Source organism: Streptomyces capparidis (genome assembly GCF_054782095.1).
Map to the genome: position 1 here is coordinate 1 of NZ_BAAGTD010000013.1, position 114385 is coordinate 114385.

A 114385-nucleotide genomic window follows, 5' to 3' on the forward strand; every position below is an offset into this window, starting at 1 on the left:
GCCGACCGCGTCGAACTCACCCTCCCCGAAACCGGCGTCTGCGGCGGCACCGGACTCTTCGACCAACCCCAGGCCGAGCAGACCGGCGCAGGTGGTTGCTGCACCGCACCCGAACCCGAGCTGGTGCAGCTCGGCGCCCCGGCCACGACCCCGGCCCCTGCCGGGCAAGACACAGCGGGCGGCTGCTGCGGCTCGTGACCGGCTCGGCCACCCCCGCGGGCGGGAACGCGACCGGAACGGCCAACCGGTCGCGGCCCCGCGCCGCGCTGCCCGCCCTGTGCCTGACCCAGATCACCGGCTGGGGCATCGTGTACTACGCCTTCCCCGTCCTCAACCCCCGCATCACCGCCGACACCGGCTGGCCCACCAGCGCCACCACGGGCGCCTTCTCCGCCGCCCTGCTGCTGTCCGCCCTCGCCGGCATAGGCATAGGCCGCATCCTCGACCGCCGCGGCCCCCGCGCCGTCATGACCGCCGGATCGGCCACCGCGACGGCGAGCCTGGTCATCGTGGCCACAGCCCCGAACCTGACGGTGTTCGCGGTCGGGTGGCTGCTGGCCGGTCCGGCGATGGCGGCCACCTTCTACCAGCCCGCCTTCGCCGCCCTCACCCGCTGGTGGGCCCTGGACCACATCCGGGCCCTGACGATCGTCACCCTGGCCGGCGGCCTGGCCTCCACCGTCTTCGCACCCCTCACCGCCGTCCTGTCCAGCCACCTGACCTGGCGTGCCACCTACCTGGTGCTCGCCGCGATCCTCGCCGCCGTGACCATCCCCGCGCACGCCCTCGCGCTCAACGCACCCTGGCCGCAGGCACCACCCCCGCCCGCCCACATCGACGGCAACCCGGCAGCCGTGGCGCGCAGCCGACCCTTCCGGCTGCTCGCCGCCGCCCTGACCCTGTCGGCGTTCACCAGCTACGCCGTCATCATCGCCCTGGTCCCCCTGCTGCTCGAACGCGGATTCACCGCCGCCCAGGCCGCCTGGGCCCTCGGCCTCGGCGGAGCCGGGCAGACCCTCGGCCGGACCCTGTACGCCACCCTCGCCCGCCACATCGGCGTCACGGCACGCACCACGACCCTGATCGCGCTCGGCGGCCTCACCACCGCGGCGCTCGCCCTCACACCCGGCCCCTACGCCCTGCTGGTCGCCCTGGCCGTGGCCGTCGGGATGGTCCGCGGCAACCTCACCCTCCTGCACGCCACCGCCGTCACCGACCGATGGGGAACCACCCACTACGGACGCCTGTCCGGCCTGCTCACCGCCCCCGCCACCATCGCCGCCGCCCTGGCACCCTTCGCAAGCGCCACCCTCGCCGCACCGCTCGGCGGCTACCGGAACCTGTTCGGCCTCCTCGCGCTGGTCTCGGCGGCGGCCGCAGTCCTCGCCCTCAACACCCGACCCCCCGCCCAACACGGCTGACCGGCACACACCACCGCGGCGACCTGATCCGCTGGGCACCCCAACAGCCAGCGCTCCAGCGCGGCACGCGCAACGGCCACACCTACACGGAAGCGAGCAGGGGAAAGCGACGGCGAACGCCGCCAAGGCCGCTGGACGCACCCCGTACGCCGGGGGCAGGCAGCCACCGCTCCTCAGCGCAGTTCGAACATGGTGGTCATCGCCGCCACCAGGGACGGAGCGATCCGGTAGTACACCCACGTGCCGCGGCGCTCGGACGTCAGCAGCCCGGCCTCGCGCAGCTTCTTGACGTGGTGGGAGACAGTCGGCTGAGAAACCCCCACATCCTGCATCTCGCAGCCGCAGACCTCCCCGTCCACGTGCGAGACGATCTTGCAGAACAGCCGCAGCCGCACCGGATCCGCCAGCGCCTTGAACATCGCGGCCGCCTTCTCCGCGTCGCCCCGCGACAACTCACCCGCATCGCTTGGACGGAAGCACAACGCCACCGTGCCGGCGTCCAGGGGCAACCACTTCCCACGATCCTCTTTCGACATCCTTCTATATAGCTTCCTGTCGATGTTTCGCGCAAGCTCCAGGCGCCGACACAAACGCTGCGCCGACCGGCTTGCCCCGCTACCGCACCCGCCCGGTCTCCTTGCGTGAGCGCGTGCCGGCCGCGGGCCCGCGGCAACGGCCGGTCCCTGACCTGGCGCAAGGGCTCGAAAGCGGCGATGAGCTCGCACTTTGTTCAGCCCCACGACACCACCCGACAAAGCACTACCAGGTGGGTGCTGCCCGGGCGGCCCTGCGCGCGGGCGGTGCCGACGGGCTTCGTCCCGCTGGGGCTTGGTCTCGGCTGCGGCGGAGGGTGGTGTGCAGGCGGTGGTGGCGGTGCAGCAGGGTGGCTTTACCGGCCGGTTCGGCGATCCAAACGGCCATCGTCTTTCCGGTCGTGTGTCCGGAGCGGGGATCGCTGAGCAGGGCGGCTGCGGTCGGATCCGGAACCGTGCCGGCAGTCCCCCAGCCCGGTTCACAAAAAGCGATCCGCCCGCCACCGCGATGGGTGGCGGGCGGAGGATCGGGATGCGGGGCGGGGCCGCTTCAGGAGCGCCGGGAGGCGGGGGCCTCGTCCTCCTCCTCGAAGGTGAGGGGAGCGCAGCAGCCGGAGGGCTTGGCCGGGGAGGGGTCCTTCGCGGCGGGCTCCTCCTCGATGGTCAGGGGGGCGCAGCAGCCGGAGGACTGGGGCTTGGCGTCCTGGGCGGTGTCGGTGTCCTCCTCGAAGGTGAGGGCCGCGCAGCAGTCGGACTGGTCGTCGGCGGTGGTCCGCTTGTCGTCGTTCGAGGTCTTCAGGAGCTTGGCGAACAGGCCCATGGCGGGTCTCCTTCGTGGGTGCGGATCGTGATCCGGGGGGGATTGGCGGGGTTGTGTGGTGCGGAGTCAGGCGAACATCGGGACGGTGTAGCCGCCGACGACGGCGAGGCCGAGTACCGCGGAGGCGAAGCTGACCAGCAGTCGGGTCTTGAACAGCTTGGTGAGCAGGGAGATCTCGGGCGGGCTGATGGCGGCGCCGGCGATGACGAAGGCGAAGACGGCTCCGAGGTTCATGCCGCGCTCCATCAGGGCGAAGCCGATCGGCAGGGCGGTCTCGGCCCGCATGTACAGGGGCAGGGCGATCAGGGCGGCGAGGATGACGGCGTACCACTTGCCGTCGCCCGCGACGGCGGCCATTAGGTCGGTGGGGACGGCTCCGTAGATCAGGGCGCCGATCGACACACCGATGATCATGGGCTTGATCATGGGCTTCATCTCGAAGCGGGTGGTCCGCCAGGCGTCGGGGCTCTCCTTGCGGATGCCGCGCCAGGGACCCTCGTCAGCGGTGTGGCCTCCCGAAACCCTCACGCGCTTGAGCTGGGACTGGAATCCGGCGCGGTCCAGGGTGTAGGCGACGACGAAGGTGCCTACCGCGGCGACGGCGGTGAATCCCACGGCGATCTTCCAGCCGAACAGGGCCGCTGTGGCGACGAAGACGAACGGGTCCATCAAGGGGGAGGCGATCAGGAAGGCCGCGGCGGTGGCGAAGGGAACTCCGGCCCTGATGATGCCCGCGAGGACGGGGATCGTGGAGCAGGAGCAGAAGGGGGTGGCGGCTCCGAAGACGGCCCCCTTGATGATGCCCATGACGCGGCCGCCGCCCAGCCAGGAAGCGATCTTGTCAGAGCCGAGCCGGCGCATCGCCAGGACGACGAGGAAAGTGATCGCCGCGAACAGCACGGTCAGTTCACCAGCGATGATCAGGAATGTCGTCCCGACGTCGATGACGGTGTCCACGGAATCAGCCCTTCTGGTCGTTGCCTTCGGATTGGCCCATGCCGGCGCATGAGGCTTGGATCGAGGTCCACCTCTCGGATGCCGGTTCGGCTCGCTCCCGAGGGCGTACTCAGACGATACATCAACGCTCGCTGTTGATACAAGCCCCTGCTATTGATACCCACCCTGACTATTCGTTCAGCCGGGACAGCCCACCATGCCAATGCGCCTCACCTGCGGCGATGCAGACGCGCGGCGGCACCTGGACCACCCACCACCTTTCGCGCGAGCGGCCAGCGACCCACCCCGGACACTTCGCGGCCACCCGTCGACAGGCGGCACAGCGCAGGCGACGGCATCCCACGGGGCCCGGCCGCCCAGTCGCCGCCGGCCGAGACGTCGACTCCGCACCGAAACCGGCCAAGGGTCTCGACGCGAGGCAGAGGTCGGTCGCATCTCGCGAGCTCGCCACCTGCGACGATCGCGGAGGGCACACCTTCGCCCGGTCAGGGATCGGCCATCGGCCGGACGCACTTCAGAGACTGATACTTGTGCTTAGTAAGCAACAAGTGCAGACTCAAAGGCGTAGGAAGCAGGCGCATCCACGGACCACGAGGGGGTGAGGGCAGTGGAGTCCCCGTTCTTCCAATCGACATGCTTGACATCAACGATGACTGTTGATACTAGTCTTCGTATGACTGATGTACTGGGTGTTCAGCTCCTCCCGACGGCGGAGCTTTCGAAACGGGAGCGGGCGCAACTGCTCGCGCCGATCCTGCGAGTGCTCGCGGACGAGAACCGCCTGATGATCGCGATGCTGCTCGCCGAGCGTCCGCAGACCGTCAAGGAGGTGCAAGACGCCACAGGGCTCGGCCAGACGCTGGTCAGCCACCATCTGGCCACCCTGCGCAAGGAGAATCTGGTTCGCGTCACGCCCCGAGGGCGCGCCAACGTCTACACGCTGTGCTGCGAGCAGCTCGGCATACCGGTGAGGTGGCTGGCCACGCTGGCCTCCCTGACGCCGGAGGGCGCGGCCTCGTGCTGTGACGAGGCATCACCGGAAGCCTAGTCCTCCCGTATTTCCGCGCCCATCGCTCCGGATGGTCGGCTCCTCAGGGCGTCGTCCGTCGGAGCGGCGGGAGCGGCATCCGAGACTTTCGACGGCGGGCCCGCCGACCCCGGCGGGCTAGTCGAATCGCCGTGCCCGCGATGGACCGGTCCGGCCGACGCGCCGTGCCACACCGCCGGGAAGCACCGGGTCGCTCGGTCCGCCGCGCCCTGAGCGGGCGAGCCGACGGTGAGCGAACGAACCGTCAGCGACCGGTCGGCATCCGGCCGGTGCTCAACCCCAGTACGACGAGCGGCGATGCGTGCTGCGCTGCCGCACCCCGCCGCCGCACCGAGACGGTGCCGGCACCCACCCTGCACGAAGAACGGAACTCCAGAACGTACCTACACCCCCCAAGGGAGACGTCATGTCCTTCTCCACCGCCCCCCGCCTGGCGCTCGTCGGTGACCGCGGCAACCACGGCGAGCCGGCCCACCCCAGGATCGAAGCGCTCATGGCCGGACTGGGTGTGCGTGCCCGCTGGCTGCCGACGGACCGGATCACCAGCGAGTCCGACCTCGAGGGGTTCGACGGCATCTGGGTCGTGCCGGGGGCGCCCTACCGCAGCGAGTCCGGCGTGCAGTACGCCGTCCGTCACGCGAGGCGCGCCCGGGTGCCCTTCCTGGGAACCTGCGGCGGCTTCTTCAGCGCCCTGATCGGCAACGCGATCCGCCAGGGGCTGCCCGCCGTCGCCGGAGTCGTGGAGGACCCCGACAAGTACATGGCCCTGACCAACCCGCTGACCTGCTCGGTGGGCGGCCTGAGGGCGCCGCTGATCATCAGGGCCGAGTCCCGTCTGGCGCGGATATACGGCGGGATCGACGACGTCAAGGAGGTGTTCCACTGCTCGTGGGCCCTGAGTTCCGACTTCATGGAGGCCGCCGTCAAGGGGGACATGGAGTTCAGCGCCTGGGACGAGAGCGGCAACCCCCGTGCGCTGGAGCTCCACGGGCACCCCTTCTTCATGGCGAGCCTCTTCCAGCCCGAGCTCTCCTCCACGCCCGAAGCCGTCCACCCCATCATCGCCGGCTTCCTGACCGCGGTGAACGAGATGGCCGGCCTGTCGCTGGTGAGCGGCAACCGCTGACGCGGCTCTCCTTGCTCGAACGCACTGCAACCAGTCGGCTCACTGGGTATCGGTGGCCCTGACAAGCCCGATCCCGGCTCCGCCGACAACTGAGCGACCATTCCAGTCTTGCAGGAGCGCCACGAGGTGCGCCAGCGCCTCACGCGAAGTGGGCTCGAATTCGCCTCGATTCGAGCCTCGGGGCACACAGGGGGCGGACGCGGTTCGCTCCCGCTGTGCCAATGACAGTGGTGCCGCGCCAAGTCGACGCCGAGGTGCGGCACCACCAATCGCAAGACTGAACTCTATTATCACTCGTCAGATCAAGGAGTCAATGAGGAAGTGTCGGCCGACGAGTGTTACGTCCGACACAGTTTTCCGGGTGTTGTCAGACCCATAGACGCCTGCCAATCTCGATGTGCGTCTATGGGCCGGGGAACGCAGTCCCTCCCCCGCAGTCGGCTCGCCTTGTGAACGCCCGGTGAAGCGGCACGTCCGCGCCGGTCCCGTCCCGGTGGCCACCGGAAAGGATGGACTCATGCGAGGCGAGGGAACGGCACGGGTCCTCGCGGACTCTCCTGCCCCGGGCTCCGGAGCCGTTGCCGTGGTCGGCCTGGCGTGCAGGCTCCCCGGTGCCGCGACCCCCGCGTCCCTGTGGTCGCTGCTGGAGGACGGCGCGGACGCGCTCGGCGAGTTATCCGGCGGCTTACCGACCGGGGCCCGACGGGACACCGGCTCCGCGCGGGGCGGGCGCCTCGACGACCTGCACATGTTCGACGCCGAGTTCTTCGGCATCGCCCCGCGCACCGCCATCGCGATGGATCCGCAGCAGCGGCTGCTGCTGGAGTTGACCCAGGAGGCCCTGGACGACGCCGGTGTGCCGGCCGAGCGCATCGCGGGCACGGAGACGGGCGTCTTCGTCGGCCAGGCGGGCGGCGATTACTGGCACATCCAGCGAGACCACCCGGACATCCTCGACCTCCACGGCTTGACCGGCGCCGCCTCCCGCGCCGTCACCTCGGGCAGGCTGTCCCACGTCTTCGACCTGCGCGGCCCGAGCCTCACCATGGACACCGCGGCCTCGTCGTCCCTCGTCGCCGTACACACCGCCGTCCGGAGCCTGCTGGCCGGAGAGTGCACGACGGCCGTCGCGGGCGGTGTCAACCTGGTGCTGTCCCCCGAGGAGACACTCGCCTTCGCCGCGTCCGGCATGCTCTCCCCGGACGGCCGATGCAAGTTCGGTGACGCCCTGGCGGACGGGTTCGTGCGGAGCGACGGCGCGGGAGTGGTCGTGCTGAAGCCGCTGGCGCGGGCACAGCGGGACGGCGACCGGATCCGCGCGGTCATCCTGGGCAGCGCCATCGGCAACGACGGCCGCAGCAGCGGCCATCTGGCCACCCCGTCGGTCGAAGGCCAGCGTGCGGTGCTCGCCCGCGCCTACCGAGCGGCGGGTGTCGACCCCGCCGACGTCGACTACGTCGAGGCCCACGGCACCGGCACCAGGGCCGGCGACCCCGTGGAGCTGGCCGCGCTGGCCGCCGTGCTGGGGGCGGGGCGCCCGCCCGACCGGCCGTGCCTGGTCGGCTCCGTGAAGACCAACATCGGACACACCGAGGCCGCCGCCGGGATCACCGGATTGATCAAGACCATCCTGTGCCTGGAGCGCCGCCTGGTGCCCGCCAGCCTTCACCTGAACACCCCGAACCCCGCGGTGCGGTGGGCGGACCTGCCCCTGCGCATCCCCCGGGAGACCGTCCCCCTGGCCGCGGAAGGACGGCAAGTGATCGCCGGGGTCAGCAGTTTCGGTTTCTCCGGCACCAACGCCCACGTGGTCCTGACCACCGCCCCCGACGTCGAACAGGAGGCCGCGGCCCGCACGCAGGACGGGACGGAAACACATCTGCTGCCGTTGTCGGCGGCCACCCCCCAGGCGCTGGCCGCCGTCGTCGACGCCTTCACCCGGTTCCTCGGCCCGGACGGGGCCGGCAGGGACATCCCCCTGCGAGACATCTCCTTCAGCGCGGGCGCACGGCGCTCCCACCAGCGGTGCCGCCTGGTGGTGACGGCCGCAAGCCACGACGACGCGGTGCTGGAGCTGCGCGACCGCGCCGCCGCGCTCCGGCAGGCGGCGGAGACGGACCTCTCCACCACGACCCCCACGGGCCGGACCCGAGTGGTGTTCGTCTTCCCGGGGCAGGGCTCCCAGTGGGCCGGCATGGGACGGGAGCTGTACGCCACCGAGCCGGCGTTCGCCGCCTCGCTGCGCGTGTGCGACGAGGCAGTCAGGGCCGAGACCGGCTGGTCCGTCATCGACCTGCTCACCGACAGCGGCGACACCGACGGCGCCGGGCCCGATGTGGTCCAGCCCGCCCTGTGGGCCATGGAGGTGGCCCTGGCCTCGCTGTGGCGCTCGTGGGGCGTCGAGCCCGACGCGGTCATCGGCCACAGCATGGGAGAGGCCGCCGCCGCGTGCGTCGCGGGCGCCCTCGGTCTGGAGGACGCCGCCGCCGTGATCTGCCGCCGCAGCCGGATCGCGAAACTGCTCAGCGGCCACGGCACGATGCTGTGGGCCGGGACCGGCGCCGAGCCGTGCCGGGAACTCCTCGCCGCCCACGGCAACGCATGGGTGGCCGCGAAGAACGGCCCCGCCTCCACCGTGCTGTCCGGCGACCGGGCGGCGCTCACCGAGGTCGCCGCGGCACTGGAGGCGCGGGGGACGACCAGCCGCTGGATCGACGTGGACTTCGCCTCCCACTGCCCCGCGGTGGACGCCGTCCGCGACGACCTGCTCGACGCGCTGCGGGACCTGCGGCCGCGCGACGGCGCCGTACCGATGCACTCCACCGTGTCGGGGCAGGTCATCGACGGGGCCGCGCTGGACGCCCAGTACTGGGCACGCAACATCCGCGAGCCCGTGGACCTCGTCGCGGCGGTGACCGGACAGCTCGACCGCGGCGAGCGTGCGGCCTTCGTCGAGATCAGCCCGCACCCGCTGCTGGTGCAGGACATCACCCAGACGGCGCGAGCACACGGGCGGAGCGCAACGGTCGTCGGCTCCCTGCGCCGGGACGTCCCCGCTCGCGAGACCATGCTGGCCTCGGCCGGCGAACTTCACCTGGCCGAGGTGCCCCTCCGCTGGGAGGAGCTCGCCCCGCGGGGACGGTTCGCCGCGCTGCCTCCGTACCCGTGGCAGCGCACCGCGCACTGGCTCGGCGACCCGCCCGCGGGCGCCGCCGGCTCGGCGCGCGGCACCCGTGCGCGGCACCGGAACCCGGCGGCCCGGAACGGGCGCCCCGCCGCGCCGGCACCCTTGTGGCTGATCCTGGCCGACACCGGCGTCACCGGGCGGCGGCTGCCCGCGCTGCTGAGGGAACGGGGCCACCGGGTCGTCGTCGCCACCGTCGCGGTCACCCGGCAGGCGACGGGAAAGGACCGGTACCGGCTCGACCCCGGGAGCCCGAAGCACCTGCGCGCCCTGCTGGAGGAGGTGCTGGCCCAAGGACCGTGCCTGGGCGTCGTCCACCTGTGGGGACTGGACGCCCCGACCGGACCTGACGCCACCCCCAAGGAGGCGGAGCGGGCCCGGCTGCTGTCCGCGGGCAGCGTGGTGCACCTGCTCCAGGCACTGACGGACCTGGGAACCACCCCGCAGCCCAGGATCTGGGTCATCGACGCCGAACGGGCGCGGGCGGGGGTCGAAGCGCTCGCGGACACGCTCGTCCCCGGCGGTGCTCCCCCGCCCGGCGCCGGCGCGGAGAAGAGCAGGAAGGACACCAGGCTCGAAGACGCCGAGCCCGGGCGCGGGACGCGGCCCCCCTCCCGTCCCGCGCCCGCCTGGCCCGACGAGCGGCTCACCGAGGTGGTGATCGAGCAGGCCGCCCGTGTCACCGGCGCGCGGACCGACCGGATCCCGGTGGACCGCCCGCTCCACCGGGCCGGCATGGACTCCCTGATGGCGATCGAGTTCCGCCGCGCGCTGGAGGACGAACTCGGGGTGCGCATCGCGGAGCCGCAACTGCTCAGCGGCCGGACCGTCACGGACATCGTCCGCCTGCTCCACGGCGCCCACACCGCCGGCGCGGCGGGCGGCCCGAGCTGACCGGCAGCCCGCCCACCACGAGGAAGGACGACCCGCCGCTGTGAAGACCCCCGGTGTGTACATCGACGGTCTCGGCAGCCACCTGCCCGAGAGCATGGACGCGCGCGAGGCCGTCGCCGCGGGTCTGTACGACCCCGAGGACCACGAGTGGTACGGCTGGACCGGCGCGGCGGTGGCGGGGGACATGCCGGCGCCCGAGATGGCGGTGCGCGCCGCCCGGCAGGCCGTGGAACGCTCCCGGCACACACCGTCGGACCTCGCGGTGCACTTCCACACCAGCTTCTTCGACCAGGGCCCCGAGGGCTGGTCCGCCCAGCACTACGTCCTGCGGCACATCACCGACCGCGACATCCCTTCCTTTTACGTGTGGCAGGCGTGCAACGGTCTCGTCGGATCCCTCGAACTGGCGGCGAGTTTCCTGCTGGCGGCCCCCGGGAAGGACGCCGCACTGCTCACCGGCGCGGACAACGTCGGCACGCCGGGATACAACCGCTGGGACTTCGGTATCCAAAACGGCGTCCTGGGTGACGCCGCGAGCGCCCTGGTGCTGTCCAGACGGGGCGGTCTGGCGCGGCTGCTGGCCGTCACCTCGGCGTCCACCGCCGAGGTGGAGGAGCAGTACCGCGGCGCCGAACCGCTGTTCCCTCCCTCGCTGACGGTCGGCCGCCGCATGGACATGAAGCAGCGCTTCTCCGCCTTCCGCGGCATGGAGGAGACCGTGGCCCAGGTCGTCCAGCGGCAGGGGGAGCTGCGCACGCACCTCGCACTGAAGGCCGTCGCCGAAGCCGACCTGGACATCGGCGACATCACCCGGGTCACCCATGTCTTCACCGGCCAGGAGAGTTACCTCAAGGTCATCCTGGACCCGCTGGGCCTGGAGCCGGAGCACGGACTGCTGCAATTCGGCCGGAACCTCGGGCACTGCACGGTCAACGACCAGGTCATCGGGCTCGAACACCTGGTGGCGTCACGGGAGATCACTCCCGGCGACCACGTGCTGATGATCGCTCACGGCGGCGGCGTGTCCCTGAGCTGCGCCGTGCTCCGGTACGAGGAGGTCCCGTTCTGGGCGGGTCGGGGCGCGGTGAACGAGCGAACGTGAAGAACCTGAAACGAGGGGGAACCGAACCGTGATACCGGCCGAGGACTTCTGCGACGAACTGGAACGGCGGGGCTTCACCGTGGCCAGCGGGGTGCCGTGCTCCCACTTCGGCGGCCCCATAGAGCTGCTCAGCCGCACCCCGGGGAGGTACGTCCCGGCGGCCAACGAGGGCGGCGCGCTGGCGATCGCCGCCGGCTTCGCCCTGGCGGGGCGCAAGCCGTACGTGATGCTCCAGAACTCCGGTCTGGGCAACCTCGTCAACCCCCTGACGTCCCTGGTCATGACCTACGGCATCCCGGTGCTGTCCTTCGTGAGCCTGCGCGGCTACCCGGACCCGGGAAGCGACGAGCCCCAGCACGAGGTGATGGGGCAGGTGTCGCACCCCCTGCTCGACCTGCTCGGCCTGCCGAACCGGACCCTGCGCGCCGGCGACGGCGTGGCGGAGCTGCGCGCCCTGCTCGCCCGAGCCGATCAGGAGCTGGACGCGGGCAGGGCACCGTTCGTGCTGGTGGAACGGGGAGCCGTGGGGAAGGCCCGCCCCGCGGGCGGCGAACCGGCGCCGGAAGGGCTGGCGAGCGCGGAAGTCGCGCGCATCGTCGTCGACCTCTGCGCCGACCACCCCGTGATCGCCACCACGGGATACACCGCCCGGGAGCTGTTCGCGGTGGGTGACCGCCCGCAGAACTTCTACATGCAGGGCTCCATGGGACACGCCTCGTCGCTCGCGCTCGGCGTCGCCCTGGCCGACCCGAGCCGACCGGTGATCGTGCTGGACGGGGACGGCGCGGCCCTGATGCACCTGGGCGCGTTCTCCGTCATCGGCCACGAGGCGCCGGCCAACCTGGTCCACCTCATCCTCGACAACGGGCTGCACGAATCCACGGGCGGGCAGCGCACCACGTCGCGCACCACCTCGTTCGCCGCGGTCGCGAAGGGGGCCGGATACCGCAGCGCCGTGCGGTGCCGGACCCCCGAGGAGGTGACCGACGCGATGAGCAGGGCGCTGAGCTGCGCCGGGCCGCACCTGTGCGTCGTGCGGACCCGGCCGAGGACGGGAGCGGTCCCGCCCCGGGCGACCAGCGCGCTGTCGGCGCGGCAGATCAAGGAGCGCTTCGAACGGGAGATCAGGGCGCGCGGCCCGGTCCCCACATGATCCGGGACCCCGGCCCCGCCGCCCAGGTCGCCGCAGCCGCGGGCGGCAGCGCCCCCGCGGCGCACGGCCCCGGCGTGACTGCGGTCCCGGCGGCACACGACCGGTCCTGACGCCCGCCGTCCGCGCGCCCTCCACCGACCCGGAGAGGAGACCTCCGTGAACCTGACCTTCCACTGGTTCCTGCCCACCTACGGAGACAGCCGCCACCTGATCGGCGGCGGCCACGGCCTTCCGCTGAAGAAGTTCGGCGAGGAGCGCCCCGCCACCCTGGGGTACCTGGCGCAGATAGCCCGCGCCGCCGAGCAGCTCGGCTTCGAGGGGGCGCTGACCCCCACCGGCGCGTGGACGGAGGACGCCTGGCTGACCACGGCCATGCTCATCGGGATGACCGAGCGGCTGAAGTTCCTCGTCGCGTTCCGGCCGGGCTTCGTCTCGCCGACCCTCGCGGCGCAGATGGGCGCCACGTTCCAGCGGCACTCCGGGGGCCGGCTGCTGGTCAACGTCGTGGCCGGTGGGGAGAGCTGGGAGCAGCGCTCCTACGGGGACTTCCTGGACAAGGACAACCGCTACCGGCAGACCGGTGAGTTTCTCCAGGTGGTGCGGGCGCTGTGGCAGGGGAAGACCGTCGACCTGGACGGCGAGCACGTCCGGGTGGAGGGGGCGCGGCTGTCCCGAGTGCCCGACCCGGTGCCGCAGGTGTACTTCGGCGGCTCCTCCGAGGCGGCGGGCGAGGTGGCCGCGCGGCACGTGGACACCTACCTCACCTGGGGCGAACCGCCCGCTCTGGTCGCGGAGAAGATCGCCTGGATCCGTGAGCTCGCCGGTCGCCACGGTCGCTCCCCGCGGTTCGGCATCCGGCTGCACGTGCTGACCCGGGACACCGCGCAGGAGGCGTGGGCCCTGGCCCGGCGCATGCTGGAGGGCTTCTCGCCCGACACGATCGCGAAGATCCAGGCCGGGCTGGCCAAGAGCGAGTCCGAGGGGCAGCGGCGCATGCTGTCCCTGCACGGGGGTGATCCGTCCGGACTGGAGATCCATCCGAACCTCTGGGCGGGCATCGGTCTGGTCCGGGGCGGCGCGGGCACCGCCATGGTGGGCAGCCACGCCGAGGTCGCCGAACTGATCCTGGAGTACCACCGGGTCGGCATCGACGAGTTCGTCCTGTCCGCGCACCCCCACCTCGAGGAGGCCTACTGGTTCGGTGAGGGGGTGCTGCCCATCCTGCGCGAAGCGGGGGTGTGGTCGCACCCGTGGCGGACCGCGCCCGCCTGATCCGGCGGCCGGCGCCCGTCCACCCGCCCGCGGGTGACCCGCGCCGGAGTGCGCCGCCCCTGCGCGTCGGGCAGGCGTGTGTCCGCCACCGCGCGATGAGGCGTCCCCGCACAGCGCACCGGTGACGCGTGGGCGACCGAGCCGGTCCCCGCTGCCCGCTTCCCCGAGCCCGCGCGTCGCCGCGCGCCTCGGCGGCGCGGTCGCCACCAGGCGCGAAGGACCCGCGAACACCGGCGGGACACGCCCGTTGGTGTGCGGCCGTCCTCCGGCGCCGATCGCCGGAACGGCGGTACCGGCCGTGCTCGAGCCGGGCCAACGGCCCGACCGTTCGTCGAGCGGCGGGAAGCGGGCTCTCGGGCACCATGGAGGCTCGCCGGCCGCACCGGACACGTCCCCCTCGCACGGCCCGGCAAGGCCGGGACGGCCGGCAATTGGCGGCACCCGATGCGGGCACGACAATGGGGAGGCACGGTTCCGGGGCAGGGCGGGTGCGGCCTTCGCACGCTGATGCGCGGTTGGCGAAGGAGGCGGCACCGCACCACTCGGCTGATCACCTCAGTTCGCCGGGCGAGCTGCCGGAACGTTCCGGCGCCCCGGAGGGCGATCGTCGCTCTCCGGGGCGGTAAGACGCGTGTCAACGTACGTCCGTACGAGCCGAGGGTTGGAGTCCGTGGTGGAAGCGCAAGCAGAGCTCTGCTGCCCGTCCGTGTACGACGCACCGCTGACGGAGGAGGCCGCGGAGCGGGCTGCTGCGATCTTCAAGGCCCTCGGGGACCCCGTGCGGCTCCGTCTCTTCTCCCGCATCGCCTCCCACGAAGGGGGTGAGGCGTGCGTGTGCGAGATACAGGACGTGGGTGTCTCGCAGCCCACCGTCAGCCACCATTTGAAGAAGCTGCGGGAGGCCGGGCTACTGGAGTCCGAGCGGCGCGGTACGTGGGTCTACTACCGGGTCAGGCCCTCCGTCCTGGCGTCCTTGAGGGGCCTGCTGGCCGTGTGACTCCGTCCGCGGCCCTGCTTCTCGCGGTCCGCGGAGAGGATGCCTTGCGCGGCCTCCCGGGCGGGGCGGGCCACGCCCGCCAGCGTCGCGGACGCGAACCCCGTCCAGTCTCCGTAGCCGAGCAGGTGCAGCCTGGGCTCGCCGACGGCGCGAGTGCCCCGGACCGGGATCACTCCCCGCTGTCCGCGCAGGCGCAGCGGCGCGAGATGCCCCAGGGCGGGGCGGAAGCCGGTGCACCAGATCACCGCGTCAGCGGGGGTCCTGGTGCCGTCGGCCCACACGGGGCCCTCGGCGCTCAGGCGGGTGAACATGGGGGAGGTCGCGCGCAGTCCGCGGTCGCGCGCGGCGCGCACGGACGGGACGACGACGACGTCCCCCAGGCCGCTGCCCTCCTCTCCCGCCGCCTGCCCGCTGTCCAGGGCGCGGCGCTGGGCGGTGGCGGCGAGGAACAGGGCCCGGCCGTCCACGTCGTCGGGCAGGAAGCGCACGGGCTGGGCCGTCACCCAGGTCACCTCGGCGTGTCCGGCGAGGTCGGCGGCTATCTGGGCTCCGGAGTTCCCGCCGCCGACCACGACGACGCGCTGTCCGGCGTGGTCGGCGGGGCGGCGGTACGACACCGTGTGGAGCTGCCGGCCGCGGAAGGCGTCGCGCCCCGGGAGCGCGGGCACGAAGGGCTGCCACCATGTGCCGGTCGCGCTGATCACCTCGTCGGCGTGCCAGACGCCGTGGTCGGCCTCGACCCGCAGGGTGTCGCCATCCCGGTGGACGCCCCGGACCCGCACCGGGCGGTGGACCGGGAGCGCGTAGCGCCGTTCGTAGGCGGCGAGGTACCCGGCCACGTGCGCGGCGTCGGGATAGACGCGTCCCGGCTGCTCCGGCATGGGCCATCCCGGCAGTGACGAGTAGGCGGCCGGGGAGAACAGGTGCAGGGAGTCCCAGGTCCGCGGCCAGGCCCCACCGGGGCGGTCCAGCGCGTCGAGGACGACGAAGTCGAGTTCCAGGCGGCGCAGGTGGTAGGCGGCCGCGAGTCCCGCCTGGCCGCCGCCGATGACGACCACGTGTGTGCGGTGGGTCCTCGGGCTCATGGTCATTCCTTTCTCCTTCGCCCCCCGCATCGGCCGTTGTTCGGCAGGAGGGCGGGCGCGGGTCGGTGTGCCGCCGTGGCCGGGCCCCGTGCGGTGCCGCGTCCACCGCACGGGGCCTGTGGTTGAGCCCGCCTCAGCTCCCCGTGGCCTCCCGCCAGGCTTCGAGGTAGGTCTCGAGCTCGTCGTTCACCTTCGGCCAGTCCGGAGTGAAGACCTCGACTCCCTCCATCGCCCGCTCGATCTCCTCGGCGTTGGCGCCGGTGGCCGGGACGTCGGCGCGCGCGGGCACTCCGCCCCCGGACAGCGGGATCTTCTTCTGCGACTCCACCGACATCAGGGCGTCCAGGAACCGCTTGGCGTTCTCCTCGTGCGGTCCGTTCTTGACCAGTCCCGCGGCGTAGGGCAGGGAGAACGTCGTGGGGGCCTTGCCGTCCGTTCCGACGAAGAAGATGCTCTGGTTGGGCATCGACTTGGCGTTCGCGTAGCTCATCTGCACGTCGCCGTTGGACACCAGCAGTTCGCCCTTGGCGACCTTGGGGATCAGCGCGCCGGTCGAGGAGGACGGGCCGACGTTGTTCTTCTGGAGGTCCTTCAGGTAGTCCATGGCGGGGTCGAGGCCTCCGAAGTCGTGGATGGCCTTCAGGACGACGGCGGTCCCGTCCCCGGCCACGCCGGGCGTCGAGTACTGGAGCTTGCCCTCGAACCTCGGATCCAGCAGGTCCTGCCATGTCCTGGGCGGGGTGTCGAGTTCGTCGGTGTTGTAGATGAAGCAGAAGTAGTTCTTCACCACCGAGGTCCACATCCCGTTCGGGTCCTTGTCGTCGGCGGCCACCTTCTCCGCGCCCTTGGGCACGTACCGCTGTAACAGCCCGCGGCTGTCGGCCTGCTGGATGAACGGCGGGAGCACGATGATCACGTCGGCCTGGACGTTGTTCTTCTCCCGGCTCAGCCGCCCGACCATCTCCCCGGATCCGCCCTCGACGTACTTGATCTTGATGCCGGTCTCCTTCTCGAAGTCCGCGAAGACCTTGTCGTAGAAGCCGTCACCGGTCTGGAACTTCATGCCGTCGGCGCTGTACACGGTGATCTCCTTGGCGTCGGAGTCACCGGAGCTGCCGCCGCAGGCGGAGAGGCCCCCCGCCAGGGCAAGGGCGGTGAGGATGGCGGTGACGCGCTTGGTCCGCATGGAGCAGGTGGTCCTTTCATCGGAAGGAGGCACGGGTACGGAGTCTCGAGACGAGCAGCAGCACCAGCAGGGTCGCGGTCATCATGGCCACCGCCTGGGCGGCGCCGATGAAGACGAGGCCCCGGTTGGTGGCCGTGTAGACGGACACCGGCAGGGGCAGCCAGTCCGGGGGGTAGAGCATCATCGTGGCGCTCAACTCCCCCATGGACAGCGCGAAGCACAGCCCCAGGGCGGCTCCGAGAGCGGGCAGGAGGAGCGGCAGCTTGACGGTCCACAGCACGCGGGCCGGCCGCGCGCCCAGGCTCGCCGCGATCTGCTCGTAGGCCGGGTCGAGCCGCTCCAGCGCGGCGGCCACCGCCTGGTAGGCGAACGCGGTGACCAGGACGGTGTGGGCGAGGATCACGATCCACGGGGTGCCGTTGAGCAGGAACGGGGGTTGGCTGAACGCCACGAGCAGGGCGAGCCCGACCACCACCGACGGCACCGCCACCGGCAGCGTGAAGAGGGCGTCCGCCGCCTTGCGCGGCGCGCCGCCGAGCCGGTGGATGGCCAGTGCCGCCCAGGTGCCGGTCAGCAGGGCGGCCAGTGACGCGGCGAGCGCGGTGAGCAGTGAGGTGGTCAGCGCGTCGACGGCGCCGCCCTCGTGGATCGCGCGGTAGTGCTCCAGCGTCGGCCCGGACGGCAGCACCCCGCTCCAGTTCGTGGAGAAGGACGCGGTCAGCACCACGGCGAAGGGGAGCGCGAAGACGGGCAGGAACAGCAGGAGGAACGCGCCGTGCAGCAGACGACGGGTCCGCTTGTCATGGATGAGCACGACGACCTCCTGCCGTACGGGACACCACGACGCGGTACAGGCCGTACAGGGAGATGGACAGCGTCACGTTGACCACCGCCACGGCGCAGGCTCCCGGGTAGTCGAACTCGAGGATGGCCTGGGTGTAGACCAGCAGGGGAAGGGTGACCACGTCCTTGGCGCCGGTGAACAGCACGATGCCGAAGTCGTTCAGGCACAGCACCAGGACCAGCGAGCCGCCGGCCGCCAGGGAGGGCAGCGCCTCGGGCAGGATCACGGTCCGGATGACGCGCAGCGGCCGGGCGCCGAGCGAGGAGGCCGCCTCGAGCTGCGCGGTGTCCACTTGGGAGAAGGCCGCCAGCAAGGGACGCATCACGAACGGCGTGAAGAACGTGATCTCCGCCAGGACGACGCCCCAGGGGGTGGTGAGGAAGTCCACCGGGCCTTCCCGCGCGCCGGTGACGTCGGTCCACAGGCCGTTGGCCATACCCGCCGAGCCGTAGATGAAGACCAGGGACAGGGCGATGAGGAAGGACGGGAAGGCCAGGAAGATGTCGATGAACCGGGCGATCAGCCGGGAGCCGGGGAAGGGCAGGAAGGCGATGATCAGGGAGAAGAAGAAGCCGAGGATCAGGCAGCCGGCGGTGGCCGCGGACGCGATCCACACCGTCGCCCACAGCGCCTCCCGGAAGGCGTCGGAGTCGAAGGTCTCGCGGTAGACGTCCAGGGAGTACCCGCCCGACGCCGGGGACACCGACTCGCGCAGCACCAGGAACAGCGGGTACAGCAGGGCGAAGGTCATACCGGCCAGGGGCACGAGCAGCCATGTCCAGGCGGGGACCCGGCGTGCGGCGCGTGGCCGTGGTGCCTCGGTGCCGGGCGCGGGCGGCGTGGTGGCGGCGGTCGTCACGCCAGGCTCCCGATGTGCCCGGCGGCGGTGGCCGGGCGTGCCGGGAGCTGGGAGCCGATGGGGAGGAGGCCGGTGTCCTCGGGAGCGAAGTACACCGTCACCCGCCGGCCGACGGCCGGCGGGTCGCGCAGTTCGGCGATGTCGGCCTTGACGCGCTGCCCGTCGTCGAGGTCCAGGTGCAGCCGGTGGGTGCTGCCGCGCCACTGCACGTCGGCGACGACGGCACGCAGGGCGTTGGCGTCCGGGAAGGGGCTCAGGCGCAGCGCGTGCGGGCGTACGCACAGCAGCGCGGAGCCCTCCTCGGGGAGCGGGCCGGTCGCGGGCAGGGTGAAGGTGGCGTCGCCATGGGTGACCGTGATCACGCCGGTCTCCACGTGGCCCGCCACCTGGACCGGCAGGAGGTTGGCATCCCCGAGGAACGAGGCGGTGAACTCGGCCCTGGGGTGGTGGTAGAGCTCCTGGGGAGTGCCGCACTCCACGAGGCGGGACTGCCGCATCACGGCGATGCGGTTGGCGAGCGTCAGCGCCTCCACCTGGTCGTGGGTGACGTAGAGGATGGACACCCCGGGCAGTTCGCGGTGGATCCTGGCCAGTTCCGCGAGCATCCCGGAGCGGAGCTGCGCGTCGAGCGCGGACAGCGGCTCGTCCAGCAGCAGGACCTCGGGCTGGATGGCGAGCGCCCGCGCGATGGCCACCCGCTGCTGCTGTCCTCCGGACAGCTCCCTCGGGTAGCGGGTCGCGAACTCCGACATCCCGGTCATGTGCAGGACCCGGGACACGCGCTCGGGGATCTCGGACCGCTTCACCCGGTGGGCCTTGAGGCCGTAGGCGACGTTCTGCTCCACGCGCATGTGCGGGAACAGGGAGTACTGCTGCACCACCATGCCCACGCCGCGGCGGTGGGGCGGGAGGGCGGTGACGTCCCGCCCGCCGATGAACACCCGGCCGCTCACCGGAGTCACGAAACCGGCCACGGCCCGCAGTGCCGTGGTCTTCCCGGACCCGGAGGGGCCGAGCAGGGCCATGACCTGGCCACGGGGCACCGTGAGGTCGAACGAGTCGAGTACGGTGTTCTTCCCGTACGCCACTGTGACACCGCGAAAGGCGATGCCGGGCACGGAAGACGCGTCGGCGTCCCTCGGTTCTGCTTGCCGAGGCGGCTGGACAATGCCGTCCTTCAATGCTTCCCCCTTGGAATGAAGAAGTCGCCAGGCGCGTTGGGGCCGACTTCGCGGCGCGCGACCCGGCTCATGCGCTCCGGTGCACCTTGTGCTGCGCGGCTTGCGCCAATGGCCGGATCACCATGAGATCGACGTTCATGTGGGGTGGGCAGTCAACTGCCCACCTGACGGCTTCGGCGACGTCTTCCGCTTGCAGCGGATGGTCGACACCTGCGTAAACAGCCGCGGCTTTCTTCGCGTCACCGCGGTAGCGGTTGAGGGAGAATTCCTCGGTGTGCACCATGCCCGGCGCTATTTCGACGACCCGCACCGGCCGGCCGCACAGTTCCAGACGCAGCGTCGCCGCCAGCGCGTGGGCGCCGTGCTTGGCCGCGCTGTACCCTCCACCGCCTTCGTAGCAGGTGAACGACGCCGTCGAGGTCAGCAGGACCACGCAGCCGTCCCCGCTCGCGAGCAGGGCGGGCAGGAGGGCCTGGGTGAGGTGGAGGGCCCCCAGGACGTTGACGTCGAACATCCGCCGCCAGTCCGCGGGGTCGGCGGTGGCCACGGTCTCCGTGCCGAAGGCTCCGCCCGCGTTGTTGACCAGCACGTCGCAGCGATCCAGGCGGGCGGCGAAGGCGTGCACCGCCTCCGGGTCGGTGACGTCGACCACCTGGGCGTCCGCCTCACCGCCCTCGGCCCTGATCCGGTCGGCCACCGCCGCCAGGCGCTCCCCGCGGCGTGCCACGAGTACCGGCCGGTACCCCGAACGGGCGAGGGATAACGCGGTGGCGGCTCCAATACCGCCACTTGCCCCGCTGATAACCGCTGTACGCATCGAACACCTTCTGGATAACGGCGAGTCGGGAGCATGGCGGAATCGAGAAGCAGGCCCGTGGCACTGCTGACCGCTGCCTTGGGGTTGAGCGATCTGGAGCTTGGCAGCGTCGATGCCGGTATGTCAATATGAAAAAATGTCTCATACTTGGGTGCCATCCGCCGATGGGCCGTGTTGCGCGCCCCTGAGTCAGCACGTTCTCTCCGCGCACAATGCCGAGGCGCTCGCCATGATGTGCAAAGCGCTCGGCAATCCCGTTCGACTGCGTTTGTTCTCGCGGATCGCCGCCCATCCGGACGGAGAGGCGTGCGTGCGGGATGTGTCGGACGTCGGTGTCTCGTGCCCCACGGTGAGCCATCATCTGAAGAAGTTGCGGGAGGCGGGGCTCCTCACGTCGGAACGTCGTGGCACATGGGTGTACTACCGGGTGGTTCCCGCGGCGGTCGCGGCACTCGCCGGTGTCCTGGGCTGACGGCGCGCCCCCGCGCCGCGCCCGCTTCGACGGCGGCGGTGTGCGGGCGCAGCCGCTTCCCCGATGGCCCCGCTCCCGTCGCGGCGGCGATCCGGAGTACCCGCCCCGGGGAGGGCGGATGGCGCGACGGGGGTGTCCGCGGCGACGGGAGCGGGTGGCCACCGAAGGACGTCAGCCGCCACAGCAGCCCGCGGCGGACCCGGGGTCCGCGGGAGCGGCGAGGGGAAGCGCGGAACCGGCGGGCACCGCCTCCGGAGCCGGGCCGCAGCATCCGCCCTGCTCGCTGTCGGTGTCGATGTCCGTGGAGCACACACCGGTCTCGGGCAGTTCGAGCTGGACCCGCAAGGCGGCGTCCCAGTCGCCGTCCAGGGCGGCCACCACCGAGCGGGCCTGTTCGTAGCCGGTGGCGAGCAGGAACGTGGGGGCACGGCCGTAGCTCTTGGCACCGACGACGTAGAAGTCCTTCTCGGCGTGCGCCAACTCCGCGGCGCCGTGCGGGGGCACGGTGCCGCACGAGTGCTCGTTGGGGTCGATCAGCGGTGCCAGGGCGCGGGCGGACGCCAGCACGGGATCCACGTCCAGGCGGATCTCGGCGGCGAGCGAGTGGTCGGGGCGGAAGCCCGTCGCCGCGACGATCCGGTCCGTGGTGACCTTGCGTTCGTTCCCGTCCAGGTCGCGGCCGATCACCACGGCGTGGTCGGCGGCGGTGACCACCCGGTGCACCCGGAAGTCGGTCAGCAGGGTGATGCGCCCCGACTCGACCAGTGCGCGCAGCCGGGTGCCGATCGCCCCGCGCCCGGGCAGTGCGTCGGCGCTCCCCCCGCCGTAGACGCGCTCGGCGCCGCGACCGCGGATGGCCCACTTGACCACGGTGCCGGGAGCCTGTTCGGCGAGCCGCGCGAGGTCGATCAGGGTGTTGGCCGCCGAGTGGCCCGCTCCCACGACGAGGGTGCGCTTGCCCGCGTGGAGCGCGCGGTCCGCGCCGAGGACGTCCGGCAGGGCGTTGCCGATGAGGTTCGCCTCGAGCGCCTGCCGCTCACCGAGGGCGGGGAGACCCGTGGCGCCCAGGGGGTTGGGGGTCCGCCACGTGCCGCCGCAGTCGATGACGGCGCGGGCCAGCAGTTCCTCACCGGAGCTCAGCCGGATGAGGAAGGGGGCGTTCTCCCGGTCGGAGGTCTTGACCCTGTCCATCCCGAGACGAGCGACCATGCTGACCTCGGCGCCCAGGCGGACGCGCGGCCTGACGGCCGGGTGTGCCGCGAGCGGGGCGAGATACGCGTCGACCAGCTCGTTCCCGGTGGGCATCCGGTCCTCCTCCGGCGCCCTCCACTCCGTCTCCTCCAGCAGCCGGCGCGCGGCCGGGTCGATGTTGAAACGCCAGGGGCTGAAGAGCTGCACATGTCCCCAGGCCCGGACCGTGGCGCCGACCTCCTGTCCGGACTCCAGGACCACGTGCTCCATACCGCGCTCGGTCAGGTGGGCGGAGGCCGCCAGGCCGACCGGACCTGCTCCGATCACTGCGACAGGTAATTGTCCGGGCGGTCGTACTGGCGAAGCTGTCATGTTGTCCCCTCGTTTCTTCGGGTGCCCCCGTGTGGGCGTCGTTCCTGGCGGTCGCTTCCGCCCCCCTTGGCGTCACCGGCAGCACTCGTGCATAGAAGATGACCAACATAGACAGTCATCGAAGAGCTTGAGGAAAAAGTACCGCCGCCGACACGGACGGCTCAAGACGGAGGGGAACATTGATCCCGCGGCCGCTTCGCGGTGCCGGGCGCCCGGCCGTCCGCCGGCGCCCCGGCGGACGGTCCCGCACCCGGCCGGAGCGCTGTCGCGCCCCGGCCCGGTGCGGCTGACTCGGGCTCAGCCCAGGACGAGGTACGCCACCGCCGCGGCGCCCGCCGCGAAGGGGGGCGTCACCAGCCACGCGATGAGGAAGTCGCGCACGGTGTCCCCCTTCAGGCGCGACAGCTTCGTGCCGGCTGTGCCGGAGATCGCCCCGATGGACACCTGGGTGGTGGACATCGGCAGTCCCTGGAACGCTCCCAGGCCGACCAGTGTCGCGGTGGTGGCGTTGGCGGTGAAGCCCTCCTCGTGAGTCATCCTGATCACGTCCTTCGCCAGTCGCTCCCCGATGCGCCGCCCGGCCAGCAGGCCGCCCGCGGCCATCGCGGTGGTGACCGCCAGCAGCAGGTGCGTCGTCGTCATGCCGCCGAGCAGAGCGAACGAGCCGATCGCCACGATCTTGGGCGCGTCGTTCATCCCGCGGGCGAAGCTGGTCAGTCCGCTGGTCAGCCAGTGCAGGTAGGTCAACGTGGAGCCGGCGGTTCCCGCCGGTCTCCCGGGGGACTCGTCGCCGGCCGTGCCCGCTCCCGGCGTCACGGGCACCCGGCGCCGGGAGCGCACGCGTCTGCTCAGCGCCCGCGCGCCCGCCGAAAGGAGAGCCGAGACGGCGTAGGCGACCAGCACGCTCAGCAGGAGCGGTTGCACGACCTTCTCCAGCAGCACTCCCCACTCCACCGACTCGCTGGCGAACAGCATGCCCGCGCCCAGCAGGGCGCCCGTCAGCGCCTGGGTGGTGGACACCGGCAGGCTGCGCCAGGTGGCGAACGCGACCCAGCTCGCGGTGCCGACCAGCACGGCCGCGGCGAACGCCGGCGTGGGTTCGGCGGAGACGATGCCCTTGGAGAACAGCTTCGTCATCTTCGACGCGAACTCCAGGGAGACCAGGCAGCCGACCACCGTGGCCACCGTGCCCCACACCAGGGCGGTGCTGATCTTGGTGACGCCGGCTCCGGCGAGGGTCGCGACGCCTTTGGGGACGTCGTTGGCGCCATTGGCCGCGGCCAGCGCCACGACCATGACAAGAACGAATATTTCCATGATCATCCTTCGGGTTGGCGGTGCCCTTGGAAGCGCGGCGAGGCAGGGTCCGGCACCGGACCCGCTCGCTGCGTGAAGGCTGCGGAGAACCCGCGAGAACCACGGCCGGCCGCAGACGCACCCGTCCGGCGGTGCGATGGAGGGCCGTGGTGGCGGTCGTCCCCCGCGCGCTGCGGGGGACGACCGTGCTGGGACGACGCTCAGAGCGTCGGGAAGGCGCCTGCCGGCGCTGCTGGGCCTACGCGGGGTTCGGTCACCGCGGGCCCGGGCGGCCGGGCGGTTCGGTGGCGAACCGGCCCAGCCAGACGTACTCGTGCGGTCGCAGACGGCACAGGATGCCGTCGGCCCGTCCTTCGAGGGTCTCCATCTGCCCGCGCAGGTGCACCAGCGGGCCGGATCCCGACGGATCGTCCGGCAGGACGTCCGCCGGAGTGAAGTCGAGCTCGGTGTCGGTGGGGTTGTGCACGCACAGCACCCGGTCGTTGGTGCCGGGAGCGGTGCGCAGTACGGCCCACGCGCCGCCGGCGAGGCTGAGCGGGCGGCACACCGCGTCGGGCGCGAAGGCGGCCCGGGCCTGGGGCGGCAGCAGCCCGATGCCCCGCTCGCCGGCACCGAGCAGGGCGGCGCTGAGCGAGCCGAGCAGTGCCCGTACCCGCTCCCGTTCCGCGACGCGGGCACCGGCAACGCCGGTGAACAGCGGCGATCCGGTCATCCGCGGCCCCGGCTCGCGACCGAGCAGGTGCAGGACGGTCGGCGCGACGTCGGCGAGCGTGCCCTCGGCCGTGTGCGGGCCGTCCACCCGCTGTTCGGGGGCGGGCACGAGGACCACGGGCACGGGATTGGTGGTGTGCCCTCCGTAGGGACGGGCGCGGCCGTCGGGACCTGTCCTCGTCATCGTCTCGGCGTTGCCGTGGTCGCCGACCAGCAGCACCCATCGGCCGTGCAGGCGAGCGGCCTCGACGACGCGGGCGACGGCCGCGTCGGTGTGCTCGGCGGCCCGCACGGTGGCGTCGAAGTCCCCGGTGTGCCCCACCACGTCGATGTTCGCGAGGTTGGCGATCACCAGGTCGGTTCCGTCGCGGGCGATCGCCTCGACCACGGCGTCGGCGACCAGGTCCACGTTCATCTCGGGGTGCTTGCGGTAGTCCGGTGGGCCCTCCCCCGTGATGCGCCGGTGCTCCTCGACCTCGCGGCCGCGGCCGTCCCGGCCGTTGACGTAGTAGGTGACGTGCTCGAACTTCTCCGCCTCGGCGATCCGCACCGAGCGCAGACCGGCCGCGGCCAGCTCGTCGGCCAGCCCTCCGGTGGCGTCCGCCCGCTCCACCAGGGCGGGGATGGGGGCGCGGGTGTCGTACTGCGCCAGGCTCAGGACGGTGACGTCGCGGTCCGTGGCGGCGCAGTGCTCCACGACATGGTCGGCGAGCTGCTGGACGCGGTCGCTGCGGAAGTTGAAGAACAGCACGGCGTCGCCGTTCCGGACCGGGGCCACGGCCTGGCCGTCGTCGCCGGTCACCACGCTCGGGACCACCCACTCGTCCCCCTCGTCGTCGAGGGCGTCCTCGGCGCGGCCGACGCGGACGCCGTCGCCGTCGGTGATCGCGGCCGCCGCCCGCGTGGTCAGCGCCAGGTCGCCGGCCTTGTCCAGGGCGTAGCCGCGGCCGATGACCGAGGCGACGCGTCCCGTTCCCGCCTGCCGCGCCAGGCGCGCCACGCGGTCCAGGTACAGCCGAGCGGTGCCGTCCGCGACGTCCCTGCCGTCGGTGACGGCGTGGATCCACACCCGGGGCACACCGTGGGCGGCCGCGGCGGCCAGCAGCTCGGCCAGGTGGTCGACGTGGGCGTGGATCTGGCCGTCCGAGCACAGCCCCACCAGGTGCAGCGCCCGGTCGCCGGCGGCCAGGGCGGCGCACACGGCGCCCAGTCGCTCGTTGGCGCGCAGGCGCCCGGAGTCGATGGCCCGCTGCACCAGGAGGCTGTCGTACGGCAGGGCCCGTCCGGCGCCGATGACCATGTGGCCGATCTCGGAGTTGCCCACGGTGCCCGGCAGCAGGCCGACCGCCTCGCCGGACGCCGCCAGAAGGGTGGCGGGGCACCACTGCCGCAGCTCGTCGAGGACCGGGGTGCGGGCGCGGTGCAGGGCGTTGTCGGGGACGGCGGGTCCCTCGCCCCAACCGTCGAGGACGAGCAGCACGCCGGGGACCCCGGCGGTCGCGCCCGTCACCGTGTGCTCTCCCCGGAGCTGTGGACGCCGTCCAGGGTCTCCCAGAAGGTGGGGAACGACTTCGCGACGCAGCCGGGGTCGTTGATCACGACACCCTCGGTGCGCAGCCCCGCGACCGCGAAGGACATCGCGATGCGGTGGTCGTCGTAGGTGTCGATCACCGCGCCGTGGGGGACGCCGCCGACGATGCGCATGGCGTCGGGGAACTCCTCGACGGTGACGCCCATCTTCCGCAGCTCGGTGGTGACGGCGGCGATGCGGTCGCACTCCTTCACCCGCAGCGAGGCGATGTCGGTGATCAGCGTGGCCCCCTCGGCGAACGCGGCCACCACGGCGAGGGTGGGCACGACGTCGGGCATGGCCTCCATGTCGATGGTGATGCCGCGGAGCGGCCCTCCCTGGAGGGTGACGGAGTCGCCGGTGAGCTCGGTCCGGCACCCCATGTCCGCGAGCGCCCGCACCAGTCCCACGTCTCCTTGGCGGGAGGCGCTGCCGATGCCCGGTATGGTCACCCGGCCGCCGGTCACCGCGGCGGTGGCCAGGAAGTAGGACATCCCCGAGGCGTCCGGTTCGACGCGGACCGTCCCGCCGCGGGGCCGCTGCCCGGCGGGGACGGTGAAACGGCGGTAGCCGTCGCGCTCGACGGTGACGCCCGTCTCGGCCAGCGCCGCCAGGGTCATCTCCACGTACGGCTTGGAGATCAGCTCGTCCTCGATGACGATCTCGGTGTCGGTCTCGGCCCGCACCGCGTTGATGAGCAGGCTGGAGGTGAACTGGCTCGACACCGCGCCGCTGATCGTGGTCCGCCCGCCGCGGAACGTGCCGCCGACCACCCGGATCGGCGGGGAACCGTTGCCCCGCACGGCCGTGGCGTCGACCCCGAGCGGGCCCAGCGCGCGGAGCAGGTCCCCCATGGGCCGCTCCTGCATGCGGGCGTTGCCGTTGATCACCGTGACGCCGTCGGCGTGCCCCGCCATGGAGATGAAGAACCGCAGCGGGGTTCCGGCTCCGCCGAGGAAGACCTCCCCCTCCGGGGCCCGCATCGGCTGCCCCGTGGGGGTGACCCGGATGCTCGCCGAGGCGTGGTCGATCTCGGTGCGCACATGGCCGAGGGCCTCGATCGCCCGGGTCAGGTACAGGGTGTCGTCGGAGAGCAGCGCGCCCTCGATCAGCGTCTCCCGCCCGGACAGGGAGGCGATCGCCAGGAAGCGGTTGGTGTAGCTCTTGGAGCCGAGCACGCGGACCTCGGTGTCGACGGGGCCGCTCGGGACCACCGTCAGCCGGGGGGCCTTGAGGCGTAATTCGGGCGTGTTGGTCATGGGTGTGACCCTCCTGCTTGGGACGGCTGGCGGAGCGGACGGCGTACGGCGGGTCGGCGGAGTAGGGGTGACAGCCCGTCCCGGGAGCACCCTTGAGGTGGTGGTTCGGACCGGTCGGCCCGAGGTCATGCCCCGGGCGGGGCACCTCGGCCTGCCGCCCGCACACCGGGGGCGGCCCTGCGGTCGGGCGCGGCGGCCGCACCGGGTGTGGTGTGCGGCGGGGGAAGCGGCCCGAGTGTCCCCGGCCGGCCGGGATCGGCACATGCCAAGATCGACCTCCCCCCGAGGTGTGACGCAGGCAACAACCTGTGTCCGGAGCATATCGGCGGTCATCAATGCCCCTGGAGATCGATCTCGGCCGTGCTTCCCTCGCGACGCGGAGCCGCGCCGAAGAATCCCGCGCCGGCCGGACGGGGAGCCGCGGAGCACCACGGCTGCGCCGGGTTGCCGCGGCGCGCCGACATGCCCTGGGGCACCCGGCCTGAACTGGCGCGTCCCCGACGACGCACCCGCACGCACACCGGCGGAGTGATCGACTCCTCCCGGACCGGCGGGACTGGCGGCGCGATCCGTTCCGCTGTCGGAACGGAGGAAACCACTCAGATTGTCATGCGATCGAACGTATATCCACGCAGCTCATCGGCGGGGCCCAACCCCGCGCAAGAGGGCTGACGTCGCCTCTTTCATTCGTCCGAAAACCAATCACCGGGTAGGCGAGTATCGGCACCGGTCCCATGGCAGGCGAGCAGACAGTTCCCCCGCGTCCCGGGAGTGAGGCGCAGCCGGGTCCGTCGCGGCCGTACCGCGCACGCCCCACTGCGACGAGATCAGCCGAGCGGGGCTCGCTGTCGCGCTGCCTGGTGAGGCGCGAAGCCGGGTGAGGACCTCGTCCACCGGCAGGTCGTCACCGGTCCTTGGCCCCTCTCCCAGTGGCGCATGCTGCGCTCGCCGGCTTCCGCGAGGCCGGTGGCAGTCCCGCTTCCGCCAACGTGTCGCTCTGCCAAGCACCCAGCCACTTCCTCACCTGGCGCCCGCGGACGGCGTGCCGGCATGCGGCACGCCGGCGGCCGCCCCCGGCCGCGCCGCTGACGCTCGGGCACCCGCCCCCGTGGGGAGCCGTCGGCGGAGACGACTCGCGCGCCCTCACCGCCCGGGCTGGCGAGAGCACAGCGGTCAACCTGCGGCGCCGGGGCGGACTCGGCGAGGACTCCGAACGTGCCGCACGCCGCACGGCGCAGCTCGCCGCGCTGGACCCGGACCGGAGGCCGGCCTGGCCCATCGACTGGCAACGCCACTACGCCATGCTCCGGCCCGGCGACGCCGCGGAGGGGACGGCAGGAAAAGGCGCCAAAGGCCGCACGGAAGGCCCGACGCCTTCCAACGGGGTGTAACCGGGAAGAACATGTACACATCCCACGCGGACACACAGACACCTGGACGGCCGACGAGGGCTCGCAGGAAGTGGCGGTCCGGCTCGGGGTATGGCGCAGCAACATGCGCACCCGCCGTGAACGCCTCACCCACCCCCAACAGTTCGAGCTCTGGACCGGCGCGGCCTCTTCGGCTGAACACGAGAGGCGGTCCCGGCCGGTGGCGGGCCGTCCCCGCGCAGCTTGGCGGCCGGGGGCTGGGTTTCGGGGCGGCCAGGGCGTGGCGGTGGTCGGCTCACGGGCCAGCTCCGGGACAGGAGGGCCCGTTCCGCTGCGTTGCGCGGTGTGACGCAGCCGGTGTGCGGTTGCCCGGACCGGTGAGAGGGCGGCCCGGCAGCAGGGTGCCGAGGTGACGGGCAGCCAGTAACGGTGCCGATGAGGGCTTCGGTGGTGTGCCGGGAGCGGACCTTCAGCCCGCCGGGGCGGCCGAGCCGGCAGGGCTGCGCGGCGCTCTCGGCGACCACACCCTCGTCACCCACGGCCTGGACATCGCCCCCCGTTCCGCTTGCCGAAGCCTGGGACAACAGCGCCGACACCAGGACCCTGGTCGCGGTGACCGCCCGGTCCAACCGGCAAAAGGCCGACCAAGGCCCCACCCCTGGCGCGGAGATCCTCGAGAACCACAGGCGATGGTGGGTACCGCCTGATCGCTGAGGCGGACCGGCAGACCCCATGAAACCGCTCAGCTACCCGGCAGGAGGGTCGACGCCGTGGCATGGCAACTGCGTGAGCATCGGCAGCCAGGGGTGAGGCGGACGGCCCCAGAGGGAGAAGACGTCCGCCTCACCAGGTCAGAGCTCAGTCCTGACGCGGTCGAACAGCTCCACGATCACAGCCCACAGAGCCTTTACTCCCAGGCCAATGGCGACGCGTGAACCCGCCTCCCGCAACCAGCCAGAACGGTCCTGGCCAGGCCGTGCAGTGACCATTTCGCACCTCATCTCTCATCGGACCGGAGTCTGCGCGACGCGGCAGACCTCCCCCTGGTCTCGCCCGTCGCGGGCAGCCACCGGGCCCTCCACGGAGATGAGCACTCCCATCGTAAGAGCGGTGATGCTCACCAGGAGCATGAATCGAACATCTACGGGCCTTGGGCGCGACGGCGCGCGCAGCGGACTCGGCGCGGCGGCCCGTGGGCACTCAGCCCGGCCCGCCGCAACGAGGGCAAGGCGGCGATGCGGCTGTCGAAGAACTCCGGCACCACCGAGCGAATCAGGTGCACCGGGTCGTTCTCCGTGTGGTGGCGGCCGGTGCAGCGGGTCCGCCGCCTGTCCGCTGGTATGACGCGGCTCCTAGCCAGTGGGCCTGACCGTTCTCAAGCATGTCGTCCCACCGCCCGGCCCCGCACGGCGCTGCCCCTGCCGCCGACTTCAGAGCCGTTGTACCCACTCGGTGAGCCGCTCTGCCCAGGCCTTGGCCCGAGCTACGGCGTCCGGGGGCAGCGGGCGGCCGTGAACGGCCTGGTCGGCCAACGTCTTCAAGGCAGCGGCCGCCGAGCGTATGCCTTCATCCGCCCACTCCTGGGTGGCGTCGTCGCGGGCCAGGACAGCGAGGCAGAAGCGTTCGTCATCAAGGGAGTGCCCGGGCGGCAGTCCCTTTCGCCGGCGGTTGGTGTTGACCGCCTGAAGCCAGCCGGGACCGTAGACCTGTCCCAGCCGAGCGGCCAACACGGGGGCCAGCGCGGCGGCGGCGGTCTGAGCGGCGTTGATGATGCGGTTGCGAGGCAGGCGGGCGAACGCGTTCGTGGACGGTCCGCCCGGCGGCGCCGTCACAGGGCGGACCGGCGCCTGCGCCTGCCCCGCCGATGCCTGACGTCCGGTGGGGTTGGCGGCAGCGGTGTTGCGGCGTGCGGACTCGATGCGTTGCTGGAGCCATTCGAGATCGGCCGGAGTGACCAGGCGTGCGGCGAGTAGCCACTCGCACAGGGCCCGTCTGCTGTCGCGTTCGCCGCCGAGTCCTTCGACGCCCGCTGTGGTCAGGAGGTCGCGCACGTCTTCGACGCGCCGGGTGACCTGGCTGCGGGTGAGGCCGAGCAGCGCGGCGATCTGGTCGTAGCCGCAGGGTCGGGGATCGTAGTGCGGGTGAGGGCGCAGGTAGCCGCTCACCAGGGCCACCAGTACCTCCCGGCGAGCGTCTGTGAGTCGCAGGACCGGGATGCGGGTGCTGTACGGATCGGCCGGTGCGGGGGAGGTCGGGGCTCCGTTGGGCCTGGGGTCGGCGTGGAGGGTCAGGGCGTACGTCCATCGTTCGCCGGGCACCAGGACGGTCAGCCGGTCCTGGTCGACCGCCCGCCGACTCAGGGGCCAGCCGGGTCGGGCGACGGGCAGCGGGACGGTGAAGCCGTTGCCATCGGCGATGTGCAGTGCCCGCTTGCTACTGAGGTTCGTGATCCACCAGAAGCCGTCATCGGCTGCGATGCGGCCTGCGATGCGGCTGACACCGAGGTCGGTGGCGTCCAGTCGGACGGTGCAGGAACTGTCCCGCCCGAACGTCAGCTCCTGGTGGCCGGAGAGGGAGTGGATGGTGCCGTCCACCTCGATTTTGAGCGTGTGCACGAGCTGCCTCTTCAGGAGATGACCGGGTCGATCCACACCGCAGTGGCTTCTTCTACGAAGGAGCAGCCAGTGGCGCCGTCGAACTTCAGTTGCATGCGGAATCCGCCGGACAGATCGACGCGTACTTTCTTGGTCTCTCCAGCTACCACGGTTCCCTCCGCCCGTACTTTCCGGTCCACGATGACCGAATACACCACCTCCGCGTCGGTGGGCGCGTCCCACGTCAGGCCCACGCTGGCCTCAAAGGTGCGGTAGCGACGGTCGAGCTGCCACGTCGCACTGTGTTCTGCGCACTCCAACGTGGCGTAGAGAGTGGTCGGATAGTCACGTGTGTCGACGCGCTGCGGTCCCGATTCGAAGCCGCCTCCGTACCCCGTCTCCAGCGGCTGCGGCTCCAACAAGGACAGTGGTCCGCCCGTCCTCGACGGAGAAGGAACAGAAGTAGGCGAAGAAGTAGGGGAAGGAGAGGAGGTTGATTCCGTGGTGGACGGAGCGTCGGCGGTGGGCCCGTCACTTGCGGAGGCGCCCTTGCCGCTGGCGGCGCTGTCGCTGTCTCCGGTGATCAAAGACGCTGCGGTGATGACGACGACAGCCAGCAGCAGTGCGGCCCCGACCAGTAAGAATCTCGCCTCGGCACGGCTACGGACGGGGAGTGCGGCAACCAGCCTCGCCATCGGCGTGCCGGTGTAGCCCGCATCCTTCACACTTCGGCCCGCGTCTTCCCCAGTTCCCGCCGTTGCCGCTCGTTGGGTGCCGGGCCGTGGGGGCGGCAGTGGGCCTGTCTGAGGTATCACGGTCGAGCTGTGCAGGCGCAGACCGCGGATGAGCTCACCGCAGGTGGGCCGCCGGTCGGGGTCCGGATCAAAAGGGGCCAGCAGGTGCTGCACGATGTGGGTTTGCTCGCCGAGGATCGGGATGGTCTCCAGGCCGGCCCGTATCTGGGCCGGGTCGGCCGGTGGGTGCTGCCCGGTGAGCATGTAGTACACCAGCCCACCGAAGGCGTAGCGGTCGGAAGCCGGGCCGTAGGAGCCGCGTGTGAGCACCTCCGGGGCGCAGTAGCCGGGGGTGCCGGCGGCGAACGCCGTGGTGTGGCGGGCGACGCGGAACAGCCCGAAGTCGACGAGGACCGCCTGCCCGTCGGGGTTGACCACGACGTTGCCCGGGGTGACGTCGCCGTGGATCACCTCGCGTCGGGAGGAGGTGGCCTGGCCGGAGTGGAGCCAGTCGAGCACATCGGCCACCTGGCCCAGGCAGCGCATCACCGCCCCGCGGTGTTCCGGGCCGAAGTGAGCCGGCCCCCAGTCGCGTAGATCGTGTCCGTCGACCCAGTTCATGACCAGGTACAGGGTGCGAGCGCCGACCTCGCTCTGCCCGGCCGGGTGCATCCACGCGCCTTCGAACCAGCAGTGCACGCTGACCACTCCGGGGTGCTGGATCAGGCGCAGCAACTCCACCTGCTGGGCCCAGCGGTCCCGCCAGGCCTCGACCTCCTGGTGGTGCCCCGGCCGCAGGATCTTCACCGCGAGCCGCTCGCGGCCCCCGGCGAGGGCGACATCGGCCTCCCACAGCTCGGCCTCACCTCCGCTGCCGATCTGCCTGCGTAACCGGTACTTGTCCGGCTCCTCGTCCGGACCGACGTAGAACCCAGTGGAGGTGGGCGGCATGCTGCTTCCTTCCGTGATGGACGGCTTTCGGCCGTTGGCCGAACGTGGCGAACAGCATGCCGCGCCCTGCTCCCCCACGTCGACGGGAAGCGAATCCCCCTTTTCCCCGATTGCCTCAACCAGCCGTTGAACCCGAACAGCACCCCGCAAATCAGCTCTCAGCCAACGACGGTGTGCATCCTGCTGATGATCAGGCAGTACGTCCCTGCAATGGATGGTGCATGCGTGCAGTGGCCGGATGACTCCTGTGGCTGCTGCCCTACGTCATTTGCGGGCGAGGTGCAGGTACAGGTCACCAGCGGGACCGCCTCCCGGCCCGGGTTCGCCGCGCCCGCGTATGCGTAGCGTCTGTCCGTACTGTGCGCCCGCGGGCATGCGAACCCTCACGGTCTTGGTCTGTCCCGTGCCGAGCAGGACCACCCGCACCGCGATCTGCCTCCCTGCGGAGAGTTCGTCGGCGGCCAGGCGCACCTTGCGTTCGATGTCGCGTCCTCGGACGGGGGGCGGCCCACTCGTGGGCGGTGTCCAGGCCGGAGACCATCCGCAGATCTCCGCGGCGAGCCGGTGTGCCTGGGCCACATCAGCAGCAGTGAGCCAGTGGTTGTGGGCCGCGCGGTCGGCAAGATCTTTGAGCAGTTTCACAGTGCGGCGTGATTGCGGTGTCGCCCACTGCTGCGTGGCCGGATCGCGGACGAACAGCTTGAGACAGAAGCGGGCGTCGGTAAGGCCGATTTCGGGCCTGAGTCCCCTTTGTCGGCGCTCTTCGTTGATCTTTTCCAACCACCAGGGTCCGTAGTACTCGACCAGCCGCTGGTGGAGTGCTGGCGCGATCGCCGCAGCGGCCGCGCGTGAGGCTCGGCCCACCTCTTCCCCCGGTTCTAAACGCATGCTCCCCCTCCTCCCAACCGGGCGTCCGAACCCGGTTGGCACCGTACGAAACTGGCGAGAAGGTACTCCGGCAGGGGCAGACATCTCCACCCACCGGCGAGCCGATACCGACAGCCCGACATGCAGGAGCCCGGCCCGCCGGAGTGGCTTCGGACGAAGCGGTGGTCTGCCACTACTCGCCGACTGGACCGCCATCAAGAACCACGGGCAGCCGGCCGCCGAGCACCAGGTGCTCACCGGGCCGGCCGCCAACTACCCCAACGTGCCCGTCACCGCCACCACCGCCTGGCACGCCATTCCGCCGCCCGGGCGGCCCCCGATGCCGGCGCAGGCGAGTATCTGAAGACACAAGCGGATCCACCGCGGGGAGCCTGTCCATGCCTCTTCCCAAGTGCGGGCAGGCAGCGTCCGGCATGGCCACGAGCACGGGTGCGGTGGCGGTGCCGGTGACCACCCGCAGAGTGGCGGGCGTGTCGCGTGATGGCGTCCGGGGCCGGTACCAGGGAGGTGCGCGGGGGGCGGACGCAGATGGAGGATGCCGGGGATGACGAGCAGGGAGCCCGCTCGGCCTCTACGCCGTGAAGAAGTCGATGAGGGCGCGCGCGACCTGGCCGGGCGCGTTCTCCGTGGGGATGTGTCCTGCATCCGGGATACGTATGAGTGTGGTGTGCGGGATCTCGGAGGCGAACCGCTCGGCGTACTCCACCTTCTGGAAGCCGTCGTCCTCGCCCCAGATCAGCAACTTGGGTGTCGTGTTCTGCCGCAGCGCGGGAACGATGTCGCGGGTGTAGCGGTTGTCGGCCGCGCCCACCATGGCCATCCAGGAGCGGCGAACCCGCGCATCGGTCCACGGATCCAGATAGTCCGCGATCCGCTGCTCAGTGGCGGCACCAGCCAGCGCTGAGGTCACGGCTTGCCGGCGGGCGGCGAGGATCTCGGCGGCGGTGGTCGCGGCGACGACCTCCGGGTCCCGGAACCGGGCCACGCTGGACACCGGCCAGGAGTCGTAGGTGACCGAGTTGACCAAGGCCAGCCGGGACACCTCCAACCGATCACGGACGAGGAGGTGCTGGGCGACGGCGCCTCCGATGTCATGACCCGCTACGGCGATCGGCCCGGAGAGGTTCAGCGCGGTGGCGAAGCGCGCCACCCAATCCGCGAGGGCCGGGACCGCGCCCGTTTCCAGGGTGAGTTCGCCTCCCGAGCGCCCAATCCCAGGGAGGTCCACCGCGACGGGCCTCAGCCCCGCCTCGGCGAGGCGGTCCAGCACCGGAAGCCAGACCCGGCTCCAGTACGTTCCGTGCAGCAGCAACACGGCCGGGCCGTCCTGCTCCACGGTCAGGTAGCTGGCCGTCTCGCCGTCGACCTGGACCCCGGTTCGCAGCACTGCCGTTTCGACGTTTTCGCTCATGGGTCCACTGTGACCGGGGCCGGCCTCCCCGCCGAGAGTCAAGAAAGACACCCTCGGGTACATTCCTGCCATGACCCTTCACCGGGTGGTGGCCCTGCTCACCCCGCCGCAGTCGCCCTTCGAGCTGGCCTGTGCCTCCGAGGTCTTCGACACCGCCCCGCAGGACGCGCCGCCCCGCTACAGCTTCCGGGTCTGCGCCGAGCGTCCCGGACCGCTGCCGACCACCGCCGGCTACGCGATGCTCGTCGAGGCGGGGTTGGCCGCCCTGCGGGAGGCGGACACCGTGGTCGTCCCCGGCTGGCAGCCGCCCGGCGCCCCCGTGCCACCGGACGTCACCGAGGCGCTGCGTGGCGCCCACCGGCGCGGCGCGAGGATCGTCGCCATCTGCACGGGGGCGTTCGTCCTCGCTCAGGCCGGACTGCTCGACGGCCGCCGCGCCACCACCCACTGGCGCAGTGCCGCCCGGTTCTCCGCCGCCTTCCCGAAGGTGCAGGTGGATCCAGACGTCCTCTTCGTGGACCACGGTGACGTGGCGACCAGCGCCGGGACCGGCGCGGGCATCGACCTGTGCTTGCACCTGGTGCGCTGCGACCACGGCGCGGCGTACGCCGCACAGATCGCCCGGCGCATGGTCCTGCCACCGCACCGGGAGGGCAGCCAACTCCAGTACGCCGCACAGCCCGAACCGGCCAGGGCGGACGAGTCGTTGGCGCCACTGCTGGAGTGGGCCGCCTCCCACCTCGACGCCCGGCTGACCCTCGACCACCTCGCCGAACGCGCCGGACTGTCCAGCCGAACCCTCGCCCGGCGGTTCACCGAACAGCTCGGCACCAGCCCGGGACAGTGGGTGCTCCGCCAGCGCCTTGACGCGGCACGGATACTGCTGGAACAGACCGACCTTCCGGTGGAAGCCATCGCCACCCGGGTCGGACTCGTCTCGGCGGTCAACCTGCGTCGCCGTTTCCGGGTGCATCTCGGCACCACCCCCGGCGCTTACCGACGGGCCTTCAGCGAGACCTGATGCCCCAGCAGGGTGTGTGTTCCCGCATGCGCGGGGGGCGCGGGTGCAACGGGAGCAGTGGCCGGCGGCCGGACATTGCGGCCTGGGGAGCGATTGCCTCGGGTCGAAGTGGCCCCCCGAAGGCTCGGCGAGCGGGTGCGTCTGGGATCGTTACTCCCATGAGCACGCCACCTGACGGATTGCCGATCTACCGAGTCCTGACCGGGCCGGATGATGTCACGTTCTGCCGACGTGTCAGCGAAGCGCTGGATCTTGGCTACGAGCTGCACGAAGGTCCCGCCATCACCTTCAATGGTGGGAGTGTCATCGTCGCTCAGGCGCTGGTCTGGCCGACACGGGGGTCGAACCCCGGTGCGTAGCGGTATTCGCGATCAGCCGTGACGTGAGAAGGGCTGCCCGGGCTGGACGAGTTGTGACGCTGTCCGGGCTCGTGCGGCCTGTTCCCGTCCGGAGCGCCGCGGCCACGACTACGTGCGCGCGGGCAGCACCACGCTGTCGGCCGCTTTGGACTCGCCACCAGCGGAGAGGCGTTGGCTGACTGCGCCGCAGGCACCGCACGGCGGAGTTCGAGAACAGGTGAGGGGATCGCGGCACCGGCAGTAGCGGGGAAGGTCAGCAGCTCATCCAGCCGTGCTGCTTGTGCGCAGCATCGGTCTCGGCTTCACCGAGCCAGGCGAGTCTGAACCGCCGGTCCCGCAGGCGGAAGAACCCCGAGCCCCAGTCGCCGAGCTCCTCGTCGAGTTCGTCAGCACCGACGATCCCGTCCTCGAAGACGGGCAACTGCTGTGCTGCACCGACACCAAACACTGCCCACTCAGGAAGCTCTTGCGGCTTCACCCAGCGCCTTCGCCAGACCGGACCTTCCCGCCACCACCAAGTGGTGACTCGGGTCAGAAGCACGCCGACCTGTTCGTCCCCATCCAGAAGGCGAGCGGCGGCACAGCGATATGGGTCAAGTCGAACGTCTGTAGGTGGCTTCGGCGGCGGGCGTCTGAACACACCCGTATTCTCCCTGGTGACGCGATCGCGACCGCACGCGGGCGGGGGAAGCGGCGGTGAGGGCAGCACCGGCAGCGAGCTTGGCAGCGGCGGTGGTCAGCAGGCGCGCGGACATGTGGGGCATGGGGTCCTCCATGATGATCAACCGTCTCCGCGACGTGCTGACCGGCTACCGGACCCTGCCGCGATCCGCCGTCGCGGCAGGGTCCGGCTGACGGCCTTGCGGGCCAGGGCGTGCGCGTCCCGACGACTGACAGGCGCCGGGACGTCCGTGGCAGTGGGTCGGGACCGGCGGCCGGGCCCCTGGGCGGTGGGACTTGACGCACGGCACGTTCACCGCGTTCCCGTCAGGGTCGCCGCCGGGGACGGTGCGGGCGACAGCGCACCGTGCGCGCCGTCGCCCGCACTGTTCGGTTCCGCCCCCTTCAGCCGCCGGCTTCGTTGAATCGCGCGATGTCCTCGATCGTGCTCCGCAGTTTCAGCTCGTCCTGGTCGGAGACAATCGCGGTTCCCACGCGCCCGTAGGGGCCGACCGGCGCATCCGGCGATGAATCATAGGCGATCTCATCGAACCGGAAGTTGCGCTCGAAATCCTGCTGGGTCAGTTCACCGCTGCCGGGACGCCGCAGCAGCAGAAAGCCGTAAAAGCGATCCGGCGTCCCGCGGCCCAGGGTCCGGGGCAGCCCCTCCCCCAGAGCGAGACTTATTTCCACGTCGAAGAAGTCGACGCCGAATGTCAATTCGTTGATCCGCGGGGAAAGCCCTCCCGGAAGGCGGATGGCGCACTCGCCGAAGGTCAGTCCCGACTCTTCCGCGAATGCTTCCATGTGGAAGACGCAATCGGGTGCGTTCAGACTTCCCAGCACTCGCCCGGCGAGCATCTCCGCCTGGTGGAACAGCTCCGGGCAGCGCCCGGCGTCCATGATGTGTCCCGCCAGGATGCCGCCCTGCACGGCACGGAGCGGAGAGACGTGGTAGCGGCTCAGTGAGGACCACCGAAGACCGCCGTCCGCCCATACGCCGTCCATGTAGAGCTCCGGGGCGTCCACCCGGGACTCGGCGACGATCTCCACGTCCGACCGGCCGGAGAAGGGCTGCAACGCCTGCGCGTATTCCTCCGGGGAGCCGACGACGGCCGTGCGGAGAGCGCCGGCCCCCGTCGCCGGCTTGATCACGAAGGCATCCCCCAGCTCGTCGGCGAGGTCCGCGAACGACGTGCCCTGCGGCACGTACCGGCAGCGCGCCCGCCTGACGTCGGACGGCAGCCCGCTCTTCTGGAGGTACTTGTCCCGGAAATACAGAACCGTCTTCGAATCCGTGTTGCCGGGCAGCTTCATCTGCTGCCGCAGATACGCCGCCCCGAAGATTCCCATTTCATGGACGGAGAGCACTCCCGCCACATCGCCGATGCCCGCGGAGAGCACGGCACGCAGTATCTCCTGGGCGTCCTCGATGTCGGAGACCCGCGTACAGCGCCGGCCCTCGGGTGGGCTCATCGGCGCCTGTATCAGATAGTAGGGATCCAGCCCTCGTCGTTCCAGTGCCCGATCGAGGTCTTCCCTGTATCCGATGACAATCATCGTCGGCATCATCGTCTCCCCCGTATTGAGGCCGGCACGGTGGCATCGTGTCACACGGGATACGGGGATGTGGACACGCAAAGGCAGGATCATCCACGGATGGGATATGGCATGGATCACAGGCGGGGCTTCAGGACGGGGGAGATGGAATCGCTCGCGACATTCATGCCCATCAGGGCGCATTCGCGCGCCGGTGGCAGGGCGGCCGCGGGAGGGTGGGGATCCGCGAAGCGGTCGGCGAAGCCCTCTCGGGGCAAGTCCCGGGCGGCCTCGCCGGTCGAGAAGGCCCGCGGTGGAGGAGTCGCCGGCGCCGACGGTGTCGACGACCACCGCAGGTGGCTGGGACGGTGACGCGCACACCGTCGAGGGACTCGAGGGCGTCGCGTCCGCTGCCGGTCAGGTCGACGCCGGAGGCGCGTACCCGGGTCGGGCCATGGCGACTGGCTGCCTCTCAGGAAGGGGGCGGTGGTGGCGTCCCGCGCCACGGAGCGCAGTTCGGGGCTCGTGCGCGCCGGCGGTCAAGACGTGTTCCTCGACCGCTCGGTGATCGAGGCGTACGCGAACAACCACAAGTCCATCACCACCCGGGCCTACCCCTTCCGGCGGGACTCCCTCGGGCTGCGTCTCTTCGGCGACGGCAGCGTCGTCAAGTCCATGACCGTCTGGAAGATGGGCGACATGACCGACTGACCCGGGCGCTCAACCACACACCGGGACGACAGCCCGGCCCGTAGCCTGGCCGCATGCAGCCCCGGGCTCCTGAGCCCAGGGGCTGCGTGCGCCCAACTGCTCCGCATGTCACGGACTGGACCGCACAGTCCATAGCCCGACGTGCGACGCGGCCGCGGCCCTCTCGGCTTCGCCTACGTTCTGTTGGGCGAGGCCCGCACCCCGGGACCGCCGATATCCCGAATCGATCGGCCAAGACCTACGCCTGGAAGGACGGAACGCCCTCAGGCAACGCCGGAGCTGAGCCGCCTGGTACTGACCGACGCGGGTACCGGCGAACGGCGAGAGCGGGTTCACCTCCCGGGGCTTCCGGCACGCCGCTGCCGCCAGCATCCGGGTCGTCCTTGGCGAACCGCTTGCGGGCTTGGAGCGCAGGCATCGGCCCGAGGTGGTCGAGGATGCGGTCCGCTGCCGACTCGGACACCCCGAAGAGCGGGGCGATCCGGCGCATCGTCAGGTTCGTGCGCCGGTACGCCGCGATCACACCAGCCACATCGGGATCGTCCCACTCCCGCCCAGGGGCCCCAGGTCACCGCCGTGGCAAGCCGTGGAACACTCCTCGGTATGGGAGAGCCAGTCGAGATCATGCCCTACGACCCTGCTTGGCCGGCCATGTTCGCCAAGTGGGGCGTGGGCCTGCGTTCAGCCCTCGGGGATGCCGCGGCTCGTATCGACCACATCGGGTCCACCTCGGTGCCGGGACTGGCGGCCAAACCGGTGATCGACATCCAGATCTCAGTGGCATCGCTGGAGCCGGCGGACGAGTTTCTGGGCCCGCTCACCCGCATGGGCCTGGTGTACCGAGCGGACAACCCCGAACGGACCAAGCGGTACTTCCGGGAACCGCCGGGTCAGCACCGCACACACGTGCACGTGCGAAACTGGGCAGCTTCTCCCAGCAGTTCCCACTCCTGTTCCGCGACTACCTCCGCTGCCACACGTCCGCCGCGACCGAGTACGCGGCAGCCAAACAGCGCTGCGCAGCCCGGTTCAGCAACGACCGGCCCGGCTACGTCCAAGCAAAGGATGCCTTCGTATGGGACATCATCCGACGCGCTGACGCCTGGGCCCAGCGCACCGGCTGGACCCCCGGTCCCAGTGACGCCTGAGCCTCGCCCCCGGATCACAGACGGAGCCGAGATCGGCGATGGACGGAGCGGTGGACGCCGAGCCGGCCTCGCCGGTCGCCCGGCAGCTCGCGGCGGCCGTGGACAACCTCACCGCCCGGTCCGCCCGGTCCGCGCTGCCGGTCACCGCTGACGTCCGGGGCACGCCCCTGACATGTCGGTTGTGATCGCCCAGTGGTATCCATGCGGCGTGCAGAGCGCGACAGGCGACCGGGACTTCCCCTTCGACGCCGTCTTGTGTGACCTTGACGGGGTGATCCGCTTTTATGACACCGCCGAGGTGGCGCGTCTGGAGAAGGCGGCGGGCCTGCCGGAGGGTGTCACGGCGGCTGTCGGGTTCGCGCCGGAGAACGACCTGCCGCTGCTGCTCGGGCAGATCACCAGGGAGGAGTGGGCGCAGTCGATCGTGCAGGGCCTCGCCTCACGTGTGTCGTCGAGTGACGCTCGCGCGCTGGCCAAGGCCTTCACCGAAGCCGGCTTTTGGGCGGATGAAGCGGTCGTGGGCCTTCTCCGTCAGGTTCGGGAGCATTGCCCGGTCGTCCTTGTCACGAACGCGACGGTGTGGCTCGACGAGGACCTTTCGGAGCTCGGGCTGTCCGATCTCGCGGACAGCGTCGTCAACAGCTCTCTCATCGGCGTCGCCAAGCCGGACCGCCGCATCTTCGAGACAGCGGCAGAACGGGTCGGCGCCCGCGTCGACCGATGTCTCTTCGTGGACGACCGGGAGGAGAACATCGACGCGGCACAGGCGCTCGGGATGACCACGGTGCTGTATCGCGATGTGGGGGATCTGACGGGGGCCCTGGCCGGGCTGCTCGACCGGTGAGCGGCGACCTCGTCCAGATGTCGGCGCGACGGTCCGTACGGTGAGGTGGGAGCGCCGGTCTCGCAGCCGGGGAACGAACCGGTTCAGCGTGGTCACGAAGCTGTCGAACCGGGTGCGGTTGACCGGTATCCGCGCGGTGTCGTCCCGCATCTCCTCCCGGGCGACCGGTGGCCTGCGCAGGGTCGGTGGCGACACGGGCCGTCGGCCCGGCCGGTGTGGCCGGGCCGACGGGTGTTCCCTGTCCGGTTGCCGCGGGGCGTGACCTCCCCGCGGGGTTGCGGACGGGAACGGCGGGGGCGGCCGCGGTCAGGCGGTGGCGCAGGCGCTGTCGTTGAGGGTGAAAGTGGTGGGTGCGGGGTTCGCGTTGCCCCGGCCGGCGATGAAGCCGAGGGTGACGGAGCCGCCGGCCGGGATGGTGCTGGTGTAGGAGGCGGGGGTCACGCTCACCGCGCCGCCGTTCTGGGTGGGAGTGCCGCCCCACATGTTGTTGATGGTCTGGCCGCTTGTGAAGGCGAAGCCCAGTTTCCAGTGGCTGATCGCGGCGGCACCGGTGTTGCGGATGGTGATCTCGCCCTGGAAACCGCTCCCCCAGTCCCCCACCACCCGGTACCCGACGGAGCAGGTGCCCGGCGTCTCATCACCGGTGGTCGTGACGGTCACGGTGCCCGAGCGTCCGGATCGGTTGCCGGCCGCGTCCCTGGCATAGACCGCGAACGTGTAGGACGTCTTCGCGGTCAGACCGGACACGGTGACCTGGTGGGAGACCGAGCCGGCGACCTTCGTCTCGGTGCCGCCGTCGACACGGACGACGTCGTACCCGGAGACCCCCACGTTGTCCGTGGAGGCCGTCCAACTGAGGGTGGCCGAGGTGCCGGTCACCGCTGAGGCGGTGGGGGTGCCGGGGGTGGTGGGTGCCTCGGTGTCATCCCCGGGGCCGCCCGGGTTCTGGCTGAGCAGGTGCTCCCTGAATCCTTCGCCGTAGGTGCTGGTGGGCGTGCCGTTCCAGTCCTCGATGAGCACGCTGCCGTGGCCGCAGCCCCACGGGTTCCACGTCCAGGCCGTGTACCCGATCCCCTTGGTGTCCGCCCAGGCCATCACCCGGTCGATGTAGTCGTGGGCGCAGGTGTCCTGACCGGTCTCACCGATGTGGACCGGCACTTCGGCGGCGACCGTGCCGATGTTGCCGTCCCAGCACGAGGTGGTCACGCAGGCGTTGAAGTTGTAGGAGTGCCATGAGGCCATCAGATTGCCGGTGGGGTCGGACGGCTTGAACTCCAGCCACCGGCTCAGGTTGTTGGTCCACTCCAGCCCGCCGGTCATGATCACATTGGTGGCGCCGGTGTCGCGCACCGCGTCGACGAGGTCCTGCATGCCCGCGACCTCGTAGCCGATGCCGGCACACCTGCCGCCGTCGCGCAGGCACGTCCACGCCGCGGTGGCATCCGCCCAGTTGTTGGCCGCGTCGGGGTACGGCTCGTTGAACAGGTCGAAGATGACCGCGTCGTTGCCCTTGAACGTCGTGGCGACCTCGGACCAGAAGGTCGGGGTGTGGCGCATGTTCGGCATCGGCTTCTGACAGGTGGCCGCGACGTCCGGACAACCCGCGCCGGGGCCTGAGTACTCGCCCCAGGTCCAGTGCAGGTCGAGGATGACGTTGATGCCGTTGGCCACCAGGAGGTCCACATAGTCCTCGACCTCCTGCTGGTACTCCGCCGCGCTGGGAGCTGACGCGGGCAGGTTCTCGGTGCCCAGCCAGCACTCCTCGTTCAACGGAATGCGTACAGTGTTGACGTGCCAGGTCAGCATGGCGTCGACGGCGGCCTGGTCCACCGGGCCGTCGAATATCTCCTTGTTCTGGACGCAGCCGAACTCACCGCCGGACCGGTTGACACCCAGGGGCCGGAACGCGGAACCGGACTCGGTGACCAGGCGGTTGCCCGTGACTTGCAGCTCCGGCGCCGCGGCTGCCGCCGATGTCCGGCCGTCCACGGCGGCTTGCGCGGTCGCCGGTGCGGCGACCGCCGAGGCCGGGACGCCGGTTCCGATCACCGAACCTGTCAGCAGCGCTCCGGCGACGCCGAAGGCCCGCAGGGCTCTTCGCATGCTCATTGCACTCTCCCTCGATACATGTGGCTGACTGATCAGGCCCGCGCGGGCGCCGGCCGGCGGGAAGCCGGTCTCGAGCCGGGCACATCAACGGCTGCGTCAGCGCGCAGGGCCCCCGTGACACCCGCCGGCTGCCGTGCCGAACGGGGCATGGGAGTGCGGGTTTCGTGTCAGCCGGTGGACCGGTGAAGTTGACGTCGCCGCAGACGTGGCGGGACTGGTCGAGGTGGCTGACCTGCCGGACGGTGTGGACGATGTGGTGGTGGCCGGTGCCTTGCGGACGCGTTGACCTGGAGGTTCTGGAGGAGACGGTGGGTCGGGAACCCGTCTCGTCGAAGGCGTCGAAACGCCCGTTGCGGTGCCTGAGGGCGGGCGCCCACCGCTCGTGGCAGACGAAGTGGCGGGCGGGTCGTTGACCGCGCCGTGGGCGAAGGCGCCGCTTCCCGTCCCCAAGGCGGCCGGCAGGGACCGGGAGGCCGCCGACGCACTCAGGGCACCGGCGGAGGGCGAGGGGCGGCCGAGGAGGGCATCCTCATCTCCTGTTCCTGGGTGGAGGACAGCGTGGACGGCAGGGATGGTCCGGCCGAGCGGTCCCGGGAAGCGGTGACGGTCCAGGGACGGCACGAGCCGGTCGTGGGTGCGGTGGTGCCGGGGTGCCGGGGGCCGTGGTGCGCCGGTGGCCGCCACTCGGAGCTTGGCTTTGGGAGCGCTCCCACATCGGGAGCGTAGCGGGAGGGTGTCGACGGACGGAACCGTCTTGCGCTCGATTTCTTTTCGGAACAGAACCATTCAACGTGCGCACGGGACGAATCGACGGCCGGCAGCGCCCCTTGAGGATGAGATGTTTCCGTTTGGAGGCTCTCCGCAGGCTGGGGTCATGCTCATGCCGCAGGCTGCCGACCACCCTGGGCTCCGGCAGGCAGCCCTCACTCCATGGAGCCCTCGGCATCGGCTGCCGCCGCAGTACGCTGCTCGGGTGGGATTGGTGCGAGGGCGAGACAGTCAGGAATCGCCGTCCGACGCATGGTTCGACGCATGGCGGTCGGTTCCCCGGGCGGCCCAGCCGGTGCTGCGGGAGCTGGTGGTCCGCGGCCCGCAGTCGCGCACGGCGCTCGCCCGCAGGCTGGGGCTTTCGCCCGGGAGCCTGACCCGGCTGGCAAAGCCGCTCATGGAAACCGGGCTGGTGGTGGAACGCGCCGTTGCCCACGACCCGGTGCACGGCCGGCCGACCCGCCCCCTGGAAGTCGTGGCGGAGGGAGTGCACTTCCTGGGCTTCAAGATCACTTCCGACGGTGTGTACGGAGTCCTCACCGACCTGCGAGCCCGGGTGGTGGCACAGGCGAGCGCACCCCTGATGGACTCTTCCCCGGCCACCGTGATCGCACAGGTCGGCGAGCTGGCGGACACCCTCGTCGCCACCCGCGCAAGGCCGCCAGTGGCCGCCGGCCTCACCCTGGGCGGTGACGGCCACGCACCGACGCCGGTCGGCGAGAGCGAACTGCTCGACTCGGGACTCCTGGGGTGGGAGCAGGTGCCGCTGCGGCGCCTGGCGAGCGAGCGCCTGGGGATCTCCTGCGTGCTGGAGAACGACGTCACCGCGCTCGCCCACCTCCAGGGGTTCGGCGACGCCGGTGACACCCCCGACTTCGCACTGCTCAGCATCGGCGACGGCGTCGGGTACGCCCTGACCATCCACGGCCGACCCGTGCGGATCACCGAGGCGGACATCGGCCTGTTCGGCCACCAACGCCTGGCGCAGGACGGACCGCTGTGCCCCGCCGGGCACCGCGGCTGCGCGGTCTCCTACATCACCACACGCGCGGTGGTCATGGCGGCGGCACAGGGCCTGGGACGCTTCCCCGCCTACGAGGAGGTCCTCGACCTCGCGGCCGGCGGGGACCCCGTCTGCTCCCAGGCGGTGCGGCAAGCGGCATGGGCCCTTGGCGTGCTGATCGCCAACGTCTCCGCCAGCACCATGGTCAAGACCGTGATCCTCGCCGGGGAGTCCGCGGGCATCGCCGACGCGGCCCGGGCGGACCTGGAGAGCGGCATCACCGCCCGACGCGGGAGTCCCGAAGGCATCACCATCACCGTCATGCAGCACGACTTCCACGAATGGGCCCGCGGCGCGGCCGTGGTCGCCATCCGTGATCACGTCTCAGTCGTCTGACCGCCCGCGCGACGGCCCGGAGGCCGTCGTCCGCCGAACAGCGCGGTCATCGCCTCGGCGGGGGCGTGGAATTGCGCCCTGATCGTGACCGTCTCGTGGTTCGCGCGTCGGAGAGGTCCGGCCGAACGCGATGCGTCGAGGCAGGCTTACGAGGAAGGAGGCGTCGCCTCCCTGCGGCTCCCGTCCAAGCACTCCTCGATCGGAGTTGAACGTTTCTGTTCGTTTTCGTTGGCGTCGTTGACGCTTGTGGGGCACACGGTCAACAGTGAAACGGAACCCCGGTCGCCGCCCGCGACGTTTGCGGTCGGGACGCCGCGCGCCGACCCGCGGACGACGGGTACGTGCGCCCACGACAGGGGCCGCCCATGCGCATCTGAGAAGAAGAAGCAGCCACAGGCCGTCCGCGCCTGACAGCACGTCGCACCATCCATGGCGCTTCGCCGCGTTCCTCGCTCGCACCAAGGTGCTCCGGGAGGCCGCGGCGCAGACGTGGAATCCCGCGAGTCCTCCGAATACCGAGGAGGTTGAGTCCCGGTACCCGCACCGGACGTGGCCACTGGCGCCACCCAGGCTCGTGAGACTCGTACTCGGCGCGGCCTCTCGGCCGTCGCCCCTTTGCCGCGCGGACCTGCGCCGTGAGCACCGAGCGTTCGCCTGAGGTGTTGCGCCCTCCGGCGTGGGCGCTTCCGATCGGGTCGCCGCACCGGTGCACACCGAGCGGGCGGACATGCCCAGGCTGCACGAAACGATCTTGCCGTAGGCGGCGACAGAACCCATGGAGAAGGGATGAGGCATTGAGCACTCAGCAGGACACCCGGTCCGGCCGAACCGTGAGCGAAGACCGACACACCGAAGTATCGGCGTCCCATCCGCGATCGCTCCGTTGGCGATCGCTTCTCCGCGTCCTCATCGGCGCCCTGGCCGTGCTGACGATGATCCCGGTCGTCGCGGTCAGCAGCGCAACGCCGGCGAGCGCGGCCACCAACCAGTTCAGAGGGATGAACTGGGCAGTGCTGGGCGACAACTTCACCACCGGCACGCTCGTCCTCCACGGCCTGACCTCGTCCGACAGCAACGCGACCGTGCGGGCCAAGGCCAATGCCCTCTACGACGACATGGCCGCCATGGGGGTCAACACCGTCCGGTTGCCGATCAACACCCAGACGGTGGGGACGGCGTGGTGGGACAGCTACCGCGGCGCCATCGACGCGGCCACCGCCCGCGGTTTCAAGGTCATCCTCGCCTACTGGGAGGACGGCGCCGCCTCCGGCGGCAGGATCACGAACCTCGCCGCCTGGAACACCATGTGGTCCAAGGTGACCAACACCTACGGCTCCAACACCCTCGTCTACTTCGAGCCCATGAACGAGCCGCACGGCTACAGCTCGACGGAATGGCGCAACGTCGCAGCGAACTGGTTGAACTACCACTACTCCGCGGTGAAGAGCCGGGTGCTCATCGGCGGCACCGGGTTCAGCCAGGATCTGCGGGACGTGTGCAACGACAGCCGCTTCAACGGGACGCTGTTCTCCTTCCACTACTACGCGTTCTTCTACGGCCAGATGACCTACGACGCCTTCCGGAGCCACATGCAGACCCGCCTCGGGAACTGTGCCTCCCGCGCGGTCGTGACCGAGTACGGCTCGCCCATGGACAACGGCCTCAACTACGCCAACGCGAGCAGCACCGACAACTTCGTGCGCTATCTCCGTGCCGTCACGCAGGTCATGCGTGACAACCAGATGGGCGGCACCTATTGGCCGGCCGTCGGCGGAAAGCGCACCGGCACCTCCGGGTACGACTGGTACTCGATGTTCTCCCTGAGTGGCAGTGGTACCGACCTCAACCTGGCTGTCCGCAACGCTTCCGGTCGTGACCGGGTCCGGTACGGCTGGGGCCTGTGATCGGCTCCACACCACAGCCGACACCAGGATCACCGCGTACCGGCACCGTGCGCGGGTGGGCCGACTCCGAATGAGTACGGGGGTCTCGTACGTCACCCGGCCACCGCAAGGAGGCCGCGGCATCACCGAGGCCGGCGGCACCCAGTGCTGGCTGGGCGACGACGAGGCCAGCGGATCCCCCTTCCAGAACATCAAGTGCCGCTCGTCGACCGACGGCGCGACGCCGACGGGCGCACGCACGCGATCGGTGGCGGCCGGCGGCAGCGTCGGCCGCGCCGTCGCCGGCGCGCCGCTCATGCACTTCGGCCCTCACGTCGGGGCGGGCCTCAGTCGGTGGAGGAGCGTTCCGGTCGGCGACCTGGAGCGTGGGAGAGCAGCCACCGCCAGCGTCGGCGTTCCGTGACGAGGGTGGCCGCGGCCAGCAGGGTGACGGGGCCCGCCGCCCACACGGGCCAGGCCAGCCAGGAGGCGGCCACGGCCGCGGCGATGTGGAGAAGCACCAGAAGGATCGTGACCCAGCCCGGCACCGCGATGATCACGGTCGTCTTGTCGCCCGGGGTGGACAAGCACGTGGGCAGGCCGATCAGCAGTACCACGGACAGGGCGGCGAGTGGCCATGAGTGGCCGGCCAGCGCCCACGGGGTGGCGACCCAGGCGAGGAGTTCCACCGCGAATCGCAGAACGGACGCGGTGCGGTCGTCCGGACGTGCGGTGACCGTCTCCCCAGTGGCATCGTGCACCTGCGGACGATCTCACGATCCACGTCCGATGGCCAGCGGCCCGGGTGCCCTCCGCCCGCGGGGCCGGCTCGCGTTGCCGGTGGCCGTGGTCGCACTGGGCCGACGGGGACGGGCAGGAAGTGACCGTGCGGCTCGGAGTCCGGCGCAGCAGCATCCGCAGCCGTCGGGGGCGGCTCACGCCGGCAGTTCCAGTTTCCGGTAGGGGTGGGTCGCCGTCGGTGTGGGGGTCGCGGCGGATCGGCGACGGGCCTGTTCGCGTTGGCGTGTGCTTGCCGGCCAGTACGGCGCAAAAGGCCGGGCCCTCGGCCGTGGCCAGGCGGTGGAGTCAGGCTCGAGGGGCAGGCGCGGATCATGGGGCCGGTTTTGTTGGCGTTGTGATCTACGTTCCGGGGAGGTCTTCGTGTCGCACGCTGTCGTCCTGGGTGGAAGTCTCGCGGGGATGCTGGCCGCTGCCGCGCTCGTGCGGTGTGCGGATCGGGTGACGGTGGTGGAGCGGGATCGGTTTCCCGAAGGGCCCGAGGGGCGGCGGGGGGTGCCGCAGGCGCGGCATGTGCACCTGCTCTGGTCCCAGGGGGCGCGGGTGGTGGAGGAGCTGTTGCCGGGGACGACGGAGCGGTGGCTCGCGGCGGGGGCGCGGCGGGTGGGTATCCCGGACGGAGTTGTGGCGTTATCGCCCCGGGGGTGGTGGAGCCGGCAGGGGCCGGAGGCGCAGTTCATGATCGCGTGCAGCCGGGATCGGCTGGAGTGGGTGGTGCGGCAGCGGTTGCGGGAGTCCTCCCGGGTCGAGGTACTCGAGGGCGTCGAGGCGGACGGGCTGCGGGGGGACGGGGAGCGGGTGACGGGGGTCGCCGTACGGGACGTCGCCTCCGGGGAAACGTCTCTGCTCGAGGCCGAACTCGTCGTGGACGCCACCGGGCGGGGGTCGCGGGCGCCGCAGTGGCTGACCGGGCTTGGGCTGCCTGAGGTGCGGGAGGAGACGGTGGACTCGGGGCTGGTGTACGCCACCCGGGTGTTCCGGGCGCCGGCGGGGGCGGACGGGTTTCCGGTGGTGAACGTGCAGGCGTTCCCCGAGCAGGGCCGGCCCGGGCGGGGCGCGGTGCTGGTGCCGATCGAGGGCGGGCGGTGGATCGTCACCGTGGCGGGGACACGCGGGGCCCAGCCCACCGGCGACCCCGGGGAGTTCGAGGAGTTCGCCGCAAGTGCCCGTCATCCGGTGGTGGCGGACCTGGTGGCGCGGGCCGAGCCGCTGACGGAGGTGCACCTGAGCCGGAGCACCGTCAACCGGCGGCGGTTCTTCGAGCGGCTGCGCCGGTGGCCCGCCGGGTTCGTGGTGGTGGGGGACGCCGCGGCGGCGTACAACCCGGTGTACGGGCACGGGATGGCCGCCGCCGCGCTGCACGCCGCGGCGCTGCGGGACGGGCTCGGCGGGCGCGGGGGCCTCGACCCGTCACGGGCGCGGCGGGTGCAGCGGGCGGTCGGCAGGGCCGCCGAGGCCCCCTGGGCGATGGCGACCACGCTGGACATCCGCTACCCGGGTGCCGAGGGTCCCCGTCCGAACGGTGTGACGCGGATGCTCGAGCGATACACCGACCGGCTTTCGGTCACCGCGACCTGCCGTCCGACGGCGATGCGGGCGATGTACGACGCGCTGTCGCTGTCGGCGCCGTCCACCCGGCTGCTGACGCCGAGGGTGGTGGTGGCGACCCTGCTCGGGCCGAACCGGCCGCCCATGGTCGAGCCGCCGCTGACCGAGCGGGAGCGGGCGGTGGTGGGCGCGCCGTTGGAGCGGTCCTGAGGAATCGTTCCTCCGATGTCCTGAGTCGTTGATTCGGTTCGGATGTCCGGCGAGGCGCTCGGGATCTCGTCCGCGATTTTGGTCCAGAGGCTCTGGTGGGGGTGACGTGCACGTGGAAGCGGGAGCGGGCGGCCGGCCACCGCTGGATGGCGGGGGCCTTGGCACGCGGATCGCTCCTACCGCGCTCGCCCAGGTGCTGCGCCACGGCATCGCCGCCCTCCTGGATGCCCGAGGACGTATGCGGGAGCCGGCTGCTGGACGTCCTCGCCCCGGCCGTTGACGTCTTGGACCAGCCCGACGTCGGCCGGGACCTCGTGGTGGAGCTGCGGGTCCTGGTCGACGCGCTCGCACCGCCGCCCTGAGCCGCCCGGCTCCCGGGCGGCTCAGGCGTCAGGGTGGTTCGGCCGGAACGGGGGACGGTCGTGCCAGGGGCCGTCCGACAGCTCGGGCTGCCGGGGGTGCGCCGCCGGAGGACGGCCAGGGAGTCCTCGACGCGGCCGAGGTCGATCAGGTGGCTGAGGGCCCAGCGGTTCACTGTCTCCCGCTGCCGTCCCGGTCCGGCTGGACGGACAGTGCGTGGCGCCACACCTGCCGCGGGTCGTAGCGCCGCTTGATCTCCCGCAGGCGGGCGTAGTTGTCCTTGTAGTACAGGGTGTGCCACGGCAGGCCGGAGGTGTTCCACCTCGGGTCGGCCAGGTCGATGTCCGGGTAGTTGATGTATGAGCCGTCGCTGACTTCGTCGAACCCGGGCACCCCGCCGGTGTCGGCGTAGACGTCCCGGTAGAACTCCCGCAGCCAGGCCAGGTTGGCGTCGTCCTCGGCCGGTGTCGCCCATGACGCGCTGTATTCCGCGATCATGGCGGCGTTTCTGTGGGGACTTGCCGTGGCACCCGGGGCGACGGAGTTGATCTTCCCTCCGTACCCGATGAGCAGCAGGTGGGCCGCCGGGTTGCGGTAGTTCTCGGCGGTGAGGTGCCGGTGGATCGCGGCGAGCTGCCGCTCGGTGTACTCCCTTCGCAGGAAAGCCCCCTTGGTCTTGAAGCGGCGTAATCCGTCCGCTCCCGTGCTTCCGGCGGGCGGCGCCGACACGAACTCCAGCCACGGCCGCACGCTCTCGGTGCGCGCCGGCACCGCCTCCACCCCCGCGGTGACGTCCGCGAAGTAGGCGGCGATCCTTTCCCGGGCGCCGGGTGCCGTCTCGTCGATCACCGCTCCCACGAACAGCCCCGGTGCCTGAAGCCGCTCGACCGAGCGGTGCCTGGCCTCGAGTATGGGAACCAGGCCCCGGTTCGGTGTGTCGGGGCGGCGGCCGTTGTCCCCGCACCATCTGCCGAAGTTGCGCAGGACGGCGGCGACGTCCCGCTCCGACAGGGACCGCCAGGGCCACAGCAGGGCAGTCGTGCGCATACTGCCCGGAGCCTTCGGCAGCAGCTCGGCGGGGTCCGCCGACGTCACCGCCGGATCGCGCAGCCAGTAGCGCGTCACCACGCCGAAGTTCCCCCCGCCGCCTCCGGTGTGGGCCCACCACAGGTCCCGGTGGGGGTCGGCGGGGTCGCGGGTGGCCACGATGACCCTCGGCCGGCCGGATCTGCCGACGACGACGACCTCCACGGCGTACAGGTGATCGACCACGGTCCCGTAGGTGCGTGACAGGGTGCCGAAGCCGCCACCCGCGATGTGGCCCCCGATGCCGACGTCCGGGCAGGTGCCGCCGGGGATCGTCAGCCCCCAGTTCTTGAACAGCGTCTCGTAGACCCCGCCGAGGGTCGCTCCGGCCTCGACGGCGAAGGCCCGGCGCCGCTGGTCGTGGTGGACATGCGCCATTTGCGACATGTCCACGAGGGCGTCGATGTCCGGTGAGGCGGCGAAGTCCTCGAAGCAGTGGCCACCACTGCGCACCGCGATCCGCTTCCCGGCGGCCACCGCCTCGCCGACCACGGCGACGACGTCCCTGGCGGTGTGCGCCACGTGCACCCGGCCGGGGCGGGGAATGAAGCGGTGGTTGTAGCCGCGCAGCATGCTCTCGTAGCGGGAATCGCCCGGAGTGATGGTCACCGGTTCGGCACTCGCGGCGGCGGTCCCGACGGGGAGGGCGCCATCGGCTCTCGAGGCCTGCTGTGCGGCAGCCGTCAATGGGCGCGTGCCGGAGCCCAGCGTCACGCCGCCCGCCACAGCGGCGGTCACCAGGCCACGACGACTCATCGAATTCACTTCCGACCTCCACGAGCTTGACGTAAATTGCGGATGGCAGCCGACCCCACGGCATGTTCATGCCGACTCTTTTTTCGGAGCTTCCGCGAGAACCGGGGAGGCCCGGCCCAGGGAGCCTCAAGTTTTCTTCCGGTCGCTCCCCATCCTTCCTCCACCCCTACCGCCTAGAACCATCGAGACGCCGGCCGGCCGATCCATACGGGGGTATCGAGCCGCAAAGTACGGCGTAGCAACACGGGGGAAACATCATGAAGGACAGTAGCGACGGTCCGTTAGGGACCGTAGTCATCACCGGCACGTCGAGCGGAATAGGACGTGCCGCCGCTGTGGCCTTGACCGGCGCCGGGTACCGCGTGTTCGCGGGAGTGCGCACGGAACAGGCGGGGCAAGCTCTCCTGGAGAAGGCCAGGGGGCCGCTCACGCCACTGATCCTCGACGTCACCGACAGCGACAGCGTGGGCGCGGCGGCGAAGGAGGTCGCCCGCGCGGCGGGCGACCGGGGGCTGGCCGGTCTGGTCAACAACGCGGGCATCGGGATCTCCTGGCCGATGGAGCACGTGCCGCGCGCGGAACTGCGCCGGCAGTACGACGTCAACGTGTTCGGGCAGGTGGACGTCATCCAGGCGTTCCTGCCGCTGCTGCGCACGGCCGCGGGGCGCATCGTCAACATCGGGTCCATCGCCGACCGGCTCTCGCTGCCGTTCTGCGGCCCGCTGTTCTCCTCGAAATGGGCGTTCGCCTCCATCACCGAGACCCTGCGGCTCGAGCTGCGCCCGTGGGGCATCCACGTCGTGCTCGTGGAGCCCGCGTCCGTCCACACCGAGGCCGTGGAGAAGTTCCAGAGGGATTCCGCTCAGGTGCTCTCGCGCTTCGACGAATCCGGTATGGAACATTACGGCGACGCCTATCGTGCGGTGACGCAGCAGGCGGTCGCCCGCGAAAAGGCCGGAAGCGACCCCAGCGTGGTCGCCGACACCATACTGAAGGCTCTCACCTCCCGGCGGCCGAGAACTCGTTACCTGGTGGGCAAGGATTCCAAGCCTCTGGCCATGCTGGCCCGCTGGGCTCCGGACCGGGCTTTCGACAGGCTTCGTATGCAGATGTTCCGGCTGCCCACGGATTTCGGCGCGCTGCGCACCGTGGGACGCGGAGACTGAAATCCCGCCTCCCAGGCGGCGCCTTCACCTCCTTTGAGGAAACGCCCCGCCGCGGGCGGACCACCACCATCGAGCCGACGACGGTCGGCGCGGTCGACGGCCTCTCGCAGGGAGCCGGCGAGCTCTCACGGCTGCCGTCGACCGCCTGAGCGGAACCGATCCCACCCAACGGCATGCACACAGGCGAGCGACGACGCACGCCACGCCCTTGCCCACCTCTCACTCTCCAGGACGGTGACAGTTCCATGTCCCATGACCAGGGTCTCCTTCGGGAGAACCCCACCGAGTACCCGCTGTACCCCTTCATCTGGCGGTCCCTGTACGAGTACCCGCCGGAGTACCGCGAGGTGCGCGCCACGGCGCCGATCACCAAGGTGCGCCTGCCCAACAACGCGCTCGCCTGGCTCGTCACCCGCCACCGGGACGTGCGCGCCGTGCTCGCCGACCCCCGGTTCAGTCGGGCCGCGGTCAAGACCAGCCCGGTCGCGGCCCTGGCCCCGAACGACATCTTCAACCACTCCCTGATCGGCACCGACCCGCCGGACCACACCCGCCTGCGCAGGCTCGTCACCAAGGCGTTCACCGCCCGGCGCGTGGAGGCGCTGCGCCCGCACACCCTGGAGGTCGTCGACCGGCTGCTCGACGGCGCCGAGCGGATGCCGCGGCCCGTCGACTTCCAGGAGAACGTCTGCTACCTGCTGCCCATTCTGGTGATCACCGAGCTGCTGGGGCTGCCCGTGGAGGAGGAGGCGCAGTTCATCGGCTGGGTGCGCGAGTCCACCTCCGACCCCGCGGACCGCGAGCGGATGTCCGCCGGCTACCAGCGGCTCATCGACTACCTCGAGACCCTGATCGCCCGCAAGCGCGACACTCCGGGCGACGATCTGCTCAGCGCGCTGATCGCGGTCCGCGACGAGAACGACGACAAGCTCTCGCACGAGGAGCTGCTGGCGCTGGCCGCCCTGGTGCTCGTCGCCGGCCACGAGACCACGGCCACCCTCTTCGGCAACGCCATCGTCACCCTGCTGCGCGAGCGCGACCGCTGGGACACGCTGCGGCGCGACCCCTCCCTGATACCGGCGGCCGTGGAGGAGCTGCTGCGCATGGTGCCCACCACCGACATCGGCGGCCTATTCCCCCGGGTGGCGCTGGAGGACGTGACGCTGAGCGGGGTGCTGATCAAGGCCGGTGACCCGGTCATGGCCGTCGGTGACGCGGCCAACCGCGACCCCGAGGTGTTCGACGACCCCGAGGTCCTCGACCTGACGCGGCAGCACAACCCGCACATGTCGCTCGGCGCCGGGATCCACCGCTGCCTGGGCGCCCCGCTGACCAAGATGGAGCTCCAGGTCGCCCTCCAGCGCGTGATGGAGCGCTTCCCCACCCTGCGGCTGGCCGTGCCGGAGAGCGAACTGCGCATCAGGCCGATGGCGGTGATGCGCACCCTGGACGTGCTGCCGCTGACGTGGTGACACTCCGCGCTCGCCGGAGAGGGTGACCCACGGGTCACCGTGTGGTGCCGCGGCTTCGGCCAGGCCGGCCGGCGCGCCCAGTGGCTGTACTGGGCGCGCCGGCCGGATGGCCGTTGCCACCGCAGTCGCGCTGACACCAGGCCGACACACCGCAGCCACCGTCACTGTCGGGGCCTTGAGCCTTGAGCCTTGGGCCTTGGGGCCTTTTGGAATGCCCCCTTCGAGGAAAAGCCTTCGCGGGTGCCGTCGTCCGGATGATGGGGTGGCACGGTGAGCAGTCATGACGAAGCGGCGGTTGTCCGGCCGTCGACCCTCGCTTGGGTGAGCCGGCAACTGGAGGTCGGCGAACGGATCGTGGGGGTCGAGGCTCTGCACGGCGGTGTCACCGCCGAAATGCGGAGGCTGACCGTGGGCGCGCGGGAGGGCGGTACCCGCGTTCTGGTGCTGCGGAGCTTTGTCGACCCGGCCTTCGTGGAGCACGCCGAGGAGTGGCTGCGCAGGGAGGCCGGCGCCCTGACCCTGCTCGCGGGGAGCGACGTGCCGGCTCCTGGGCTGGTCGCGGTTGATCCGACCGCCGCGCATTGCGAGTACCCGTCGCTGCTGATGACACATCTGGTGGGTCGGCCGGTCCTCGATGATGAGGGGTTGGAGACGCGCGTTCGGCTGCTGGCCGGTCAACTCGTGGCGATCCACGCGCTGCGGCCCGCCGAACGGCCCGGGGAGTATGTGGCGTTGACGACCGCCGACACCGTCGTGGTTCCGAAGGGGGCCGACGCGGCGGTCTGGGCCGCGGCGATCGACGTGATCCGCAAGCCGGCGCCGCCGTATGAAGGGCGATTCCTGCACCGGGACTTCCAGCCCGGCAACGTGCTGTTCCACGTGCCGCCCTCAGGGCCGGCGGATGCTCGGATCACCGGCGTCGTCGACTGGGCGGCGGCTTCCTGGGGCCCGGCGGACCTCGATGTGGCGCACTGCTCGGTCAATCTCGCGTTGCTGCACGGCCCGGCGTGGGGTCTTCGGTTCGCTGAGGCGTATGAGGAGGCCGGCGGGGTGCTGGCCGCGGATGCGGACGAGCGGCTGTACTGGCGGGTGCGGGACGGGCTGGCGTGCTCGGAAGAAGTGCAGTTGGTGGCGCGGCCATGGCGGGAGGCGGGGAGGACGGAGCTGACCACGCGAGTGCTGGAGGAGCGGCTGGATGCCTATGTCACCGCCCTGATGGACGCGCTGGGCTGAGCCTGGACGGTCCTGGCCCCGGTCACCCGCGGCACCGACCGCGCGGCGCTCGCCGAGCCGGTCTCGCCGAGCCGGTCTCGGCGCGCAGGTTCCGCTGCGCGCGGCGAACGGGGCCCGCCGGCTGCTGGTGCGGCGGCAGGAGCCGGCGGGGGGCCGGGCGAGACGGGCCGGGGTGAGCAGCACCGGGGCACGCCACCGTGCCTGGCGTACCCCTCTCCACGTTCCCCGCCATGTCGTCGGCCCTGGACGGGCCGCGGACACCGGATGGGTGCCTATTGCGGCCCCCGCACTCCGCAGGGGATCGGCCGCCTCTTCGGTGTGGCGCGCGAACGGACCCGCCGGGTCGGGTGCGCGGGGGGAGCGAGCCGGCGCGGCGCGTGGCGCCGCGCCGGGGGTGCTACGCCGGGTACGCGTCGGTGGCGGGCGGGGTGGTGGAGTGGGTGGTGAGGTGCGGGTCGGCGGCGGCGGCGCGGGCGATGTCGGCGCAGCGGGCGAAGCGGGTGCCCCGGTCGCGGGCGTGGGCGAGCAGGGCCCTGAGGGCTTCGGCCCGGGCCGGGCGTCCGGAGAGTTCGGGGTGGAGGGTGAGCATGAACAGGGCCTGGTGACGGGCGTGGGCGTCGAGTTCGTCGCGCCACATGGCCAGGACGGTGTGCGGGGCCTGGATGACGGAGCCGACGTGGGGGTCCGGCAGGAAGGCGTACTGCTCCCAGTCGTCGAGCGACCAGTGCGGTGGGAGTTCGACGAACCGGCCGCCGTCGGGGGTGGTCACGTGGTAGGGCCGGTCGTGGCCCATGAGGGAGGAGTCGTACAGTCCGTGTTCGGCGACGAGCCGGCAGGTGGTCTCGTCGGCCTGCCAGTTCGCGGCCCGGAACCCGGCGATGGGTACGCCCTGGGCCGCGAAGACCTCGAGCGCGCGGGTGAAGTCGGCGCGTTGCTCGTCGTCGGTCATCTCGACGGGCGGGCGGTGGGCGTAGGTGTGGTGGGCGACCTCGTGACCGTGTTCCAGGATGGTGGCGGTCAGGCCGGGGTGGTGCTCGGCGACCCATCCCGGGACGAAGAACGTGGCGGGGACGGCTTCCTCGTCCAGCAGGCGCAGCAGCCTGGGCACGCCGACGTCCACGCCGTACCGCTGGTGGGACATGGTGCTGGTGTGGGTGGCGTAGCGACGTGAGCGGGCGAGTACGGGGGTGTGCGCGTCGACGTCGATGGTCAGTGCGGCGACGGTGTCCCCGCCGTGCCAGGGGGAGGCGGTGGTGGTCATGGGCCGGGGTTCCTTGCGTGGGGCCGCCCCGCGCCGGCCGGCAAGGAACCGGCTCGGGGCGGCGTCGACGGGCTCAGTGCTGGTGGTGCCGTTTCCGCCGGTCGGCGGCGTTGGCGAGGGTGACGGTCGGCCTGAGCATGGCGGGGTCGAACGTGGCCGGCTCGGCGCCCTTCGCCAGTATGACCGGGTAGTCGGGGCCGGCGAGGGCGGCGCGGCCCAGGGAGATCAGGTCCGCGTGGCCCTCGTCGAGCACGCGGGCCGCCAGGGCGGGGTCGCCCAGGCCGCCGTTGGCGATGACGGGCCGTCCGGTGATGCGGCGCGCCAGGGCGGTGAGGGTCTCGCCGGTGTCCAGGGTGGCGCCCTCGGCCCAGCCCTGGCCCTCGCCGGCGATGTGGACATAGGTGGCGCCGGCGTCGGCGACGGCGGTGAAGACGGTGATGGCGTCGGCGGCGCCGCCGGGCCACCGGTGGTGGTGGTCGTTGACCTTCCCCTCGGACAGGCGCACACCGACCCAGAACGCCGGGTCGGTGATCCGCCGGCGGATCTCGCGGACGACCCGGGCGGTCAGCCGGGCCCGGTTCGCGGTGCTCCCGCCGTACTCGTCGGTGCGGGTGTTGGTGTAGTCGGTGAGGAACTGGTCCAGCAGGTAGCCGTTGGCGGAGTGCACCTCGACCCCGGCGAACCCGGCGCGGCGGGCGCGGTCGGCGGCCGTGACGAAGCCCTCGACGGCGGTGTCGATGTCGCCGGTGGTCATGGGGTGCGGCACGGGCCAGGGGCCCGAGCCGCCGTAGGCCGGCATCATCTCGCCCAGCGGCCGGACCGGAGAGGGTCCGGCGGTCCTCGTGCTGTGCCGGTTGCCCTGGGAGATGGCCCCGGCGTGCATGAGCTGCATCACCGGCAGGGCCCCGGCGTCGCGTACCGCCCGGGCGACGTGCCGCCACCCCTCCTCGTGCTCGGCGCAGATGATGCCGGGCTGGTTGAGGTAGCCCTGGCTGTAGTGGGCGTCGGTGTAGACGCCCTCGGTGACGACGACCGCGAAACCGCCGCGGGCGTACTCGGCGTAGTAGTCGGCCATCTGCGGGGTCGGTGTGCCGTCGGGGGTGGCGGACACGCGGGTCATGGGGGCGACGGCCAGCCGGTTGGGCAGGGTGGCGCCGGCCACCTGGACGGGGGTCAGGGCAGGGTGGTCCTGCATGGTGATGCTCCTGTGAACGGTGATCCGCGGCGGTGGGGATCCGCGGGGGTGTGGGGTCGCTGTTGGTGTGGGGTCGCTGTGGTGTGCCGGGGTGCGGGCGTCAGCCGCCGACCGGGGCGGCGCTGTCGGCGGAGAACACCGTCACCGACAGCGGGGTGGGGGGACCGGAGTTGACCGGGGCGAGGTCCTGCGGGCAGGCGGAGAGCACGACCAGGCAGTCCATGACCGCCTGGAAGGTGATCGTGTCGCCCGGCCGGGTGGAGGCGGGGTGCCAGGTCAGCCCGCCCGCGTCCTGCCGGACGTCCATGAAGACGTTGACCGGCTGCGGCACGGTGCCGGTGCGCACCCCGTGCCGGGCCAGCGCGTCGACCAGGTTCCGCGCGCAGGACGCGTGCCCGGGTGCGCCGAGCGCGCGGTACCGCTCGGGGTCGCAGGCCGGGATGAGCATGTCGTGCCGGCCGGCCGAGGTGTCCTCGACCAGGGTGAGGATGGGACGGCGCCGGGTGGTGACGAACTGCTCGCCGATCGCGGGGAACAGACGGGCGGTCGCCGCGCGCGTGTGGGCGGCGCTGAGGTGTTCGGCCGGATCGTCGGCACGGTGGACGAACAGGTCACCGACCTGACCGCCTTCCGGGTCGGTGATGCTCATGCGCTGACCGGCGGCGACGGGGAACGCTTCGGCGCCGCGCGCGGGGACGGTCAGGGACGCGACGAGGGTCAATGTCATGGAGGTAACTCCATCAGGCGAGCGATGCGGTTTCGAGGGAGGAAGGACCACTCTTCAGCGGCTTCCGGGGGATGATCGAACACCGGGGTGCCGCTCCGGTGGGTGATCGCCGCCGAGGCACCGCACCGCCGGGGAGAGGTGGGGAGCCAGGCAGGCCGCGGCGGCCAGCACCTGCTCGTCCGCGCCGGGCGGGCCGGTCAGCAGCAGCCCGGTGGGCAGCCCGTCGGCCGGTCCCATGGGCAGGGAGACGCCCGGCAGGTCGAGGTAGCTGGTGAGCATGGTGGTGCCGAGCAGCCGGGCGCCGGCCCGGTGCCAGGCGTCGGCGCGGGCGACGTCCGCCCGCGCGGGAGCGGTGCAGGGGGTGGTGGGAACGGCCAGCAATCCGCCTTCCAGGTCCCGTGCGAGGCGCTGCCGCACCGGAGCCCGCAGCGCCAGCAGGGTGAGGCGGGCCGCGGGATCGGCGACCTCCAGGGAGTGCTCCAGCCGCTCACGCACCCGGGGGTCGAGCAGCGCCTCCCTGCCGCCGGTCAGCTCCCCCGGCAACGTGGCGGCCACCTCGTGCGCCACCAGCGGCCCGTACCGCTCCAGCAGGGCCGGGACGGTGGCGAGCGCGCCCACCGTGCGGCGTCGGATCCGCACTCCGGCCCGCTCGAGGGCGGCCAGCGTCAGCTCGAACCGGTCCCGCACCGCCGGGTCCGGTGTCTGCGGCAGGTGGGGGTGGGGCACCACCAGCGTCACCTGGGACGGCCGGACGGGCACCGGGCGGGCCCGGTCCGGGCGCAGGGCGGCGTCCGCGGCCAGCAGGACGGGCACGGTCCGGGTGATCACCCCGACGGTGTCCAGGGAGGGCGCCAGCGGCAGGACGCCCGCGCGGGGGTAGCGGCCCCGTGACGGCCGCCACCCCACCAGACCGCACAGGGCGGCGGGCACGCGCACCGAGCCGGAGGTGTCGGTGCCGATCCCGATCTCGGCGATGCCCGACGCCACGGCCACGGCCGTGCCGGAAGAGGAGCCCCCCGGTACCGCGCCGGGCCGGTGCGGGTTGGGGGGCGTGCCGTAGTGCGCGTTCGTGCCCAGTCCGCCGAGGGCGAACTCGGCCATGTTCACCTTGGCGATGGTGACCGCTCCGGCGGCCGACAGGCGCCGGACCACCGTGGCGTCCCGGACGGCGGCCGGCAGGCCGGCCCGGGTGAGGGAGCCGGCCGTGGTGACCGTGCCGGCCACGTCGATGTTGTCCTTGTAGACGACCGGCAGTCCGTCCACCGGCCCGGCCGGGCACCCGCCGCGGTGACGGTCGGCACTGGCCCGCGCCTCCCGCCGGGCGCGGTCCGCGGTGAGCGTGATGACGGTCTCCCGCCCACCCGGCGCCCGTGTCCTGCGCAGCGCCTCCTCGGCCGCGGCCGCCACCGGGCCGGGCGGGCCGCTCATCGCCGACCCCCGGCCGCCGTCGGCGTGCGGGCCGCCGTACGGCGTTCGTGCCGGGCGAGCACATGGTGCAGGCCGCCGGCGACCAGCCCGCCGGCCAGCCAGGAGAAGTCGGTGTGGCCCAGCGCCCGGGCGAGGGGCCCCTGCATCACGGACACCAGCCCGTACTGCCAGCACCAGCCCGCCACGATGCCGGCGCCCAGCGCGACCAGCGCCCGCCGGCGCCACGGCGGAGCGTCCGCCGCGTACAGGGACGCCACGTCCACCCGGCCTCTGCGCAGGACGAAGAACTCCGTCATCATCACCCCGGCCCAGGGGCTGATCCACACCAGGATCGACACCATCCAGTGGTCGAAGGACCGGGCGAAGGACGGGGACCGCATGAACACCAGGAGGACACCGGTGGCCACCACCCCCGCCAGCAGCGTCACCTTCCAGCGCGCCACGCGCACCCCGACGGTCAGCGCCGCCAGCGCGCAGGAGTACAGGTTGAGGATGTTGGTCGCGACCGGGCCGTGCATGATCAGCAGCAGTGCCGGCAGGGCCATCGCGCCGAAGGCGGCGACCACGAGCTGGGAGGGATCCCCGCCCTCACCCGCGCTGGCCAGGCAGGCCCCCAGGGAGGCCAGCCACACCGTGGGCACGTACATGCCCAGCGCGGTCGCCCAGAACACCCGCCGCCCGGGCACCTTCGGGGCGACGAACCTGGAGTAGTCGGCCGAGTAGGGCACCCAGCTCAGTCCCCAGCCGACGCCGATCGCGGTCAGCAACTGGGTGACCGCGGTGAACGTCTCCCCGCTGCCCTCGGCGCTGCCGCCGCCCCAGCGCACGTCCACCTGCGTCAGGGACAGCACCGTCATCACGGCCATCACCGCCACCGTGGCCGGCACCGTCCATCTCTCGAACGTCCGGATGGCGTAGAACCCGAAGACGGCCAGCCCGAGTTGCAGGGCCATGATCACCCCGGCGACCAGGTACTTCAGCCCGTCACCGCCGTGGATGCCCAGCTCGGCGAGCAGAGTGACGGCCAGGTCCAGGATCACCCAGGTGTTGACCCCGACCCAGCCCATCGCCAGCACCCCCTGCATCACCCCGGGGATGATCGCCCCGCGCCGCCCGAAGGCCGCCCGCCCCAGCACCATCTGGTTGACTCCGGTGCGGTGCCCCATGAGGTTGAACGCGCCGAACACCGCGCACCCCAGGGCGTTCCCGGCCGCGATGACCACCAGCGTCTCCGCCAGGCTCAGTCCCAGGGATATGCCCAGCGCGCCCAGGACCCAGTTGATCGGTGCCACGTTGGCGCCCACCCAGATCCACCACTGGTCGCGGGCGGAGGAGTCCCGTCCGTGCTCGGGGATCGGTTCCACGCCGTGCGCGTCGAAAGCGGGCGGCGGCTTCTCCGGGGTGGCGGGCGGCGGGCTCTGCGCTGTCATGACGACCTCCAGGGCGTGTCTCATCGCTGTGACCAGGCCCACACCCAACACCGCGCACTCCCGAGGCCCCAGTGGTGAGACAACCCCCTTTGCCGGTCCGGCGGTGGGAGAATGCCCACCGTGCTCACCATCAGTGCCCTCGTCGCGCTGCCCCGCCTGGGGCTGTCCGTCCTCGTTCCCGGCCCGCCCGGCGCCCTGGACGCCGAGATCGCCTGGCTCCACAACACGGAACTGCCCGACCCCTCCGGCTACATCGGGCGCACCGAACTCGTCCTGACCAACGGGCTGTGGCTACCGGCGACCCCCGCGGAGGAGTTCGTCGCCCACTGCCTCGCCGCCGGCGCCGCCGGCATCGTCTTCGGCCTGCGCGACGCCACCCCGCACACCCCGGCGGCGCTGACCGATGCCTGCCGCGCGGCCGGCCTGCCGCTGCTCCGGTTGCCCGTCGACGTCCCGTTCACCGCCGTCACCCAGGCCGCCTCCGACATCCGCGCCACGGAACGGCAGACGCCTCTCGCCGCCTCCCTTCGCCGCGGCACCGCGTTCACCGACGCCATCTCCGCCGGCACCGGCGCCGACGGGGTCCTGCGGGTCCTGCGCCGCGAGTACGAGCTGCCGCTGGCCGTCGTCGACCGCACCGGCGCCGTCCTCGCCCACAGCGCGGACGCGGCCCTGAGCGCCGACGACGCGCACACCGCGGCCACCGCCCTCACGCGCACTCCGCCCCCGATGGAGCTGGCCCTCGCCGAGGGCGCCACCGCCACCCTGCTGCCCATCCGCACCCTCGGCCACCCCGAGGCCGCGCTGCTGTGCCTGCGCTCCGCCGCCGGCCTCACCGAGACCCAGCAGCAGGCGCTCAGCCAAGCGGCCCACTACCTGGCCATGGAGATCGCCCGCCGGCAGGCCGTCAGGGCCAGCGAGGAACGCTTCGCCAGCGAACTGGTCGACATGATCGTCTCCGGCGTGGGATCCCCCGTCACCGTCACCCGCCGCCTCGGCGCGTTCGGCATCGACCCCGACCAGCCCCTGGCGGCGCTGGCCGTCACCAGCCGGACCGGCGTCCCCATGGCGGACCTCGCCGCCGCCGCCCGCACCACCCTCCAGGCCCAGGGCATCCCCGCCGTGGTCGCCGTCGGCCACGCCGACGTCGTCGCCGTGTGCACCTGGCGCCGGCCCTCCGAGGCCCTGCCCGACTGGTGCCGCCGGCTCACCGGCGCCGACACGGCCCGGGACCACCGGCCGCTCCGCCTTCCCGACGGCAGCGTCATCGGCATCGGCGGGCCCGTCACCACCCCCGCCCACCTGCGCACCGCGGTGCTCGAAGCCCGCCGCGCGAGCGCCGTCCTCGCGCAGACCGGCCGCCATCTCACCGTCGCCCGCCTGGCCGACCTGCCCACCCACCACACGCTGCTCAGCCGGGCCGATCCCCAGACCCTCCACCAGCTCACCGCCGTCCTCGCCCCCCTCCGCGACCACGACGCCGCTCACGACGGCCGGCTCGAGAGCACCCTGCGCACCTTCCTGGAACACCAGGCCAGCCCCTCCGCCACCGCCCGGGCCATGCACCTGCACATCAACTCCCTCTACAAACGCCTCGCCCGCATCACCGAGCTGACCGGCCGCGACACCGCCACCCTGGCCGGACGCCTGGATCTCCTGCTGGCTCTCGAAGCCGACGCCCTCATCGCCCCGTGAGCGCACCGGGCCCTCAGCGGGTACCTTCCGAGCACGGACCCGACGAAGCGGCAGCCGCCGGCACGTGGAGATGCCTCGGTGTCTTCTCCCGACCGGGACGAGGCAGGTGCGCTCCCGCGCGAGCACGCAGGGGCCCGGGACGAGTTGGGTCGGTTCACCCGAGCCCCGGGGCGCGCGTGTGGGCGCGGCCGGCGGTGCGCGTGGACCGCGCCGATACGACGTCCGGGTGGTCCCGGCGGACCCGTCCCGGGACGATCAGGTCATGGGGAGGACGCGTGAGCGATGAGTTCGGGCGGCGGATCGGGTCTGCCCTGGCATGAGTCGAATCATCGCTGACAGCTCGCTCTCCCTTGACGGCTTGGCCACCGGGCCGGACTCCAGCCCGGGCAACGGTCCGGAAGCCGGTGGCTGACCCGATGACCACTGTCGACGCCAATGGGATCGCCTTGGGCATCGAGTCGTTCGGTGCCGAGGACGCGCCGCTGGTCCTGCTCGCGGGCGGGACGACGATGCTCTCCTGGCCCGACGCGCTGTGCGAGCGCCTGGCCGCCGGCGGGCGCCGTGTGGTGCGCTACGACCTGCGCGACAGCGGGGAGTCGACGACGACGGATCCGCTGGCGCCCGCCTACACCCTGCGCGACCTCGCCGCCGACGCGGCGGCCCTCGCCGACGTGCTCGGCGGGAGGCCCGCGCACCTGGCGGGGATCGGTGTCGGCGGGATGGTCGCCCAGGTGGCCGTGCTCGACCATCCGGACGCGTTCTCTGCGCTCACCCTGGTCGGCACCCGCGCGGTCGCCCCCGGCCCGCCCGACGACGACCTGCCCGACCACGACCGGGCGACGATGAGCCGGCTGTTCGCGCGGGCGATGCCCGACTGGGCCGACCGCGAGGCGGTCGCGGAGTTCGCCGCCGCCGGCGCGGCGATCCTCGGCGACGACCCCGTCGCCGCGCGCGCGATCGCCGCGCGCGTCTGGGACCGCACACCCGGCACCACACCCCCGGTCCAGATGGCCAACCAGATGGGCATGGTGTTCTCCAAGCTCGACTGCGCACCCCGCTGGCGCGAGCGCCTGCCCGGGATCGGGGTGCCCACGCTCGTCGTCCACGGCCGCCGCAACCGGTTCTTCCCCGTCGGCAACGGCGAGGCGATCGCGCGCGAGATCCCCGGGGCACGGCTGCTCGTCCTCGAGGATGCCGCCACGGCGATCCCCGACGCGGCGGTCGGCGAGGTCACCGAGGCGATGCTCAGGCAACACCTGCCGTCCCGGGGCACCGATGGGGTCTGGGGCCGGTGACGTCGCGGTGTCGCGAGGCCGGTGAGCCCTGGCAGCCGGCACTGTCGGGGGTGCCTCCCGGCACCGGCTTTGCCTGACCGGGCTGTGCCACCCACCACGGTGGGTAGCCTCCCGGCATGACTGCGACATTCGACGAAGCCGTCCGTGCCCGGCTGCGAGCCCCCAACATCTGGTACGTCGGCACCGTGTGGGCCGATGGAGCGCCGCAGGTCAGCCCGATGTGGGTGGATCTGGAGGGGGACGGGGAGCTGACGTTCAACACCTCGGTGGGGAGGGTGAAGGAGGAGAACCTGCGCCGCGATCCCCGCGTCTGTCTCTCGCACGCGGACGCCACCGATCCCTTCGACCGGGTGCAGATCAGTGGGGTGGTGGCCCGTTTCGTCGAGGGCGAGGAGGCGCACGAGCGGATGGACCGGCTGGCCCGCAAGTACCTGGGCAGCGAGCGCTTCGAGTGGATCATGCCTGGGGAGCGGCGGGTCGCGGTGATCGTGCGCCCGGTCAGGGTGCGGCACATCGTCGGGGTGGAGCCGTTCCGGCCCGGCGGGCCCGTCCCCGCTCCCTGACCGGCACGGCACCACCCGGGAGCTCGGTGCCCGCGGTCGTCCCGACCGGCCGCCCAAGCTCAGCGCCAGTCGTAGGCCTTCACCGGCGGCGTCCCGGGTCTGCTCGCCTTGCTGACCCAGAGCATCCGGTTGCCGTGCAGGTGCATCGTGTACGGCTCGTCCCCTGTCACCCGCAGACGACGCCGCGCCAGCTCACGGCCGTCGGCGAGGTCGAGCACACGTGCCTGGCATCGCCAGGCGAGATGCTGTCCCTCGTACTGCTCCTCGTAGTGGCGCAGGGCGACCACATGACCGCGGTGGCAGGCCAGCGCGTCGATGCCCCCGCCGTCGTCCCATGTCCACAGGTGCCGGCCGGTCGACAGCGAGAAGCCGGCGAGACGGGTGAGGTGGTCGTAGCCGGGCACCTTGACGAACGTGATCAGCGTGTCCCCGGCCCAGGTGACCCAGCGTCGTCCGTCGGCCAGGCCCCAGGAGGCGTGCGGAGCGAGTGAGGTGTCGTCGTCGGCCGACGGGATCTCCGCGACGGCGTTGCCGTCCACGTCCAGTCGCAGCAGACGGTTCGAGCCGCGACGGCCCTCGCCCTCGACGGCGAGCAGCAGTGGGGCCGCGGCGACGATCCCCACCCGCGCGACGGGGCCGTCGACGGGCACCGGCTTCTTCCAGCGCGCTGTGCCGTCGGCGGCGGCGACCGAGCTGACGGTGGCGGTGCCCGCCCGCCGCGTGACGAGGACGAGCCGATCCCCCGCGGCCGCGATCCGGGCCTCCTCCGCCGGACCGTGCTGCACGGTCCATGCCGATCGGCCCGTGCGCGTGTCCAGGGCGACGACGCCCGCTCCCGTGGCGACCATCGCCCGTCCCCCGGACAGGGCAAGGGTGCCGGGCCTGAGACCCGAGGCGCCGGGCCAGAGCTTGTCGAGGTTCTTCCGCGCCGACCAGAGTTCCGTGCCCGAGGCCACGTCGAGGGCGGTGACGGTGGCGTCCTGCCGGCCGTTGGAGGTGTCCGGCCAGTGGGCCAGCAGCGCGACACCGTCCACCACCTCGTCGGCCATGGCCGACAGCACGTCGCGGCCGGGTACCTCCCAGGCCCAGCGCTGCTCGCCGGTCCGGGTGTCGAAGGCCCGGAGCCGGTCGAGGGCGGCCCTGACGACGAGTCCGTCGCAGTGCCAGGTGCCCAGCAGCTCGGAATCGGCGCGGCCACTGTGCCGGGCCTCCCACGCGGGTTTCAGCGCGCGCAGTCGCCGCTTCGGAAGCCACACCGAATCCGGCGCCCGGTCCTCGTACATGTGTGTCCCCCGCTCCTGGAAGAACCGATGCCGAGGGAAGCGTAGGGCCTGTCGTCAAAGCCCCGCGGGCCTGTGCCGGGTCGTGGTCGCCGTCACCGCGGCGGGTCCTCTCCGACGAGTCCGTCGATCGCCTCGCGCAGCAGGTCGGCGTGGCCGACGTGACGGGCGTACTCGTCGCGCAGGTCGACCATGACGCGGCGGAGGTTGGGCGACGTGCCGTCGGCCGTGGTCGTGTACTGCGCGGGCTGGTCGAGCCCCCCTGCGGCGAGGGCCTTCGCCATCGCGGCCCGCGAGCGCTCGGCGGCGCGGCGCCACAGGTCGTGGAGCTCCTCGGGCGTGTCCTCGGCCGCGGTGCGCCAGGCCCACTCGGGGTCCGACGCGGCCCCGGGCACGTCCAACGGCGGGCCGGGGGCCTCACCCGTGAAGTCGATGGTGCAGCGCTCTTCGACGAGGGCCATGTGCTTGAGGAGACCGCCGAGGGTCAGCGTCGACGGCGGGTGCGGCCGGTTCAGGTCGGCCGTGTTCAGGCCGCCGCACTTCCAGGCGAACTGGGCGCGGGAGCGGTCGAGTGCGAACAGCAGCGTCTCGGCCTCGCCGGCGGTCGGCGACGGTTCGTGGACGGTGGTGCCCGGACCGGTGTCGTGCGTCATGGCGCGGTTCCGGACAGTCCCGGAACCGCCGAGGGCGAGGGATGAGGCGACGACCCGGCGCAGGTCCCGCCTGTGGCCCGTACCCGCCGCCCGGGGGTGCCCGTCGGGAGAGGCGTGTCCGCCCGCCCCTCGGGGGAGTGCGGACGCCTGAGCCGGTTCAGTGCCGCGGTGGGGCGGTGGCGTCGGGCTCCTGCGGGCCGTGGACGGTGGTCAGCTCGGTGAGTCCGGAGACGGTCAGCACCGGCAGCAGCACCGGGGAGGCGAGCAGCTCGATGCGGTCGGCGTGGTCGAACAGGACGGTCAGGCCGGCGCTGTCCAGGTACTCCACCGCGGTCAGGTCGAGGACGACGGGCCCGCTCGTGGCGTCGAGCGCGGCGGCGAGGGTGTCGGTGTTGCTCATGTCGATCTCGCCGGCGACCGTCAGCAGGGGTGTGCCGTCCGCGCGCCGGGTGGGGGTGATGGTGAGCGGGGTGGTCATCAGGCGATCCTCGTGTGCATGTCGACGGTGGTGCCGGACGGGCCGGGGGTGACGGTGACCTGCCGCATCATGGCGCGCATCAGGGCCAGCCCTCGGCCGCGGTGCGCGTTGGCGTCGGGCTGGGGCGGCTTCCAGCGGCCGGTGTCGGCGACGGTCAGGCGCAGGTCGTCGACGAGGGCCTCGGCGCGCAGGCGGATGGAGTCCCCGGGGGCGTTCCGGTGGCCGTGCTCAATGGCGTTGGCACAGGCTTCACCGACGGCGACCAGCACGTTCTGGGTGGTCCGGTCCGGGACGTCGCAGCGGGCGAGCCAGCTCCGCAGGGCCCTGCGGACCGGGGCGAGTTGGGAGGACTCCGCGGGGAAGGTCACCTCCAGCGGGGCGGGGTGGCGGTAGAGCAGCAGGGCCACGTCGTCGTCGTAGCCGCTCACCGGGGCGAGGCGGGCCATGACCCGCGTGGCGAGGTCGTCGACCGGGGTGTTCCGGCCCTCCTGGACGGCTTCGCCGGCCTGCTCGATGCCCACGCTCAGCGGGCGGCGGCGCCGTTCGACGAGGCCGTCGGTGTAGAGCAGGAGCGTGGCGCGGGCGGGCACGGTGCACTCCCCCTCGGGGCGCTCCCTGCCGGGGCGGACGGCCAGGGGGACGGAGCGTCCCCGGTCGAGCAGGCCGGTGGTGCCGTCGGGAAGGGCGAGGATGCCCGGCGGGTGGCCGGCGCTGGAGTAGGTCAGGTGCCCGGTCCCCGGGTCGAGGACGCCGCAGAAGGCGGTGGTGCACGAAGCGCCGGGGATACCGGCGGCGAAGTGGTCCAGGGCCATGAGGGTGCCGGCGGGGCTGGCGTCCTGGAGCAGCAGGGCCCGGCAGGCGCTGCGCAACTGCCCCATGACGCTGGCGGCCGCCAGCCCGCGCCCGACGCAGTCCCCCACGACGATGCCGATGCGCCCGTCCCGCAGGGGGAAGGTGTCGTACCAGTCGCCTCCCACCTCCAGGGGGCGGGTGGCGGGCTCGTACCGGACGGCGAACCCGTCCGGGAGCCGCGCGGGACCGAGGATGGCGCGCTGGAGCGCGATCGCGGTCTGCCGCTGCTGGTCGATCTGGTGGGCGCGGGCCAGTGCCTGGGCGATGTGCCCGGCCAGCAGCGACAGCAGCAGTTCGTCCTCGCCGGTGAACGGGCGCCGGGGGCCCAGGTCGAGCCAGAGCGCCAGCGGGCCCTCGGGGTGCTCCAGGAGGATGCCGGCCCCGGTGGCGTCGGTGACCGGGGTGGCCAGGGCCCGCCGGCGCAGGCCGGAGAGCGCCTCGCGGCGTTCGGCGGGGAGCCGCCGCCAGTCCAGGGCGGGGTCGGTGGCGGTCAGCGCGGGTTCGTCGCCGCGGCCGAAGACGGCGGCGAGCACGCACGGGGCGCGCCACACGTCCTTCAGCTCCGCCAGCGCGGCGGCCAGGGCGTCGGGCAGGCTGCCGGCCTGGGACAGCCGGGTGCTCAGCGAGGCGAGGGTGCTCTCGCGCTGGATGGCGTAGTGCTCGGCGGTCACGTCGCGGAAGGTGCCGACGGTGACCCGCTCCCCGGAGTCGGGGTCCCGGGCCTCGTTGAAGGTGGCGCTGATCCAGACCCGGTGGCCGTCGCGGTGGTTGACGGGGATGGTGTAGCTGCCCTGGCCGTGGTCGATCAGGCCGTTGAAGGCGTCGGCGACCTGCCGGTGGGCCTCGGGGTCGGTGGCGGCGTCCGGCCACCAGGGGTGGACGGGCGCGTAGGGCAGGCCTTCGGGGCCGTAGCCGAGGATGTCGGTGAACGCGGTGTTGATCTCGATGACGGCGCCGTCCGCGTCGCAGACGAAGAACGCCTCCTGGAGCGAGTCCACCAACGCGGTGCGCCAGCGGGCGTGGTGGGTGCGCAGGCGCGCCAGCTCCACGCTGGCCCGTACCCGCGCCAGCAGCTCCGCCGCGACGAACGGCTTGACCAGATAGTCGTCGGCTCCCGCCCGGAGGCCCTCGATGGACGCCTCCTGGCCCGCCCGGGCCGACAGCAGCAGGACGGGGACGGCCGCGGTGCGCGGCTCCGCCCGCAGCGCCCCCACCAGCGACAGCCCGTCCAGACGGGGCATCATCACATCGCTGACGACCAGGTCGGGGATCTCCGAGCGCACCGTGTCCAGGGCGTCCTGGCCGTCGCGGACGGCGGTGACCCGGTAGCCGGCCCCGGTGAGGATGCGGGTCAGGTACTCGCGCATGTCGGCGTTGTCGTCGGCGATCAGCACGTGCGCCGGCGTGGCCGGGCCCGGGGTGCGCGGACCCGCGGTCTCCCGGGGCGGCTGCGCCGCGGTCGCCGCGGCGGGCGGCTCGTCGCCGTCGGCGGGGAGCCAGCGCATGGCCTCCTCGATGTACGGGTCGGCGGCCACGGGCCCCGTGCCGGTGCCGGCGGAGCGCACCACGGCGTCGGCCGGCAAGTGCGCGGTGCCGAAGGGCAGGCGGATGGCGAAGGTGGTGCCCTCTCCCTCGGTGCTCTCGGCGGTGATCGTCCCGCCGTGCAGTGCGACCAGCTCCTTGACCAGGGCCAGCCCGATGCCGCTGCCCTCGTTGGAGCGCGAGCGGGCGCTCTCGATGCGGTGGAACCGCTCGAACAGCCTGGGCATCTCCGCCTCGGGCACGCCGATGCCGGTGTCGGAGACGGTGACCACCGCGTGGTCCCCCTCCGCTCGCACGCCCACCCGGATGGAGCCGCGGAAGGTGAACTTCAGGGCGTTGCTGAGCAGGTTGAGGACGACCTTCTCCCACATGCCGCGGTCGATGTGGACCGGCTCCGGCAGCGCGGGGCAGTCCACCTCGTAGCCCAGGCCCGCCCTGTCGACGGCGGAGCGGAAGACACTGGCCAGCTCGGCGGTGACCTGGGGCAGGTCGACCGGTTCGTAGCTCGCCCGCATCCGGCCGGCCTCGATGCGGGAGAAGTCCAGCAGGGTGTTGACCAGCTTGCCCAGCCGCAGGCCGTTGCGGCGGACGACCTCGAGTTCCTCGCGCACCCGGGCATCGGCTCCGGCCAACCGCGCGCGGAGTTCCTCGACGGGTCCCATGATCAGGGTGAGGGGGGTGCGGAACTCGTGGCTGATGTTGGAGAAGAACGTGGTCTTGGCACGGTCCAGTTCGGCCAGTTCCTCCGCGCGCCGCTGCTGCGCCTGGTAGCTGCGGGCTCCGGCGATGCCCGCCGCGACATGCCCGGCGGCGAGTTCGACGAACCCGCGGTAGCCCTCGTCCAGCGGGCGGTACCTGTTCAGCGCGGCCACCAGGAACCCGTACGGGGTGCCGCCCTGGTGCAGCAGGGGCGTCACCAGCGCCTGCGCGGGGGGCTTCGGCCAGTCCCCGGCGGGCAGCCCGGCGAGCGCGGCTCCGTCGAGCGCCAGGACCGCGGACTCGCCCCCGGCCGGCGCCCGGGTCGGCCACGGCCCGCCCGCGTCCCCCGGCGGCAGGGACGCCGGGGCGGCCGGGTGGCCCGCGGGGATCCCGGTGGTGCCGGCGAGCCGCGCCGACCCGTCGTCCTGGTGCAGGTAGGTCAGGGTGAACGGGAGGTCCTTGCGGTTGCGGTCGAGCTGGCGGCCGGTGAAGGCCAGTATCTCCCGCTCGGTGCGGGCGACGCTGGGGTCGGAGCCCAGGTCCCGCAGCGTCGCCATCCGCCGCTCCCCGATGACCCGCTCGGTGTCCTCGCTGACCACGCAGAGCATGCCGACGACCGATCCCGAGTCGTCCCGCAGCGGGCTGTAGGAGAACGTGTGGTAGGTCTCCTCGGTGAAGCCGGAGCGCTCCAGGAACAGCAGCAGCGCCTCGTCCCAGGTCGCCTGCCCCGTGGTGAGCACGGTGTCGATCCGCGGGCCGATGTCGTCCCAGATCTCCGCCCAGACCTCGCTCGCCGGCCGGCCCAGCGCCCAGGGGTACTTCCGGCCCAGGGTGTCCCGCCGATAGGCGGCGTTGCAGAAGAACGTCAGCTCAGTCCCCCACGCCATCCACATCGGGAACCGGGAGGAGAGCAGGATGCTCACCGCTGTCCGCAGGCTCTGCGGCCAGGTGGCCGGCGGGCCGAGCGGGGTGGCCGCCCAGTCGACCTCGGCGAGGTCCCGGCCGACCTCGCCGCCGGTGCCGAACACATCGGCCCCGGCCGGCGGAAGCGGCCGGTGCCCGGCTTCTCCGGAACACGCCACTGGACACCCTTTCGTTCACGTCGGAGCGGTCGCCGAACCCCGGTCGGCCCACCCCGCCTCGTCCCACGGCCCGCGCCGCCGCTGCCGCGCCCGGCGCCGGAGGGAGCGGCCTCCCGTCCGGCCCGCCCGCGCTCCGGCGGCACCGCGCCGTCCGTCGGGCTTCGGGCCTCGCCTCCGCACCCGCTCGCCGGACGGGGCCCGTGGTGAGCTCCGTAGAATAGGGCAGCCGTCCGGCCGGTGAGCGGGCGGTCCGGGACGGCGGAGGGACTGGTGATGCACGGGGCACCCCGCGAGGACTCGTCCTTCCCTCCGGACGACGAGCGGCGGCGACTCGCCGCGGGGCGTCGCCACCGCGTCCCCGGCACCGGGCCGGACGGCGCCCGCGACGCCACGTCCGCCGCCCTCGCGGCCCGCACCGGACCCCGCGCCCGGCGGGTTGCTCGGCGACCAGCGACGGCACCGCGCCGTTCACCCTGTCCGTTCCGCACCAGCCCCCCGCACACCCGCTGCGCACCCGCACAGGAGAAGACGTGACCGAAAGCGTCCTGGCTGTCGACAGCCGAGCTCATTCCTCCGGCACGATCGTGCTCACCGTGAGCGGTGAGCTCGACCACCACACCTCGCGTCGCCTCACCGACGCCGTCAAGCGGACGCCCTTCGCCCCCGGCACGCACGTGGTGATCGATTTGTCGGGGCTCACCTACTGCGACTCCACCGGCATCACCGTGCTGATCACCGCCTACAACAGCGCCAAGGCGGCGGGATCCCGCCTGACGCTGGCCGGGCTGAACGCCGACCTGATGCGCATCTTCCGCATCGTCGGCCTGGACCAGATCTTCACCTTCCGGCCCACGGTCGGTGACGCCGTCGACGCCTCGCACTCCTGACGCCGAGGGGATCAGCATCCCGCGGAGGGCGCGTCGCGGTGGGCCCGGGGCACGGTTGCCCGACCAGGTCGGCGCCGGGCCGCAGGGCCGCGCCTGCTCCTCGGTGTCATCCCTCGTCCTCGGACCCGGACCCCACGGTGGCCGGGGCCGCGGTCCGCGACGGCTCGGAGTGGCCGCCGCGCTGTGCGTCGTGGTTGGCCAGCACGGACAGCAGGGCGGCCACGGTCAGCCCGGCCTCGGCTTCCACCGGGTGCCGCAGCGGGACCCCGGACTCGATGCGGTAGCTGTTGGAGCGCCCGTGCCGGATGCGCGAGAGGTAGCCCGCTTCCTCCAGGTCCGAAATGATCTTCTGGACGGCGCGCTCGGTGAGTCGGCAGTGCGCGGCGAGGTCGCGGATGCGGGTGTGGGGGTCGTCCGCGATCGCCGCCAGTACGCGCGCGTGATTGGTCAAGAAAGTCCAGCCCGTGTGTGACTCCGGCACTCCGCCCATGCGTCCAGGATACGAGAGAACAATCAGGAAAACAAAAGCACGAAAGACTTTTCAGGTAAGATTTGACGGGTATGAGTGGCGCCGTTGAAGCTGGCCCGGGAGCGCACACGTCAGGAGAGCGAGGCCATGCCCGAACACGCAGGCACAGCGCGGCTCGAGACGGGAACAGGCATCCCTTCCCGGCCCGTGGCGGGCCCGACCCCACACCCCCCGCCCCCGGGCCTACGGGTGCAGACGCGCCGCGAAGGCGAACGGCTGCTCGCCGTGGTGGCCGGGGAGCTGGACCTCGACAGCAGCGCATTCCTCGACCTCGCCCTCCAGGACGCCCTCGCCCTGTCGCGGACCGGCGTGGACCTGGACCTCGACGGCGTGCAGTTCTGCGACTGCTCCGGCCTCAACACGCTGCTGCGTCTGCGCCGACGCGCCCAGCAGGACGGCAAGACCCTCACCATCCGGCGGTCCAGTCCCGCCGTGACCAGACTGCTCGGCCTCACCTCCGCGCTGCCCCTGTTCGTCCCCGCTCCCGCCCCGCCTCCGCCGTGACCCACGAGGGCGGGTGCGGGGGCCGGTGAGTCCGGGCCGCCGATCGCGGTCCGCACGGGGACGTTCTCACGCCCACGGATCGATGAGGATCTTGCCCAGGGTGGTGCGTCGTTCCATGGCGGTGTGTGCCGCGGGCACTGCGGACAGTGGGACCACGCGATCGATGTGCGCGGTGAGGCGTCCGGTGGCGGCGAGGTCGAAGAGCCGGGTGGTCGAGGCGGTGAACAGGGCGCGGTCCTCCAGCGTGTGACGCAGCCAGAAGCCCAGGACGCCGACGGAGCGCCGCGCCAGGTCCGCCACGGCGACGCGCTGGGCGCCGTCGTCGTCCCCGGTCTCGGCGCGCTCGCCCACCGACACCAGGCGGCCGAAGGGGGCCAGCGCGTCCAGCGCGGTGTGCAGCAGCGGCCCTCCGACCGTGTCCAGGCACAGGTCGGGGCCGCCGTGGGTGGCCTCGCGCAACTCCTCGGCCAGCTCGGGGGAGGCGGGGTCGAGGGCCGCGTCCACGCCGAGGTCCCTGAGGAACGCGCGCTTGGCCGCGGTGGACGCGGTCCCCACCACCCGGGACGCCCCCGCTTCCCTGGCCAGTTGGACGGCCAGGTGCCCCACTCCCCCGGCGGCGGCCGTCACCGCGACGGACTCGCCCGCCCGCAGCCTGCCCAGGGTGAACAGCGCGCCGTGCGCCGTCAGGCCCTGCTCCAGCAGCGCGACGGCCTGCCGGTCGTCCACGTCGTCGGGCAGCGGGACCGTGAGGGCGGCCTTCGCCGCGGCGGCCTGGGCGTATCCGCCGCGCCGCCGCAGCAGGGCGGCGACGCGGCGGCCGTCGGAGCGCAGCGTGCCGGCCACGTCGGCGCCGAGCACTGCGGGCAGCGGAGGCGGGTCGTACCGGCCGGCCCGCCGGTACAGGTCGGCGAAGTTGAGCCCGGCCACGGTCACGTCGATCAGCACCTCGTCCGGGCCCGGCACCGGTTCGGGGATCGTCTCCACGCGCAGCGCCCCGGGGCCGCCGTACTCCCGCAGCACCGCCGCGTCCATCAGCGCGCTCATGCCGACAGGTAGTCCTCGGGCGCGGACCCCACCCGGACGGTGTCCAGGGTGAAGCAGTGCAGGCCCCCGCCGAACAGGCGCCGGTGGCGGTGGCGCACCGGGACAACGGTGAACCGGCGCTTCTCCAGGGTGCGGATCAGCTCCGGGCAGGCGTCGTTCACCATCACGGTGTCCGGGCCGAGGGAGAGCACGTTCAGGTCGATGTAGCGGCTGGTGAGGACCAGGTCGTCCTCGTCGTACTGCGGGAAGTTGTCGTCCTCCGGCTCCGGAGGGAAGATCATGTCCCAGCTCCGGAGCGGCTTGGGCAGCCCGGCCGCGAACCGCGGGGAGCGCACCAGCAGCAGCCCCGGCCGCAGCGCCAGGACGGTGCTGTCGATGTGGTTGTCCACCAGCCGCACCCGGTGGATCCGGAACCTCTCCCCGAGGTGGCGCTCCAGCCAGTCGCAGGCCAGGGTGTGGTTGACGGTGGAGACGTTGACCACCAGGTCGCGGCCGAGGCGGAGCACCTGGGCCCCGTCGAACAGCATCTCGTGACCGACGTCGTACGGAGAGGGCCGGGGGTCGCCGATCCGCTCCACCGGGGTGCCCGGTGAGCCGTTGGCGTAGGAGGGGTCGAACGAGGCGTCGGTCATGAAGGGGCGCGGCATCACCGTCCACCGGCCGCCGCGCCGGAAGTACTCGGCGAACACCGGGGTGAGGAACTTCGATTCGAAGTAGCGGGCGCGGATCTGCGGCGGCGTCTCGATGATCTCGTCGCCGAGGACGAGGGTGTTGTCGCGCACGTTGAGCGGGGGGACCACGGCGGCCGACCACGCGGGGGTGCGCACCTCCATGGTCCGGTCCAGGGGCAGCGGGCGGTGCACGGTCACGGACAGCGACCCGAGCAGTTCCGCCATGCCCTCGACGTCCTCCTGGAGCTCTTCGACGTAGCGCCGCTTGATGGGGGCGCGGGCCGGTGCCGCGGTGCCGTCCGCGCCGCCCTCGCCGTCCGCTCCCGGCGGCAGGTGGCGCGGGTAGTACATCTGCACGTGCGGCATCTGGTCGTGGAAGAACAGGTCGAAGGACAGCTCCCGCTCGTGGGAGGTGTAGTTGTCGGCGGAACCGAGGACCACCTCGCGCAGCGGCGACCAGTCGTCGTAGGTGTTGAGCCTCGGCGGCGCCGGGGAGGGCGGCGCGGCGGGGGTGCGGGCTTCGTCGGACATCGTGGACCCTTCCTGTGCTCGGACGGCGGGGCGGGGTGGTCGTCAGCGCGGGAACAGGGCGAGCAGTTCCCGTTCCCGCTGCCGGGCGGACTCGATGTCCTCGGCGGCCACGCAGTACCGCACCGTGCCGTCGGCCGGGCCGAAGCCGCAGATGAGGACGGCGCCGGTGCCCGTATCCCGGTCGAAGGCGAGGCCGGCGGCGGTCAGGCGCTCCACGGCCGCCCGGAACGAGGGCACGGCCCAGCCGCCCCGTTCCAGGTACACCCGCGACCGCCGCCGCTCCTCCCCGACGAGGCGGGCGCCGACGGCGGTGTGGACGTGCGTGGAGCCGGTGACGCGGCCGTTGGTCTCGCTGAAGCGGACCTCGCCGTCCGGGGTGAGGAACGCGTCCGCGCTGAGGTTCCCCCGGTAGCCCATGGCCCGGAACGGCTCGCACAGCCGCCGGCCCGCCGCCACCAGCGCGTCCTGCTCCTCGGCGGACAGCGCGAGCGCGGGCACCATCTCGCCCACCACCACGGGCGCCATCAGCATCTCGCCGTGGCCCACCAGCTCGCAGCCGTCGTCGGTGACCTCGAACTCGGCGTACACCGGCACCGACTCGGGGTAGTAGCGCTCCACCACCAGGCGGTGGCCGCGGCCGCCGGTGAGCCAGTCCCAGCGTCGCGTCAGGTACTTCTCGACGTCCGCGGAGTCGGGCAGGACGACGACCCGCTGGGCGCCGATCGCGCGCACGCCCTCGCCCGGGCTGAGGATCTCGTTGCCGAACCCGCCCGCCTGGTACTCCAGTTTGAGCATGGCGCAGTGCCCCTGCCCGAGCAGTCGGGCGATCTCCTCGGCGGCCTCGGCCTGCCCGGTGACCACGGCGCCCGGCGCCAGCGGCACGCCGGTGCCCGCGGCGACGGCGCGGAAGACCGCCTTGCTGTTCACCAGGGCGGCGCCGTTCTGCCGGTGGAAGCGGTGTCCCGGCACGGCCGCCTCGTCGCCCAGGGCCGCCGCCAGGGTCACCACGGAGGCGTTGGGGGTCATGGCCAGTACCCGTTCCGGCGGCCGTCCGCCCAGCATCCGGCGCAGTTCCCCGTGCAGGGCGGGGTCGGCGAGCCGGTCCGGGGTGAGCAGGTCGGGGCCGAGCGCCCCCGGTGCCGGGACGACCAGTTCCAGGGAGGACAGGGGGGTGCCGGTCAGCCCGGTGGCGTATTCGAGGAACCCGTCCTCGGGCAGGGACGGCAGGACGAGGATGTCGCCCTCCTCGGCGAACCACACCAGGCGGTGCGCCCCGCACCCGGCGAAGCGGCGTTCGACGGGGGAGAGCGCGGACAGGTCGCCCACCATCTCCTCGGTGCGGTTGTTGCCGATGCGCAGCGTCGTCATCGCGGCTCCTTCTGCGTGGCCGGTGGTCTCGTCCGCACCGCCGGCGCAACACCGTGCGGCGGCCGGTGCGGGAGCTGTCTCAGTAGCCGGTCTTCTCGTCGTCGGCCCTGGCCCGCTCCAGCGTGGGCACCAGGAAGCTGCGCTCGTAGGTGAGCACGGTCTCGCCGGTGGACTTGACGCCGCGGGTGCGGCAGGTGACGACGCCCTCGCCGGGCCGGGAGGCGGACAGGCGCTTGGCGAGGATCTCGGTCTCCGCGTACAGGGTGTCGCCGGCGAACACCGGGCAGGTCAGCCGGATGTTCTCCCAGCCGAGGTTGGCCAGGGTGCGCCCGCTGGTGCTGCGGGCCGTCATCCCGCCGACGATGGCCAGCGTCACCAGGCTGGAGACCACGGGGCGGCCCCAGGCGCTGCGCTCGCTGTAGGCGGCGTCGATGTGCAGCGGCGCCGCGTTCATGTGCAGCATGCTCATCAGCACGTTGTCCATCTCGGTGACGGTCCGGCCGGGACGGTGCTCGATGACGTGGCCGACGGTGAACTCCTCGTACGCGAAGCCCACCACCTCCCGGAACCGCCGCTCACCGGTCCTCCGGTAGCCGAAGGGGGCGCCGTCTCCCCCGCCGACGTGGCCGTGGCCGCTCATGCCGGGTCCGCCGTCAGCTCCTTGACGTGCCCGGCGAACTCGGTCAGCCGGTCCTTGGGGAGGTCGGACCGGATCATGATGCGCAGCCCGGCCTCGCCCCGGGGCACGATCGGGAAGAACACCGCGGAGCTGTAGAAGCCGCGGCGGTACAGCTCCGCGGACAGGGCCACGGCCCGGTCGGCGTCGCCGACGGTGATCCGGCGCACCGGCAGCCCGTTGCCGGCCAAGGCGGTGGGCAGCAGCGCGTCGAAGTGGTCGATGTTCTCGTGCAGTCGCCGCTGGAGCGCGCCGAGTTCGGGCGAGCGGTGCAGCGCGGCGCTGCCGAGCGAGGCGCCGACCAGCGGCAGCGCCATGTTCTGCGACCAGCCCACGGGCCCGGCGTGCCGGTGCAGGAACTCCCAGGTCCCGCGGTCGCCCAGCATGGCGATGCCGCCGCCGGTGCCGAAGCCCTTGCCGAGGCTGGCCACGATGATCGTCAGCGGGTTCATGGGCAGTTGGGAGCGGACGAAGCCCTCACCGCGCTCACCGGCGAGCGACAGGGAGTGGGAGTCGTCGATGAACAGGAACAGGCCGTAGCGCTCCTGGAGTTCGCGCAGCCCGTCCAGGGCCGTGGCCCCGCCCATCGAGTAGGCGCCGTCCGCGACGTACGCCACCCGCGGGTAGGTGCGGCACACCGACTCCAGGTAGTCGAGGTCGTTGTGGTCGCAGGTCAGCACCAGGGTCTCGTCCGCGCAGACCGGTTTCACATGGGACATGCAGAAGTGGGAGAACCGGTCGAACACCATCACCCGCGGGCCGCCGCCCCCGGCCGCGTGCCCGGAGGCCACCAGCGGCAGGATGCCGGAGACCAGCGCGCTGCACGAGGTGCCGGGCAGGACGTGGGCGCCGAACAGCTCGCCCAGCTCCTCCTCCAGACGGGCCAGCAGGTGGTGCCGGATGCGGGTGGTGGAGACCACGAGCCAGGTGGCGCGGGCCTCGGCCACGGCGTCGATCGTGCCCTGGAGGATCCTGGGGTGGTGGTTGAGGCCGAGGTAGGCGCAGGAGCACATGTTGGTGAACTCGTGCCCGGTCTCGGGGTCCACGAGGTTGTTGTTCGCGTCGGTGCCGGTGTCCACGCGGATGCCGATGAGGCCGTTGTCGGCGGCGGCCTGCCAGACCGGGTCGGCGGTGCGCAGCATCTTGTCGCCGTTGCGGTAGGCGCGGGGGCCGGTGATGTCGGCGGCGGTCGCACCGCCGGTGGGGGCCCCGGGGTTCGCGCGTGGGGTGGTCTCGGGTGCGGTCACAGTCTCGTCTCTCCTTGGGCAGCGGGGGGCAGGGCCGGGACGGCGGAGGACTCCGCGTCCCGCAGCAGGCGCCGGGACGCCTCGAAGAAGGGGCGGCCCACCATGGAGCCGTCCACGACGGCGATGCCGCCGCCCCGGCCGGCGGCGGCGACCCGGCGGGCCCGGTCCAGCAGGTGCTCGTCGGGCGAGAAGGTCTCGTTGATCACGGGTATCTGGCGGGGATGGACGGCGATCTTGCCGCTGAAGCCCAGGTCCCTGGCGAGCACCGCCTCACGGCGCAGGCCCGCCAGGTCCGACACGTCGAACCAGGGGGCGTCCAGCGCCTCGATCCCCGCGGCGCGGGCGCTGTTGACCACCCGGGCGCGGGCGTGGGCCAGGCACTCCCAGGACAGCCGGGCGCCCATGGCCAGGGAGTAGTCGGCGGAGCCGAAGATCAGGCCGCGCAGCCGGCGCGACGATCCGGCGACGGCCGTGGCGTGCTCCAGGCCGCGCGGCGTCTCGACCACGGCCAGGTACTCCGTGGCCGGGCAGTCCTCGCCGAGCACCCGCTCCACGATCTCGATGTCGCGCGGGGACTCCACCATGGGCACCAGCACGACGGCGGGCTTGACCGGATAGCGCCGCAGCGCCAGGAGGTCGCGCATGCCGTCCGGCTCCAGCACGGTGTTGATGCGCACCGCGCAGCGGGCCACGGAGGAGGAGGGCAGGCAGAAAAACGTTTCGGCGAGCCGTCGGGCCTCCTCCTTCTCGCGCGGGGGCACGGAGTCCTCCAGGTCCACCATGGCGATGTCGGCGCCGCAGCGGTGGCTCTTGGCGTACCGGTCCGCGGCCGTGGCGGGCGTGGACAGCAGGGAGCGGCAGTAGCGCGTGAACCTCATGGCAGTCTCCGAACGCGGATCTTCCGAACGCGGAACCTCGGACGCGGGAATTCGGGGGACGGGTCTTCCGGGCGCGGGTCTCCGGGGCGGGAGGGCAGGGGCGCGGGGCGGGGGCAGGAGCGGGAAGCAGGGGCGCCGCCGGCGCGGGGCCGGCGCCGGGCCCGGCGGCCCGCGGCGGGGACGCAGTCCAGGTGTAGCGCAGCGGCGTTGTTCGGTCTCGACGGCTGGACAATGAACAACAACCGACGACAACCGGTCAGCCGCGAACTGGGCGGCCGGGCCGCTGGTGGGGGGCGAACGGCCCCGCGGCAAGGGCGTTTTTACGGTCAGACACCGGACCGCCGCGGCGCTCCGGCGCACCCGGTGCCCGCCCGGCCCCGGAAAGGAGCCCCCGCCTGCGCGGACGTCGGCGCCGGGCGCTGTTCGGCCATGGTGGCCGACCCGTGCCGAGGCGCGGCATAGCGGCCAAAAGGGGCGGGCGGTGCGAGGCGTCCCATCGGCCGTGTTGACGGGAAGTGTCGTGTTCGGGTCACCTTTCCGGCCTTACCGTTGCGTATCAGCCACGCGCGCCCGTCCCGGGCGCGCGGCGCTTTCGCTGCCGGGTGGCACGGCAGAGAGGGTGGTGACGGTGCCCCGTACGGAAAGGCCCCTGGAGCAGGGGGACAGCCCGCTGCTGCGGTTCGCGGCCGACCTGCGCCGCCTGCGGGAACAGGCCGGAAATCCCCCGTACCGCCAGCTCGCCCGGCGCGCGCACTGCTCCGCGGCCAGCCTGTCCACGGCCGCCTCCGGCCGCAAACTGCCCAGCCTCAGCATGGCGCTCGCCTATGTGCGGGCCTGCGAGGGCGACGTCGAGCAGTGGCAGCGCCGCTGGCACGCGGTGGCCGCGCAGCTCGCCGCCGACCGCACGGACCCGCTCGGCCCCGGCGAGACCGGGGCGCCCTACGCCGGGACGGCCGTGCTCCAGCCGGCGGACGCGGAACGGTTCTTCGGCCGGGAACGACTGCTCGAGGAGCTGGCCGCCACGGTGGCGCGGCGCCGGGTCACCGTGGTGAGCGGCCCCTCCGGTGTCGGCGTCTCCTCGCTGCTGCGGGCCGGTCTGGTGGCCCGGCTGCGGGCCCGGCGGCCCGGGGACCCGGTGGCGCTGCTCACCCCGGGGGCCCGGCCGCTGACCGCGTGCGCCGGGGAGCTGTCCCGGCTCACCGGTGTCCCGCCGGACCAGGCGCGGGCCGAACTCGCCACCGACCCCGGGGCCCTGCGCCGCCTGGCGGAGCGGGCGCTGGACGGCCTGCCGGGCGACAGCGAACTCGTGCTCGTCGTGGACCAGGCGGAGGAGCTGTTCACCCAGTGCCGGGACGCCCGCGTGCGGGCCCGCTTCCTGGCCGCGCTGCTCGACGCTACGCGCGATGAGCGCGGGCGCTGCCGGGCCGTCCTCGCCGTGTGGGCCGACCACAGGGCCCGGCTGCTCGCCCACCACGGGCTGGCCCGCGCGGCGAGCGGGGCCGAGCTGACCGTGCGGGCGCTGACCCCCGAGGAGCTGCACCGCGCCATCACCGCGCCGGCGGTCCGGGCCGGCTGCGCGGTGGAGGGCGCCCTGCTCGCCGTGGCCGTCGCCGGCGCCGCCGGGCACCCCGGCCTGCTGCCGTGGCTGTCCCGCGCCCTGCTGGAGACCTGGCGCCGGCGCAGCGGCAACGCGCTGACCCTGGCCGGCTTCCACGCCGGCGGCGGCGTCGAGGGGGCGCTCGCCCAGGCCGCCGAGACCTGGTACACGACGCTGGAGCCGGCGCTGCGGCCCAGGGCCAGGGACGTCCTGCTGCGACTGGCCGCCCCGGCCGGCGGCGGCGCGGCCGGCCCGCCGCGGCGGATCGAGCGCGCCGAACTGGACGGCGACGGCGCCACCGCCGCCGTCCTGGACCGCCTCGCGGCGGCCCGCCTGGTCGTGCTCGACCACGACGGCGTCGCACTCGTCCACGGAAGCCTGGCCGACGTCTGGCCCCGCCTGCGCTCCTGGCTCGCCAAGGACCGCGAGGCCCTGCGCGTCCACCGGGACCTCACCGCGGCCGCGCACGTCTGGGAGCGCGCCGGCCACGACCCCGAGGCGCTGTACCGGGGGGCGCGCCTGGCCGTGGCGCTGCGGCGCACCGCGGGCAGCGGACTGCTGCTCACGGCGGCGGAGCGCCGCTTCCTCGACGCCTCGGCGCGGCGGGCCGCCGGGGAGCACCGCCGGGCGCGAAGGCTGCGCCGCCTGCTGCTCCTGCTGCTGGCCCTGTCCGGAGGGCTGGCGGCGCACACCGCGATGGCGCTGTGCGAGACTCCGTGCCGCCGGTCACGCGCGGTTCCCGCGCACCCGTCGACGGCGGTGTACCTGTAGTCGGCGTCCCTTGAGCCGGCATCCCTTCGGACGTTGCCGGCGGGGGGCCACGGCGCCGAACAGGCGGGGTGGGCGACGGCGTGCCGCAGACCGTCCGCGGCCGTTCGTGCCGACGGCGCCGGGTCGCTCGTGAGCGGCCGTTCTCACTGGACGGAAGGTTCTTCCCGCCGGGTACGGGCCGCTGGGACACTGTGGATCTCCCGCCCGGCAACGGCATATGACGGCCACTCACCGAGCGGCCGTCGGCCTGCCGCGACGGGCGCCGCACCGGCGACAGGCGGGGTCGATCCACCTGACGATCCGCCGCCATCCACCACGAGAACCCCAAGGGAAAGTGTCAGACATGCGCTACCGCTTGCTCTCCATCCTGTCCGCACTGGCGTTCGTCATGACGGGGTCGGTGCTGACGATGACGCCGGCCACCGCGGCCGTCACACACTGCGACGGCCACGGCACCCATCCGGACCGCTACGCGAGCAGCGGCGTCTCCTTCGGGAACGGAACCCAGATCAGAAGCCACCCGCACATCGGCTGCGCCAGCGTCGGGCAGGGGTTCCCCGGCCACGGGATCGACGTCCACTGCGCGATCGTCAACAGCACGCTCTGGATGTACGTGCGCAACACCACCACCGGGGCCAGCGGTTGGTCCCGGGTGGACGCGCTCCGCTACTCGCGGGTCATCGAGATACGCGACTGCTCGAGCTCGTCGGTCTGGGTCGTCCGTCCGGATGACGGCGCGGGGGCCTAGGCGGCGCCCTGACCGGTGACCGAGGCGATGCCTGCCTCAGCCCGCGCACCGCGGCCCCGCCGGCCCCCCGGGCGGTGCGGCGCGGGTTGACCGCCGAGAACACCGAGCGCCTCCTCGCCCTGCCGGAGCGAGGAGGCGCTCGGTGCGCGCCGATCAACCGGTCTTCGTCCACTCCCCGCAGCCCATCGACTGGAACGCCCCGTCACCGGCGGAGATCGTCACCGTCGTCGGGCCCTTCACGTTGCCGTTCGCGATGATGTCCTCGAAGACGGTGGCGGTCGGGGCGGGTTCGCCGCTCGCGGTGTCGTCGCTGCCGCCGTCGCCGCCGCCGGCGGCTCCGATGCCGACTCCGGTGAGGAACAGGAGGGTCGCGGCGGGGATGACGACGCGTTCGCGGGCCCGTCCCGGGCGGCCGGTCGGGGCCGCGGGAGGGGGTCTTTCGCGGGCGGGTGGTTGGGGCGGTTGTGGCTCGTTGTGCCAGGTCATGCGGGCATTCCCCCGTTTTTCGATGTGTGGGGGACGACCGTGGTGGCTGTCGGGGATGCCGAAAAGGTGCAGTCGCGATCCTGTCCGGGCTGTGGTGGGCGCCGCTGCTCCCGAGGGCGCGCACGCGGTGACTGGTCGCGGTACGGCCGGTCCCGGCCGGTCCTGATTGACCTTGACACGGTGACAAGCACTTCACTGTTCGCCGAGGGAGGTGGTCGCGATGACGGCCAGGGGGCAGGACGTGGATGTGGCACAAGCGCTCCAGGGGTTGGCGGACGAGCGTTCCTCCGTGCGGCTGAGGGCCGCTCTTGCGGTCGGCACGACGCCTGACCCGCGCTTCGTCGACAAGCTCGTCGAGCGGTGCGCGATCGAGCCCGACTTCTTCGTCCGCGACATGCTGACCTGGGCGCTCACCCGCCACCCGGTGTCGGTGACGCTTCCCGGGCTGCTCCGGGAGGTCCGCTCGGAGCGTGCGCAGGCGCGGAGTCAGGCGCTGCACACACTGTCCAAGATCGGGGACCGGCGGGCGTGGCAGGCGATCACGCCGTCGCTCCTGTGCGACACCGACGACGAGGTGGCGCGGAGCGCCTGGCGGGCCGCGGTCGTGCTCGTGCCGGAAGGCGAGGAGTCCGCGTTGGCCACGGCGCTGGCGACACAGCTCGGCCGCGGTGGGCGGCAGACGCAGCTCAGTCTCAGCCGGGCGCTGGTCGAGCTGGGGGAAGCGGCCGGGCCGGCTCTGCTCGCCGCGGAGACGGCCGCCGACCCGGGCGTGCGCGCGCACGCGCTCGCCACACAGCGGCTGCTGCGCGACCCGGACGCCGGATTCGAGTTCGCGATCGAGGAGGCGAAGCGCGTCGTGGCCCTCGGCGGGGCGGGCCGGGAGGGACAATAGGCCGTGCTGATCGGTGAGGTGGCGCGACGGTCCGGGGTCAGTGCCCGCATGCTCCGGCACTACGAGTCGCTGGGGCTGGTGCGTCCCTCGGGTCGTACCGGCTCCGGCTACCGGGAGTACTCCGGGCAGGACATCCAGCGGATCTTCCACATCGAGGGTCTGCGGTCGCTGGGGCTGTCGCTGCGGGACATCGGACGCGCGCTCGACGATCCCGGCTTCACGCCCTCCGCGGTCGTCGACGACCTCATCCGTCAGACACGGGAACGCATCGCGGCGGAGACCGATCTGCTCACGCGGCTGCGCCGGATCGATGCCGCGGACCCCACCGGCTGGGACGAGGTCCTCCAGGTCGTCGCGCTCATGCAGGCGCTGGGGTCGAAGAGCGCCGACGCGCGCCAGCGCGCGGCCCTCTCCTCGGCCGGCGAGGTTCCGGTGCCGGTGGAGGCCCTGGTCGAGGCGGTACTGAGCGAGACGGAGCCGAATGTCGCCGGAGCCCTCCGATGGGCGCTGGCCCGATCGGGCGGCCGCGGCTCGGCACTGCTCGCGGAGGGCCTCGGCTCGCCGGTGGCCGCGGTTCGGGAACGCGCCGTGCGGGCCCTCGCCGAGATGTCCGGTGACGAGGCCGCCGCGCGACTGCGCGATGCCCTCGCCCACCCCGACGTCGTGGTCCACCGGCACGCGGCCTTGGCGCTCGGGACACGTGGCGTGGCCGACGCGGTCCCGACGCTCATCGACATGATCGTGGAGGGAAGGAACGACACCGACGCGGCCGACGCGCTGAGCGCGCTGGCGAGCGACACCGCCACGGCGGATCGGATCGCGACCGAACTCGTCGGCCGCCTCGCCCGGGACACCGCGGAAGGGCCGGCCCGCGGACGGCTGACCCAGGCACTGGCGGACATCCCGGGGACCAGGGCCTCACGTGCCCTCGTGGAGCTGTCGCACGACGCGGACCGCGCCGTCGCGCTGACCGCGACGTACCTTCTCCGGCTGCGCGAGACACGGTGACGATCCGTCCGGGGGTGCCGTGCACGCGGCCCCCGAGGCGGAGGGGATTCGTCGGACGCTGCGGCGAGGAGCCCGGGGTACGGGCGGCGCCGCCCCGAACCGTGCACCGACCGGGTCAACACCGGCGGCACGGACGGCGACGCGGACACCCGCTCCGTGTTCATCCGCGACGCGACGGGAGTCCGGCCCCTGCCCTGATCCTGCCCTGACCCGGCGCCGCGCCCGCGGGGACCGCGGGCGCACGGGTGGGGCCGGAGGTCAGGAGTCCGTCCAGGGCTGGGCGGGAGGGCCGAGGAAGAGGCCGCCGTTGACCTCCAGGGTCTGGCCGGTGATCCAGCGGGCGTCGTCCGAGGCGAAGAACACCACCGCGTCGCCGACATCGGCGGGCTTGCCGTGGCGGCCGAGGGCGACCATCCCGGCGACGCTCTCGGTGGCCCCGGGGGTGTCCAGCCAACTGTTCATGTCCGTCTCGGTGATGCCGGGCGAGACGGTGTTCACGGTGATGCCCCGGTGGCCCTGGCTCTGGGCGAGCGAGCGGCTGAAGACGTTGAGGGCGCCCTTGGTCATGGCGTACACGATCTCGGGTGTGGCGAACCAGGTGACGCCCGAGGAGATGTTGACGATCCGGCCGCCGTCGCGCATCAGGGGCAGGGCGCGCTGGGTGATGAACAGCGGCGCGCGGACGTTGACCGCGAACACCCGGTCGAAGTCCTCGCGGGTCGCCCCGTCGATGGTGGCGCTGTACTCGTTGATCGCGGCGTTGTTCACCAGGATGTCCAGCGGCCGACCGGCCAGCCCCTCCTCCAGTCCGGCGAACAGGGTGTCCACGTCGCCGTCCACCCCGAGCTCGGCCCGTACGGCGAACGCCTGCCCGCCCGCCTCGCGGATCGTCCTCACCGTGTCCCGCGCCGCGGCGTCGTTGCTCCCGTAGTGCACGGCCACCAGGGCCCCGTCGGCGGCGAGCCGCTCCGCGACGGCCCGCCCGATGCCCCGGGAGGCCCCCGTCACCAGCGCGGTCCTGCCGGTCAGATCGGACATGACTCCCCCGTCTCCGTTGTTAGGGATCGTTCCCTAACAACTTACCGCATCCCCGGGAGGATGTCCTGCGGCATCGTTAGACTCCTCGTGTGCCCGAGCAGCGAACCCCCCGGCGCCGTACCGCGGCGGAGACCCGCGAGCAGGTGCTGAACGTCGCCCACGAGCTCTTCCACTGGCACGGCATCCGGGCCGTCGGAGTGGACAGGATCGCCGCCGAGGCGGGGATCGCCCCCACCACCCTGTACCGGCTGTTCGCCTCGAAGGACGACCTGGTCGCCGCCTACCTCGAGCGGACCCACCACGGCTACCGGCAGTGGGTCGACGCGGCCACCGCCCCGGACGGGCGCTCCCCGCGGGAGCGGATCCTGGCCCTGTTCGACGAGCTGATGCGGCAGATCCGGCCGGAGAACTGCCGCGGCTGCCCCTTCCTGATGGCCCTGGCCGAGCTCCCCGACGCCGACGCCCCCGGGCACCGGGAGGCCGTCGCCATGAAGACCTGGGTCCGCGCCCGCCTCGGCGAACTCACCGAGGAGCTGGCCCGCACCGCCCCCGTGGCGCCGGACCCGGCCGCGCTGGCGGACCGGCTGGCGCTGGTCATGGAGGGCGCCTACGCCTCCGTCCAGGCCCTGGGCATCGACGGCCCGGTCCGGCAGATCCGCCCGCTGGTCGAGAGTCTGCTGCCGGACGAGCGGGCCTCCTGAGTCCTCCCGCGACCGGGCGCCACGCCATGAGGGGGCGCGGGCGGTGGGTGGGATGCCGCGGCCCCTGGGCCACACCCCACGCCACCGCGCCCGCGCCGCGGCGCGTCAGGTCCTCCGGTACCGGGCGCCGCTCCTCGCCCGCCTGCGCCGGTCCATCGCCTCGGCCCTCGCCCGGATGGACAGCGTCCGGGACGCGACCGCGAACTCACGGCCCCGGGCGGCCCCGGCGACGCGACGACGGCGCCGCGCGACCGCATCCCGGAGCAGCTCGGCTTTCAGGCCGGGGTCGATGTCGTGCAGCCGGGCCAGCAGCTCGGGTCGTACCGAGCGCACATGCACCCGCTCCGGGGTGGTGAGCCTCGCGGTCTGCCCGCAAGCGGTGAGCAGCGCGAGGAGCCGGGCGTGGATGAGATCGCGGTTGGCGTCGGGGCGGGGCGCGCCGCTCGCCCGGAGGCGCTCGGACGCGCACGTGTGGCAGCGGCGGGGAGCGAGCGGCAGGCAGGTGGGCACGACCACCCGGTTCTTGAGCACAGGAGTACACCGGTTTCCGTGAGAAGTCCGCAGCAGGAAGCAGCGCGGCGCACATGCGCGACGCGCGACGAATCAGCGCTCGGGAGGTCTCACGCGATGTACAACGGAACGTCCTTGGGGCAGACGATGTGGTCGGGCAGCACGGTAGTGGCACCCGGCGGCGCTGTTCCACCGCTTTTCCCCGGGCAGGGCACGGGGCGGACTGGCGCGCCCCAGGTCCTGACGGCCCGCGCGATCCGCCGGGCCGCCCGGGCGGGCGTGAGGTGCGTGGTGTCGATCACGGGGCCCGACGCCGGCGCTGTGCGGGTCGCGGGAGCGGGCACGGGCACACGCACGGCGCCGATCCGGCACGGCTTCGCCGTTTCGCGGGGCGGCGTCAGCGCCCGGCGCCGGGGCTCGCCGGGTTGGTCAGGATGGCGCCCGCGACGACATCGAAGAGGCGGTCGGCGCGTGGCGCGAGCGCGGACTGATCGCCGAGCCAAGCGAGCATGGCCACCAGCGCGAACAGGTCGGCGCCGTCGATGTCGCCGCGCGCCGCGCCCGCGGCCTGGGCGCGGGCGAGGAGCCGGGCACCGGCCGCGCGCAGGGTGACGCACGAAGCGTGGAGCGCGGATTCGGTGTCCTCGATGGCGGTTGCCATCAGCACGGTCACGCCGCGGTACTCGGTGGTCCACGCGACGCAGTCGCGCAGCCAGGACACGAGGGCTTCTTCGGGCGCGCCGGACCTCTCGAGTTCGCCCGCCTTCGCCGTCAGGTCGTCGAAGCTCGTCCGGAGCAGGGCTTCGAGCAGCGCCTCGCGCGTCGGGAAGTGCCGCAGCAGGGTCGCGAGCCCTACGTCGGCCCGGCGCGCGATGTCGCGCAGTGACACCTCGACGCCGTGCTCGGCGATGGCGGTGCCCGCCACTGCGAGCAGGTGGTCGCGGTTCTTCCTGGCATCGGCCCGCATCTGCGCCCCTTGACGATCCGGATCAGTGGTCCATATATTCGGATCAGTGATCCGGTTTATATGGAGCACTGATCCGAATCAGCAGCCTATCCCGCGGCGCGGGCAGGGGAGAACGATGCCGACACACACGATGAGGGCGGTCCGGCTCCACGAGCACGGCGGCCCCGAGGTCCTGCGGTGCGACGAGGTGCCGGTTCCCGAGCCGGGGCCGGGTGAGGTGCTCGTCCGGGTCCACGCGGTCGGCGTCAACCCTCCGGACCGGTATCTGCGCGAAGGGCTGACCACGATGCCCGGGGAGACCGAGTCGACGGTCCGCCTGCCGGTAATTCCGGGGACGGACGTGTCGGGCGTCGTGGCGGCCGCCGCCGCCGACGTGGACGGCCTCGCCGTGGGTGACGAGGTCTTCGGTCTGCTGCGTTTCCCCGGCTTCGACGGCAGCGCGTACGCCGAGTACGTGGCCGCGCCCGCGTCGGACCTGGCACGCAAGCCGGGCGGCGTGGACCACGTGCACGCCGCGGGGGCGCCCATGGCGGGGCTGACGGCGTGGCAGTTCCTGATCGAGGTCGGACACGGTCACCCGTCGCCGTTCCAGGCGGCGCGGCATCGCCCGGTGGCGCTCGGCGCCGGCACCACGGTGCTCGTCAACGGCGCCGCGGGCGGCGTGGGGCACTTCGCGCTCCAGTTGGCGAAGTGGCGGGGCGCACGTGTCGTCGCGGTGGCGTCGGGCGCGCATGAGTCGTTCCTGCGCGAGCTCGGCGCGGACCGGTTCATCGACTACACCAGGAGTCGTCCCGAGGAGCTCGTGCGCGACGTGGACCTCGTGCTCGACACCGTCGGCGGCCCCGGCAGCAGGCGCTTCCTGCGCACGCTCAAGCGCGGCGGCGCCCTGTTCCCCGTGCTCCCCGGGGACTTCGACGAAGAAGAGACCGCGAAGTCGGGCGTCACGGTGTCGAGCGCCCAGGTCCGCTCGAACGGCGCGCAGCTCGCCGAACTGGGGCGCCTGCTGGACGCGGGCACGGTCCGCGTCGCGATCGACAGCACGTTCCCGCTCGCGGATGCCCGGGCGGCGCACGAACGCGCCGCCCGGGGGCACATCCAGGGCAAGATCGTGCTCACGGTCGCCTAGGCGGTGTCTGACCATCCCCGCCGGGCGTCGCGCGCTGGTCCGACGCGGATTGTCGGACACCGCCCAGGGCCTGGGAACGAGCGGCGGGGCGGCGCGCCGCTCGACGGGGCGTCACTCGTCGAGAACGCCCAGCCGGTGGGCGATGGCGGCGGCCTCCCCTCGGCCGGAGGCGCCCATCTTCGCCAGGATGTTGGAGACGTGCACGCTCGCCGTCTTCGGCGAGATGAACAGCTCCTCGGCGATCTGCCGGTTGCTGCGCCCGGCGGCGACCAGCCGCAGCACGTCCCGCTCCCGGGCGGTCAGGCCCAGCCCCGCCGCCGCGGAGGCCGGGGGCGCCTCCCCCTCGGCCTGCCGCAGCGGGATCCGGGCTCGGCCCGCCAGCGTGGTGATCTCCGTCTCGAGCGGCGCCGCGCCCAGCTCGCGCGCCACCGCCCCGCCCCGTCGCAGCAGTTCGCCGGCCGCCCCGCGGGCGGTGGCGCCGCCCTGGGCGATCAGGGCCTCGGCGAGCCGCGACCGGGCGGTGGCCAGCAGCACCGGGGCCTGAAGCCGCTCGGTGACGGCGACGGCCTCCGTCCAGCGGGCGGTGGCGTCCCGGCCCTCGGCGGTGAGCAGCTCGGCCTCGGTCATCAGGGCCTGCGCGGCCCACACCGGTGCGAACCGGGGCTGGCCCCGCATCGCCTCGCGGATCCGCTCCACCGCCGCCGTGCGCCCCGGCTCGGCCACCGTGAGCCCGCGGGTCCGCGCCTCCGCCGCCGCGGCCTCGTACAGCAGCGGCCAGCCGTAGCGCTGGTGGCCGGGGGCGATGCCCTCGCCGACCGCCGTCTCCAGCAGGGACCGGACGTCGAGGATCCGGCCGTCGGCGGACGCCAGCGCGATGGCGATCCTGGCCGCGGCCAGGGTGTACTGGTGCTCCGGGCGGGGACCGATGGTCCAGCCCTCGGACTCCTCCATCCGGAGCCGGGCCTCGTCGTAGGCGCCCCGGGCCAGGGCCAGCTCGGCCCGCTGCCCGGCGATCTGCCCCCGGGTGCGCACGCTCACCCCGCGGCGGCCCGCGGCCCGCTCGAGCACTTCGTCGGCGTCGGCCCAGCGGCCGAGCTGGACGAGGGACTCGGCGAGGTTGCCGTCGATGAACGAGGCGGTGTCCGGCAGCCCGTACCGCTCGGCGAGCTCGCTGCCCGCCTCGGCGACCTCGACGGCCTCGCCGTAGCGGCCGAGGCCGTGCAGCGCCGTGGCCAGGTTGCCGTGGCCGCGCAGCAGGACGTTGGCGTTGCCCGGCTCCGGCTTCTGGGCGCACACCTCGCGGGCCTGCTCGATCCCGGCCTCGACGTCACCCGAGTGGATGGTGAGCCAGGCCAGGGTGTGCCGCGCGGTGATGCCGGTGACCTCGGCGCCCGTCACCCGGCAGAGCTCCACCGCCCGCTGCGCGGTCTCGAGCGCGGTGGGCCCGGGCTGGTGCACGGCGTACCAGTGCGCCGCGTGCGTCAGCACTTCGGCGTGCACCACGGACGGCGGCAGGCCCTCCACCAGCTCCCGGGCCCGGGCGATCTCCTCCCAGCCGTCGGAGCGGGCGAGGTCGCGCACCAGCTTGTGGCGCTCGGTCCAGAACCACGCCGCCCGGATGCGGTCCTCCCCGTCCGAGCCGGGCCGTGGGCTCGGGGAGGGGTCGCCCGTCAGCTTGCGCAGCGCCCGCTTGCAGATGGCGAGCGCCCGCTCCCGCTCCCCCGCGAGGCGCGCGGCGACGGTGATCGCGGCGAGCAGGTCCACGAAGTCCCCGGGCGCGTCCGGGGAGACGGCCGACCCCAGGCCGTCGTCGATGCCTTGCCGCATCGTGCGGCGGCGCAGCTCCTCGGAGGTGTCGTCCCACAGCTCCAGCGCCCGCTCCAGCAGTCGGTGCTGCTCGGCGAACGCGTGCCGGCCGCGGGCGGCGGCCGCCGCGGCGATCACGGCGGGCAGCGCCTTCGCGGGGTCGCGGGCGCCGTACCAGTAGCCGGCGAGGCGCCCGGGCCGCTCCTCGGAGCGTACGAGCGCGGGGTCGGCCTCCAGCGCCTCGGCGTAGCGGCGGCTGAGCCGGGAGCGCTCACCGGGCAGCAGGTCGCCGGCCACCGCCTCGCGCATCAGGGCGTGCCGGAAGCGGAACGACTCCCCCTCGGCGCAGGGGCGCAGGACGGCGGCGCCGACGGCGGTGCGCAGGGTCTCGATCAGCTCGTCCTCGGCGAGGCCCGTGACGGCGGCCAGCAGCCGGAACTCCACCTCGGAGCCGCCCTCGGCGGCGATCCGCACGACGCGCTGCACCTCCTCCGGCAGTGCCTCGACGCGGACCAGCAGCAGGTCGCGCAGGGAGTCGCTGAGGCCGCCAGGGGAGCCTCCGAGGATGCTGGAGGCCAGCTCCTCGACGAAGAACGCGTTGCCCTCGGAGCGTTCGAAGACCCGGTCGAGGACCTGCTCGGGCGGCGCCTCGCCGCGGATGGCGGTGAGCTGGCGGCGGACCTCGGCGCGGTCGAAGCGGGACAGTTCGAGGCGGGTGACGCTGCGCAGCCGCTCGTACTCGGCGAGGGCGGGGCGCAGGGGGTGGCGGCGGTGCAGGTCGTCGGCGCGGTAGGTGGCGACGATGAGCAGGCGGCTGTCGGTGGGGGCGCGCAGCAGGTAGCTGAGCAGCTCGCGGGTGGAGCGGTCGGCCCAGTGCAGGTCCTCCAGGGCCAGGACGAGGGTCCGGTCGGCGGAGAGGCGCTCCAGGAGGCGGACGGTGAGCTCGAAGAGCCGGGCGCGGCCGTCGGTCTCGGGGCGGCCCCGGTCCATCTCGCCGAGCTCGGGCAGCAGCCGGGCCAGCTCGCCCTCCTGGCCCGCGACGGCGGCGCGCAGCTCCGCGTCGCCGAGCCGGCGGCGCAGGGAGCGCAGGGCGGCCGAGACGGGGTGGTACGGCAGGGCGTCGGCGCCGGTTTCCACGCAGCCGCCGAGGGCGACGACGGCCCCGTCCGCGGCGGCCCGGCCGAGGAACTCCTCGATCAGCCGGGTCTTGCCGACACCGGCCTCGCCGCCCACGAGGAGGGCGCGCGGCTCCCCGGCGTTCGCCCGGGACAGGGCCTCGTCGAGGGCGGCCAGTTCGGCGCCGCGGCCCACGAAGACGGGGCTGGTGTGACTGCTGTGCACGGTTCCGAGCATCGCATGTCGTACGAGGTGGGGGACAGCGGCTCCGGCTCGGCGGGGCCGCCGCGGCCGGGTGTCCGGGTGGGCCGCCCTCCGGCCCGGACTCGTCGAGGGTCCGGGAGGCGAACGCGCGCGGGTCCGCCTCGTCCGCGGGCAGACGACCGCCACCCGGCCGCCCACCGTTGCTCAGGCCAGCCTCCTCCCCGGGGCCCGGGGCGGTCGGAGCCCTCCAGCGGGGATCCGGGGGGCCGCGCCGATGCCCGCCGCTCGCGGGCGGTGGCTGTCCCGGCCCCGCGGCCGCGGGTCGTGTCGGACCCGCGAGCGACACTGCGGACCGTGTCCCTTGCCGATCTCACTTTCGACCAGTGGCGGTCCTTCGAGCCGACGGCCGCACGCCGTTTCGCCCATGAGGCGGCCGCCTCGGTGGACGGGCGCGTGACGGGCGTCGAGACCGTCGAGCACCTGGGCGGGCCGCTGCACCGCGTCCGGATCGAGCGGAACGGGCAGGAGTTCGCTCTCGTACCCGGAGGGCGGGTGTCCGTGGGGTTCGACCTCGACTCGTGGCAGCCGTCGCCCGAGCAGGAGGCCGACTACGCCAGGAGCCTGGAGGAGGGCTTCGGCGACGGACCCGATCTGCGGGCCCACCTCGCGCGGGTGCTCAGCCCTCGCCGGAGCGTCGTCCTGGCGACGGTGCTGATGGCGGTGGAGGACGAGGACCTGACCGAGCCGCCCGCCGGTGTGCCGGCCGCCCTCGCGGCCCGCGGCCTGCGGATGCCCACGTCCGACGAGTGGGAGCACGCCTGCGGGGCCGGGGCGGGCACCCTGTTCCGGTGGGGTGACGACTGCCCGCTGGACCGCGTCCCGTACGGGGACCGCACCGGCCCGCACAGCCGGCCGAACGCCTTCGGCCTGCGCATCGCCCACGACACCTACCGCGCGGAGCTGACCGGTGACGCCGGTGCCGTGCACGGCGGAGACGGCGGCGAGTCCGTGTGCGGCGGCTACGGCCACCTCCTGGCGTGGCTGCCCCTGGCCACCGCCCACCGCAACCCCGGCATGGTGGAGTTCGTGTACGGCCCGGACGGCGAGGACCTCTACGAGGACTTCTCCACCCGGCCCGTGCTCACCCTGTGAACCCGCCGGGCCGCCGCGGCACGCCGGGCCCGAGGCGGCGCCGCCCGCGGTGAGCCGCCGGGTGCCGTCAGCCGGCCTCCTGCCGCGCGGGGGCGTGGGCCTCCCGGGTGGCGGCCCAGGAGGCGAGGAGGCGCAGGGCCTCCGCGGAGGGGGAGCCGGGTTCGGCGGAGTAGATGGTGAGGGTGAGGCCGGGTTCGGCGGCCATCTCCAGGCCCTCGTAGGCGAGGGTGAGGTCGCCGACCGCCCGGTGGTGGAAGCGTTTGGTGCCGGTGCCGTGGTGGCGGACGTCGTGGGCGCCCCAGCGGGTGCGGAAGGCGTCGCTGCGGGTGGACAGCTCGCCGACGAGGTCGTGCAGGTCCTTGTCGTGGGGGTTGCGGCCGGCCTCGGTGCGCAGGATGGCGACGACGACGTCGGCCGCCTGGTCCCAGTCGGGGTGGAAGCGGCGGGAGGCGGGGTCCAGGAAGGTGAAGCGGGCGAGGTTGGCCTGGTTGTGGGGGCAGGCGTGGACGTCGCTGTGGAAGGCGCGGGCGAGCTGGTTGGCGGCGAGGATGTCCATGCGGCCGTTGCGGACGAAGGCGGGCCCCGCGGTGATCGCGTCCAGGGTCCACTGAAGGCTGCGGTGCGGGGTCCACTGGCGGGTGGGGCGGCGGCGGGGCCGGGTGAGGGCGTCGGAGCCGTCGGCGGCTTGCGCCAGCCGGAGGAGGTGGGCGCGCTCGGCGTCGTCGAGCCGCAGGGCACGGGCGACGGCTTCCAGGACGGCCGGGGAGACGCCGGCGAGGTTGCCGCGCTCCAGCTTGGCGTAGTACTCCACGCTCATGTCGGCGAGGGCGGCGACCTCGCTGCGGCGCAGTCCGGGAACGCGCCGCCTGCTGCCGGAGGGGAACCCCGCCCGCTCGGGGGTGATCTTGGCGCGCCGCGAGGTGAGGAACTCGCGGACCTCTTCACGGTTGTCCACGACATCGACGGTACGTCCCGTCCGGCGTGCGAGGGGTGTACTGCCGGTACACCCTTCGACGGTGACTCGCAGGATGCGCGAGGAGGGGGTTGGCTGGATGCGTGGCGGTTTCCGCCCGGCCGCGAACGCGGACGGGCGGGGAGCCGGCACCCGGCACCCGGCGCGCGGTCGGCGGCTCGCCGTCCGCCGCGGGCCCGCGACCGCACTCGGCGACCGCTGGTACACCCCCGGTACCGCACGCCTCGGCACGTAAGGAACCCCTCATGCGCGGAGCAGTGATCCATGCCCCCGGCGACGTCCGCCTCGAGTCCCTGGAGGACCCGAGGATCCTCCGGCCGACGGACGCCGTCATCCGCACGGCCGTCACCTGTGTGTGCGGCTCGGACCTGTGGCCCTACCGCGGCCTTGAGCCGATCGGCGAGGCGCACCCGATGGGACACGAGTACGTCGGCTTCGTGGAGGAGGTGGGCGGCGAGGTCGGCGCCGTCAAGCCGGGCCAGTTCGTGGTCGGCTCGTTCGCCACCTCGGACAACACCTGCGCCAACTGCCGGAACGGCTTCCAGTCCAACTGCCTGGACCGCGAGTTCATGAGCACCTGCCAGGCCGACTACGTGCGCGTCCCCAACGCCCAGGGCACGCTGGTGGCCACCGGGGACACGCCGGACGAGCGGCTCTGGCCCGGTCTGCTGGCCGTCTCCGACGTCATGGGCACCGGCTGGTGGGCCGCCGACGCCGCCGGGGTCGAGCCCGGCTCGACGGCCGTCGTGGTGGGCGACGGTGCCGTCGGCCTGTGCGCGGTGATCGCGGCCAGGGAGATGGGCGCGGAGCGGATCATCGTGGTGAGCCGCCACGAGCCCCGCCAGAAGCTGGCACGGGAGTTCGGCGCCACCGACATCGTCACCGAGCGCGGTGACGAGGGCGTGGCCCGGATCAAGGACCTCACCGGCGGTATCGGCGCCGACGCGGTGCTGGAGTGCGTGGGCACCGCGCAGGCCATGCAGCAGGCCCTGCGGTCCGCGCGGCCCGGCGGGAACGTCGGTTTCGTCGGCGTGCCCCACGAGGTCGCCGTCGACGGGCAGGAGCTGTTCTTCTCCCACGTCGGCCTGCGCGGCGGCCCCGCCCCGGTGCGCCGCTATCTGCCCGATCTGATCGAGCGCGTGCTGTCGGGCCGGATCGACCCGGGCAAGGTGTTCGACCTCGTCCTGCCCCTGGACCAGGTCGCCGAGGGCTACCGGGCCATGGACGAGCGCCGCGCCGTCAAGTCCCTCCTGGAGCCCTGACCCCCGCGCGTCTTTCGCGCGTTCCCCGGGGGACGGGCTCCCTGTGCGGCCCGTCCCCCGCGCCGGCCGACTGGTTCACCGGCGACGTGTGCGGAAGGGAACGGGCGACGACACTCCCGGGACGCGGTGGGCGGAACCCGTCGCCGGCCAGCGGCACAACGGCTCGCGCACGCGCGGTCAACCGACCGCGGCGGGGCTGCCGGGGAAGCGGTGGCGGGTCCGCTCCCCCGGCGGGCAGCCGGGTTCGGCCGCATGGCGGCCCGCCGCGGGGCTCAGTCGGTGATGTACCACTTGCCGTCGATGAACTCCAGGGTGTAGCTGCCGAGGTCGCTCTCGGAGAAGGCGGCGGAGGACTTGACCGACTCGACCGGCATCTCGATCCTGGCGGGCGTTTCCACGACGACGCGCCGGGGGTCGACCGTCGCGGTCCGGAGAGCGTTCCTCTGCGCCGGCGAGATCATCTGGAGCACGACGGCGAACGTCGACGTGCACGGGCCGAATCCCTGGTCCTGCGCCTTCTTCGCCGCCGGCCCGGCCACCTCGCAGACCGTGTCGAGGTCCCCCCGGCCCAAGGCGTGGAGGTACTGCTCGTAGCGCTGGACCGCCCCCTCCTTCGTCGCGGGCGCGGGCTGTTCCCGGGACGGTTCCGCCGACGGCCGCTTGCCGGACGGCTCCGCCGACGACGGCTGCGGGGACGGTTCCGCCGGCGGGGCGGTCGAGGGCTCGGACGTGGGCTGACGCGACGCGGACGCCTCCGGGGGCTCCGCGCCCCGCTCCTTCGCCTCCTCCGAATCGCACCCCACCAGCGCCACGGACGCCGCCACCGCCAGGCACACCATCGCCCGCATCCGAACCCTCACCCGTCCCCCTTCGGTCGTCCACGGCCCGGCCGGCCGCACGTCGGGACATCACGCGGAATCCGGCGGAACGGTTCCCGCGGCGTGCCGCGCGTCCGGTGGACGGCGGCCCGCGCCTCGTCGGGCGCGGCGGAGACGCCGGTCGCCGCGGGCAGTTCGGGACTTACCGGGGACGTCCTTCTCTGTCACCCGGGACGGCGGGCTGCCTAGCGTGTGGGACGTCCACACGACATGTTCCGACCGATGGAATGGAGTGGTCGACATGACCGGAGAGAACGCGGTGTACGAGCCCCCGGCCCTGGTGGAGCTCGGGTCCTTCACGGAGCTGACCCTCGGCTCCGCGGGCTGGTTCCAGGACTGGTTCAACTACACGTTCATCCCCATGGTGCCCTGAGCACCGCGATGAGGTCCCGATAGGTCCCCCTGCGGGTCCTCGGCGGGGAGGAGGCGGCGGGTTCGGCCCGGCCGGCTCCTCCCCGTTCCGCGAGCGGCCCGCGCCGAGTGGCTGCGAGGCGGCGATGGAGTTCCTTGTTCTTCCCGACACCGAACGGGCCGCCGGGCTCCTGCCCGGCACGGCCGACCCGCCGGCGGGCACCGGGCCGGCCCCGGACGCGGGGCAGGTGCTGACGCACGCCTCGGGGCGCCCGTGGGTGGCGGGCCGTTGGCGGCGGGACGAGGCCGTCCTGATCACGGCGGGCAGCCGGCGCCTGCTGGTGCTGGGCCGTACCCGCCTCGACGCCGCGGCGGCCGAGCGGCGGCTGGCCTCCGCCCGTTCACCGCACGACCTGGACGCGCTGGCGCGCCGCCTGCCGGGGAGCGTGCACCTGGTGGCGTCCATGGACGGCCGTGTCCGTGTGCACGGCAGCGTGTCCACGGCCCGTCAGGTCTTCCACGCCGACGTGGCCGGGCTGACCGTCGCGGCGAGCGGCCAGGGCCGTCTGGCGTCCCTGCTGGGGCACCGGTTCGACGACGGGGCGCTCACGCTGCGCCTGCTCACCCCGGGGGCGCCCTGGCCCCTGGGCGCCCGCCCGGTGTGGCGCGGCGTCGGCGCCGTGGCGCCGGGCGCGTGGCTGGAGCTCACCCCGGACGGCGGGCACCGCACGCACCGCTGGTGGACGCCGCCGGAGCCGGAGCTCCCGCTGGAGGACGCCGCGCGGCAGGTGCGGGAGGCGCTGTGCGAGGCGGTGGAGGTGCGGACCGGGCACGGCGCTCTCAGCGCCGACCTCTCCGGCGGCCTGGACTCGACCGTCCTGTGCTACCTGGCGGCCTCCCGCGGCGCGGACCTGCTGACGTTCCACTGGACGCCGGCGGACGCGGCGAACGAGGACACCGCGTGGGCCCGCCGGGCCGCCGCCGACCTTCCGTGTGCCCGGCACCGGTTCGTGGCCTCGGACGCCCGCCCCGAGTGGCTGGCGGCGACGCAGGACCGGTCCCCGGCCGGTCGCGTGCGCCCGGAGGGGCCGCCGCGCTGGCACCGCAACCTCGCGCAGATGGAGCACCTGTCGCGCTCTGCGGCCGTCGAGGGTTCCCGTCTGCACATGATGGGCGTGGGGGGCGACGAGCTGTTCTCCCCGCCGTTCGCCCACTGGTGGTCCCTGGTCCGCGAGCGCCCGCTGCACGGCCTGGCGACGGTGCGCAGGCTCCGGACGGCGAACCGGTGGAGCCGGGGCGACACCGTGCGGTACCTGGCGGACCGCCGGTCCTTCGCCGCCGCCCTGGCCGACGCCGCGGACGGGCTCACCGCTCCGGTGCCGCGGCCCAACGACCCGCCGCACGGCTGGGGCGTGCAGGTGCGGATGCCGCCGTGGGCGGAACCGGGCGCCGTGGACGCCGCCCGGCGACTGCTGCGGGAGGCCGCCGGCGACGGAGCCGAGCCGCTGCACCGGGACCGGGCGCAGCACCAGGTGCTGGAGATGGTCGTGGCGAGCGGCGGCGCGCTGCGGGAGGCGAACGCGGCACTCACCGCGCTCGGGGTGCCCTGGGAGGCGCCGTACCTGGACGACCGCGTCGTCGAGGCGGCCCTGCGGGTGCGCGTCGCGGACCGCGGCGCTCGGGGCCGGTACAAGCCGGTCCTCGCCGCCGCCGTGCGCGGACTCGTGCCGGAGCGGGTGTTGCAGCGGCGCAGCAAGGGCGAGTTCAGCGCGGAGCTGCACGAGGGGCTGCGGCGCAACCGGGGCGCGCTGGTGCGGTGGTGTGAGGACCTGCGGCTGGCCCGGCTCGGCCTGGTGGACGCCGGCGCCCTGCGGGACGCGCTGCTCGCGCCCATGCCGCACGTCACCGACCTGACGCCGTTCGAGAACACGCTGGCGTGCGAGAGCTGGCTGCGCGCCGCGGGTGCCGGTGACCACGAGGCCGTGGCGCCGGCCGGCGGCCCCGGGTGACCCCGGCGCGGTGGCGGTGTCCTCCGCGCCCCGGTCCGGGACGTCTGCCCGGTGCGGGACACCTGGCGGGTCGGCGCCGCCGCTGACCCGCGCGGTGGGCCGGGACCGGTCCCGTGGGCGGTCCCACACGCTGGTGGTGATCCGGCGTTGAGGCCGACCGAGGGAGGGTGACGATGGCGTGGTTCGGTCAGGGAGGGGCGCCGCGGACGACGGGAGGCGGTTTCGCGGCGTTGACCACACCGGCTCGTGGGGAGCACCAGCAGGGGGCGCGATGACCGTCCGGGTACTGGTGGTGGACGATCCCTCGCTGTTCTCCGCGGGCGTGCACCACCTGCTGGCGCGGACGCCCGGCTTCCACCTGGTGGGTGAGGCGTCGTCCGCCGAGGAGGCGCTGCGGATCCTGCGCGGCCGGCGGGCCGGCCCGCACGTGGTGCTGGTGGATCCGTGCATGCGGGAGGGGCTGGCGGTCACGCGGGCGGTCGTCGCGGGGGGCCGGCGCGCGCCGCGGGTGCTGGCCGTCTCCCTCTGCGAGGGCGACGACACCGTGGTGGCCGCGCTGCGCGCCGGGGCCGGCGGGTACGTCACCAAGGAGGCGTCGCAGGACGAGCTGCTGCGGGCCATCTCGACCGTGGCGGCCGGAGGGGCGGTGTTCGGTCCGACGATCGCGTCACGGCTCAGCCGCTACTTCGCGGAGATGCGCGAGGCCCCGGAGCGGCTGGCGTTCCCCGACCTGACGCGCCGGGAGTTGCAGGTGCTGCATCTGATCGCCCTGGGCTGGGACAACCGTCAGATCGCCCGGGACCTGGTGCTGGCGGAGAAGACCGTCCGCAACTACGTCTCGCAGGTGCTCGGCAAGCTGGGCGTCCACCACAGGACGGGGGCGGCCGTACGGGCGCGTGAAGCCGGGCTGGGCGGCTGAGAGCGGCACGGGGCCGGGGGTGGGCGGAGGCCGGAAAGGGGAAGCCGTTGTGCCCGGCGTCGCCCTGACGGCCGGTCGGGGCGGGACAGAAACGGGACATCCGCCTCGGGCATGTGGGATGCGGCTTCTCCTAGCGTGAGTGCGGGCGGCCCCGGGGAGCGCCACCGCCTCGAGCCGCGCCAGGCGCACCCCGCCCCGTGCGCGCACACGTCGGCCCGCGGGACCGGCCGCGGGCCGACGAGGCCGCCGGCCGGCGCGGCCGGCACCGTCTCGATGACAACCGGCACCGTCTCGATGACAAGGAGTCCTCGATGACCTACCACCTGGGACCGGACGTCTCCGCCACCGACACGGAGGAGGGGCTGGTCCTCCTGGACCAGCGGACCGGCCGCTACTGGCAGCTCAATCCCAGCGGGGCCGCCGTGCTCCGGCTGGTGCTCGCGGGCAACTCGCCGCGGGAGGCCGCCGAGGAGCTGGTGCGGCGCGCCCCGGCCGCCGCGCCGAGGGCGGAGGCCGATGTGGCCGCCCTGCTGAACGCCCTGCGCGCGGCGCGTCTGGTGGTGGTCTCATGAGCCTGCCCGTCACCGGGGAGCCCACCGGCAGGCTGCCCCGGCACCGGCACCTCACCGCGCGGCTGGCGGTGGCCGTCGCGCGGCCGATCAGCCTGCTGCCGCCGCGCCGTGTCCGCCAGGTGCTGCGGTTCGTCAGCCGGGGCAGCCGACCGGCCACCGCCGCGCACGCGCTGCGGTCCCGGCGGGCCGTCGTCACGGTGAGTGCCAGGTGCGCCGGTCAGGGCTGCCTCCAGCGCTCCATCGCCACCGCGCTGCTGTGCCGGTTGCGGGGCCGCTGGCCGGACTGGTGCACGGGCGTGCGCGGCCGGCCGTTCCGCGCCCACGCGTGGGTGGAGGCGGAGGGCGCGGCGGTCGGCGAGGCCGAGGACATGCGGCTGTTCCACACGGTGATGAGCGTGCGGCACCCGGCCGGGAGGCGCTCGTGAGCGGCGGCGGCCCCGCGGTGCGCACCGCGGGCCTGGGCAAGACGTACGGCGGCCGGGACGTGGTGGCGGGCCTGGACATCACCGTTCCCGAGGGTGAGATCTTCGGCTTCCTCGGCCCGAACGGCGCGGGCAAGACGACCACCATCGGCATGCTGTGCACGCTCGTCCGGCCGACGCGGGGCAGCGCCGAGGTGGCCGGTTGCGACGTGCTGCGGCGGCCCGACGAGGTGCGCCGCCGCATCGGCCTGGTGTTCCAGGAATCGACGCTGGACGGCGACCTGACCGCCGAGGAGAACCTCCGCTTCCAGGCCGACCTGTTCGGCCTGCCGCGGGCCCGGGCCCGCTCGGCGATCGCCGCGCTGCTGGAGCTGGTCGATCTCGCCGACCGGAGCGGGACCCCGGTGGCGACGTTCTCCGGCGGCATGCGCCGCCGCCTGGAGATCGCCCGGGGGCTGCTCCACACCCCGCGGGTGCTGTTCCTGGACGAGCCGACCACCGGGCTCGACCCGCAGACCCGGGCGGTCATCTGGCGCCATCTGCACCGGCTGCGGGACGAGCACCGCGTCACCGTGTTCCTGACCACCCACCACCTGGAGGAGGCCGAGCACTGCGACCGGCTGGCCATCATGGACGGCGGCGGGCTGGTCGCGGAGGGCACCCCCCAGGCGCTCAAGGCGGTGGTCGGGAACGACCTGGTGGCCCTGCGCACCGACGACGACGAGGCGGCGGCTCGGGTGGTGCGCGAACGGTTCGGCCGGGACGCCGAGGCCGGGCCGGCGGGCCTGCGCCTGCGGGTCCCGGACGGCGCCGCGTTCGCTCCCCGGCTGTGCGCGGAACTCGGCGTCCCCGTCCACTCGCTGACGGTGACCCCGCCGACGCTCGACGACGTGTTCCTGCACTACACCGGCCGCACCATCCGGGAGGACGCCGGGGCCTCCGCCCGGCGGCCCGGCTTCGCCCCCAGGAGGTAGACCGTGTCCGGAGCCGACGTCGTCACCCACGTCCACGCGGCGGCCGCGACGCCGGTCCCGCCGCGCCCCGGCGGCGCGGCGCGGCGGAACGCGCGCACCGTGCTGGTGCTGTGGCAGCGCGAGCTCATCCGCTTCGGCCGCAACCGGCTGCGCATCGCCATGGGGCTGCTGGCACCGGTGATCTTCCTGCTGGTCCTGGGCACCGGTCTGGACTCGGCGTCCGAGGGGGCGGGGCTCGACGGGTTCCGCGCCTACCTCTTCCCCGGGGTGATGCTGATGGCCGTGCAGGCGCCGGCGATGGCCGTGGGCGCCTCCATCGTGTGGGACCGGCAGGCCGGCTTCCTGCGGCAGATGCTGGTGGCCCCGGTCCGGCGGGAGGCGATCCTGCTCGGCATCTGCCTGGGCGGCGCCACCACCGGCACCGCGTACGGGGCGCTGGTGCTGGTGCTCGCCCCCGTGGTGGGCGTCCCGTACGCGCCCGAGCTGCTGCTGGTGCTGCTGGTGCTGGGTCTGATCGGTTTCGCCTTCACCACGCTCGGCGTGCTGCTGGCGGTGAGCATCAAGCGGCCGGACACCTTCCAGGTCGTGGTCGGGCTGTGCGTGATGCCGCTGCTGTTCCTGTCCGGGGCGATGTTCCCCGTGCGCGGCCTGCCCGACTGGCTGCACGCGGCGGTGCTCGCCAACCCGCTGACGTACGCCGTGGACGCGCTGCGCCGGGCGCTGCCGGGGGACGCGGGCTTCGCGGGCGGGGCCGCGGGCCCGCGGTGGGCGGGCTGGGCTCCCCCGGCCGCCCTGGAGGCGGGCGGCATCGCGCTGCTGGCCCTGCTGGCCCTGGCCGCGGCCACACGCCGGTTCTCCCGCACGGAGTGACCCTCCGGGGCGGCGGTCGGGGGCGCGCCGGGGCGCGGGGTGAGTTCGGGGACGCGCGGGCGTCGTCTTCGCTTCGGCCCCGGGGACACGGCTGCGTCCGCCTCAGCCGGAGCCGGGGCGGATCACCACCGCTTCGGCCCTGACGCGGCCGCTGTGCCGGAAGTCCATGACGAACGGGACGACATCCCCCACCCGCCACGTCCCCCGTGCCACCAGCACGATGTCCACGCCATGGGGTGACATCGCCACGGTGCCGCCCGCCGGGACGGTCAGTGAGTCGACCACGCGCTTGGCCGCGGTCCCCCGGCCCGTGGCCGCGTGGCGGCCGAGCGCCACGTCACCGGCCGCCGGGGACGTCACGGACACCAGTTCGTCGTCCGCCCCTCCCACGTTGGAGATCCGGAAGAACGCCGCCGTGTCCCTGGTGTCGCCGTAGGGCAGCAGGACCCGCCCGGAGGTGACCTGCACGCGCGCCGGGCTGCCCGCCGCGCCGGACGCCGCCCACGCGGTCAGGCCACCGAGGGCGACGGCGCAGGCCACGACGGGGGCGAGCGCCGGGAGCAGGCTCTGCGCGAGCCGCCGGGCCCGGCCGGTCACCGGGACCCCCTCCGCGTCCGGCCGCGGGCGGCTCGCCGCGGGGCCGGCTGCCAGGCGCGCAGCCGCAGGCTGTTGCCGACCACCAGCAGCGAGCTCGCGGACATCGCCGCGGCGGCGAGCATGGGGTTGAGCAGGCCCACCATGGCGAGCGGCACGGTCACGACGTTGTAGCCGAAGGCCCACAGGAGGTTGGCCCGGATCGTCCTGAGGGTGCGCGAGGCGAGCAGGGCCGCGTCCACCAGGGCCTCGATGTCGTCGCGCACCAGCGTCACGTCGGCGGCTCCGATCGCCGCGTCGGCGCCCGCGCCCATGGCGATCCCGAGATCGGCGCCGGCCAGCGCCGCGGCATCGTTCACGCCGTCCCCGACGACCGCGACCCTGCGGCCCTCCTCCCGCAGCCTCCGCACCAGGGCGGCCTTGCCCTCCGGTGTGCGGCGGGCGTGCACCTCCTCGATGCCGAGCGCCGCCGCCACGGCCCGGGCGGGCGCCTCCCGGTCGCCTGTGGCCAGCACCGGCCGCACACCGAGGCGCCGCAGCCGGTCCACCGCCCGGAAGCTGCCGGGCCGCACCGTGTCCCCGACGGCGATCAGCGCCTCCGCCGCCCCGTCGACGCGCACCAGCACGGGCGTGTGCGCGGCGGCCTCCGCCGCGGCGAGCGCGCCCGCCAGCTCCGCCGGCAACTCGCCGTCCGGCGTGCGGACCTCGACCAGTCGGCCTTCGACCCGGCCGCGCACTCCGCGGCCCGCCGCCGCGGTGAAGCCGCTCACCTCCGGCAGCGGCCCGGGGCCGGACGGGCTCCGGACGGCGCGCTCGGCGATCGCGCGGCCCAGCGGATGCTCCGAGCCCCGCTCGACCGCCCCGGCCAGCCGCAGCACCGCCGCCGCGCCGAGGCCACCGGGCACGGCCGTGATCCGGGCGACCGTCATCCGCCCGGAGGTGAGGGTGCCGGTCTTGTCGAGCACGACGGTGTCGATGTGCCGCAGCCCCTCCAGCGCCCGCGGGCCCCTGACCAGGACGCCCAGTTGGGCGCCGCGGCCGGTGGCGGCCAGGAGGGCGGTCGGCGTGGCCAGGCCCAGCGCGCACGGGCACGCCACCACCAGCACGGCCACGCACGCGGTGACGGCGGCCTGCGCGCCCGCTCCGGCGCCGAGCCAGAAGGCGAGCACGGTGACGGCGAGCGACAGCACCACGGGCACGAACACCCCCGCGACCGCGTCGGCGAGCCGCTGCGCCCTCGCCTTGCCCGCCTGGGCCTCGGCCACCAGCCGGGCGATCCGGGCCAGCCGGGTGTCGGCACCGACCGCCGCCGCCCGCACCAGCAGCAGCCCGCCCGCGTTGACGGCCCCGCCCACCACCGCCGAGCCCGGCCCCACCTCGACCGGCTCGCTCTCCCCCGTCACCAGGGACAGGTCCACCGCCGAACCGCCTTCGACCACCACGCCGTCGGTGGCCACCCGCTCCCCGGGACGCACCACGAAGACCTGCCCGACCGCCAGCTCCTCGACGGGGACGCGCCGTTCCGCGCCGCCCTCGCGCACCGACACCTCCTTGACGGCGAGCCCGGCCAGCGACCGCAGCGCCGCGCCGGCGCCCAGCCGGGCCCGCGCCTCGAGGAACCGCCCTGCCAGCACGAACAGCGGGACACCGACCGCCGCCTCCAGATAGATGTGCGCCATGCCGTCCGGAGCCGAGGGCAGCAGGCCCGACGCCATCCGCATCCCCGGCTCGCCCGCGCCGCCGAGGAACAGCGCGTACGCCGACCAGCAGAAGGACGCCGCCACGCCCAGCGAGACCAGGGTGTCCATGGTCGCCGCGGAGTGCCGCAGCCCGCCCAGCGCCCGCGCGTGGAACGGCCACGCGCTCCACACGGCGACCGGCGCGGCGAGCGCGAAGCACAGCCACTGCCAGTTGCGGAACTGCCACGCCGGCACCATCGACAGCACCAGCACCGGCACCGCGAGCAGCGCCGTGACCACCAGTCGGGCACGCTCCCGCGCGGCGGCGTCCCCGGCCGGGTCCGCGTCCCGGCGCCCGCGCGCCCGGGGAGGTCCGGGCAGGGCCGCGGTGTACCCGGCCTGCTCGACCGCCGCGACCAGCTCATCGGGCCGCACCCGCGCCGGATGGCTGACCCGCGCCCGCCCGGTGGCCAGGTTGACGGTCGCGGTCACCCCCTCCAGCCGGGCGAGCTTCTTCTCGACGCGCCGCACACAGGCCGCGCAGGTCATCCCGCCGACCGTGAGGTCGGTCGTCAGCAGGACGGCCACCGGCTCCGCGGCCATCAGCCGCCCCCGTGCCCGTGCCCCGCGCCACCGCCCCGGCCGTCCTCGCCGCCATCCCCGCCGCCCCCGGTACCGGTGCCGTGCATGCCGGGCGCGACCGGCCCGGCGGCGGCTCCGACGGCGTACGACACCGCGAACAGCGCGGCGAGCAGCAGGAGGAACCCGCAGACGGCGGGCGGGGGCACCGCCTTCCGGAGCAGCACACCCGCGCCGGGGAGGGATCGTCGTGACTCTGGCACCACCGGGGCTCCGCATCCGTCGTACGGCGCCGGTCGGTCCGGCCCGTGTCGCCTGAGGAGTCGGACCCGCGGCGGACCGGGTTCCGGGAGGGGGGTGCGTCGTACGTCACGCCGTGGGCGGCCGCGCGGCGTCGCCCGTCCACTCGGTGGCGCGCCGCGGCGGGGGCGGAGCGGACGTGCTCGGCCCTCGGCCTGGGCCGCCTAACCCGCGGCCGGGGCCGGGGCGGCGGGCCCGGGCGGGGGCGGCCCGGCGGCGGGCGGGGTGCGGTAGGCGCGGAGGGGGGCGTTGGCCGCGGCCACGGCGGCGATCGCCACGACGGCGGACAGGCCGCCGGCGACCAGGGAGAACGAGGCGGAGGTGGCCGACGCCAGCAGGCCGCCGCGGAAGTTGCCGAGTTCGGGGCCCGCGACGCCGATGACGTGCTCCACGGAGGAGACCCGCCCCCGGAAGGCGTCCGGGGTCTCGAGCTGCACCAAGGTGCTGCGGGTGACCACCGAGACGGTGTCGGCGGCGCCGGCCACGGCCAGGCAGCCGAGCGCCAGCCACAGCGGCTCGGCCAGGCCGAAGCCGGCCAGCGCCAGGCCCCAGACACCGGCCGCGGTCAACTGGACCAGGCCGCCGCGGCGCCAGCGCGTCACCGTGCCGGAGAGCAGTCCGGCCGTGATCCCTCCGACGGCGACGGCCGAGAGGAACAGGCCGAGGGTCCGCGGATCGCCGCCGAAGCGGACCTCGTTGACCAGTGGGAACAGCGCGACCGGCATGGCGAGCAGCGTCGCGGACAGGTCGGTGGTCAACGAACCCCACAGCGTCGGGCGGCGCAGGACGATCCGCCAGCCGCCGCGCTGCGGTCGGCGCCCGGCGTCCTCCGGGGCGGCGCCCTCGGGCCGCATGACCGGGAGGCGGCCGACGGTGAGCAGCGCGGTCGCCGCGGCCACGGCCTGGGCGGCGTAGGCGGCGGGGACGTCCCAGCGGGCGATGATCAGCCCGGCCAGCGCGGGCCCGGCCAGCATCGACGCCTGGAAGGAGACGTTGGTCAGCGCGAGGCCGGCCGCGACCTGGTCGGCCGGCAGCAGCCGGACCGGGAGGGTGCGCCGGGCGGGAGCGCCGAGCGCGCCGCAGGCCGCGCCCAGGGCGACCAGGGCGAGCAGCAGCACCAGGTTCCGGTTGTCCGCCAGCGCCTGGGCGCACAGCCCCGCGGCGGCCAGCAGTTGGCCCGCGGCGGCGGCCAGCACCAGCGCACGGCGGTCGACGGTGTCGGCCAGCGCGCCGCCGAGCAGCCCGAACAGCACCATCGGCAGGCCGGTCGCCAGCCCGATGGCGCCGGTGCCCACGGGGCTGCCGGTCAGGTCCCAGACCTGGGCCAGCACCGCCACGGTGGCCATCTGCCCGCCGAGTTGGGAGGCCCAGTAGCCGATCCACAGGTGGCGGAACGGGCGGTTGCCGCGCAGCGGGCGGGTGTCGAGGAAGCGGACGCGCGCCCTCACCGCGACGGCTCGGCGAGGTGGTCGGCGATCCGCTGCCGCATCGACCGGCGCTCCAGGGCCCTGCGCAGGTCCTTGACGACGGCGGTCAGCGGGTAGGGGATCTCGGCGTCCAGCTCGGCGACCGTCGCGTGCGTGGCGCGCCACTCGGCCTCCAGGAACGGCACCAGCGACCGGCCGCGCTCGGTGAGGTCGATCCGCCGGGTGCGGGCGTCGGGCCCGGGCTCGGAGGTGACCAGCCCCTCCTTGCGCATGGCTGCGATGGTCTGGCTGATCGCGGAGTGGGAGCGGCCGAGGGACTCCGCGAGCTCGCGGATGGTCAGTGGCCCGGTGTGGGCGAGCCGGATCAGCGGATAGGCGAACCGCGGCCGCACCCCCTCGATGCCGCGCTCGACGTAGATGTGCTCGATGTCGGCTTCCATGGCGGCGAGCAGCTTGTGCAGCGGCTGCCAGGGGTCGGGGAGTGCGGTGGGGTCGGGAGATGTCACAGCGCTAATATAACAGCGCTGCGACAATGGGTGACTCTTGCCCGAACGGCATCGTTCGCACACCTTCCTCCCACTCGGGGCGGAGGCGCGGCGGGCCCCGCGGCCGGCGTTCCCCGCGGCGCGGGCCTCCGTCCGGTGCGGCTCGGCGATCGGCGCTCGTCACCCGTATGGGCGACAGCGGTGGACGGTGGTCGCGGGCCGCGTGAGGGTGCGAGGAGTGCGGCGGTCGTGCCGCGCGGAGCCATGCCCGGAGGAGGGGTGATCGTGATGGGCCGGCCGAGGGTGACCGTGGCGCGCGCCGGCACCGCGCCGTGAGGCCCGCGTCCGCCGGGGCGCGGTCCGGGGCGGCGGCGTCCCGCCGGGCGCTGGACCTGGACGCGGCGCAGGTGGGGGCGCTGGCCGGGCACGCCGCGGCGCTGGTGGCGGACGCGCAGCGCGGCACCGCCGATCCCCGGCCCGAGGGCACCTGCCCGGACCGGCGGTGGCTGGCCGCGCCTCCGGCGCGCGGGCCGCGGCCGGCGGAGGATCTGCTGGACGGGTTCGTGCGGGCGGCGCGGGCCTGCGTGGAGGACCGCTCCCCCGCCTTCCTCGCCTACTTCCCGACCATGGGCCTGGCCACCTCGGCCGTGGCGGAGATGCTCGCGGCGGCGTACAACCGGTTCACCGGTTCGCCGGACCTGGCCGCCCCGCTGGTCTGCCTGGAGCACATGCTGATGCGCTGGTTCTGCGACCTGTTCGGCCTGCCCGCCACGGCGATCGGAACGATGAGCAGCGGCACCTCCATGTCCACGCTCACCGCGGTCGCCGCCGCCCGCGACCGCCTGCTGGGCGCCGGCGCGGACCTGCGCCGAGCCAGGGCCTACGCCACCGAGCACACGCACCACTCCGTGGCCAAGGCGCTGCGCACCGCGGGGCTGCCGGAGGCCGCCTTCCGGGTGGTGCCGGCCACCGCCGGCCGGCGCATGGACGTGTCCGCCGCCGCCCGCGCCGTCGCCGCCGACCGCCGTGCCGGACACGACCCGTTCCTGCTCGTGGGCACCGCGGGCATCACCGCCGACGGCACCATCGACCCGCTCCGCGACCTGGCCGCGCTCGCCGCCCGGGAGCGCCTGTGGTTCCACGTGGACGCCGCGTACGGCGGCGGGTTCCAGCTCACCGACCGGGGCCGCGCCCGCATGGCCGGTATCGAGCGCGCCGACTCCATCGCGGTGGACCCGCCCAAGAGCCTGTTCCTGCCGTTCGGCACCGGGCTGCTGCTGTGCCGGTCGCCCCGGGCGCTGCACGACGCCTTCGCCCGGCGGGGAAGCTACCTGGACGACATGGACGACATGGACGACGAGGCCCTGCCGTCCTACAGCGACCTCGGCCCGGAGCTGAGCCGCGCCTACCGGGCGCTGCGGGTGTGGCTGCCGCTGCACCTGCACGGCACGGACGCCTTCCGGGACGCCCTGGACGACATGCTGGACCTGGCGGAGTACGCCCACCGGCGGCTGAGCGCGGACCCCCTGCTGGAGACCGGCCCGCCTCCGGACCTGACCACGGTCGCCTTCCGCCTGCGCCACGGCGAGGACGACGCCAACGTGGAGCTGCTGCACCGCGTCAACGCCACCGGCGGGGCGTACCTGTCCAGCGCCGTGCTGGACCGCCGCCGCACCCTGCGCATGACCATGCTCAACCCGCGGCTGTACCGGGAGGACCTGGACACCGCCCTGGCCGCGGTCCACCGGGCGGCCCGGTCCTGCTCGCGTCCGGGGAACCGGCGCGGGTGACGGCGCCGCGCCTCCCGGGACGGCGGTGGCGGCGGTGCCGGTCCGCGGCCGGCGGGGCCGTCCGCCGGCTGGGGTAGGTTGCGGCCGTCGGCCGTCGAAGGAGTCCCGGTATGAGCACGGCGAGAGCAGTCGAGGTCCCGAAGCTCCTGGCGGAGTCGTACGCCAGAGCCTTCGGCGAGGAAGGGAGGGCCTGGATCGCCGCGCTGCCCGCCCTGGCCGGGGAGCTGCTGGACCGCTGGGGGCTGCGACGGGACGGTGAGCCCGGGAGCGGAGAGGCCTCACTGGTCCTGCCGGTGCTGCGCGGGGAGGACGGTACGCGCGCGGTCCTCAGGCTCCAGATGCCCAGGGAGGAGACCACCGCGGCGTTGATCGGGCTGCGCACCTGGAACGGCGCGGCCGTGGTGCGGCTGCTCGACCACGATCCCGGGAGCGGCGCCATGCTCCTGGAGCGGTTGGACGGGTCCAGGACCCTGGCCTCGATCGAGGACGACGACGTGGCGATGGGCATCCTCGCCGGCCTCCAGGCGCGGTTGGTCTCCGTCCCCGCGCCGGAGGGACTGCGCGGTCTCGGTGACATCGCCACCGGGATGCTGCGGCAGGTTCCGGGGGCGGTCACGGCTCTGGCCGATCCGGCCGACCGGCGGCTCCTGCGCGGCTGGGCGTCGGCGGTGGCGGAACTGGTCGGCGAGCCCGGCGACCGGATGCTGCACTGGGATCTGCACTACGGCAACGTCCTCGCCGCGGAACGTGAGCCGTGGCTCGCCATCGACCCCGAGCCGCTCGCGGGGGACCCCGGCTTCGACCTGTGGCCCGCCCTGGACAGCCGGTGGGACGACGTCGTCGCGAAGGGCGATCCCGCACGCGTGGTGCGGCGTCGCTTCGACCTGCTCACCGAGGTGCTCGGCCTGGACCGCGCGCGGGCGGCCGGCTGGACTATGGGGCGGCTGCTCCAGAACTCGCTGTGGGACATCGAGGACGGCAGCACCGCGCTCGCACCGTCCGCCATCGCCATCGCGCAAGCCCTGCACACACGCCCGCCCCGCGGCCCGGGCGGCGGCCATGGGGTGGTCGGGCGGCGCCCGGGCGGGTGACTCGTCACCCCGCCGCGGGGGTCCTGCCGGCACGCCCTTCGGGTCGGCTCCGAAGAACCTGGCGCTCCGGTGCGTCACATGGTCGAGGAGGACCCGCAGGCGGTCCACGGGCACCCGGCGGTCCAGGCCGAGCGCGACGGTGATGTCCGGGCCGTGCACCACGTCGTGGCCCAGCGCGGAGACGGGGCCGCCGACCGGGGGTGGTGCGCGTTGTCCCGCAGTCAGGCGGCGAGCCGGGCCGGGGGCGCGGCGGCCGCGTCCTCGCGGGCCGGCCGATCGGTCATCCGGTGCAGGCTGCCGCGGGAGCGGACCGGCCGCGCCGGCACCTGCGGCACGGAGCAGCGGAAGCCCATCGACATGTGGGCCGCGACCCCGCGCACCCGCCGGCCCGTGCACAGGCTCGGCGCGTCCCACTGCCGCGGCGTCAGGCCGTCCAATACCTCGGCGATCTCCCGGCGTTCGGCGGCGATCAGGCTCGTGAGGTCCGTGCCTCCACGATCACCGCCGGCGGTGCGCAAGTCCAAGAGCTGGTTCTTCTCGCTTCCAGCACCACGGGTCATGGGTCGGGCCCGTTCGGCCCGGCGGGGTGCCGGACCAGGGACATGCCGTCCTCGCTGTCCGGGTGGCGGGCGAGGGTGGCGGTCACCGGGTCGGTCCGAGAAGTGGCCCACGGCCCGTGGACACGCCGTGACGAGCGGCGGGGGCGCCGTGCTGGCCGGGCTCCCGGTCGGGGTCGGTGGCGCCCGCGCCGAGCGGGCGGCGCGCCGGTGCCGCGGTCCCGTCGCCGACCGGGGTCGGCGGCAGCGGCGGGGCGGTGACGCGTTCCGCGGCGAGCGGGACGCGGGGGCGGGGCACGGACGGAGCGGCGGGGGCCGGGCCGGTGCCCAGACGGCGGCGGGAAGTCACCACCGCAGTGTGGGGCACCGGCACCGGCCCGGGCCAGCGCCGGGGCCGTTCACCCCTCGCCGCCACACGGCCGGAGGGCCTTCTCCAGCAGGGTGAACGACTTGGGCGCACCCCCCGGCTGGGGTTTTCCCTCCTTCCGTCCGACGACCCGGTAGCCGGCGTCCCGGTAGTACGCGTTCAGGCGCGCGTTGCCGGCCAGGCAGTCCAGGCGCAGGAACGTCCGGCCCGCCGCGGCCACCCGGCGCTCCGCGGCGCGGAGCAGCAGCCGCCCCGTCCCCGGCGGGGCGCAGGCGTGGTCCACCATCAGCCGGTGGACATAGCCGGCCACCGGCGGCTGCGGCCCCCAGGCGTCCTCGTCCCGCCACCACAGCTCCCAGGCCCCGGCCACCCGCCCTCCGGCCTCCGCGAGCCACACCTCGCCGCGGGCCGTGATCCGGCGGAAGTGGTCCTCGTCCAGCTCGCCCGGCCGCCACTGGCCGGTGACGCCCCGGGCGAGCATCCAGCGGGCGGCGTCGTCCCGCAGGCGGACGACGGCGGCCAGGTCGGCCTCGGTGGCGAGGCGGAAGTCGAGGTCGTGCACACGGTGATCATGGCACCCCTCCCCCACCCCCACCCCACCCGCGCCCGGCGTCGCGTCGGCGGAGCGGTCGGCGGAGGGTCCGGACCGGCAGGTGGCCGCGGGTTGCGCCGTCCGCCCGTGATGTGCGGGATGAACGGCTCGGCCGTTCCCCGGCGTCCGTGAGACGGCTGAAGAAAGACGACACACGGTGTCGGGTTTCGGGTGGAGCCTGGTGTCACCGGTCGGCGCCGACGGCGGCGTGGACCGGGCCGCACAGACAGACGAGGAACTCCATGCGATTCATGCCCGACACATCGACACCGGACCTCCGCGGAAGGATCGCGCTGGTCGCGGGGGCCACCCGGGGAGCAGGGCGCGGCATCGCCGTCCAGCTCGGCGCGGCGGGTGCGACGGTCTACGTCACCGGCCGCACGACACGGGAACGGCGCTCGGAGTACGACCGGCCCGAGACGATCGAGGAGACCGCGGAACTCGTCACCGCCGCGGGTGGGACCGGCATCGCGGTGCCCACCGACCACCTGGTGCCCGAGCAGGTCCGTGCGCTGACCGAGCGCATCGACGCCGAGCAGGGGCGGCTCGACGTGCTGGTCAACGACGTCTGGGGCGGGGAGCGGCTGTTCGCGTTCGACCGGCCGGTGTGGGAGCACGACCTGGACGACGGGCTGCGGCTGCTCCGTCTCGGCGTGGAGACCCACGCG

The 114385-nt window shown here is 73.3% G+C and carries 95 protein-coding genes and 5 pseudogenes (1 of these 100 cut by a window edge); 47 read left to right on the top strand and 53 right to left on the bottom strand.

Annotation, left to right across the window (positions count from 1 at the left end):
* Both ACYVO2_RS12915 and ACYVO2_RS12920 read left to right on the top strand, forming a co-directional pair.
* Nucleotides 1-198, top strand: a pseudogene (locus tag ACYVO2_RS12915) (flavoprotein); the annotation flags it as partial.
* Entirely contained in the window at nucleotides 195-1421 is a 1227-nt protein-coding gene (locus ACYVO2_RS12920; protein WP_461007874.1) for an MFS transporter, read from the top strand. The pseudogene ACYVO2_RS12915 and the gene ACYVO2_RS12920, both read left to right, overlap by 4 nt.
* Before the next feature lie 173 nt (nucleotides 1422-1594).
* Here ACYVO2_RS12920 and ACYVO2_RS12925 read toward each other — a convergent pair whose 3' ends face one another.
* The 3 genes from ACYVO2_RS12925 to ACYVO2_RS12935 form a co-directional block, all read right to left on the bottom strand.
* Nucleotides 1595-1957 carry an ArsR/SmtB family transcription factor gene (locus ACYVO2_RS12925; protein ID WP_461007875.1) on the bottom strand — a complete coding sequence of 121 codons (363 nt, stop codon included), beginning with the start codon at nucleotides 1955-1957 and terminating at the stop codon, nucleotides 1595-1597.
* A gap of 547 nt (nucleotides 1958-2504) precedes the next feature.
* Entirely contained in the window at nucleotides 2505-2774 is a 270-nt protein-coding gene (locus tag ACYVO2_RS12930) for a hypothetical protein (protein WP_461007876.1), read from the bottom strand.
* A 66-nt stretch (nucleotides 2775-2840) separates the two neighbouring features.
* Complete coding sequence (locus ACYVO2_RS12935) at nucleotides 2841-3731, bottom strand: permease (protein ID WP_461007877.1); 891 nt, start codon at nucleotides 3729-3731, stop codon at nucleotides 2841-2843.
* Between the two features lie 673 nt (nucleotides 3732-4404).
* On the opposite strand from ACYVO2_RS12935, the gene ACYVO2_RS12940 reads away from it, so the two are divergent.
* The 7 genes from ACYVO2_RS12940 (at nucleotide 4405) to ACYVO2_RS12970 (ending at nucleotide 14507) form a co-directional block, all read left to right on the top strand.
* Entirely contained in the window at nucleotides 4405-4779 is a 375-nt protein-coding gene (locus tag ACYVO2_RS12940) for an ArsR/SmtB family transcription factor (protein ID WP_461007878.1), read from the top strand.
* Between the two features lie 406 nt (nucleotides 4780-5185).
* Nucleotides 5186-5905: a glutamine amidotransferase-related protein gene (locus ACYVO2_RS12945; protein ID WP_461007879.1), complete on the top strand. Its 720-nt coding sequence runs from the start codon at nucleotides 5186-5188 to the stop codon at nucleotides 5903-5905.
* 517 nt (nucleotides 5906-6422) lie between these two features.
* A complete protein-coding gene (locus ACYVO2_RS12950; RefSeq protein WP_461007880.1) occupies nucleotides 6423-9983 on the top strand; it encodes a type I polyketide synthase in 3561 nt (1186 codons plus the stop codon).
* Between the two features lie 40 nt (nucleotides 9984-10023).
* Nucleotides 10024-11085: a ketoacyl-ACP synthase III family protein gene (locus tag ACYVO2_RS12955; RefSeq protein ID WP_461007881.1), complete on the top strand. Its 1062-nt coding sequence runs from the start codon at nucleotides 10024-10026 to the stop codon at nucleotides 11083-11085.
* Nucleotides 11086-11113: 28 nt separating this feature from the next.
* Nucleotides 11114-12238 (top strand): phosphonopyruvate decarboxylase, encoded by a 1125-nt coding sequence (aepY, locus tag ACYVO2_RS12960; RefSeq protein WP_461007882.1) that lies wholly within the window; start codon nucleotides 11114-11116, stop codon nucleotides 12236-12238.
* Nucleotides 12239-12394: 156 nt separating this feature from the next.
* Nucleotides 12395-13510, top strand: a complete 1116-nt coding sequence (locus ACYVO2_RS12965; RefSeq protein WP_461007883.1) for an LLM class flavin-dependent oxidoreductase — start codon at nucleotides 12395-12397, stop codon at nucleotides 13508-13510.
* A 670-nt stretch (nucleotides 13511-14180) separates the two neighbouring features.
* Nucleotides 14181-14507, top strand: coding sequence for an ArsR/SmtB family transcription factor (locus ACYVO2_RS12970; RefSeq protein WP_461007884.1), 327 nt, complete (start codon nucleotides 14181-14183; stop codon nucleotides 14505-14507).
* Here ACYVO2_RS12970 and ACYVO2_RS12975 read toward each other — a convergent pair.
* The 6 genes from ACYVO2_RS12975 to ACYVO2_RS13000 all read right to left on the bottom strand — a co-directional run bounded on the left by ACYVO2_RS12975 (nucleotide 14453) and on the right by ACYVO2_RS13000 (nucleotide 20479).
* Nucleotides 14453-15592 carry an ArsO family NAD(P)H-dependent flavin-containing monooxygenase gene (locus ACYVO2_RS12975; protein ID WP_461007885.1) on the bottom strand — a complete coding sequence of 380 codons (1140 nt, stop codon included), beginning with the start codon at nucleotides 15590-15592 and terminating at the stop codon, nucleotides 14453-14455. The genes ACYVO2_RS12970 and ACYVO2_RS12975 overlap by 55 nt on opposite strands.
* 133 nt (nucleotides 15593-15725) lie before the next feature.
* The gene (locus ACYVO2_RS12980; protein ID WP_461007886.1) at nucleotides 15726-16778 is read right to left on the bottom strand and encodes a 2-aminoethylphosphonate ABC transporter substrate-binding protein; all 1053 of its coding nucleotides are present in this window, start codon (nucleotides 16776-16778) and stop codon (nucleotides 15726-15728) included.
* A 16-nt stretch (nucleotides 16779-16794) separates the two neighbouring features.
* Nucleotides 16795-17592 carry an ABC transporter permease gene (locus ACYVO2_RS12985; protein ID WP_461007887.1) on the bottom strand — a complete coding sequence of 266 codons (798 nt, stop codon included), beginning with the start codon at nucleotides 17590-17592 and terminating at the stop codon, nucleotides 16795-16797.
* Nucleotides 17579-18481, bottom strand: a complete 903-nt coding sequence (locus ACYVO2_RS12990; RefSeq protein WP_461007888.1) for a 2-aminoethylphosphonate ABC transporter permease subunit — start codon at nucleotides 18479-18481, stop codon at nucleotides 17579-17581. Before ACYVO2_RS12990 ends, ACYVO2_RS12985 begins: the two co-directional genes overlap by 14 nt.
* The gene (locus ACYVO2_RS12995) at nucleotides 18478-19569 is read right to left on the bottom strand and encodes an ABC transporter ATP-binding protein (protein ID WP_461007889.1); all 1092 of its coding nucleotides are present in this window, start codon (nucleotides 19567-19569) and stop codon (nucleotides 18478-18480) included. Before ACYVO2_RS12995 ends, ACYVO2_RS12990 begins: the two co-directional genes overlap by 4 nt.
* 160 nt (nucleotides 19570-19729) lie before the next feature.
* Nucleotides 19730-20479, bottom strand: coding sequence for an SDR family oxidoreductase (locus ACYVO2_RS13000; protein ID WP_461007890.1), 750 nt, complete (start codon nucleotides 20477-20479; stop codon nucleotides 19730-19732).
* A 136-nt stretch (nucleotides 20480-20615) separates the two neighbouring features.
* Here ACYVO2_RS13000 and ACYVO2_RS13005 point away from each other — a divergent pair, with 136 nt between their 5' ends.
* Nucleotides 20616-20951 (top strand): ArsR/SmtB family transcription factor, encoded by a 336-nt coding sequence (locus tag ACYVO2_RS13005; RefSeq protein ID WP_461007891.1) that lies wholly within the window; start codon nucleotides 20616-20618, stop codon nucleotides 20949-20951.
* A gap of 171 nt (nucleotides 20952-21122) precedes the next feature.
* On the opposite strand, the gene ACYVO2_RS13010 is transcribed toward ACYVO2_RS13005, so the two are convergent.
* The 4 genes and pseudogenes from ACYVO2_RS13010 to aroA all read right to left on the bottom strand — a co-directional run bounded on the left by ACYVO2_RS13010 (nucleotide 21123) and on the right by aroA (nucleotide 27371).
* Nucleotides 21123-22514, bottom strand: a complete 1392-nt coding sequence (locus ACYVO2_RS13010) for an NAD(P)-binding domain-containing protein (protein WP_461007892.1) — start codon at nucleotides 22512-22514, stop codon at nucleotides 21123-21125.
* 297 nt (nucleotides 22515-22811) lie between these two features.
* On the bottom strand, nucleotides 22812-23831 hold the full coding sequence (locus tag ACYVO2_RS13015) for an inorganic phosphate transporter (RefSeq protein WP_461007893.1): 1020 nt from the start codon (nucleotides 23829-23831) through the stop codon (nucleotides 22812-22814).
* Between the two features lie 694 nt (nucleotides 23832-24525).
* Nucleotides 24526-26052: pseudogene (gpmI, locus tag ACYVO2_RS13020) on the bottom strand (2,3-bisphosphoglycerate-independent phosphoglycerate mutase); the annotation flags it as partial.
* The gene (gene aroA, locus ACYVO2_RS13025) at nucleotides 26049-27371 is read right to left on the bottom strand and encodes a 3-phosphoshikimate 1-carboxyvinyltransferase (protein ID WP_461007894.1); all 1323 of its coding nucleotides are present in this window, start codon (nucleotides 27369-27371) and stop codon (nucleotides 26049-26051) included. The pseudogene gpmI and the gene aroA, both read right to left, overlap by 4 nt.
* Before the next feature lie 1928 nt (nucleotides 27372-29299).
* Between aroA and ACYVO2_RS13030 the strand changes: the two are divergent.
* A pseudogene (locus tag ACYVO2_RS13030) lies at nucleotides 29300-29446 on the top strand (HNH endonuclease); the annotation flags it as partial.
* A 725-nt stretch (nucleotides 29447-30171) separates the two neighbouring features.
* Here ACYVO2_RS13030 and ACYVO2_RS13035 read toward each other — a convergent pair.
* The 4 genes from ACYVO2_RS13035 to ACYVO2_RS13050 form a co-directional block, all read right to left on the bottom strand.
* On the bottom strand, nucleotides 30172-31356 hold the full coding sequence (locus tag ACYVO2_RS13035) for an FHA domain-containing protein (protein ID WP_461007895.1): 1185 nt from the start codon (nucleotides 31354-31356) through the stop codon (nucleotides 30172-30174).
* 11 nt (nucleotides 31357-31367) lie between these two features.
* Nucleotides 31368-33020, bottom strand: coding sequence for a protein kinase domain-containing protein (locus ACYVO2_RS13040; RefSeq protein ID WP_461007896.1), 1653 nt, complete (start codon nucleotides 33018-33020; stop codon nucleotides 31368-31370).
* 264 nt (nucleotides 33021-33284) lie between these two features.
* Nucleotides 33285-33908 (bottom strand): DnaJ C-terminal domain-containing protein, encoded by a 624-nt coding sequence (locus tag ACYVO2_RS13045; protein WP_461007897.1) that lies wholly within the window; start codon nucleotides 33906-33908, stop codon nucleotides 33285-33287.
* 571 nt (nucleotides 33909-34479) lie between these two features.
* Nucleotides 34480-35319, bottom strand: a complete 840-nt coding sequence (locus ACYVO2_RS13050) for an alpha/beta fold hydrolase (RefSeq protein ID WP_461007898.1) — start codon at nucleotides 35317-35319, stop codon at nucleotides 34480-34482.
* Between the two features lie 70 nt (nucleotides 35320-35389).
* On the opposite strand from ACYVO2_RS13050, the gene ACYVO2_RS13055 reads away from it, so the two are divergent.
* Together ACYVO2_RS13055 and ACYVO2_RS13060 are read left to right on the top strand one after the other, a co-directional pair.
* Entirely contained in the window at nucleotides 35390-36340 is a 951-nt protein-coding gene (locus ACYVO2_RS13055) for a GlxA family transcriptional regulator (RefSeq protein ID WP_461007899.1), read from the top strand.
* Between the two features lie 158 nt (nucleotides 36341-36498).
* Nucleotides 36499-36699, top strand: a complete 201-nt coding sequence (locus ACYVO2_RS13060) for a DUF1737 domain-containing protein (protein WP_461007900.1) — start codon at nucleotides 36499-36501, stop codon at nucleotides 36697-36699.
* Nucleotides 36700-36952: 253 nt separating this feature from the next.
* Here ACYVO2_RS13060 and ACYVO2_RS13065 read toward each other — a convergent pair whose 3' ends face one another.
* A complete protein-coding gene (locus ACYVO2_RS13065; RefSeq protein WP_461007901.1) occupies nucleotides 36953-37147 on the bottom strand; it encodes a hypothetical protein in 195 nt (64 codons plus the stop codon).
* Nucleotides 37148-37764: 617 nt separating this feature from the next.
* The gene (locus tag ACYVO2_RS13070) at nucleotides 37765-38928 is read right to left on the bottom strand and encodes an ATP-grasp domain-containing protein (protein ID WP_461008010.1); all 1164 of its coding nucleotides are present in this window, start codon (nucleotides 38926-38928) and stop codon (nucleotides 37765-37767) included.
* 456 nt (nucleotides 38929-39384) lie between these two features.
* On the opposite strand from ACYVO2_RS13070, the gene ACYVO2_RS13075 reads away from it, so the two are divergent.
* Nucleotides 39385-39609 (top strand): GH32 C-terminal domain-containing protein, encoded by a 225-nt coding sequence (locus ACYVO2_RS13075; protein ID WP_461007902.1) that lies wholly within the window; start codon nucleotides 39385-39387, stop codon nucleotides 39607-39609.
* 379 nt (nucleotides 39610-39988) lie between these two features.
* Here the strand turns inward: ACYVO2_RS13075 and ACYVO2_RS13080 are convergent.
* Nucleotides 39989-40165, bottom strand: a pseudogene (locus ACYVO2_RS13080) (transposase family protein); the annotation flags it as partial.
* Between the two features lie 68 nt (nucleotides 40166-40233).
* Here ACYVO2_RS13080 and ACYVO2_RS13085 point away from each other — a divergent pair.
* From ACYVO2_RS13085 to ACYVO2_RS13095, 3 genes and pseudogenes are all read left to right on the top strand, one after another.
* A pseudogene (locus tag ACYVO2_RS13085) lies at nucleotides 40234-40757 on the top strand (GrpB family protein).
* Between the two features lie 38 nt (nucleotides 40758-40795).
* Entirely contained in the window at nucleotides 40796-40942 is a 147-nt protein-coding gene (locus ACYVO2_RS13090) for a hypothetical protein (RefSeq protein ID WP_461007903.1), read from the top strand.
* Between the two features lie 23 nt (nucleotides 40943-40965).
* Entirely contained in the window at nucleotides 40966-41601 is a 636-nt protein-coding gene (locus tag ACYVO2_RS13095; protein WP_461007904.1) for an HAD-IA family hydrolase, read from the top strand.
* 306 nt (nucleotides 41602-41907) lie between these two features.
* Here the strand turns inward: ACYVO2_RS13095 and ACYVO2_RS13100 are convergent, their stop codons facing one another.
* Nucleotides 41908-43710 carry a cellulase family glycosylhydrolase gene (locus tag ACYVO2_RS13100; RefSeq protein WP_461007905.1) on the bottom strand — a complete coding sequence of 601 codons (1803 nt, stop codon included), beginning with the start codon at nucleotides 43708-43710 and terminating at the stop codon, nucleotides 41908-41910.
* Nucleotides 43711-44683: 973 nt separating this feature from the next.
* Between ACYVO2_RS13100 and ACYVO2_RS13105 the strand changes: the two genes are divergently transcribed.
* Both ACYVO2_RS13105 and ACYVO2_RS13110 read left to right on the top strand, forming a co-directional pair.
* Nucleotides 44684-45877: an ROK family protein gene (locus tag ACYVO2_RS13105; RefSeq protein WP_461007906.1), complete on the top strand. Its 1194-nt coding sequence runs from the start codon at nucleotides 44684-44686 to the stop codon at nucleotides 45875-45877.
* Between the two features lie 998 nt (nucleotides 45878-46875).
* Nucleotides 46876-47781, top strand: a complete 906-nt coding sequence (locus ACYVO2_RS13110; protein ID WP_461007907.1) for a glycoside hydrolase family 5 protein — start codon at nucleotides 46876-46878, stop codon at nucleotides 47779-47781.
* Nucleotides 47782-48107: 326 nt separating this feature from the next.
* Here ACYVO2_RS13110 and ACYVO2_RS13115 read toward each other — a convergent pair whose 3' ends face one another.
* Nucleotides 48108-48521 (bottom strand): hypothetical protein, encoded by a 414-nt coding sequence (locus ACYVO2_RS13115; protein WP_461007908.1) that lies wholly within the window; start codon nucleotides 48519-48521, stop codon nucleotides 48108-48110.
* A gap of 400 nt (nucleotides 48522-48921) precedes the next feature.
* Between ACYVO2_RS13115 and ACYVO2_RS13120 the strand changes: the two genes are divergently transcribed.
* Complete coding sequence (locus ACYVO2_RS13120; RefSeq protein WP_461007909.1) at nucleotides 48922-50316, top strand: NAD(P)/FAD-dependent oxidoreductase; 1395 nt, start codon at nucleotides 48922-48924, stop codon at nucleotides 50314-50316.
* Between the two features lie 224 nt (nucleotides 50317-50540).
* Nucleotides 50541-50678, top strand: coding sequence for a hypothetical protein (locus ACYVO2_RS13125; RefSeq protein WP_461007910.1), 138 nt, complete (start codon nucleotides 50541-50543; stop codon nucleotides 50676-50678).
* A gap of 169 nt (nucleotides 50679-50847) precedes the next feature.
* Here the strand turns inward: ACYVO2_RS13125 and ACYVO2_RS13130 are convergent, their stop codons facing one another.
* Nucleotides 50848-52371: an FAD-dependent oxidoreductase gene (locus ACYVO2_RS13130; protein WP_461007911.1), complete on the bottom strand. Its 1524-nt coding sequence runs from the start codon at nucleotides 52369-52371 to the stop codon at nucleotides 50848-50850.
* 404 nt (nucleotides 52372-52775) lie between these two features.
* On the opposite strand from ACYVO2_RS13130, the gene ACYVO2_RS13135 reads away from it, so the two are divergent.
* The 3 genes from ACYVO2_RS13135 (at nucleotide 52776) to ACYVO2_RS13145 (ending at nucleotide 56389) form a co-directional block, all read left to right on the top strand.
* Nucleotides 52776-53684 carry an SDR family oxidoreductase gene (locus tag ACYVO2_RS13135; protein ID WP_461007912.1) on the top strand — a complete coding sequence of 303 codons (909 nt, stop codon included), beginning with the start codon at nucleotides 52776-52778 and terminating at the stop codon, nucleotides 53682-53684.
* 245 nt (nucleotides 53685-53929) lie between these two features.
* Nucleotides 53930-55156, top strand: a complete 1227-nt coding sequence (locus tag ACYVO2_RS13140) for a cytochrome P450 (RefSeq protein ID WP_461007913.1) — start codon at nucleotides 53930-53932, stop codon at nucleotides 55154-55156.
* Nucleotides 55157-55477: 321 nt separating this feature from the next.
* The gene (locus ACYVO2_RS13145) at nucleotides 55478-56389 is read left to right on the top strand and encodes a phosphotransferase family protein (RefSeq protein ID WP_461007914.1); all 912 of its coding nucleotides are present in this window, start codon (nucleotides 55478-55480) and stop codon (nucleotides 56387-56389) included.
* A gap of 397 nt (nucleotides 56390-56786) precedes the next feature.
* Here the strand turns inward: ACYVO2_RS13145 and ACYVO2_RS13150 are convergent, their stop codons facing one another.
* The 5 genes from ACYVO2_RS13150 to ACYVO2_RS13170 form a co-directional block, all read right to left on the bottom strand.
* Complete coding sequence (locus ACYVO2_RS13150) at nucleotides 56787-57650, bottom strand: polysaccharide deacetylase family protein (RefSeq protein WP_461007915.1); 864 nt, start codon at nucleotides 57648-57650, stop codon at nucleotides 56787-56789.
* Nucleotides 57651-57723: 73 nt separating this feature from the next.
* Nucleotides 57724-58845: an oxidoreductase gene (locus tag ACYVO2_RS13155; RefSeq protein WP_461007916.1), complete on the bottom strand. Its 1122-nt coding sequence runs from the start codon at nucleotides 58843-58845 to the stop codon at nucleotides 57724-57726.
* 100 nt (nucleotides 58846-58945) lie between these two features.
* Nucleotides 58946-59572 carry a DUF1989 domain-containing protein gene (locus ACYVO2_RS13160; protein WP_461007917.1) on the bottom strand — a complete coding sequence of 209 codons (627 nt, stop codon included), beginning with the start codon at nucleotides 59570-59572 and terminating at the stop codon, nucleotides 58946-58948.
* Between the two features lie 54 nt (nucleotides 59573-59626).
* The gene (locus ACYVO2_RS13165; protein WP_461007918.1) at nucleotides 59627-61000 is read right to left on the bottom strand and encodes an amidase family protein; all 1374 of its coding nucleotides are present in this window, start codon (nucleotides 60998-61000) and stop codon (nucleotides 59627-59629) included.
* A complete protein-coding gene (locus ACYVO2_RS13170) occupies nucleotides 60997-62430 on the bottom strand; it encodes a cytosine permease (protein WP_461007919.1) in 1434 nt (477 codons plus the stop codon). The genes ACYVO2_RS13165 and ACYVO2_RS13170 overlap by 4 nt, the downstream gene beginning before the upstream one ends.
* Before the next feature lie 120 nt (nucleotides 62431-62550).
* Here ACYVO2_RS13170 and ACYVO2_RS13175 point away from each other — a divergent pair, with 120 nt between their 5' ends.
* The 3 genes from ACYVO2_RS13175 (at nucleotide 62551) to ACYVO2_RS13185 (ending at nucleotide 65983) form a co-directional block, all read left to right on the top strand.
* On the top strand, nucleotides 62551-64125 hold the full coding sequence (locus ACYVO2_RS13175; RefSeq protein ID WP_461007920.1) for a PucR family transcriptional regulator: 1575 nt from the start codon (nucleotides 62551-62553) through the stop codon (nucleotides 64123-64125).
* A 416-nt stretch (nucleotides 64126-64541) separates the two neighbouring features.
* Nucleotides 64542-65420: an alpha/beta fold hydrolase gene (locus ACYVO2_RS13180; protein WP_461007921.1), complete on the top strand. Its 879-nt coding sequence runs from the start codon at nucleotides 64542-64544 to the stop codon at nucleotides 65418-65420.
* A 116-nt stretch (nucleotides 65421-65536) separates the two neighbouring features.
* Nucleotides 65537-65983: a TIGR03618 family F420-dependent PPOX class oxidoreductase gene (locus tag ACYVO2_RS13185; protein ID WP_461007922.1), complete on the top strand. Its 447-nt coding sequence runs from the start codon at nucleotides 65537-65539 to the stop codon at nucleotides 65981-65983.
* 59 nt (nucleotides 65984-66042) lie between these two features.
* On the opposite strand, the gene ACYVO2_RS13190 is transcribed toward ACYVO2_RS13185, so the two are convergent.
* From ACYVO2_RS13190 to ACYVO2_RS13205, 4 genes are all read right to left on the bottom strand, one after another.
* Nucleotides 66043-67266, bottom strand: coding sequence for an outer membrane protein assembly factor BamB family protein (locus ACYVO2_RS13190; protein WP_461007923.1), 1224 nt, complete (start codon nucleotides 67264-67266; stop codon nucleotides 66043-66045).
* A 92-nt stretch (nucleotides 67267-67358) separates the two neighbouring features.
* Complete coding sequence (locus tag ACYVO2_RS13195; RefSeq protein ID WP_461007924.1) at nucleotides 67359-67916, bottom strand: mycothiol transferase; 558 nt, start codon at nucleotides 67914-67916, stop codon at nucleotides 67359-67361.
* 157 nt (nucleotides 67917-68073) lie between these two features.
* The gene (locus tag ACYVO2_RS13200) at nucleotides 68074-68394 is read right to left on the bottom strand and encodes an STAS domain-containing protein (protein ID WP_461007925.1); all 321 of its coding nucleotides are present in this window, start codon (nucleotides 68392-68394) and stop codon (nucleotides 68074-68076) included.
* A complete protein-coding gene (locus ACYVO2_RS13205; protein ID WP_461008011.1) occupies nucleotides 68394-72380 on the bottom strand; it encodes a SpoIIE family protein phosphatase in 3987 nt (1328 codons plus the stop codon). Before ACYVO2_RS13205 ends, ACYVO2_RS13200 begins: the two co-directional genes overlap by 1 nt.
* Nucleotides 72381-73099: 719 nt before the next feature.
* Here ACYVO2_RS13205 and ACYVO2_RS13210 point away from each other — a divergent pair.
* Entirely contained in the window at nucleotides 73100-73456 is a 357-nt protein-coding gene (locus tag ACYVO2_RS13210) for an STAS domain-containing protein (protein WP_461007926.1), read from the top strand.
* Between the two features lie 106 nt (nucleotides 73457-73562).
* Here ACYVO2_RS13210 and ACYVO2_RS13215 read toward each other — a convergent pair whose 3' ends face one another.
* On the bottom strand, nucleotides 73563-73946 hold the full coding sequence (locus ACYVO2_RS13215) for a helix-turn-helix transcriptional regulator (protein WP_461007927.1): 384 nt from the start codon (nucleotides 73944-73946) through the stop codon (nucleotides 73563-73565).
* 228 nt (nucleotides 73947-74174) lie between these two features.
* Between ACYVO2_RS13215 and ACYVO2_RS13220 the strand changes: the two genes are divergently transcribed.
* Nucleotides 74175-74489: an STAS domain-containing protein gene (locus tag ACYVO2_RS13220; RefSeq protein WP_461007928.1), complete on the top strand. Its 315-nt coding sequence runs from the start codon at nucleotides 74175-74177 to the stop codon at nucleotides 74487-74489.
* A 66-nt stretch (nucleotides 74490-74555) separates the two neighbouring features.
* Here ACYVO2_RS13220 and ACYVO2_RS13225 read toward each other — a convergent pair whose 3' ends face one another.
* The 6 genes from ACYVO2_RS13225 to ACYVO2_RS13250 all read right to left on the bottom strand — a co-directional run bounded on the left by ACYVO2_RS13225 (nucleotide 74556) and on the right by ACYVO2_RS13250 (nucleotide 80904).
* Nucleotides 74556-75533, bottom strand: coding sequence for a quinone oxidoreductase family protein (locus ACYVO2_RS13225; protein WP_461007929.1), 978 nt, complete (start codon nucleotides 75531-75533; stop codon nucleotides 74556-74558).
* Nucleotides 75530-76735, bottom strand: coding sequence for a glycine amidinotransferase (locus ACYVO2_RS13230; protein ID WP_461007930.1), 1206 nt, complete (start codon nucleotides 76733-76735; stop codon nucleotides 75530-75532). The genes ACYVO2_RS13225 and ACYVO2_RS13230 overlap by 4 nt, the downstream gene beginning before the upstream one ends.
* Before the next feature lie 42 nt (nucleotides 76736-76777).
* On the bottom strand, nucleotides 76778-78103 hold the full coding sequence (locus ACYVO2_RS13235; RefSeq protein WP_461007931.1) for a preATP grasp domain-containing protein: 1326 nt from the start codon (nucleotides 78101-78103) through the stop codon (nucleotides 76778-76780).
* Between the two features lie 79 nt (nucleotides 78104-78182).
* The gene (locus ACYVO2_RS13240) at nucleotides 78183-78743 is read right to left on the bottom strand and encodes a MaoC family dehydratase (protein WP_461007932.1); all 561 of its coding nucleotides are present in this window, start codon (nucleotides 78741-78743) and stop codon (nucleotides 78183-78185) included.
* A complete protein-coding gene (locus ACYVO2_RS13245) occupies nucleotides 78740-80026 on the bottom strand; it encodes an aminotransferase class I/II-fold pyridoxal phosphate-dependent enzyme (protein ID WP_461007933.1) in 1287 nt (428 codons plus the stop codon). Before ACYVO2_RS13245 ends, ACYVO2_RS13240 begins: the two co-directional genes overlap by 4 nt.
* A complete protein-coding gene (locus ACYVO2_RS13250) occupies nucleotides 80023-80904 on the bottom strand; it encodes an HpcH/HpaI aldolase/citrate lyase family protein (protein ID WP_461007934.1) in 882 nt (293 codons plus the stop codon). The genes ACYVO2_RS13245 and ACYVO2_RS13250 overlap by 4 nt, the downstream gene beginning before the upstream one ends.
* A gap of 628 nt (nucleotides 80905-81532) precedes the next feature.
* On the opposite strand from ACYVO2_RS13250, the gene ACYVO2_RS13255 reads away from it, so the two are divergent.
* On the top strand, nucleotides 81533-83272 hold the full coding sequence (locus tag ACYVO2_RS13255; RefSeq protein ID WP_461007935.1) for an nSTAND1 domain-containing NTPase: 1740 nt from the start codon (nucleotides 81533-81535) through the stop codon (nucleotides 83270-83272).
* Between the two features lie 343 nt (nucleotides 83273-83615).
* The gene (locus tag ACYVO2_RS13260; protein WP_461007936.1) at nucleotides 83616-84020 is read left to right on the top strand and encodes a hypothetical protein; all 405 of its coding nucleotides are present in this window, start codon (nucleotides 83616-83618) and stop codon (nucleotides 84018-84020) included.
* 153 nt (nucleotides 84021-84173) lie between these two features.
* Here ACYVO2_RS13260 and ACYVO2_RS13265 read toward each other — a convergent pair whose 3' ends face one another.
* A complete protein-coding gene (locus tag ACYVO2_RS13265; protein WP_461007937.1) occupies nucleotides 84174-84506 on the bottom strand; it encodes a hypothetical protein in 333 nt (110 codons plus the stop codon).
* Nucleotides 84507-84726: 220 nt separating this feature from the next.
* On the opposite strand from ACYVO2_RS13265, the gene ACYVO2_RS13270 reads away from it, so the two are divergent.
* The gene (locus tag ACYVO2_RS13270; protein ID WP_461007938.1) at nucleotides 84727-85398 is read left to right on the top strand and encodes a HEAT repeat domain-containing protein; all 672 of its coding nucleotides are present in this window, start codon (nucleotides 84727-84729) and stop codon (nucleotides 85396-85398) included.
* Nucleotides 85399-85401: 3 nt separating this feature from the next.
* Nucleotides 85402-86406, top strand: coding sequence for a MerR family transcriptional regulator (locus tag ACYVO2_RS13275; RefSeq protein ID WP_461007939.1), 1005 nt, complete (start codon nucleotides 85402-85404; stop codon nucleotides 86404-86406).
* Nucleotides 86407-86664: 258 nt separating this feature from the next.
* On the opposite strand, the gene ACYVO2_RS13280 is transcribed toward ACYVO2_RS13275, so the two are convergent.
* The gene (locus ACYVO2_RS13280) at nucleotides 86665-87444 is read right to left on the bottom strand and encodes an SDR family NAD(P)-dependent oxidoreductase (RefSeq protein ID WP_461007940.1); all 780 of its coding nucleotides are present in this window, start codon (nucleotides 87442-87444) and stop codon (nucleotides 86665-86667) included.
* Between the two features lie 89 nt (nucleotides 87445-87533).
* Between ACYVO2_RS13280 and ACYVO2_RS13285 the strand changes: the two genes are divergently transcribed.
* A complete protein-coding gene (locus tag ACYVO2_RS13285; RefSeq protein WP_461007941.1) occupies nucleotides 87534-88145 on the top strand; it encodes a TetR/AcrR family transcriptional regulator in 612 nt (203 codons plus the stop codon).
* Nucleotides 88146-88250: 105 nt separating this feature from the next.
* Here ACYVO2_RS13285 and ACYVO2_RS13290 read toward each other — a convergent pair whose 3' ends face one another.
* Both ACYVO2_RS13290 and ACYVO2_RS13295 read right to left on the bottom strand, forming a co-directional pair.
* Complete coding sequence (locus tag ACYVO2_RS13290; protein ID WP_461007942.1) at nucleotides 88251-88676, bottom strand: DUF1062 domain-containing protein; 426 nt, start codon at nucleotides 88674-88676, stop codon at nucleotides 88251-88253.
* 376 nt (nucleotides 88677-89052) lie between these two features.
* Complete coding sequence (locus tag ACYVO2_RS13295; protein WP_461007943.1) at nucleotides 89053-89622, bottom strand: TetR/AcrR family transcriptional regulator; 570 nt, start codon at nucleotides 89620-89622, stop codon at nucleotides 89053-89055.
* 115 nt (nucleotides 89623-89737) lie between these two features.
* On the opposite strand from ACYVO2_RS13295, the gene ACYVO2_RS13300 reads away from it, so the two are divergent.
* Nucleotides 89738-90748: an NADP-dependent oxidoreductase gene (locus ACYVO2_RS13300; protein WP_461007944.1), complete on the top strand. Its 1011-nt coding sequence runs from the start codon at nucleotides 89738-89740 to the stop codon at nucleotides 90746-90748.
* A 111-nt stretch (nucleotides 90749-90859) separates the two neighbouring features.
* On the opposite strand, the gene ACYVO2_RS13305 is transcribed toward ACYVO2_RS13300, so the two are convergent.
* A complete protein-coding gene (locus ACYVO2_RS13305; protein WP_461007945.1) occupies nucleotides 90860-93907 on the bottom strand; it encodes a helix-turn-helix transcriptional regulator in 3048 nt (1015 codons plus the stop codon).
* Nucleotides 93908-94228: 321 nt separating this feature from the next.
* Here ACYVO2_RS13305 and ACYVO2_RS13310 point away from each other — a divergent pair, with 321 nt between their 5' ends.
* Nucleotides 94229-95026, top strand: coding sequence for a hypothetical protein (locus ACYVO2_RS13310; protein WP_461007946.1), 798 nt, complete (start codon nucleotides 94229-94231; stop codon nucleotides 95024-95026).
* A gap of 67 nt (nucleotides 95027-95093) precedes the next feature.
* Here ACYVO2_RS13310 and ACYVO2_RS13315 read toward each other — a convergent pair whose 3' ends face one another.
* Nucleotides 95094-95981 (bottom strand): helix-turn-helix transcriptional regulator, encoded by an 888-nt coding sequence (locus ACYVO2_RS13315; RefSeq protein ID WP_461007947.1) that lies wholly within the window; start codon nucleotides 95979-95981, stop codon nucleotides 95094-95096.
* A 263-nt stretch (nucleotides 95982-96244) separates the two neighbouring features.
* Here ACYVO2_RS13315 and ACYVO2_RS13320 point away from each other — a divergent pair, with 263 nt between their 5' ends.
* Entirely contained in the window at nucleotides 96245-97261 is a 1017-nt protein-coding gene (locus ACYVO2_RS13320) for a zinc-dependent alcohol dehydrogenase family protein (protein ID WP_461007948.1), read from the top strand.
* 272 nt (nucleotides 97262-97533) lie between these two features.
* Here the strand turns inward: ACYVO2_RS13320 and ACYVO2_RS13325 are convergent, their stop codons facing one another.
* Nucleotides 97534-98121: a hypothetical protein gene (locus tag ACYVO2_RS13325; protein WP_461007949.1), complete on the bottom strand. Its 588-nt coding sequence runs from the start codon at nucleotides 98119-98121 to the stop codon at nucleotides 97534-97536.
* A 259-nt stretch (nucleotides 98122-98380) separates the two neighbouring features.
* Between ACYVO2_RS13325 and ACYVO2_RS13330 the strand changes: the two genes are divergently transcribed.
* From ACYVO2_RS13330 to ACYVO2_RS13360, 7 genes are all read left to right on the top strand, one after another.
* A complete protein-coding gene (locus tag ACYVO2_RS13330; RefSeq protein WP_461007950.1) occupies nucleotides 98381-98512 on the top strand; it encodes a lasso RiPP family leader peptide-containing protein in 132 nt (43 codons plus the stop codon).
* Nucleotides 98513-98636: 124 nt separating this feature from the next.
* Nucleotides 98637-100499 (top strand): asparagine synthase-related protein, encoded by a 1863-nt coding sequence (locus tag ACYVO2_RS13335; RefSeq protein WP_461007951.1) that lies wholly within the window; start codon nucleotides 98637-98639, stop codon nucleotides 100497-100499.
* Between the two features lie 271 nt (nucleotides 100500-100770).
* Nucleotides 100771-101418, top strand: a complete 648-nt coding sequence (locus ACYVO2_RS13340; protein ID WP_461007952.1) for a LuxR C-terminal-related transcriptional regulator — start codon at nucleotides 100771-100773, stop codon at nucleotides 101416-101418.
* Between the two features lie 311 nt (nucleotides 101419-101729).
* Nucleotides 101730-101990, top strand: a complete 261-nt coding sequence (locus ACYVO2_RS13345) for a lasso peptide biosynthesis PqqD family chaperone (RefSeq protein WP_461007953.1) — start codon at nucleotides 101730-101732, stop codon at nucleotides 101988-101990.
* Complete coding sequence (locus ACYVO2_RS13350) at nucleotides 101987-102415, top strand: lasso peptide biosynthesis B2 protein (RefSeq protein ID WP_461007954.1); 429 nt, start codon at nucleotides 101987-101989, stop codon at nucleotides 102413-102415. Before ACYVO2_RS13345 ends, ACYVO2_RS13350 begins: the two co-directional genes overlap by 4 nt.
* On the top strand, nucleotides 102412-103386 hold the full coding sequence (locus ACYVO2_RS13355; RefSeq protein ID WP_461007955.1) for an ATP-binding cassette domain-containing protein: 975 nt from the start codon (nucleotides 102412-102414) through the stop codon (nucleotides 103384-103386). The genes ACYVO2_RS13350 and ACYVO2_RS13355 overlap by 4 nt, the downstream gene beginning before the upstream one ends.
* 3 nt (nucleotides 103387-103389) lie before the next feature.
* Nucleotides 103390-104256: an ABC transporter permease gene (locus ACYVO2_RS13360; protein ID WP_461007956.1), complete on the top strand. Its 867-nt coding sequence runs from the start codon at nucleotides 103390-103392 to the stop codon at nucleotides 104254-104256.
* Between the two features lie 102 nt (nucleotides 104257-104358).
* Here ACYVO2_RS13360 and ACYVO2_RS13365 read toward each other — a convergent pair whose 3' ends face one another.
* From ACYVO2_RS13365 to ACYVO2_RS13385, 5 genes are all read right to left on the bottom strand, one after another.
* Complete coding sequence (locus ACYVO2_RS13365) at nucleotides 104359-104853, bottom strand: copper chaperone PCu(A)C (RefSeq protein WP_461007957.1); 495 nt, start codon at nucleotides 104851-104853, stop codon at nucleotides 104359-104361.
* Complete coding sequence (locus ACYVO2_RS13370) at nucleotides 104850-107132, bottom strand: heavy metal translocating P-type ATPase (RefSeq protein ID WP_461007958.1); 2283 nt, start codon at nucleotides 107130-107132, stop codon at nucleotides 104850-104852. Before ACYVO2_RS13370 ends, ACYVO2_RS13365 begins: the two co-directional genes overlap by 4 nt.
* A complete protein-coding gene (locus ACYVO2_RS13375) occupies nucleotides 107132-107371 on the bottom strand; it encodes a hypothetical protein (RefSeq protein ID WP_461007959.1) in 240 nt (79 codons plus the stop codon). The genes ACYVO2_RS13370 and ACYVO2_RS13375 overlap by 1 nt, the downstream gene beginning before the upstream one ends.
* Before the next feature lie 201 nt (nucleotides 107372-107572).
* The gene (locus ACYVO2_RS13380) at nucleotides 107573-108856 is read right to left on the bottom strand and encodes an MFS transporter (RefSeq protein ID WP_461007960.1); all 1284 of its coding nucleotides are present in this window, start codon (nucleotides 108854-108856) and stop codon (nucleotides 107573-107575) included.
* Entirely contained in the window at nucleotides 108853-109341 is a 489-nt protein-coding gene (locus ACYVO2_RS13385; RefSeq protein WP_461007961.1) for a MarR family winged helix-turn-helix transcriptional regulator, read from the bottom strand. Before ACYVO2_RS13385 ends, ACYVO2_RS13380 begins: the two co-directional genes overlap by 4 nt.
* Before the next feature lie 311 nt (nucleotides 109342-109652).
* Between ACYVO2_RS13385 and ACYVO2_RS13390 the strand changes: the two genes are divergently transcribed.
* Together ACYVO2_RS13390 and ACYVO2_RS13395 are read left to right on the top strand one after the other, a co-directional pair.
* Entirely contained in the window at nucleotides 109653-111110 is a 1458-nt protein-coding gene (locus ACYVO2_RS13390; RefSeq protein WP_461007962.1) for a pyridoxal phosphate-dependent decarboxylase family protein, read from the top strand.
* A 110-nt stretch (nucleotides 111111-111220) separates the two neighbouring features.
* Nucleotides 111221-112201, top strand: a complete 981-nt coding sequence (locus tag ACYVO2_RS13395) for an aminoglycoside phosphotransferase family protein (protein WP_461007963.1) — start codon at nucleotides 111221-111223, stop codon at nucleotides 112199-112201.
* 221 nt (nucleotides 112202-112422) lie between these two features.
* Here the strand turns inward: ACYVO2_RS13395 and ACYVO2_RS13400 are convergent, their stop codons facing one another.
* Nucleotides 112423-112725: a maleylpyruvate isomerase N-terminal domain-containing protein gene (locus ACYVO2_RS13400; protein WP_461007964.1), complete on the bottom strand. Its 303-nt coding sequence runs from the start codon at nucleotides 112723-112725 to the stop codon at nucleotides 112423-112425.
* A gap of 431 nt (nucleotides 112726-113156) precedes the next feature.
* The gene (locus ACYVO2_RS13405) at nucleotides 113157-113687 is read right to left on the bottom strand and encodes a GNAT family N-acetyltransferase (protein ID WP_461007965.1); all 531 of its coding nucleotides are present in this window, start codon (nucleotides 113685-113687) and stop codon (nucleotides 113157-113159) included.
* Between the two features lie 272 nt (nucleotides 113688-113959).
* Here ACYVO2_RS13405 and ACYVO2_RS13410 point away from each other — a divergent pair, with 272 nt between their 5' ends.
* Nucleotides 113960-114385: the start of an SDR family oxidoreductase gene (locus tag ACYVO2_RS13410; RefSeq protein WP_461007966.1), read on the top strand. It continues 510 nt past the right edge of the window; the window shows 426 of its 936 coding nt (coding positions 1-426); the start codon lies at nucleotides 113960-113962; its stop codon lies off the right edge, out of view.

What these genes read in the sequence shown, in the direction of transcription:
- ACYVO2_RS12925 (WP_461007875.1), bottom strand. Translation starts at nt 1,957, where the DNA reads ATGTCGAAAGAGGATCGTGGGAAGTGGTTGCCCCTGGACGCCGGCACG.
- ACYVO2_RS12930 (WP_461007876.1), bottom strand. Translation starts at nt 2,774, where the DNA reads ATGGGCCTGTTCGCCAAGCTCCTGAAGACCTCGAACGACGACAAGCGG.
- ACYVO2_RS12940 (WP_461007878.1), top strand. Translation starts at nt 4,405, where the DNA reads ATGACTGATGTACTGGGTGTTCAGCTCCTCCCGACGGCGGAGCTTTCG.
- ACYVO2_RS12945 (WP_461007879.1), top strand. Translation starts at nt 5,186, where the DNA reads ATGTCCTTCTCCACCGCCCCCCGCCTGGCGCTCGTCGGTGACCGCGGC.
- ACYVO2_RS12950 (WP_461007880.1), top strand. Translation starts at nt 6,423, where the DNA reads ATGCGAGGCGAGGGAACGGCACGGGTCCTCGCGGACTCTCCTGCCCCG.
- ACYVO2_RS12975 (WP_461007885.1), bottom strand. Translation starts at nt 15,592, where the DNA reads ATGAGCCCGAGGACCCACCGCACACACGTGGTCGTCATCGGCGGCGGC.
- ACYVO2_RS12980 (WP_461007886.1), bottom strand. Translation starts at nt 16,778, where the DNA reads ATGCGGACCAAGCGCGTCACCGCCATCCTCACCGCCCTTGCCCTGGCG.
- ACYVO2_RS13000 (WP_461007890.1), bottom strand. Translation starts at nt 20,479, where the DNA reads ATGCGTACAGCGGTTATCAGCGGGGCAAGTGGCGGTATTGGAGCCGCC.
- ACYVO2_RS13005 (WP_461007891.1), top strand. Translation starts at nt 20,616, where the DNA reads ATGTCTCATACTTGGGTGCCATCCGCCGATGGGCCGTGTTGCGCGCCC.
- ACYVO2_RS13010 (WP_461007892.1), bottom strand. Translation starts at nt 22,514, where the DNA reads ATGACAGCTTCGCCAGTACGACCGCCCGGACAATTACCTGTCGCAGTG.
- ACYVO2_RS13015 (WP_461007893.1), bottom strand. Translation starts at nt 23,831, where the DNA reads ATGGAAATATTCGTTCTTGTCATGGTCGTGGCGCTGGCCGCGGCCAAT.
- aroA (WP_461007894.1), bottom strand. Translation starts at nt 27,371, where the DNA reads ATGACCAACACGCCCGAATTACGCCTCAAGGCCCCCCGGCTGACGGTG.
- ACYVO2_RS13040 (WP_461007896.1), bottom strand. Translation starts at nt 33,020, where the DNA reads ATGCCGCCCACCTCCACTGGGTTCTACGTCGGTCCGGACGAGGAGCCG.
- ACYVO2_RS13045 (WP_461007897.1), bottom strand. Translation starts at nt 33,908, where the DNA reads ATGCGTTTAGAACCGGGGGAAGAGGTGGGCCGAGCCTCACGCGCGGCC.
- ACYVO2_RS13050 (WP_461007898.1), bottom strand. Translation starts at nt 35,319, where the DNA reads ATGAGCGAAAACGTCGAAACGGCAGTGCTGCGAACCGGGGTCCAGGTC.
- ACYVO2_RS13055 (WP_461007899.1), top strand. Translation starts at nt 35,390, where the DNA reads ATGACCCTTCACCGGGTGGTGGCCCTGCTCACCCCGCCGCAGTCGCCC.
- ACYVO2_RS13060 (WP_461007900.1), top strand. Translation starts at nt 36,499, where the DNA reads ATGAGCACGCCACCTGACGGATTGCCGATCTACCGAGTCCTGACCGGG.
- ACYVO2_RS13070 (WP_461008010.1), bottom strand. Translation starts at nt 38,928, where the DNA reads ATGCCGACGATGATTGTCATCGGATACAGGGAAGACCTCGATCGGGCA.
- ACYVO2_RS13090 (WP_461007903.1), top strand. Translation starts at nt 40,796, where the DNA reads ATGGACGGAGCGGTGGACGCCGAGCCGGCCTCGCCGGTCGCCCGGCAG.
- ACYVO2_RS13100 (WP_461007905.1), bottom strand. Translation starts at nt 43,710, where the DNA reads ATGAGCATGCGAAGAGCCCTGCGGGCCTTCGGCGTCGCCGGAGCGCTG.
- ACYVO2_RS13110 (WP_461007907.1), top strand. Translation starts at nt 46,876, where the DNA reads ATGAACTGGGCAGTGCTGGGCGACAACTTCACCACCGGCACGCTCGTC.
- ACYVO2_RS13125 (WP_461007910.1), top strand. Translation starts at nt 50,541, where the DNA reads ATGCCCGAGGACGTATGCGGGAGCCGGCTGCTGGACGTCCTCGCCCCG.
- ACYVO2_RS13135 (WP_461007912.1), top strand. Translation starts at nt 52,776, where the DNA reads ATGAAGGACAGTAGCGACGGTCCGTTAGGGACCGTAGTCATCACCGGC.
- ACYVO2_RS13140 (WP_461007913.1), top strand. Translation starts at nt 53,930, where the DNA reads ATGTCCCATGACCAGGGTCTCCTTCGGGAGAACCCCACCGAGTACCCG.
- ACYVO2_RS13150 (WP_461007915.1), bottom strand. Translation starts at nt 57,650, where the DNA reads ATGACCACCACCGCCTCCCCCTGGCACGGCGGGGACACCGTCGCCGCA.
- ACYVO2_RS13155 (WP_461007916.1), bottom strand. Translation starts at nt 58,845, where the DNA reads ATGCAGGACCACCCTGCCCTGACCCCCGTCCAGGTGGCCGGCGCCACC.
- ACYVO2_RS13160 (WP_461007917.1), bottom strand. Translation starts at nt 59,572, where the DNA reads ATGACATTGACCCTCGTCGCGTCCCTGACCGTCCCCGCGCGCGGCGCC.
- ACYVO2_RS13165 (WP_461007918.1), bottom strand. Translation starts at nt 61,000, where the DNA reads ATGAGCGGCCCGCCCGGCCCGGTGGCGGCCGCGGCCGAGGAGGCGCTG.
- ACYVO2_RS13170 (WP_461007919.1), bottom strand. Translation starts at nt 62,430, where the DNA reads ATGACAGCGCAGAGCCCGCCGCCCGCCACCCCGGAGAAGCCGCCGCCC.
- ACYVO2_RS13180 (WP_461007921.1), top strand. Translation starts at nt 64,542, where the DNA reads ATGACCACTGTCGACGCCAATGGGATCGCCTTGGGCATCGAGTCGTTC.
- ACYVO2_RS13185 (WP_461007922.1), top strand. Translation starts at nt 65,537, where the DNA reads ATGACTGCGACATTCGACGAAGCCGTCCGTGCCCGGCTGCGAGCCCCC.
- ACYVO2_RS13190 (WP_461007923.1), bottom strand. Translation starts at nt 67,266, where the DNA reads ATGTACGAGGACCGGGCGCCGGATTCGGTGTGGCTTCCGAAGCGGCGA.
- ACYVO2_RS13195 (WP_461007924.1), bottom strand. Translation starts at nt 67,916, where the DNA reads ATGACGCACGACACCGGTCCGGGCACCACCGTCCACGAACCGTCGCCG.
- ACYVO2_RS13200 (WP_461007925.1), bottom strand. Translation starts at nt 68,394, where the DNA reads ATGACCACCCCGCTCACCATCACCCCCACCCGGCGCGCGGACGGCACA.
- ACYVO2_RS13205 (WP_461008011.1), bottom strand. Translation starts at nt 72,380, where the DNA reads ATGTGGATGGCGTGGGGGACTGAGCTGACGTTCTTCTGCAACGCCGCC.
- ACYVO2_RS13215 (WP_461007927.1), bottom strand. Translation starts at nt 73,946, where the DNA reads ATGGGCGGAGTGCCGGAGTCACACACGGGCTGGACTTTCTTGACCAAT.
- ACYVO2_RS13225 (WP_461007929.1), bottom strand. Translation starts at nt 75,533, where the DNA reads ATGAGCGCGCTGATGGACGCGGCGGTGCTGCGGGAGTACGGCGGCCCC.
- ACYVO2_RS13230 (WP_461007930.1), bottom strand. Translation starts at nt 76,735, where the DNA reads ATGTCCGACGAAGCCCGCACCCCCGCCGCGCCGCCCTCCCCGGCGCCG.
- ACYVO2_RS13235 (WP_461007931.1), bottom strand. Translation starts at nt 78,103, where the DNA reads ATGACGACGCTGCGCATCGGCAACAACCGCACCGAGGAGATGGTGGGC.
- ACYVO2_RS13240 (WP_461007932.1), bottom strand. Translation starts at nt 78,743, where the DNA reads ATGAGCGGCCACGGCCACGTCGGCGGGGGAGACGGCGCCCCCTTCGGC.
- ACYVO2_RS13250 (WP_461007934.1), bottom strand. Translation starts at nt 80,904, where the DNA reads ATGAGGTTCACGCGCTACTGCCGCTCCCTGCTGTCCACGCCCGCCACG.
- ACYVO2_RS13260 (WP_461007936.1), top strand. Translation starts at nt 83,616, where the DNA reads ATGCGCTACCGCTTGCTCTCCATCCTGTCCGCACTGGCGTTCGTCATG.
- ACYVO2_RS13265 (WP_461007937.1), bottom strand. Translation starts at nt 84,506, where the DNA reads ATGACCTGGCACAACGAGCCACAACCGCCCCAACCACCCGCCCGCGAA.
- ACYVO2_RS13270 (WP_461007938.1), top strand. Translation starts at nt 84,727, where the DNA reads ATGACGGCCAGGGGGCAGGACGTGGATGTGGCACAAGCGCTCCAGGGG.
- ACYVO2_RS13280 (WP_461007940.1), bottom strand. Translation starts at nt 87,444, where the DNA reads ATGTCCGATCTGACCGGCAGGACCGCGCTGGTGACGGGGGCCTCCCGG.
- ACYVO2_RS13295 (WP_461007943.1), bottom strand. Translation starts at nt 89,622, where the DNA reads ATGCGGGCCGATGCCAGGAAGAACCGCGACCACCTGCTCGCAGTGGCG.
- ACYVO2_RS13300 (WP_461007944.1), top strand. Translation starts at nt 89,738, where the DNA reads ATGCCGACACACACGATGAGGGCGGTCCGGCTCCACGAGCACGGCGGC.
- ACYVO2_RS13305 (WP_461007945.1), bottom strand. Translation starts at nt 93,907, where the DNA reads ATGCTCGGAACCGTGCACAGCAGTCACACCAGCCCCGTCTTCGTGGGC.
- ACYVO2_RS13320 (WP_461007948.1), top strand. Translation starts at nt 96,245, where the DNA reads ATGCGCGGAGCAGTGATCCATGCCCCCGGCGACGTCCGCCTCGAGTCC.
- ACYVO2_RS13330 (WP_461007950.1), top strand. Translation starts at nt 98,381, where the DNA reads ATGACCGGAGAGAACGCGGTGTACGAGCCCCCGGCCCTGGTGGAGCTC.
- ACYVO2_RS13335 (WP_461007951.1), top strand. Translation starts at nt 98,637, where the DNA reads ATGGAGTTCCTTGTTCTTCCCGACACCGAACGGGCCGCCGGGCTCCTG.
- ACYVO2_RS13340 (WP_461007952.1), top strand. Translation starts at nt 100,771, where the DNA reads ATGACCGTCCGGGTACTGGTGGTGGACGATCCCTCGCTGTTCTCCGCG.
- ACYVO2_RS13345 (WP_461007953.1), top strand. Translation starts at nt 101,730, where the DNA reads ATGACCTACCACCTGGGACCGGACGTCTCCGCCACCGACACGGAGGAG.
- ACYVO2_RS13350 (WP_461007954.1), top strand. Translation starts at nt 101,987, where the DNA reads ATGAGCCTGCCCGTCACCGGGGAGCCCACCGGCAGGCTGCCCCGGCAC.
- ACYVO2_RS13370 (WP_461007958.1), bottom strand. Translation starts at nt 107,132, where the DNA reads ATGGCCGCGGAGCCGGTGGCCGTCCTGCTGACGACCGACCTCACGGTC.
- ACYVO2_RS13395 (WP_461007963.1), top strand. Translation starts at nt 111,221, where the DNA reads ATGAGCACGGCGAGAGCAGTCGAGGTCCCGAAGCTCCTGGCGGAGTCG.